A 93,308-nucleotide genomic window follows, 5' to 3' on the forward strand; every position below is an offset into this window, starting at 1 on the left:
TTGTCATCGAGAAGTTCCGCGGGGACGAAACCCACGTGCCTGCTGTTCAACCAAGCCCACAGCCAGGACGGATCCAGCAAACCCAGCGCCCCGGTGACCCCGGACACCCCGTCGTTGGCAAACAGAATATTCGTGCTGTCGAAAGCAATCGGCACCAATTGCAGCGGTCTCGGATCCAAGTCGGGGATCCGAGATTCCACCTGCCGAAATTCGTCGACGACGTCAACGAACCCCAACGCTTCCACCGCGGCCCGGTGCGGATCGAACGCCCGCCGAGCGTGATCGATCAGCGATTGCAGACGATCCTGGACAGTCTGGGTGTCGCGGGAAACCAAGTTGCCCAGCGCGTCCTGCTGCACCTCGGCCAACTGCCGCAGCAACACCTTGCCGGTGTGCACGATCTCATCGGCCATGGCGTCCAGGTCACGGCCGGACCGGCGAGCGCCGAGCAGCTTGCGCATGACAAGCACCAGATGCGGGACGTTGTCGCCCTGCCACACTTCCGCTCCCGCGAAGGCAGCGAGAACTTGCGGCAACAACTCGCCTACCGCCGGCGCGGTAACAATCGCCTGTCGGTGCTCCTGGCCGGCAAACAGCCGCAGGCCGAGGGGGTCCGCGCCGAACAAGTTGTCCGAGGGGATGTCCCACCCGAGCCAGTAGCCGTCGCCGACCGCCTTACCCGCCCAGTGTGTTCCCCTGACGAAAGACACGCTCGGCTCCGCGGCCATCCGCACCAAATTCAGCGCGTCGTACCTGCGCAACCCGGGACGATCGACAGTCGAGCCCAAATGCCGGTACCGCACGGCGGGTTCGGACACCGTCCGATAGAGCGAAGCGGGTGGATTCACCTTCGTCTTGTCCCCACCGATTTTCCCGAAGTACCGGGTCGACAACTCGAATCCCGCGGCACTCGTCGGCCAACCGCTCGGGTCCACTACAAACCGGGCGGTGACTTCGCCGAGCCAGTCCACCACATCGTCGGGAATATTGTCGACGGGAAACAGCTCGGGAGAATCACTCGACACGGTGATACGCACGCTCCGGTTCCATTCCGGCATGGCGGCGGTCTCACCCGTCAACACGATCCGGCCCGGAGCCGTTTCCCAGGCATGCGAGACCATCCTGCGCACCACGTCGCTGATGGCTCTGCGTTTATGATCGGGCCAATTGACGACGAAATCGTCGACGAATTGCACGGCACCCTGCATCAGAAACTCTGTCTCGTCGCCGTCGTGCACACTGCCTTCGGACCGGACTTCCAGCTCCGTGATGTTCGGGTCCGCCGCGATCTTGACCCGCGTGTCGGATCCTGCCACCCGCGCCACCAACTCCGCGGCGCCGCGTGGGTTGTGGCCGGTGAACATCCGCATTATGGCGTAACTGCACAGATAGTTGGCGTCCCGGGTACCGGGAACCTGGCGCGCGGCATCGTGCACACTGCGCTGCAAGTGGGATAGCAACAGCCAGAACCACATGTTCGCGCCACCGAGCGAACTCGGGACGAAACCGGGGAAATCGAGCATGTGCAGCCGAGCCCACTGGAAGGACTGCGGAGTCAACAACGCCAGTTCCCAATCCAACAAGAGGAACGGATCGAGGAGGATATTGTCCCGAATAGGGTCACTCTGCCCGAGATACAGCTCTTCGGGCACCAACAGCGGGATCAGCTGTTCGAGTAGGTCGAACATCTGCTCGGAAATTCCGAGTTGGCGGTATTTATCGCCATGTTGTTCCGCCAGCGAACGGAATACCCCGCGCTGCTCGTCGATGACGTAGCGGGCGAACTCCCAGACATTAGTGGGTGTGTCGGCGGGGAGGTACTGCCGCAGCGGTTCCAAGTCGACGTTGCGCAACTGCTCGAACATCCGCTTCAGCTTCGAGAGCAACTCATCCCGGCGTTGGTAGAACTCCGCTTGGGTCCCCTTGTGTCCCGTCCCCCGACGCATAATGAGCGCGGGCGCCGACTCCGTGGTGACCGTGCCGTCGGGCAACCGGAAGTCGGTCAATACCGCGAACAGGTCCGGCCTGTCGTCCACTTCGGCCGCGGTTATCGCCTGCAACACGGCATGTTGCGGGAACTGTCTCGGGTCCACCCCCGCCACCTGTTTCGGCAGCAGCACAACGTATTCGCCGATGAAGTAGATGCGGCTGCTGAAACCTGCCGCGGTCTCGCCACGTTCGAGCGCGGCGTAGGCGATCGCCTCGGCGTGCTCCTGGGGGATGGTCACCCCGGAGTCCCCACCGAGCGGACAATATTTGCTCGCCCACAACACACCGGGCGGGTTGTCCGACCGCCACCCATGCGGATCCTCGTCCGCGATTTCGGAAGATGTGTTGTGCCCGGAATCGGGTTCGTTCGGCTCCGGCTCGATGAGATCCGAGTCGATCAGGTTCAACGCCGCGGACAACTCCGGGCCAGGGCGGCCGTGCTCGTCGAACAGCGCACGCGGATCGACGTACCGGAACTCCGACAGATCCCCCCAAGAATCGTCGAACGTGGCATCCTCTGCCGATTCCACCTCTGGGACAACACCATCCGGGATCCGTCTGGCTTCGGCCGCCATACGGCCACACAACTGCTCGTAGAGATAGCGCTCACCGTCGGTGATTTCCGCATAATCTCGCTCTGTCGGTCCGAAAACGATTTCGGAAGCACCCACCGTGAACGATTCCGCGATCGCCGCCGCGAGGTCGAAATACCCGCCGCGGAAACAATATCCGGAGAACTGCGTCCGCAACCAAGAATAGAAACCCACTTCCCCGGACACCTCGGAGGCTTCGAAAATTTCTCGAATTCCCGCGAGGTCCGACTCCTCGGCCGGCAACGTCGCGTTCAGCCACGAGCCGATCGCATGCAGCAGAACCGACGGCACGTGACGGTAGCCATAGCCGCGGTGCCACCCGGATCTGATGCTGTCCATCACCTTTTGCCACATATCGTCTGGTGAACCTGCCCAGAGCAGGTTCATCGCGATTTCGCCGGCACCAGCATCGCCGGGATCGGTCGGGTCGGTGGCGAGCGCGACCTCGTTGTACTCCGCCACTACCTCCGACCGGGCCGTAACACCATCGCCACCCCCCTGGAGCACCCCGATCCGCAGTCGCGGCAGCCCGCCCCTTCGGGACGTTATCGTCTTGAGCGCCGGGTCACCCTCGCGCAGCGCCGCGAAGGTCTCGACGATCTCGCGCGCGACCTTGGCGGGCACCGTCGGGTCGCCGAATCCGACGACCCGGAAACCCTGCATGGTCAGCTGTTGCTCCAGCAGGGATTTGGTCTTCTGCTCCTCCGCGGACACCGGTCGATGTTTCTCGAGAGCGTCCGTGGCCCGACGATCCAGACGTGTTGCGTCCGCCGCGGTCTCGCGTAGCGCGCTGTGCAGAGCCACTCGCCCCGCCCCGGCGGCAGCGCCCTGGCTTTCCACCATCGCGAACGATTCGATCAACAGCGCGCGTTCATCGAGCGTCCCATCAACACGCCGCGGGAGAACGCCGAACTGCTCGCGCAACCAGTCATCCCGCGACATCGACTGCTCGCCCGCCTCGAACAACCCGGTCAATGTCCCCGACACCATATTCACCGCACGCCCCCGACCGGCGAGAATCAACCCGGTCCCCACCACCTGGTCGAGCAGTGCGCGCATCGGGTCCTCGACCTGACCGTGCTGCTGAGTCCAATCACGCGCCAGCGCTTCGGTGTCGCTCAGATAGAGCTCGTTGAACGTGATCCGGCGCGCGAACGACCACGGCTCCGTGAGAGCTGGTTCCGCGCCGCCCGTCTCCTCCGAAAGCCGCCAGAACACGCCCGGCTCCATCGGCTCGACATCCACCTCACGCACATCGAACCCGGCATGATCGACTACAGCACCCCCCAGTCCCCGGGCAATCGTCGCCAACACCGCACGATCCACACCCGCCGCAGCCATGCCGCCGCCGGACCGAATGCCATACCTCCGCAAGATTGCCGGGGCATCCGCACCAGCCTCGGCCCGCGCCATGACACCGGATTCGGCGTTCTCAAACGCCACGCCGCGCAGATCATCCCGCAGCTCGTCCAACCAAGCCGCCGCCTCGGCATCACCCGCCTCCCGCAATCGATCGTGCCGCGCGATCGACTGTCCAAGGGCCCGCTGTGCCCGTTCCGACGACCACTCGGTGGCATCGAACGCCGAGGCCGGAACACCGGACCCGGGGCGCCCGACGCCAGCGGATGGGGTGTCCGTCGGTGCATCCTCATCCGGCACCGTCCGGCCCACACCCGAGGGACCGTCCAGGATCGGTCCATCCTGCCGTGGTGCGACACCGCCGCCGTTCTCGTCATTGTCGTCCCCCCTGTCGGGATCGTCGGAGGGGGTGCCGATTTGCGGATCCGACGTCGCTTCGTCGCGTTCCCCGGAGCCGGGAATGTTCGGTCGACCGGCGCCGTCCGCGCTCCCCGAGGACCCACCCCAGTCCTCGCCGAGAAGGTCACGAGCCAGCTTCCCCAGCCGCCGGGCCACTACATTGCGCCGGTCGAACTCAGTCGCGTGCCGAACCAGGTCATCAAGCTCCAGCCACGAAACGAGGCGATCGGCATCCGAAGCGGGGATCGACGCGACCATCATCGTCGCCGCTTCGGCGTCGATATCCGCCGGAATCCCGAATTCCGCGCGCAGTTCATCGCGTCGGCGCGTCAACAACTCCAGGGGAGAATCCGGCTTCAACTCCGCGAGGATCTCCCGCAACTCCTCGGTGATGTCGTCACGCGACTCCCGCGCCAGCTCACGCCAGCGGTACGCGCGGACGGCGTCCACCAGCGGCCGTGCGTGCCCATCCCACCTTTCGAACTGCTCAGCCTGCTCGACCACCAGGTTCAGGCGCGGGTACCGCTCCTCGGCAAGCAGGAGCAGCCGCACATCGGCCGGTGACCGGTCCTGCACCGGCAAGCTGCCCCGCTCAGCGATCACCGTCGCCAACCGTTCGGCCACTTCCACTGGGCTCGCATCCGCCGCGATCCCCAGTTCCACCCGTAGCTCGTCACGTTCGCTCGTCAATTGCTCGAGCTGGGACACGTCCACACCGCACAACTCGGCCGCGGCATCACGCCGCGCCCGCGCCGCCGCACGCAAGGCCTCGACATCCGCCAGCTTGCGCCGCAACTCTTCCAGCGATGGCGCATCGCCCGCGGCCGCAGACAGGTCCGATTCCGGTCGGTCCACGGACTCGGCATCGCCGGAATCGTGTTGGCCGGGAGATTGGAACGCCTCCGCGTCCCCCCCGGCGCCGTGAGCCGTCACCCGTCCCGGATCGTACCGAGCGGAGTGGTTCTCGATCGTGAAGTTCGTCGGCTCGACATTAGGCAGGTCCAGTCCGAGATCGAACGGATCGGACGGCGGCGCGTCCTTGCGCTCGGTCGGCCTGACCGAGCCCGTACGCCGACCCACCACACCGGGTGCCCGATAGCCAGTGATCGTCGTGTAGGCGACCAGTCCCGGATCCCACCTATCACGGGGATTCCTCCCGAGCGACGAATCCCCCGAATCCCCCTTCAGCCTCGGAGCATCCACTGCCTCCGCCATCTCGGCCGGCCCCATCGGCATGAAACCCTTCGCCGGGCGGAGGACCCGAACTGACGCGGAATCACCCTCAGCATCGCCGCCCCGATCCACGGACTCCGCCGAGGACGGGCCGCCAGCGGGTTCGGGCCGGTCGGTCCGCGCGGGTACATCGGAAGGCTCGACCTCGTCCTGGGTCTGCGGCTGAGTCCGTGGACGGTAGTCGGCACTCGGTCCGAACGCGGACTCCGAGTGCACAGAGCGGGAGAATTGGTACTCGGCGGTGCCGTCCCCTGCGGGGCCGGGCGGAACGATCAGTGAGCGCCCGCCCTGGCCGCTGTCGACCTCCACGAGATCCGTAGCGGCGGTGCGGCAAGCCGCACAACTGTCCAGATGGTCCTTGACCTCCGCCTTGACCATTCGACCCAGACCTTTGAGTCCCCACACGCCCAGGTGCTCCACGGTGGAGCGGCACGGCCTCGGCAGGTAGTGGGTTAGATCATGGAGCAATACCCGACCGGCTACCACCGCCGTACGGCGAAGGTACGGACCGACGACCAGATCCAAATACTGCTGTTCCCACCGCTTGCTGGCGATCTTGGTGAAGATGATGTAACTCAGGTAGCGGTGGCGCAGGAACATGCGGCTCTGCGACGGGAAGGCTCGAGAGGCGGGATAGTGCACGGTCCACAGCGCGTCCTGGCCGTACACCCCATCCCGGCCGTTCCCATCGTGGCCGTTCAGCATCAACCACAATGCGTACTCTTCCGGAGTGCAGACGGGATCGTGCTCCACCCCCATCAGGTTGTAGCCCGCGGCATAACGCCCAGCCACCAAGAGGTTGTGACCTTCTGCGCGTAGCAGTCGTCCCCCGACGGAGGACATCCTGTTTGCACGTATGTCGTCGGTCTGAGGCAGCTCATCCCCGGACGTCGCCGACCAGAACTGCGCGAAGGCCGTTTTCACGTCCGCATTGGCGGCAGACGACTCGTGTACCGGCATGTGAACCGGCATGGTCCGGTACTTCCAGATATCGATCTCTCCACGGCCCGGAATGACCCGTCGTTGCTTCAGCCGCATCGGTCCGGGCGCTGCGTTGGGCGCCTTCAGCCATCTCTCGGCAGCGAGTGTCGACTGAATAACTAGGCCGAGCGACTTATAGAGCGGGGTACGTAGCGTCGCCCGCCGCCGCATCCAGGCTTTGCGCTCGTCGCTTTCTAGCCACGCCAGCCCGGATAGCTCCCCGTCCCGTGCCGTCTCGAGGTCCCACAGGTACCAGAAGTCTTTTCGGTACGGAAGCAGCTCTTCCCTGAGTTCTTCGAGAGTCGGATCGGCGGGCACTATATGCGCAGCGGGCACAATCAGACTACTGGTCGGGTCTTCGGGCACGATCAGGTCGGTGGACGCTGTCCGAATGCTGTTGTCGCGGCTGGTTTCGCGCAGGACCTCGTCCGACGACGCTTGTTCGACATACCGCGAATGCGGCTCAGGCCCGGAAGCAGTTGCGTCCTGCTGTGGTGCCGGGCCGCCGTTCTTGCCGTTTGGTGCGGAATACGAACAACCTCCGTCGCCGCGCGGGTCGTGATGGAAGGCCAATGCTTGGCTGGGTATGCCTCTGGGCGGTGGAGATGCCCATCCGCGGAACTCGTCACTCCCTCGGGCCGGTTGATCGAGTTCGGCTCGGAATACGTCTGGGTGGTGACCGCCGGGATGCAGTTTCCCGGTCGATCGTGTGGTCGGGACGGTCGCACTGTTGGACCCCGGTGTCTGATTCTCCTCTGGTGCGAGTGACGCGGCGGGCGTCGGATTTGTCACGCCGTCGCCGGAGCCAGGAGTGATCGGTCTTGGCCCGGATCCCGGTGCGCCGGTGATTTCGCGGGGACCCGACGCCACCGCGTTCACCAGGTCGCGGATGCGGTCGCTGACCGGCGCCAGCACGTCCCCATGCCAGAAATCGCGGCGCTGGCGGAACCAGTCCGGTAGCGGCAGCGGGACGTCGGCGGCCCGGATCTGCTGGATTCTTTCCTTGTCGCCGATCCGACGCCAGTACTCGTCGCGCTGCGCCGCGAACTGATGGACTATGACCGGCAACGAATACATGCCCAACATGTGGGTAACGCCGGGATAGAGTTTCAGCGTTGCCGTGCGAATCTTCCCCGCGTTGATTCGGCTCTGCTCCACCGGCACGAACTGATCGGGAATACCGTGCACCAGGGTGGTTTTTGCCCTGATCTTGTCGAAATCGATTCCCCAGTCCGTCTTCCGCTGTTTGACACAGTCCCCCCACGCGCCCCGATTGATCCGGCAAGCACGTTGGTAGCCGCGGGCCAGCAGCTTCCAGTGCGCGCCCACCCACCAGTGATCCAATATTTGGAAATCAACGTCGATAGACCGAAGTAAGTTTCTTCCGTCTTGCGCGACAAGATCGGCCTTCGCGGCCATATCAGTGGCCAATTTCGCCAGTTCCGTGGTGTAAACGGATCGGTTGAATGTGCCCATTCCGCCGATCCACTGGGCCTCGTCATCGATAGGCGGAGCACCGCCCACGAGCGAGACGACGTGCTCGACATGCCCAGGGTCCAACGCTGCGACCCCAATAGCCGGCGGACCACCACCGGAACGACCGATCACCGAGTAGCGCTCGAAAGCGAACAACTCCGTCGCGATGAAAATGATGTCGCGAGCACAATCGGCAACCACCCGATCCGGCAACCGAGTCGACGCACCGTAACCAGGACGCTCCACCACAATCAGAGCGAATCCGCGCTCCGCCAACACCTTCGGATCCGGCAATGGACCATCCACACCCAGCGGCGTGCCAGGAGACATCATGATCGGATAACCACGCGGATCGCCCACCAGACGGAAATGAACCGCCCGGTACCCTTCGGGCATCCGCGCATCCGGTATCCGCGCACGGAACAACGTCGAAATCTCACCGAGATCAGCCGTTTCCTCCGGCTCGGGAACCTTCAGAACCCGGTCATCACTTGCCAACGCAGCCGGATAACCGTCGCGACGCCCCACCGCACGCCGCAACAGCAGCGCATCATCTTCGGGCTCGGTCGGTTGTGTGGCCGGCACCTCAGCGGCGGGCCCCTCCTCGACCTCGGGGATCTGGCTGTTCCACTGCAGGACCGTCAGAAGAGCCTCGAGTTCGACCGCTTCTCGAGTGTCGACGGCAAGATCGAACAGAGTCGCTATCTGTTGCCTGACCGCCGTGATCAAATCCCGAGCGCGATCCACGGTGAAAGCCGGATCGTAACGATATTGGGCGAAGTCGTGCACAGCATTCGCGGCCTGATCCGCCGCCCACCGAACAGCAGCGATCTCGGTGTCCTCCGGCTGCCTCGGATCTCCAGGCGTCAGCGGCGAAGGCACATGGGGGACTACTCCTGGTGCGGTGTTCGCTCCGAGTGTGGCGTTGCCCTGGGAGTCGGAATCGCGAGAACCGTGTGATCGGAACGCGTCCGCGCCACCCCCGGCGCTGTGCGCGGTCACCTGTCCCGGATCGTACCGAGCAGAGTGGTTCTCGATCGTGAAACTCGTCGGCTCGGCACGAGGCAGGTCCAGTCCGAGATCGAACGGGTCGGACGACGACTTCGCGCCCCTGCGATCCGTCGGACTGACCGAGCCGGTGCCCCGACCCGCCACACCGGGTGCCCGATAACCAGTGATCGTAGTGAAGGCGACCACTCCCGGATCCTGCTTATCGCGCAGATGCGTCGCGAGCGACGGATCGACATACTTCCCTGCCTGCTCCGGAGCGATCCCCAACACGTCCGCGATCTCGTACCGCCCCATAAACATCGGACCTCGGGCAGCGCGCGCGTCCGGCCCGCCGCCGTCACCGTCATCTGGTGCGTGCTCTTCGAGCTGCGACAGGTCACGCATCACGTCGGCAAACCAGTTTTCCCGACCGAGCCGCTGGAATTCCGGCTCCAAGAGCTGGACTCGCTCCTGGATGGCGCGGATCACCGCGAGCGGGACGTCGTGGTCGAACCATTCCTCGGTCCCATCGACCTGGCGACGTACGAAGCGTGACGCCAGGTGCACCGTGCCGGCCTCGGGTGGGTAGATCGACTGCCTGCTCAGGTGGAAGGCGTCCCGGAAGTCGCGGCCGAGCACGCGCCACTCGTCCACCCGCGCCCACCACGACGATGTAGTCGGTGGTTGGCGGGTCACTGCTTCGAGCATGCCGCGCCGCAGGGCAGCCATGGAATTGGACAACGCCACCTGCACCGGACGATCCCGCAGGCTGCCGCGATCGACGTCTGTCGGGGGCCGGAAGAAGAAGCTGGTCTCGAAGGCACCGTGGGTCTCGGGCGGTTCGACGCCGAAGGCCACTCCCAACGCAGTCCCCAATTCGGCCGCGTCCACATACCTACGTTCGCGATACCAGGCTTGTTCGACCCCGGTCACGGTCTCATCGTTGAATCGGAGCCGCGTCCACTGGAATTCGTCGGAGTCGTGCAGCCAGTCGCCGGACCGCACACCGGACTCGATCCCGTCACGGACCTGCTGTTCGAAGCTGCGGTCGTCGAGCGGGCCGAGCATGGCGTCGACCAGCTGCGGCCGTCGACCCCATTCCGGCATGGAATTCGCTGTGGTGACAACCATTTCCAGGTCGAAGGTCCGCTCGGTGACCTGCACGCGCGGACCGTTCTCGTCGCTGGAGGTATCGACATCGACTACCTGCACGTGCAGATACTCGATGTCGATACCACCAGCGGCGAGCTCGGCAGGTGATTGGCCGACCAACTCCTGCACCAGCATCGGCAGGTCTTCCACTGGTGAGGCGACCACCAACCGCGGCTGTCGTCCTACGACGAAGCCGATGCCCTCCGCGATCGGAATGGCGTTGCGGGCGGCCAAAACGTCACGCGCGGCCATTACACCTGCGGCCGTGCGCACTTCGTCCCGGCGACGGTGCACGTCGTCCCAGGCCTGCCACACCGAATCTTCCCGCAGCACTTCGGCAGTGACGAAAGTCCAAGACGGGCCATCCGGATTGTCGTCGGCCACGGGGTCGGGGCGCTGCGGCAACTGTGCCACCATAGCCCGGATCTCGGCTGGTTCGAGATCGGTCACGTCCAGGCCCAGATCGGCACACCAGCGCACCATGTCGGCGCGCAGGTCGCGCACCGCCGCCGCGGTCGAGATGATCCGGGCCCGCACCGCGGCGGAGACCTCCCCCGCTGGCGTCGCCGAGTCCGGCTGCCAAGTCTGCCAGGCAGGCAGGTCGGCGATCTGCCGGTCGAACCGCTGCTGCCAGTCGGCATCGCCCACGGGCACGACATCTGCGGTGACGGGGACCTGCGGATTCCGCAACGCCTTCGTCACCTGCGCAGCCAGCGCGGCTGGGCGGTCAGCCCGCAGATCAGCGAACCGCACTGACAACACGTATCCCGGCGGTCCTTCACTTGATGCCATGCGACCGCCTAGCCGCCACTGACCCTGTTCGTCCGTGACCATCGGCAGTATCACGTGCTCACGCAGGCCCTCGAGGGTGATCGGGTAATACTCCTGGTGTCGCGCGCGGGGATAATCCGGATAGTCGAGATCTTCGTGGGTGATCTCCCGAGTGTGCAGCTTGCGTGCGATCTCCAGGGGGCCGAACGGATCGACTTTTTCCCCGGAATCGGCCACCTCTTTCCCGATACGCAGCACAGGAGAGGTTTTCTCGTCCAGGCCATCATGATCCGGAACATCTTTACCGTCTTTGACCGGGAGCATCGACGAAACCGTTACCAGCCAGCCGCTAGTTCGATCGAGCAGCGGTCTCAGCCACTCGGACCAGCTCACGTTCACCCGATGCTCGGCGCGTCCCGTCAGATACGCGGTCATCAACGCAGCGACGACATCTCGCTGATCCACGGGCCGCAGACTTGGGTGCGTTTGGTTGATGGGGCGCAGTATCAGCGCACCGTCGAGATCCAACTCCAATTCCGCCGTCACGTGATGAATTCGGTATCCGTGTCCCGGGGACAGAACATCTTTGAATTCCGGCCGACGGGCCAGATCACTCAGCGCCGCGTCCAGGCGATCCATCGACATCACGACCAACCGGCCCGGGCCCGTGTCCGGATCCGGAATGTGGATCACGTGAGTGCTGACCCGGATGCCGCCCGGATGCTTTGCCAACTCCGCGTCGATGAGGCGGTTGGTGACTTCGTCGTCGATCGCGGCGATTGTCGGGTAGTACTCGGCGAGCAGCTCGCAGAGCCGAGCGATGTCGTCGTCGCGCTCGAGCAGTTCGGCGCGCTGTCGCGCGGTGCGGCGCAGGAGAGCGAAAAGACCGGACGGGTCCGACGTGCTCGGTGGCCCGGAAACATCCAACGCGACATCGACGAAATCCGCGGGGTGCACCCGCAGCCGTTCGGCCAACCCGGTCCACCGCACCATGACCGTCCGATGGAGGTCCGCGATCTGCGCCTGTGTCTGGCTCGCCTCCTTGTTGTTCCAGCCCGAAAAGAAGATACCCAGCTTGTCTGCCAAAGCGCGGCATTGCTTTCGCACATCTCTGAGGCGCTTGCGGGCAGCATCGAGGTCCTCGCTAGGGTCGTATCTGACCGCCGTACGCGCGGCGCGCGATACCTCGATCCGCTCGTCGGGTACGGGAACCGTCACATACTCGACGTGGTACCCGTCCTCGATCCGGACCGGCTTCACACCCAGGGCGAGTTCCAATTCCCGCCACTGCGACCGCAGCCGATCCACTGCCCGCTGATGCCCGCCGTCCATCGCGACCACGACCAACGTTCCGTCCTCGAACCGGACGATGTCGTGCCCCTCGAGCTGCTCACCGCCCGGTCGCCGCAACACCTCCTCGACGCCCTGGGCACAGAGCAGTGCGACCAGGTCGCGATGCCGCCGCAGCACCCCGGGCAACTCGGCCAAAGCCGCGTCACGAAGCAGGATGTCGTTGCGGCGAGCGTCCAGCATGCGACCGTATCCCAGCCGGATCGGTAGGCTGACCTGCTCCAACTGGCCCGGCTCGACGCCGAGTTCGGTAGCCAACCCGGCCCGGTCGGCGGTCAGCGCCACCGTCTCCGCTGCGAGGGCATCGCGCCACTGTTCCTCGGTCCAGTCGCGATACACACGGGAGGGCAGGCCCAGACGGCCGACCAATTCCTCGGCCCGCGCCCCGATCCACCGAAGCTGCTCACCAACCGTATCCGCCTGGTCGCTGTCATCCCCCGGTGTGGTATTTGCGCCGGGTGCGGCGTTGTCCTGTGTGTCGGGAACCGTTGGCTCGCCCGGGCGTTGCCCGGCCGCATCCGGGTTGGCGGCGAACTCGAACCCTGGGCGCGGTCCTCCCGCCGGTCGTGCGATCGGACCGACCGGCGGAACGTACTTGCCGCCGCCCGTGATGTCCAAGACATGGGCGATATCGGCCGGGTCTTGCGGCATTGCTTCGCGACCCCGGGCGAAAGCCCATGTGCCCTCGTGGGGCTTCTCGGCTGGCGGCGCCGGCACGGCCGTCGGGTCCTGATTGGATGTCGCCTGCTGGAGGCCGAACATAACCACCAGGTCTGCCGCAGAGGCGCCCTGCCTGATCCGCGCCAGCCGCTTCCCGTACCGCCCGCTGCCTTCGCGGACGAACCGCACCCAATCCCGCGGCCGGGTGAACAGGTCGCGTTCGTAATCGTCGATCACAGCGGGCGACAACCCGGAACTCTCGAGAGACCAATTCATCAGCAGTCTCGATGTTCTGCCGCTGTAGTCGTACTGCCAGGGATGAATGGACACGAACCGGTGTTGCAGCATCGCCGCGACTTCGTATGGATCGTGCTCCGGGTCACGGATAGCAGCGTTGTACCAGTCGCAGAGTTCCTGCAGCTTCCTGCCGACCGCATCCTGCGTATCGAAACTCGGATACTTGATATAGCCGTATTCCCCCGGCCCCGCAGGCGGCGGGAAATACGTCAACTCCGGATTTTCTTCGATGACAGCTAGTTCCGCTTCGGTCAACGGATAATCCAGGACGCCCATTCTCTTCGCGGTCGGGTAGGTGAAAACACCGCCCAATTCTGGCGCTATCTCGGCCGTCAGCAGCTTGTGCAGATCGACCATGAAATCCACGGTCAACTCCGGCTTGCCATCCGCCTCTGCGATGTGGGCATCTCGATGTGCTCTCGAAAACACGCGGGCAGCAAGATAATTGGCGAACTCTTGAGAATTGAACAATACGTCCAGCCGCGACCGGTCCGCGTCCGTGGGAATATTCAGGTATCGCGCCTCGAACAGCAGACTTGCCTCCATGAGCCGCATGGCGGCAGTGCCGACGCCGGCGTCGAGCACCGCCAGCGACTCCAGCACCCGCGCTTCGATATCGCGATACGGACCGTCGGCGTCCGGTTCATCCTGCCTGCCCGGATTCGGCCGCGCGCCGATATTGGCGTCTTCGAGATCGACAACGGGCGGTTCGGCCTCCCCCACATTTCCTGCCGGACCTCGCCGCGCCTGCACCGCGGCATCGAGTTCATGTTCTTCCACCATCGCCGCGCCGTCGACGCGCAGTCCCGCTACGTAAACTTTCGCGGACCCGACCCACCCGGACGCCACCCAGTTGTCGACTGCCTTGCCGCGCAGCAGGCCGCCGCCGGCGTTGTCGTAGACGACCACCTCGTCCGGCTCGAAGGTGTCGCCGCGCACGGAGTCAGGCAGAGCGTTCATCTTCCTGGCGAAAGCGTCGTCCACCCTCGTCACAGCGAAGACGTGAGCGAGGCCTTCGCCGTCCGAGTCGATACCGCCGACCAAAATACCGCCAAATTTGCCCACGTGGGTGACCATGTCGGCCAGGCCTTTACGGCCGATGCCGATGTGTTGCTCGGCCCAACCGATCTTCATGCCCGAGACGAACTCGACCTTGTCCATGCCGGACATCGCGATGACTTGGTCGTCCCAATCGGCCAGGGTGGTCATCGCCTCGCCCGCGTTGCCGGGGGCGGCGTCGCGAACGAACCACTGCACCAACGGGCCGCTATTGAAAGGGCCGACCTCGGTGGCATTCCGCGAATGGCCGTCGACACGATTCCACGGCGCGAGCCCGTCGCCACCCTGCGGCAGCGGAGAGTCGGAGGTCGGGCTTCCAGCCCCGATCAGCCGCTGGAAGGTCTCTGTACCGGCGGAGTCCTTCGAACCGGTAGTCCGATCCGCACCGGCTCGGCCGGAAGGTGACAGTTCCTCCCGCTCGAGCGGGAGGAAAGCCTCCGCTGGTGTCAGTTTCCCGACCGCCTTGCGTGCTGTCCTGCCGCGCCCGGGTAGCCGGTGCGCGTGCTCGGCGGGGTCACCTTTGCCGAAGTCGTCCAGGACCATATGCGGTGTCGGGTTGAAACGCCTGCCCTTCGGGCCCGGTCGGATGCCGTCGTCGAAGAACTCGCCCGCCGCCGGCGGCACGGCAGTGGCCGCACCAGTGGCACCGCCGGGTGGCCTCGGTGGCGGCGCGGGTAGCTCTTCTCGGCCCTTGACACCGATGTCCGCCGGCGGGCGGTACCGCACAGCGCCATCCGCCGACACCGCGACTTCGCTGCCAGACGAGTTCGCGACGGCCGCGACCGCTTCAGGTGAGGACAGGTCACCGGCAGGGTCCGCGCCTGCGCGGACGAGATCATCCACGCCGAGCTCCGGCGCTCCCTGCCCCGCCGAACCATCACCGGTTGACGCTCGGTCGTCGATCGAGCCCAGCTGCTCACCCTCGTGTCCTACGAGATGTGCGGGTCCCTCCGGCTTGCGGAACCGCACATCGACCTTGGTGAATTCGCCGTAGGAGCGCGGACCCGCTATTTCACGCTCACCATCGTGGCCTTCGAGTGTGATGGAACCGACTCGCGTATAACCGTATTCGGCCGCGACCGCGAAGGTCTTCTGTGCCGCATCCTCGGGGGACAGAAACAGGTCCTGCATGAGGGCATTGAAGGTTTCGAGGTCGTCGCCCAGCCAGTAGCGCTCGTCCCCCGCGGTCACTTCATGCGGGCGAACCAACTTTTTCCCAGGAATATAGAAATCCCAGTGCACATGGATCTCATGCACCGCACAGGGAGCGGAATTCATGAGCTCGCGGAACATGGCAGGCCCCGAGGGTGTTCCGGGGCCAACCTTCATACGGAACCCGAGGACACCCTTTTCGATCTCCGCGGTGACTCCGTAATGGTCTGTCCCATAACGGTTCGTATAGTAGGCGGATTGCTGGCCAGGATAATCCACCCACACGCCATGCTGGCCGAAACCACGTTGCGATGCTTCTGCTCCGGACCGCGCAGCACTCAACGACCGGAGCGATGCTGGATCGGTGACCACAAGGTCGGCGTACACCGGATAGTGGTCGGTGGCGGTGATTTCGAGACCGCTATCCACCGTCTGGAATTGCGCGGAGGCCAGCACCTGGTCCGGAGCGCCGTCCCAACCGGGCACGGTCGCGGTCGCCGGATCGAGCGCGACGCCCAGACCCAATTCCTCGATGAACTCCCGGTACACCGAGTGCACATCATCGGTGTTGAAGTCCGCGGCGAACACCACCGGACCATCCGCGACAGAACGCAACACCTGCGCGATCTGCTGGGCAAGCGCCGCGCCTTCGGCATCTTCGTCCGATTCGTAACTGCGGCCGAAGAAACCCAGCGGCGTCGGATGCAAGTTCACGAACGAGATACCGGCGATCTCGACGACCTGAGCGCACCGCTCGTAGTGCTCGTCCGGCTCCAGCACTCGGCCCCAAAGTTTCAGCTCGAGCCGCGTCGTAGGGGGCAGCGGTATGTCGTGGGCTTCCTCGATCGGCAGCCTGCTGAGCACCGCGATACTCAGCTCCTTCTCCGAGTCCATGTGCGACGGACACATCACGGTCTCGTGTACGTACCGGTAGCCGGCCATGGCGGCCAGTTTTCGCGCGGTCGACCCATCCGAGCCGACCTCCGACTCCTGCAGGCAGACGACATCGGCATTCATCCGCCGCAACTGCTCGGCGAAGTACGGCAGATCGACCTTTTCTTGGTAGTCGAACGTGTCGAACGACTGCGAACGATGAGCGCCCGCCATATTCCAAGTGACCACGCGCAACGGCCGACGCGGATCGGCCACAACATCACCACGCTGCTGGAGAAAATGGATCTTTCCCGACGGAAGTCCGTCTTCCCTAACGGAATTCGAGACATCACCGATTTCCGTCGGCTCAGTCGACGCAGCCCCGGATGGATCTGCGGGTGAGTTCTCCGGACCGTGCGGCGCACGAGCGGGGGCATCGCGTGATGATCCCGGCTCCGATGACTCTGCCGGAGGCTTGTCGCCGTCGGTGCCTGGAGATCGGACTTGGTTGTCACCTTCCGATGACAGCGCTGTTCCTGGTGTCTGCACCACAAGTGCGGAGCGGTTCACGACTACCCAGTAGTCGGCGTGATGCTCCGGCAGACCGCCGTTGGCCTGGTAGGCGTCGTATCCCCGGATGGCAGCGAACCGACCCAAGTCCGAGAGCACCTGGATACGCGCCCGCACCGACGCTAGTTCGTCCGCGACACGGGAATCCTGTTGTAGCGCTTTCAGTCGCGACAACTCGTCGTTGAGTTCACCGAGGACCGCCGCGTGCTCCAGTTGCAGGTCCTGCGCGTGGATTGCCCGAGCACCCGGTCGCAACGCCATCCGGATAACACATTCCGGCCTGTTCTGCGCAAAGTCGAGTGCGGCGGCTTCCCGATTCGTCACGTAGATTCCGCTGCCGGATTCATCCAAACCATTCGCCCGTCCGGCGAAATAGTCACCAAAGGCGAACTCCTCGACCTGGGACGGATCGGCGACGCCACGGAAGAATTCCCGACCACCCGAGGCCACCACCGCGTCGATCCCGGCCGGATCGACCGGTGTCGGCAGCTCGTCGAAACGCTGCAACCTGGCGATCTCCGCCAACCCGGGGTCGGACGGGAGCTCATTGCGCAATATCCCGGCAACCGCGACAGCGTCCAGGACGGCCGTTAGATCGCGGCCTCGCGCCACGTGCTCAGGCATCGGCGCAGTTCCGAGCGGACGGAAGATATGCAGTTTCAGGCTGAAATTCTGCCCCAGCAGGACATCTTCGTACCCACTCAAATACGCCCGTCGACCTGGTTGCACTCGCACAGGTGGGATAGCGGTGCCCGGCGTATCGAGTATTGTGCCGCCCGGTGTCCCCTGGTCTTCGATCCAGACGCGCCCATCCGGCTCCACTCCGAAAGCGATGTGCTCGGGTGCCACATCCTGGTATCGGGTCGACCACTCGTTTTCCGGATCAATGTCGCCGCGACCGAACAACACCGGCTCACCGGGCGTCAACTCGATCCTGCGATAGGTGCCCAACCACAGCACTACCGGCTCGAGATCCTCGGCGGCGATGCCGTCGACCACCCCTTGGGCACCGCGTGATGATCCCGGCTCCGATGACTCTGCCGGAGGCTTGTCGCCGTTGGTGCCGGGCGTGGGGTGGGGCGCGGCGGGCGTGCCGATGCGGAGGTGCATCAGGTCAGGTGATGTCGGGCGGACGATGGCAGGTTCGAAGGCGACCGGCTGGTGTTCGGCGTCCCAAACCACGGCCAGCACCCGCTCTACCCGTCGCGAATCCTGCGGGAGCTCACCGTGGTTCAGCGCAACCAGATGCCCTTCCCTACGCGGCATCGTCCTGCCCGGCAGCGGCGTCCCGTCCGACCCCAGCACGGGCACCTGCTCCACGTAGACGGTCAACACCGCCGCATGCCCGCCAGCCTCCAACGCCGTCGTCACCGCGGCATACGGATCCGCACCCACCTGCAACTCGGTGAACGGAACCCCCACACACTCTTCGGTTTCGGGGTATGCGAGCTTCCGGTCATGCGGTATCGCTGCCACCGGGACACCGGCGTCCGCGAGTTTCCGCAGCGCCGCCGGCACGCAATGCTCCGGCTCCACGCCGGTATCCGGTGTCGAATACGCCGCCAAGTCGTCGCCCGGTCCGAATTCCACCAGCGGCGGCTCGGGGTTGCCGTCCGAATCGCGGGTCTGCGAGACGCGCAGTTCAGACCTGCGGCGGGTGTACGGTGCGGTCACATTCCCGGACGGGCCGTAGCCATTTCCGGACAACGTGCCGAAGCGGCGCTGATAGTCGAAGAAGATGTAGGCCGCCAACTTGCCCTCGTGTGCGGTGCCACACGCCGTCATCACCAGGTCATCGGTGAACGCTCCGAGCTCGGGTAGATACCGGTTGCCCACAACCGCCCTGGAAAAGGTACGGGGGCCGACATAGATTTTCCGAATATCCTCGTTTTCCGGGGTACCGACATCAATTGACAGCCCCATGCTTTCGCCGCCAAAGGATTGCACCCGCAGGATCCGCGGTCTGCCTTTGTCGCGCCACGCCACGTCATGCGCCAGAGGTAGGGGGTCCTGCCCCTGTGACTGATATACCTCCCGGTCGAAGCTGAAATCCCGAGCGCGTGCCCATCCCGTGGCTTCGGCCGCGTAGTCGGCGCCAAAATCGAACACCAGAGCGCCCGGCGTGCCATCGGGGCGCCGCGCCATCGTGGTCTGGACATCCTCGGGTGCGAAATAGTGCGTTGTGCCGTCCAATTCCCGCCCGAACAGCCGCTGGTCCTGATGCGCGGCAGTCGGAATTCCGGGCCGCTCGATCCCGGCAATACCGTCGAGGGGAGCCTCTTCCGGCGTCTGCAAGTCCGGCCCGACAGTCTTGCGCTGCACCATGTCCAGGATTCGCCCGACCACGGCTTCTACCGAGACTCCCAGCCCAGCCACCACTGCCTCGGCGATAGCCCCCAGCCACTCCCCGACATCCTCGGTCGGCTCCAGCGTGCCTGCGGCGATCCGCTCGAGGACCTCCTCGACCGCGACCCGCGCCGCATCCTCATCGGCGAGTCGCACGAGCATCCAGTCCATCAGTGGTGCCCAGAATCGGCTACGCAGCGCCGCACCGTTCCCGGCCTGCGCATCCCGCACTATCTTCGCGACGTACCCCCCGGTGCGCGGGGCAGCTTCCCGCGGCGGGCGCGGCCCGGCGTCCGGTGGGCGGACCGACCAGGATACGCCGTCGTCGTCGAACTCGCCCGGGAAGAACCGTTCGCGGTGGCCGATCCTGGGCAGGTCGCGTAGGGATTCGGCCTCCGCCGAGAAGACAGGGGGAACCGGGGGCGGGGCGTCCGGTGAGTGCTGTGGCGGATTCGCGCGTCCACCGATCTCCCGGCCTTCCCGGCCGGTGATGTGCGTGACGGCACCGTCCTTCACGACCTGCGGCATCGACCGACCGAACCCACGGAACGGGTCCGCTTCCGGCAGCCCCATCGCGTCCAGGCCACGCACCGGGACACCGAATGTCGCGGCCAGATCTGGTCCGTAGGCCTTCGCTCCCGCGAAGCGGGCAGCGCCGGGACGCTGTATGGGCGCATCGGCCTGAGGCCGTTCACGTTCCTGGCCCTGTCCCTCGGCTTCGTCGTTATCCGTGGGGTCTTCGTTGCGCGACTCGACCAGTCCGCCGTCACTGATGGCGGCCGCCACGCGCAGATCCTGCTCGACCTGCCACGCCGGGTCGGCGGCTGGCATCGGCGCGGACGGCGCGGCCTGTTGGCGCAGTACCGCCAGCTCGAGCCACAATTCCGCCTCGCGGTCGAGGAGTTTGTTGTGCAGATGGATTCTTCGGAGGACCGGCTGCGCTCGAACAGCGAGTTCGGGATTGTCGCGGTGGTCGCCGTAAATCACCCACGCGGCCTGTCTCAGTTCTTCCGCGCCATCCTCCGGGTCGATGTCGGCGCCCAACCCGCGCAGCGACTGCCGGGCCGCTTCGAGAATGCGTGCCCGCTCGTTCGCCATGAACAGGACTCGCGCCCGCAGTTCCCGCTGCCGCTGCGCGACGGGCCGAATCGCCGCCTCGGCGAGCTGGACAACGCCGGCGGGCAGCCCCTTGGATTCGGCCCAGGCGAAACCCGATTCGGCCAGCCAGGCGGTCAATTTCTGGTCGAGTGCGCGCAGCGCCGGGGCGATCCGCGCCGGATTCGGCCCCACATCGACCTTCAGGTATTCCGCGGTCGTCGCCTCGTCCTGCTGCCGCATCGTCCACTCGACGTCAACGGACTCGCCGAGCACCATGTTGATCCGACACGTCACCGCCATCCCGCCGTCGACCTGCGTCGCGTCGACGACATCCACCCAGAAACCGTCGCCATACCCGGCGAACATCCGGTACGGATCGACGGCGCCGGAGATCACCTGATCCACGCCCCACTCCGCTTCACCGGCGCGCCACAGCGGGCCTTGGTGCTCCTCGGGCATGTCGACCAGCCCGAGGTCCACCCCGCTGCGCGACAGCTCGAAGCGGGTCTGCGCGGCGGCCTTCGCGCAGTTCTCTCTCGATCCAAAACCCGCGCTGTGCAGTGGGAACGACACCAGCCAGCCGTCGATGATCCCCCCGTATCCGAAGCCAGCGGGTCCGGGCTCCGACGGACCGTAGGAGAGGTTGAGATAGGGATGGGTGGTGTTCGAATGCAAGCGGAAATGGATGCGGCCATCCTTGGGTGCCGCATCCATCAGGATGTAATCCCCCAAAGTCGCAGTGCTGTACCGCGTACCTTCGAGGTCGCGGAACAACCCTTGCCGATCCGGGTAAGCAAAGGAAAATTCGACGTTGCGGGCACGCTCCGGGTCGACGGTCTCGTAACCGTTCGGCCGCAGTACTTCGTACTGGGTCTTGGTCGGCGCCAACGGATCAGGACGCCCGCGACGCGGCGCGAATGCATGCACCCCGTCATCGCCACCCGCGACGGCGGGCAGGTGGGCGCCGTCCCCCCAGGGCCCCGCGCCCAACCGTCGCGCCCCCGGACCGCGGTGCTTCTGCACATCGGCGTCGAACCGGACCTCGGGTTGCCGGTTGCGGTTGATGGCCGCGATCCACACGTCCCCGGCGGCCGCGCCCGTCCGCTCCGCCCACTGGTCCATCTTCGCGTGACGCAGCAGCCCGTGGATCGGGTCGAAAAGCACCACCTCGCCGAGCCCGATGTGCTCGTGCTCATCCCATTCCGGGTGCTGGTTGTTAAGTTCCGCGGCGAATTCCTCGGTGTCCACCTCCGCGAACACGGCCAGGTGCCCGAAGTCGCTTCGACCGACCCAGTCGATGCCCACCACGGTCGCTCCGCCGCGGAACCGGGCGCGGGTCAGCGTCGACCGCAGCGCCGCCGCCCCGGTGCCCACTTTTTTCTCGCGCCAACCGGCATCGATGCCTTTCAGGGCATCGTTGTTGTCCATGCCCTTGGTGGTGATGATCCGGGCGATATTCGGATCGTTCTCGTCGGCCGGATGGATCTTCGCGCCTGCTTCCGGGCCCGCCCATGCCTTGACGAACTTCTGGACGGCCAGCCCACAGAGCTTTTCCCCGCCGCCCTGTCGGTGCGCCTCCAGATTCGGTCGCGAAATGGCGCCATCGACCGACCGCCCGGATTCGACCGGGGGCATCAACGTCACCTTGCCGTCTTTCAGCGCCTTGGTGACGATCCGCACCAGCGCCTTCTTCTTACGCGCGCGCTTGTCGCCGAACCAGTCCCACACCACATGGCCGGTGGTGCTGCCCGACTGTGGGGGCTGCGCGATCCGGTAGCCGCCCTCGTCATCGGTGGCCATCCAGATATCCACCGGGAAAGCCCATTGCTTGCCGAACAGGATGGTTACCTTCTCGGTGCCCACCGGCTGATCCGGATCGAGTTCGTGCCAAGTGTCCGCGCCGGTGATCTCGCGGGATTCCAGTGCGCGAAGGATCCCGTGGACGCTGAACGGCGCGACATCTTCCTCGCGCTCGGCCAGCCAGATCGCTCGTCGGTGAGCGAAGCCGGGATCATAAATGTACCCCTGTGCCTGATGGCGCTCCATGAAAGCAGAGTCCGAATCGAACCAATCCGCTAACCCGTTCGCCCCCTTCGACTTCCGCTCGGGGTCTTTGTCCAGGCGTCCCCAGCTGCGCGCGCGGAGGTACCCGGTCAGCAACACTGCCCCGATCGCAACTCGATCCGGGCGACCGAAACCGTTCCAAAGGCGCGCGTCCTCGGACCGTGGAATCGGCTTCGCCCACACCGTACCGTCCGGCCCGATGACGGCCTCGTAGAAGCCGACCCCGTACCGTTCTCGCTGCCGGATCGTCGGTTTCCGCAGCTCCGCGAACCCCGGCTGCCGGTAGCACAGGTCATCCACGGCGGCACGGTGCCTGCCCGGCAGCGCGACGACAGACAGCGTCCCGGCGTTGTACGACTGCGGGGTATAGGTGACGTGTGCGGTCACCTGGGTAGTGGCCTCCTTTCCGATCCAGAACCGCGCACTGAGATCTGCGACGGCCAGGTTGGACACGTCCTCGTCGAGTTCCGCGACAGCCCGATCGTGTTCGGCGACTAGTTCGACCAGTCGGGCGATATCGACGTCACCGCCCGGGTCAGCGGAGGTCAGAGCCGCCGGGTCCGCGATGCCCAACAGGTTCGCGAGATCATCACGCTCACGGGCCAGGGTATCTATCCGCTGCATGGCGGCAAGGACTTCCGCCGGCTTCAGGTGCCGACGGCTGAATGATTCGAAGTCGGGCCTGGCCGGTAGCGCCGGTACGGACTGCTTCAGGGCCAGTCGGGTATCGGCGGTCGCGTCGGTGGCGGTCCGCGCGATCTCGAGTATCCGCGTCGAGGCTGTGATCAAGAGGGACTCCTGACCGAGCCCGCGCAACGCGGGCGCCACCGCGAGCATACGCTGCCGGACGGCATCGACATCCGCGAGCGGAACACGGTGGCGGTGGAACCTGACTTCCGTGACGTCCTTATCGAACGTCAGGAAATGTTCAGCAGGAAATAGCATTCCGGGTGCACGCGAGGCCGAAGTCGCCGCACGCTCCATACCCATGTCGGAGTCGGCGCTGAGCACCCGCCAGTTGCCATCGGTATACCACGAGAAGAGCCGGTCCGGCTGCTGCCCGGACAGCGCGTCGTACATGCTCAGCAGGCGGCCGCTGGTGGAATCCAGCAAAGCGTTCCGCACGATATCGGACACCTCGAAATCCGACTCGCCCCGGTTCGGTCGGCAGTAGCTGTTCGGCGAGTTTCGATAGAACTCCACCGGCCGGTCCTGAACCGCACCAGCGAGTATCGACTGTGCCTCGGCGAAATCGACCACTTCCTGGTCGGCGAACCAATACTCGGTATAGCCGGTTCCGTCCTGACAGGTCACCACCGTTCGCCGGTACATGCTGGTATCCACACGATTGGCGCGCTGGGCCCCGGATTCGAGTCCGTCGCGAACTCGCTGCGCGAATGTCCGGTTGTCGACGATCCGGTTCACCAGACCGGCCCATTCCGAGCCGAGGTAGTAGTCCCACCCGGAATCGGCTCGGGTGTCGGGATCGTCGGGGTTGCCAGTCAGCTCCTCGATCTGCGGTGCGCCGTCACGGTCGACCCAAGCGTGCTTATAGCGAATCGCGATGCCCTGTGCGGCCAGTTCCTCGGGGCTCACACCGAACTGCCGACCCATCAGCAGTGCCAAGTCCGCAGGCTTCCCGGCGACGATCAGCTGCCCACGCAGCGCGTCGAACCCGACGCATTCGTTGAGCGGGATCGCCCGCTCGGCGGCCAGCTCATTGCGGGAAACGACGAGTCCGGCCGCGTCGAGCAGCGCGGTCAGCTCCTTCTCGGCCGCCGCACCGATTCGCCACACCTCAGCCGAACCAATCCGGTTCGCCAAGGTGTTGACACGTTTTTTCTCCTCCCAGTCATCGTGATTCGCAATGTCGCTGAAGACTTCGTGAGCCCTTTGTTGCACGACATTCCGAAGGTGCTCCGGGTCCATCCCGGTCGCGTCGACATCGATTTCCGCGCACCACCGCGCGATGTCGGCATGGAATTCCTGGACCGCGCGCACGGCGGCATCGATCCGCGTGCGCGCCCCGGCCGGAAGCTCACCCGGCGGCGTCGTGGGATCCAGTCGCCAGGTCTGCCAGCCGGGCAGCTCCGCGACCACCTGGTCGAACTTCTTTTGCAGCCCCCGGTCGAGGTCGACAGGCTCCAGTTCCCATGCGGACGTTCCTGTTTCGATTCCTAGATTCGCGGTGCCGTCGCTCAGCAGTGCCTTGATGTCGTCGACGAGTTTGCGGGGGCTGTCGGCTTCTCGGCCGCCGAACCGGCCCGACACGACACCGCCCGGATCACGGGCGATGCCATCCACTTTCGCGATCGCGTAACGAGATGGCTCGAGCTTCACTATCCGGAGTCGGAACGTGAATTCACCGAGTTCGACCACCCGAGGAAGCACCGCGACGGGTGTGATCGTCGCCGCGTCTGCGTCTGCGTCTTCGGCGGAGTCGGCGTCATAGCGGAGGTCCGCGAGGGTGAATTCCTTGTCGACTATTTTGCGCGCGGCCTCCTTCGCACCGAAGACGTCCAGCACGTCGTCCGGGTGGGCGTCGGCAACGCCCCGCACCAGGTCATCGAAGGTGGGATTGAGACCGAATCCGCCGCGCGCCAGCCACTCTGGGAAGCCGACTGGCTCCGACAGCAGCCCGGGAAGGCGCGCCTGGAGATACAGCTCCAGGAAGGCCGCTTTGATCTCGGTCCGACTCAGCTGGTAGTGGCCACCGACCGGGGAGACCGGGTTCAAGGTGGCCTCGGCCACCGCACCGTCCGGACCCAGCTCCACCTCGATCCGGAGAATCTGGTACCGCCGCGGCCGCTGCGGGGTCGGTGGCAGATGCACGTCGGCGAATTCCGCCGAATCCTTGTGCGCCAAGTCGATCATGGCGCGCTCGTGCCTGCCCGCCAACGCCACCACATACAGCACGGGAAGCTCGACGCCCGGCGTTTCGACCACAACGGCATGTGCGCTGACCTGCGTGCCACCAGCGAATCGCTCCGCGATGAAGCGGTTTGCCACCCTGTCGTCGAGTGCCGCGACGGCGCGGTGCAGTTCGTCGACCCGCGTGACCAGTTCGCCGATCGCGTGGTCGTGCCGGACGATCTCCGCGCGCCGGGCATGCATCGCCGAGAAGTGTTGCGCCCATCGGTGTAACGGGTCGTCCTCAGCCATCTCGTCCGGGTCGCCGAACACATCCAGCATGGCATTCGCGACATCAGCCGCATCGACACGCAGTTCGTCGGCCAGTTCCAGCCAGTCACGCCGCACCTCGCGGAAAAGCTGGTCGAAGACGGGCGCACCGGGCGCCAGACCGGCAGGGTCCGCGAGGTCCAGTTGCGCGGCCAGATCATCTCGCCGCTGTTCCAGATCGCGGATACCGGCGACGGCGGCAACGATTTCCGACTGGTCGACCAGTTGCGTCTCGGCCGGCGCCGCGGGCTGCGCGAGGACGGGCTGTTCCTCCGGGCGCGGCACGGTGTGGCGCTCGATTCGGTATTCCCGCCCATCGTGTCTGGGGGTGGCATCCCGGACACCCGCGAATCCTTCGTGCTCCACCGCCAATCGCAGCAACGCGCGTTCATGACCGCCGTCGAAGGCGACCACGATCAGACGCCGCTGCACCGGGAACCAGACGATCTGGTCGCCGCGCGGCTCACCGTCCGGACTGCCGGTCAGTGCCGCGTCCCGAATGATCCGCTCGACCACCGGGCCGCAGGCCCGTGCCTCCGCGTCATCCACCGCCCGCACCAGCGCCGCGGTGTCGGCATCGATCAACTCGGCGGTCAACTCGCGATGACGTTCCACCACAGCCACCAACCGCGGCAGGCGTTCTTCCCGGTTGAGGACATCCGTGCGGCGGTCCTCCAGCGCCCAGAACGCGGCCAACTCGCGGGGCAGGGTGAGTCGCTTCAGGTCGATCTGCTCGGGTTGGACACCCAACTCGGTCGCGAGGTCTTCGAGCAGCCGCTGTCGATCGTCGACCACCCCCTGCTGGAGACTGCCGAGTGCACCGTCGACCGTCCACGCCTGCTGGTCCGCGTCCAACCGGCTCGGATCAGGCACCCGCAACTCGTGCGCCAACTCGTCGCGCCGCTGCTCCAGGTCGCGGACTTCCTGCAATACCGCGATCTGAGTGGCACCGGCGACCACATCCGCGGGTACCTCCACGATTTCACCCTGGAGGGGAACCCCGTGCGCCGCGCTGCCGACGCTCCCACCCTCGCTGACCGCAGCCGCCACGCCCAGATCCTGCTCGACCTGCCACGCCGGGTCGGCGGCCGGCGTCGGCGCGGGCAACGGATCAGCGGGACGCCCGCGACGCGGCTCGACCGCATGCGCCCCGTCCTCCGGTGACGTCCCAGGGGTAACCGCGAACAACACTTCCGGTCCATACCGCCGAGTCGCCCGGCTACCACGCGGCGAAAGTCCCAATGCCACACGTTCATCCACCGGCTGCCAGAACGCGTCGGGATCATGTCCAGGACGACCGGTCGATGTTCCTCCCGCGCCGCGATCACCCGACGAGTCCTTGGGAGACTGCCGCAGCCGGCGCAGGAACTTCCGCCCGACGCGCTTCAGATCTCCAGTGGAGCTGCGCAACTCCTCGACAGTCGCGGGCAACTCGCCCCGGTCACTCGATCCAGCCAGCGCACTGTCACCGCCCGTGGGCTTGTCGGCTGTCGACGGGAAGAAGCGTGACTGCCATGGTGCCCGGTGCGGCCCCGGCCCGGGGACCGGCCCGGTGCCGTTGCGGATGTCGATCGCCCAATCCGCCAACTCCTGATAGGAGATTCCCCACCGCACCGCGTCGATAACGAACGCTGGATGAGTCGGATCGTCCAAGTGCTCGTACTCGATCTGGACCGGGGCCTCCGACTTGGCTTCGTCCTCGTTGACCAGAAGGTGCGTATTCTCCGCCCCCTTGTCGCGGCTATAGAGGCTGAGCTGGTCCACCCAGTCCGTTATGGAGCCGGACACCAGACCGCGGTCGACGAAATGCTCGTACGCCTCCGGCAGCCATAGGTTGGTGTTGACGTAGGCGCTTTCGGAATCGGTGGAGTAGGTGAAGGCGTGATTGATTTCATGTTTGGCCAGGGCCTCGAGCCGGTTGTCGAGGCCTCCCGCACGGAATGCCCTGCCTTGCGCTTGTTTCCGACGGCGTCGCTCCAGTCCTCGACGAGTGAAGTCCCAGCTATTGACAATGATCGCCGGGCCCGTAGTTTCGGCAATCGACCCCTCTGCGCCCAGGTACTGAACATTGACACTCCGCAATATGACGTCGAGCGACGGCCGGAATCGCCTGACGATCGCGAGCTCCTCATCGATCTTGCCGATGAATCGCAGTACTGCCCGGAACGAGATCGACTCGTCGTCGCACCCAACGACCTCGATACCGGTCCGCGCGGTGAAATCCGCGAGATAGGCAGCCTTCGGCGCTTGCTCGCGCGCCGCCGCGGCTCGCTCGGTCCGCAGCATCCTGGCGGTACGGCCCGCTGTGGCAGGCAGGGCTACTCCGACGGCGTCAGCGTCAGCGTCAGCGTCGCCCCGCACCGACTCCGGGACGATCGTTCGCACCGCGATCGACGTCCCCGTGTCGGGGTCGAGCACCTCCATCCGCAGCGTCGGCACGCGCCCTGTCCCGTGCGACCAGGAAGCGGTCAACACCACCCGTCCGGATGGCATGCCGTCGAACGCCTCCGTGAGCACCGTCGACAGTGCTGGTTCCCACCCCGGAGCAACTGCCATGACGGCATACCCGTTGTCGCTGTTGCGGCCGACGTAGCGCGTAACACCCTCGACCACGGCCCGTGCGATCGGCTGGACTGTCCCTCGCTGAGCATCCGTGCGAACGGGAAATTCCACCCGCAGCATCCCTCGCGGATTGCCGAAGGAATGCGCGTCCACGACGAGCTCCGGATTCTCGCCATCGCTCAGCACCGCCCGGAAATCATCGCGGGATTCGTCGCTGGTGGACACCGTCAATCGCGCCGGCGCTGTGGACTGCGCATGACGCAGGTACGCGGCCAACACGCCGTCTGCTATCCCCTGCGGCGTATCGTCGAATGGCCGACGGCCGATGGTGAAATCGTTGACTGGTGTCCCGATATCCCTTCGGTCGACGGCCACCACCACCGTGGTGGTATCGGGGCTGAACGAGAAGGAGCCCGGACCTCGGGTACCGCCCGACACCTGGCCTCGGCAGTTCCCGTCGGCTGGGTGAAGCGTTATTTCCACCGGTCGGCCCGCGCCCAGGTACCCGATCATGTTGCTCGCAAGCAGACCCATCCAGTCGCCGGCGAAGCGCTTCTTCCAGTTGTCCTTCCACTTGTCGTCCGCCCAGACCGCGACGACGGATCCGAATGCCTCTCGGAGGCGGTTTTCGACCTCCCGGGAATCCTCGCCCGCATCGAAACGTTCCACCACTGCCGGTGACCCGTCCTGTACAGACCTCGCAGAACGAACGTCCTCGACCGGTGACTGCTCCGTGACGGCGAACGTGCGCTCGTGGATCGGTACGCCGCTGTCGTCGACCGCGGTCGACCGGAATGCGGCCTGCGCACTGTCGTATACGAAAAACACAGTGCCGGTCCGGATCGCACGTGGACCACCATCGACAGCGAATACGTCATCCAGGAAGTCGCGGGCCTCGACCGTGAGAGCACCTGCTCTGAATCCCGGGTCATTCTGCCGGAATCCTCGCTCCAGGCCTACACGAGCCCGCCATCCGGCCTCCACCGCCGTCTGAACGACACTCAAATCCACACCCTGCTCGACCGGCACCGCCACCTGCCACATCGACCTTCCGGCCACAGCAGAACCGTCCGGCAGTTGCGCCGACACCTCGACCGTGACCGCCGTTCCCGGGCGAGGACCTGCCATCGCGGCCCGGAATCCGGTCACCCCTGGGCCCCGCCGATGCGACTCCATCACCAATCGCGCCGGCGACGTGGACAATTCGTCGCGGACACCGACCGTCGACGCCGTCTCGAAAGCCGTCGCCAGCACGTGCGCCGCCGCCTCGCCCTCGCGCTGATGGCCGGTCAACTCCCGCACCAACCATTGCAGCACCGCGGACCGGGACTCCGGCATCGCGCCCGTCGCGGACAGCACGACAGCCGCATCGAGATCGGCGCCCTCGGGATCAGCGCCGTCCGGCACCCGAAATTCGACGGCAGCCACGTCGTTCGCATGACCACACAGCTCGATCCGGATGCCCCCGGTCGACAGTGGCAGGGCGCGGATCGCCCCGACCGGATCACCAACCATCTCGCCGTGCACGAAGCGGGCCAGCGATGCGGTGATCTCACGTGCCGCGGCACGCCGATCCGCTGACCAGTCCGACATCGCTTCGTCGACCGTCTCGTCCGCGTACACCATCGTGCCCACCGGCTCCGCGACAGCGGATGTCGGCCGCTGGCCGGTCTCAGGAGTTCGCTCGAAGGCCCTGTCCAGCGGCAACTTCGGCGTGCGGATATCAGCAGCCGGCCGGCCAGCGCCCATGTTCTTCTCGGGGCCTCGGTCGGCCACTTCCTCGACCTGCTCGACCCGCCACGCCGGGTCGGCGGCAGCACCGACCGGCCGATGGCCCGGGTCGACGGAGCCCAGCAGCGAGCCATCGCCGTTGCCGCCACCCGCGACTGGCATCGGCGCAGGCGGTACCGCCTGTGCGGCGGCTTCCACCTGTCGCCGCAGCTCCGCTAGCTCGAGCCATAATTCGGCCTCGCGGTCGAGGAGTTTGTTGTGCAAATGGATTCTTCGGAGGATCGGCTGCGCTCGAGCGGCGAGTTCGGGATTGTCGCGGTGGTCGCCGAAAATCACCCACGCGGCCTGTCTCAGCTCGTCCGCGCCATCCTCCGGGTCGATATCGGCGCCCAGCTCGTGGAGCGACTCGCGGGCCGCTTCGAGAATGCGTGCCCGCTCGTTCGCCATGAACAGGACTCGCGCCCGCAGTTCCCGCTGTCGCTGTTCGGCGGGGCGAATCGCCGCCTCGGCGAGCTGGACAACGCTGGCGGGCAACCCCTTGGATTCGCCCCAGGAAAAACCCGACTCGGCCAGCCAAGCGGTCAGTTTCCGGTCGAGTGCGCGCAATGCCGGGGCAATCCGCGCCGGATTCGACCCCACATCGAGCCGCAGGTACTCCGCCGTCTTCGCCTCGTCTCGCTGCCACATCCGCCACTCGAGGTCAACGGACTCGCCGAGCACCATGTTGATCCGACAGGTCACCGCCATCCCGCCGTCGACCTGCGTCGCGTCGACGACATCCACCCAGAAATCGTCGCCATACCCGGCGAACATCCGCTTCGGATCGACGGTGCCGGAGAGCACCTGATCCACCCCGTACTCCGATCCACCGGCGCGCCACAGCGGGCCTTGGTGCTCCTCGGGCATGTCGACCAGCCCGAGGTCCACCCCGCTGCGCGACAGCTCGTAACGGCTCTGCGCGGCGGCCTTCGCGCAATTCTCTGTTGCGCCGAAACCCGCGCTGTGCAGTGGGAACGACACCAGCCAGCCGTCGATGATCCCCCCGTATCCGAATCCGGCGGGCCCCGGCTCCGACGGACCGTAGGAGAGGTTGAGATAGATATGGGTGGTGTCCGCATGCAAGCGGAAGTGGATGCGGCCGTCCCTGGGCGCCGCATCCATCAGGATGTAATCCCCCAAACTCGCAGTGCTGTACCGCGTTCCCTCCAGGTCGCGGAACAACCCCTGCCGATCCGGGTAAGCAAAGGTGAATTCGACGTTGTCGGCACGTTCCGGATCGACGGTCTCGCGACCGTTCGGCCGCAGCACTTCGTACTGGGTCTTGGTCGGCGCCAACGAATCAGGACGCCCGCGAGGCGGCGCGAACGCATGCACCCCATCATCGCCACCTGCGGCGGCGGGCACCTGGGCGCCGTCGGCCGGGTCTTGCGGGCGCAGCGGGCCTGCGATGGGCTTAGCCCGGGGCGGGGCATCCGACGGCACGGCCAGGTCGAAGTCCGGCCCCATCTCGTCTTCGTCGTTCATGCCGAACAGCACGGCACGCACCGGCGCGGTCCGGTGCGCATCGTTCTCGAGCTCGAGCGCTTCCCAGGCATACAGCTCGTGCGCCCCATGTAGTCGACCGTCGAACACGATGATCTCGGGGCCCTCGGGGAGGTCGATCCGGACCAGCACGATCGCATGGTGGTAGTCCGCACCTTCCACCATGACCAGCGCGGTGTCGGCGGAGTCGGCGGAGTCGGCCACGAGCAGATCCTCGACCACCTGCGTCCACACGGTCATCGGCTGTCTCGCGAGGGCATCCGCCAGCACCGTCCATCGAGGATCCTCCGGCGCAGGAACGCCGCCGCGGAACATGTCCAGCTGCCCCAAGGCAAAACCCGCCCGCGTCAGACAATCCCGCGCTTGCTCACGCAGGTCGCCGATCTCGTTCGCACGGGCATCACCCACCGCCGCGACGACGCCGGCCGACGGACCTTCGATGGGTTCGACGACGGCTGCCGACGACGGGTCCGGCTCGACAGTGGTCGCTTCCCGGTACGCGAATAGCTGCGCGTCGGCATCGTGCGCCCAAGTGCGGTCCTTTCCGAACGCGCTGAGTATCTCCACCCACAGACGCGCCTGGTCCTGCCATATCAGCGCCGCTTCGACAGGGTCCGTCTGGGCCAGAACCTCGGCCACCGGCTGCGCAATCCGGTTGAGATCCCTCGGGAGAATCTGCCGCTCGCGTTCCGGCCAATCCGGTAAGTCCGCTCCAGGCGCCTGTTCCGACAGCGCCCCGAGAAGCTCGAGGATGACGTTCGCAGCCGCGGGCAGTTCCAGTGCGAGTTCCAGCAGCCGCCGGTTGTTCACCTTCCCCAAGTCCAGGCCGACGGTGTCCTGGCACAGGGCATGGGTCAGCCGCCACACGATGGCGTTCAATTCCCGTCCGGTACGGATCATCTCCTCGATCGGGAACGTCACGCCGACACGATGCGCGTCCAACTCGACGGCGGCTCGCTGGAGCAGTCTGCGCAGTTGTGCGATGCCACGCTCGAGGACGAGGCATTCGCTCCGCGCCCACTCCGTCAGATCGTCGTAGCCTTGGTCGACAACGTCCTGTCGCACCAGAACTTGGCCGAGGTCGACCGGAACGCCGACCAGCCGCGCGACCGCCTCCGCGGCACCGATGTCACCGAATCCGCCGTGGGCCAGATCCTTTCGCGGCTTCTGCAGCGACTTGCCGATCTTGCGTGTCAGGCGCTTCGGGCTCGAGTCGTTGCGGCCCGAGAACCACTGCGCCAGCACGTTGGACACCGCTGCGCGGCGCGGCCATCCTGCCCGAGCGCGCGGAACCCACCACCGCTTGTTGTCGGTGTCCAACGCCAGCGGGACCTCACCCAGGCCGGATACCGCGACCGGGTACTGCTTGTCACCGGCAACCTCCCACCCGTCCGGCACGGTCGAGCAGTCCGCCCAGGACGGCAGCGGCCGTTCGCGGATCGCCATGCTGTAGAGCAGGCCCGCGGGATGATCCGGTCGCTGGAACTCGGGATTGTCGCGGGCCATCCGGTAGCCGAAGTCGAGGATGTCGCCGCGCAACCGGCCCTCGACGACCTCGTCCCAATACGGCAAGTCGGATTCGTACGCGTTGTTCGCGTGGTTCAGCGTCCACGGATTGCGGCGGACCGCCTCGTACTTTTCCTTCGTCTTGTCGAACTCCGCCTCGCTGTGTTTCCTCCGCTGCGCCTCGTCCGCTTTGGTGTAGAACGCGTCCTCGCCGAGCAGACCCAGCCATGCCCGCCATGAGGGTGCTTTCTTACCGTCCTGCTGTAGTGACCAGCACAGCGTCAGATACTGCGACAGCAACCCGGCGACAGCCTCATCCCAGGTTGGACGACGGTACGCTCCCTCCGCCTCGTCCCGAGTGATCGGTCGCTCATACGTCCGACCATCCGGGTGTGCGGTCACTTCCCGGTACTGGATGTGTAATCCGGACCGGTACAGCGCATCGAGGTAGTAGTCGCTGGTGATGGCCAACTCGGCCAGCGCCTCCAGATGCTTGCCCTTCTCCGCGGCGACGACCAGCAGATACCCGATGCCGGTATACCACGCAACGTGATGACTGAGCTTCCTGGGCCCGTGCCATCCGTCACGTTTGTATTTCTCCGCAACCTCGTCCAGGACCCGACTGCACGCATTCTTTGCATAGGAGTCGGTCGGGGCGAGCAGATTTTCCTGGATGCCAGACCGAGCGGGCATGGTTCGTGGCGCCGTCGCAACTGCTCGACGGTGCGCGGGCAGGTCGTCGGTACCACCCCGCAGCGCCGCGAGAATCCTGTCGGACACCTCAAAGGAGTTGCTGGCCTCGAAAGTCATTTCCCGAGCGAGGAACGCGGACAATGCATTCCCCCGACGGGATATACGCATCCCATACCCAGTGGAACCGCGACCGACCGAGAGTTTGGGATCCCCGAGGGCACGCAGGTCGAGTAACCGCTCGTCATCCTGCCGGAACTGTGGCGGCGTCACTTCGGGCATCGGAATCTGACGCAGGTAGAGGCGCTGCATCACCTCCGCAGGATGGCCCGGCACCACCATCGGGTCCGCCTCCGCCATCCGGTAGCCGATCCCCATGATGTTGCTACGGAGCCGACCGACGCGAATGTCGCCTCGATCCGGAAGATCGGACATCGACTCGTCGTTGACATGGTTGATCGCGGTCGGATCCTGCCGAAGCGCATCGTATTCCGCTTTCCGTACATCGTAGGCGCCCTTGCGGAACCGGGTCGGCAAATCCTTCGTCTGGTAGAAGGCGTCGTCGCCGAGCAGCAGCAGCCAGTCCTCGAAGGGGGCATCGGTGGTGCCTTCCTTGCGTGCCTGCACATACCCCTCGACCAACGCCCCGCAGGCTTCCTCCCACGTTGCGCGGCGGCACGATCCCTCCGCCTGATCGCGGGTGATGGGCACCATCTCCACTCCCGTACGCAATGGCGATGGCCGCACATACTGGATCGCCAATCCGCGCCGCCACAGCGCATCGGCGAACTCCTCATGGGCGGTGATCAATTCATCGATCGCTGCCAGATGCTTGCCGTACGATGCCACCACGAACAGCCGGTTCGTCGCCGGCAGCCAGGCGACCCGCCCGGTGAGCTGCTCGCCACCCGGGTCGCGCGCAAGCTCCTGGTCCAGCGCACGCTGGGTGGCCGCGGCGACCGGGTCCGCGATCACGTGACCAGCGGTGCCGCCTCCCTCCGGGGCTTGCTCGCCCTCCAGATCTTCCGTGGGGTTGCGCGACTCCTGGACAGTGCCGGGCAACTCGCTCCGGTCACTCGTTCCAGCCAGCGCAGGTCGGTCACCGTTTGTAGGTTTATCGGCTGTCGACCGGACAACGGCGGCTCCGTTGGCGTCATCACCTAGGGCGGTCATCAGTTCCGCCACCTGGTCCGGCTCGGGCGGCTGGACGATCTCGCCGCCCTCCACGGCGACAGAAGCGGTGACCTCGGGTGCTTCGTGTTCGATCTCGATTTCCACCGGGATGGCGAATGCCACTGTGGTACCGCGGTTCGGCTCGGCTACCAACCATCCGTCTGCGGACAGAGCCGCGTAGACACGGGTAATGGTCGTCGGCGAGCGGACATCAAGGTATTCGGCCAGGGTCGGGGCTCCCGGCAGTTCCTGCCCCGGCAACAGCCTGCCCTCCCGAATCGCCTGCTTCAATGCCGCCTTCAGAGCTGGTCCCACCGGCTCCCCGGCCGGGAATGCGTCGGCACCAAGCGCGAAAAACAGTGCCACAACCTGGTTTCGCGCGACGTCCCTGGACGTGCCTGCGGTCAAGGTCTCCGGCAGTTCCGGCCGCGGCGCGGCGCCGTCACCGGCGGGGCCAGGCGGGGCGGTGCGGAGCGTCGGGTCGAACGCCTCGGGCTGCGGCGGGCGCACACTGAGAGGGACACGGACGAACTGGGCCTGGTCGAGGCTGCTGCCGTCATCGAGTGGCAGAGCGGGGCGCGGCTGGGTGGAGCGGACGAAGCCGCGGTTGCGCAGGAACTCTTCGGCACCAGTGCCCGCAACCACATCCACGAGCACCCGCGTCTGTTCCAGGTCGGTCAACACCCCGTCGAGCAGCAGTGAACCGATGCCCTGCCGCCGACCCATCTGATCGACAACCAGATGCTCGAGGATCGCCTGGTCCGTACCATCACGCCGGACGTAGGCGACGCCGATGATCTGATCGTATGTGTCCCGGGCCACCAGTAATCCGGACGGCTCGAGTTCGAGAATCTCCGTCCAGTCCGCGCGGGCCGCTTCCGGGTCGCTGTGCACGGTCCGGCGCGCCACCTCGAGATCGACTCCAGCCCGCACGAAGCGGGCAACCGTGGCTTGTTGACACAGCTGCACGATGTCGTCTAGATCCGGCACCTGTGGACGGTCGATGCGAATACCCGCCACCCCGACCGGATCGCCACCGTCGGCGATGGCACGTTCCAGCGCCGCCGGATTCGGCACTCGACGCTGCGGTTCCACGACTTCCTGTTGCGCTCTCAGCCACGTGGTCACCGGTTCGGCCAGCACGATGTCGAGACCCTGATCGTGGCCGAGCACCATGATCGGCATCCGTTCCAGCCGGTAGAACCCGGCGTAATGCTCCGGCCCGGTCTGCCAGTCGTCGAGGTCCCTGACCAGCAGTTGTGCGGTTGTCGCTGTCCCGAGATCGCCCGCCCGCCAGAACACCCGCGTCCTGTCGTCCATATGTCGGTGCACCGGCGGCTCGTCCGCACGACCAAAGACATGCACCTGCGCCCGATCAGCGAGGTCGATGTCGCCGACCGCCACCGCGCACCGGCCGCCCCACTTGTCGTGCAGATCCAACGCCAGAATGTGCACCGGCGGATTCCCGCGTCGTGTCCGCGCGAACGCTTCGACCTCGTAAACAAAACGGAGTTGCTCGATTAGCTTCTCGTCCAGCTCACCGGGTCCGGCCAGCTGGATAGCCAGCTCATTGCGGTGGAACTGGTCGATGTCGCGGGCCAGGAAATTCGAGAACCGCTCGATCTCGACCGGGACACCCATCTTGCCGATTTCCCGACGCACCGCGGCAGTCAGCCGGTTCCACCGCACCGGAACCATCGGACCGGGGCCTTTGACCGCCGCATCGGCGGCGTCGGTCGCCAGCACCAGATCCTCGAAGTACCGGCGGGCCCGTTCCTGTTCCGGACCGCTCGGGGCCTGCGGACGCGCCACCGGAGTGGCACCAGCGACCACGTCCCTGGGTACCGCCACGATTTCGCCACCGGGCAGGATGGTGGACGCGTCGTTGACACGCTCCGGTCCATCGGTGAAGGCGACGGTCCAGATGTCGCGCAAGTTCTGCGGCGCCTCGACGCCCTTCGGCGCGCCGACCCGACCGTTGCCCACGTCCTGTTCCAGGATCGCACCGTTGCGGCCCTCGCTGTCACCAATGAATTTCCACAACCGGACGTGGGCGTTGATACCGTCGCGGGCCTGGTGCAGGCCGTCGATGACCAGCAGCGCCGCGCCATTGCGCGCGGTCGGATCCAGGCCGTTCACCCAGGCCAGGAAGGCCGCTTCGACATGCTGGTGCGACTGCTCCGGGTCGACCTCGAACCGCTGTGTCGTCCACCCCTTCTCCTGCACGGCCTGCCACACGGGGGTGCCGCCGAGACCGTTGTTGCGGACCGGGAAACCGAGCATGCCCATGGCAATCGCCCAGCACTGGTCCTGCGGGTCGCCCACTTCCGCGAGCACATCAGCCTGGTCGATGGGCCGGCGGTAGGCGCTGTCGCCGTCGGTTGGGGAGATCTCGCGCCTGTCGCTGACGAACCGGGTGTCGTCGAGGGCGATGGTGACGACCGGTCTGCCGGCGTGTTCGCCGTGCTCCACGATCGCACCGGTCGCTTCGGGCTCGGCTGGTGGCGCGGGTGTATTCGCGGCTGCCCCGGCCTGATCCGGAATTCCCGCCGCCCGCTCCCGCAAGACCAGCTCATTCGCGAAGAGTTCATCGTGCCGGTCGAGGCAAGTGCGGATGTCGTGGCGCACCGAGTCGTCGGAGACCTGCTCGCCGTACGCGCGCAACGCCTTCAGCGGTGTTGCCACGTCGACATCGCCCCGTTGCTCGCGCAGTAGCTCGACAACCTTGTCGCGCAGCCTGATTCGCTCCGCGATCAGCGCCGCGATCTCGGCGCGCGGTTGCACCGGCTGCGCTTGTTCCCGGGCCGGAGCCGCGGCATCGCCGAGATCGGCCACGTGATCCGGACCCGGCTTCGGAGCACTGCCGCGTTCGCCGCTGCCCGGCTCATGGCCCGGTAGGGCATTCGCCCACACCGCACCGTCGACGCGGACGCGGCGATCGAACCCACCGAACGGGCTGGCGACAGCCAGATCCTGCGCTCGTGCCGGGTAGTCCAGTGCCGCAGCCAGGTCTGTCGGCATGGCCGGCACACCCGCGGTCAGCCACGGCGGCCGCCGTTCACCGCTGCCATCGCCGGGAACCGGATCCACCGCCGGACCTGCCTCGGCGATTTCGGCGATGACGTACCAGATCACTTTGCCTTCGGGCACGTGGTACCAACCCCAGCGCCCGTTGGTGTATCCGTCGGTGACCCGCCTGCCGCGCCTGCCGATAGCCCATTGCAGCTCCCACTCCACCGGGTCGACGCCGGGTGGGCATGCCGGTCGTGGCTGCAAGGGGACTTTGCTGCTGGTGTCCTTGACCCTGACCATCACCCAGCGTGAGCCCTGGGCGTCGCCGTGCAGGTCCACCGTGGCGGTCACCGGGCCCTCGGTGTACTTGAGCCCATTCCCGATGATCTCGGAGCCCACGACTACCGTTTCGTTGATCATCTGGGCCGGCAACCCCATCGCGGCCAGACGCGCGTTCAACCAGCTGGTTCCGACCTGGTTATCGGCCCTACGCTGGTCGGGATCGGCAGTCTCGATCAGGCCAAGGGTCAGCTCCGGCCGTCGAGCGCCACCGCGCTGGAAGAATTCCAGCCGGACCGTCTTGCCATCGATCAAGGGTTCGACGCCCCAGTTGCCAGTCAGCACATCCAGCTGCGGAATTCCCTTGTCGAGGTTGCGCCGCAGCTCGTATGCCACCACAGGTTCCGGGCTGGTGACGACCACGTCGACATGCAGGCGTTGCGTGTCGATATCGCCGTCCACCTGGGCGGTCAACCGCACCCGCACATCGCCGAGTCGGAATGCCTTGTTGACCAGAGCTTTGATCAGTCGCTCCGCATACCGCTGCTGACGCGGATCGCGCCAACCGTGCCAGCGCATCAGATCGCCGATCTCCTGGCGCAGCCCACCCTTGCGTCGTCCCCAGTCCGCGCGGGTCATCGCGGTCGGGTCGACGTCGTGATTCACTTCGGGCGCACCGGCATCGGCCTGAGCGCGTTCCTGGGCTCGGATATGGGAGTACACGGCCGCGATGGCGGGACGAGCCCAGATCTTGTTCTTTTCCTGATTGAGCTTGTCGAGACCGTCGCCGAGTGGATCGTCATAGCTGCCGCGCTGTTCCGGCAGCACCCGTCCGCCCCGTACGGGCAGCAGCCAGGCCTCGTGCACCATGGCGGCGACGTAGTCGACCGCCAGGAAGTTGCCCAGGCCGACCCCGTGATCGTGGGCGTGCGCGGCGGCCTGCAACGCGGTTCTGGCGCTGGCACGGACCTGCGCCTTCCAGTACGGCGGCAGGTCCCAGAAGGTCCTACGACTGTTGATATCGAAGCGCTTGTGCGCGGGAGTCTCGTCGGTCACCGGCAGACCGTCGATATGCTTTTCCAGCGGCGCGTACGTGCCGTCGGGCCTGCGATACAGCTCGCGATACCGGGCATAACCTTCGGCGGCGACCGGGTCGATATCCGTCCGGAGGACGGTTTCCAGCGCCGTGCGGCCCAGCATCCCCCTGACTTCATCGCGGAGTTGCTCGCCCGCCGGTTCGATACCCCCGCGGCCGACGGGTCTTTCGGTGAACACCATCGGTTCGACGAAGGTCGAATCCAGCGGACCGCGGTGGTAGACCGGATCGGGTCCGGTGGCCAAGTCGACGATCAGGCGCCGGGTCCCGATCACACCACTCGCCTGCGCACGGAGTACGCCATTGCCGTTGGTCAGCCGATCGGAAATCTTCTGGAACAACTCCGAGAGCACCCGGTCGTGCTCTTCGGCGGGCCAATCACCCATCATTTCCGACAGCGCCCGCATCGCCAAGCCGACGCGCCACGGATCGTCTTGCCGCAGTGGCGCTTCCATTCGCACCCGGGGGATCAGCTCGTCGTCGATGGTCACCGACAACAGATCGATCTCAGAAACGTGCGCCACCCGCAGCGTTTGCACCGGGAAATCCTGGTCATCGATGAATTCCGTTTCCAGGTTGGCATCCTCGGCACCGTCCAGCACGACCCCGACCGTCGCGGCGACCAATTTCGCGGTGGCTTCGTCGATATGCGGGAACAGTTTCAGGACCTCGCGCACCGCGACGACCTCATGCACCGGTTCGTTGTTCTCGTCGTCGCGTTTCGTACCGACCCGCACCCACATCACAAAGCGGCTGCCGTTCGGTTCCCAGCCTTCCCAGGCAGGGGTCGCCTCCGGCACGCTCCGCACCATCGGCCGAGCCACCACAGGCGGCTTATCGACCTCGGCTTGCAGGACAAACATCGCACTGTCCGGCGGCCCATCGGTCGTCGCCAGCAATGTCAGCGGACCCTTGGTCAGCCGCAATACTCTGGTCACGAACGGAATACAGGTCGCGATCGCATAGTCGATCTGACTCATCGACCAACCGTCGCGGGCCAACTTGTCGGCCACCAAGACGCTCACTTGATCGAGGTCGCCCCGACGGCGCAGGAAAGGCAACACCCCGCCGTACCACGGGCGATCGATCGGCAACAACTCTGTCCGCCGAGTCGGCGACGGCACACCGGACGGCGGCGGCAGCTGCTCTTGGTGGATCGGCTCCTCGTCGTACGGCGTCGGGTCCAGCAGTTCGGCGACTTCGTCGCGGAGTTCCTCGCCCGCCGGGTCGACGCGCCTGCGGCGGACCAGCTTTTCGGTGAACACCATCGGCTCGACGACAGTCCGACGCAGCGGACCACGATCGTCGGCCGCAGCGCCCTCGGCCGCCAACTCGACGATCAGCCGCCGGGCCCCCACCACACCACGCAGTTGCGCTCGGAGCACGCCATTGCCGTCGGCCAGCAGATCAGAAATACGCTGGGACACCATCCCGAGCGCCCGGTCGCGTTCGTCGGTGGGCCAATCGCCCATCAGCTCCGACAGCACCTGCGAAATCACGCCGACTCGCTCCGAATTATCTTGCCGGAGTGGTGCTTCCATCGAAACTCGAGGAATCAGATCATCGCCGATGGTCACCGACAACAGCTCGACGCCCGAAGCGTGCGCCACCCGCAGAGTTTGCACCGGGAAGCTCTGGTCATCGGCGAATTCCGGCTCCAGCAACGCATCGTCGACACCGTTCAGCACGATCCCGACCATCGCGGCGACCAACTCCGCGGTGGCTTCGTCGATATCCGGGAACAGCGCTTCGACGCCGCCGCGGCCGACCAGCCTTTCGGTGAACACCATCGGTTCGGCGACAGTCTCATCCTGCGAATCGCGGTCGTCGACCGGCTCGGCATCGGAGTCCAACTCGACGATCAGCCGGCGGGTCGGCAGCACACCACTCACCTGCGCATGCAGCGCGCCATTGCCGTTGGCCAGCCGATCGGAGATCTTCTGGAACAGCGCGCCCAGCACTCGGTCCCGCTCTTGGGCGGGCCAATCACCGATCAGCTCCGACAGCGCCCGGACAGCCAAGCCGACTCGCCACGAATTGCCTTGCCGGAGTGGCACAGTCATGTAAACCCGCGAAGTCGGATCGTCGAAGATCGTCACCGACAACAGGTCGAGGCCAGAAACGTGCTGCACCCGCAGCGTGTGCATCGGGAAATCCGGATCATCGCTGAATTCCGTTTTCAGCCCGGCATCGTCGGCGCCGTCCAGCACGATCCCGACCGTCGCGGCGACCACGTTCGCGGCGGATTCGTCGATGTGCTGGAACAAATCCAGGACCTCGCGCACCGCGACGGCCTCGTGCACCAGTTCGTAGTTCTCGTCACGTTCCGAACCGACCCGCACCCATACCACGAAGCCATTGCCGCGCGGGTACCAACCTTCCCAGGCAGGGGTCTGTTCCGGCGCGAACTGCACCGACGGTCGAGCCACCTCAGGCAGCTCATCCACCATGGCTTCCAGCACGAACGTCGGATGCTCCGACGACTCGCCAGTTGTCGCCCGCAACTGCAACGGACCACGGGTCCACCGGAATGCCCTGGCCGCGAACGCGGCACAAATGATCACCGCATCATCGATCCAGCGCTTCTGCCAATCCTGGCTGTGCAGCATCGCGGTTATCGGCGCGCTCGCCGGGTCCGCGGCGCCCGGGTGGATCAAGGAGGACACCCGCAGCCACTTCAGCCAGGCTCGCCGCTCGATCGTCCACGACACCGTCGGCCTGGTCGGCAACGGTTCACTGCCGATCTGCACACCGTCCAGCGGCTTGGTGACACCGGGTTCGCCACTGCCGGGCACATACTCGCCCACTGGAATGCGCCGCCGATCGGCGAAGATCGCGTGCTCGGCGACGACACCAGGTTGCTGTTGTCCCCAGATATATTCGCGCGTAATCGCCTCTACCCGTGGGCGTTCCAGTGCGCCGGCGTTCGCCGTCGACAGTTCCCAGTTGCGCATGGTGAACAACGGCAGGCCGAGGGAGTTCACGCCGCCCTCGTAGACCAGTTCGCTGACATGCGCGGTCCGGTCGTCGTAGACCCGGACCAGCGCAGCCCGGGCGCCGCGGCCCCTCTTCATCACGTCCAAGGCGATACGGTCGGCGCCCGTCCGCGGTACCACCGGGTCGTCTTCCACGGCCGGCCTGGTGAGTCCGAAATCCGTCGGCTGCCAGTTGCCGCGCAGCCCAGCGCTGAGTTCATCGGCATTGCGAGTGACACCCGCCAGGCTGCGCGGGTCCGCACCAGTCCAGTCGGCGATGATATAGGCGGTGCAGTCCTTGGACTCGGCCCCTTCCAGATCCTCTCGATGCCATGGCGGCGACAGCCGGGAGACATCCGGCGAGCGCCACGGGGCAAGGGACTCCGGCGGCACCGATTCAAAGACCGAATGCAGGCGGTGGACGACACCGGTCGGCCCGAATTCGTGGTCGAAGTCGCCCATCACCGCCGCCACGACGGCCGCGCCCTCGGCGTGCTCGACCAAGGCGACCTCTGGTCGGGGCCCGGCGTGTGGCAGATGGGCGCGCGTCGACAGCCAGCCGTTGATGTGCTCGATCACTCGCGTCGCGGCCCGTCGCGTATTTCCCTCGAGGTTCGCCACCACGATCTGGGCCGTGGCCTCGATGCGCCGGCCGGTGCCGTCCGGACGGCCGAGCAGACCCGCGGTCTGGTGGTTCGCGGCCCGCGCCAATCCCGCTGCCGCTGTCAGGCCGGTGTGCACCTCCCATCGGCGGGTGGTGTCGAGATCGTCCAATGCGAACGCCGGCTCGTCCAGCGCCAACAGATGTACCGGCGTCGGCTCCGCACCCGGAATCCGCGCCGCCTGACGCTCGGCCTGCGCCAACAGCGTCACCAGCTGACCCAGCTCGTCGGACTGCCGCTGCTGCTCGGCGGTGTATCGGTTCGCCGGCACCTCGGTCAAAGCGGAGATCCGATGCACGATCTCGTACCGGTGGATCCGGTTGAGCCACCGCGCCGGTATGCCGGTCAGATCTACCGGCTGCTGCGGGTGGCCACCTTCGGCCAATGTCCACCGATCATCGGAGATCAGTGACGCGAAAAACTCTGCGGTGCTGTCGAACTTGTGCCGACGCGCCCAGACCTTCGCCGCACGTCCCTTCGCCCCGAATGCGGGCGGGAACGGCAGGGTGTCACCCACCGGCGCCACGTCACCGGCGATCCGATCCCAGCGCTGGTCGATCTTCTCGGCCTGCTCCCGCAGTTCGATGAACTCCTCGGCGACCGTGATCATGTCGAGGAGCTGCTGCTGGCCCGCCAGAGCGGACTGCCGCTGCCGTCTGAACCATATGCCGCGCAGCGCGTCCGGCGCCTGGTAGCCCAGCGTCACTACGCTCTCGGACACCCCACACAGGCCCGCCATCCGGATGAGGTCCCGCTCGAGCTCCTGAATCCGGTGGATGACCTGGATATCGTCGGACACCGTGGCCTCGAGCCGGTCCGAGACTGCGTTCAGACGCTCGCATTCCGCATCGAGCCGCTGGAAATCCTGTGCGGCCTCCACCAAACGATCCAGCGAGTCGCGCCGCTGGCTGGGTACGGCTGTCGCGAGGCGATAGGCCCGGTCACGCAAGACTCGCGCCTGGAACAACCCCGTCGGGTCAGCGGTCAGGTGCGCGGCGTCCGCACCGAAGTTCTGCACATGCTCGCCATACCGATCGGTATAGCGCTGACTGGCGGAAAGCCGGTTGGTCACCGCGTCGCGTGTGGCGCGGTCCAGCGCCACAAGCCCGTCCAGCTGTGCCCGTTTGCGGCTGAATGCCTGCTCCGCCGCCAGCAGACGGTCGAGGCGCACCACACTGCCGACACCACTATCGGCACCACGGTTCACGTGCCGCATCGCGACCCAGTCCGGGGTCAGCGCGGCGCTGGGCAGGGGCGGGTCCAATTCCGCACCGGCCCGCTTCGCTTCCTCGGCGCGATGGCGGCGCAGATTCGCCAACCCGCGTGGGGTCAATACCCCGGTCCGGGCGGGGTATTGCCGCGATTCGGCCACCTGATTCGCCACAACATCGCGAATTCCGGCCAGGTTCGGTGCTGCCGAACCCGCACTACCGGAACCACTATCCGGCGCGGAATCCGACACCAGCCGCAGGTGTCGCCGCGCCGCAGGTCCGTCCTGTGGCGATACGCCGAGGATCGCGCCGTCCAGGACCGCACCGACGGTCCGCGGGCGGCCCTCGACATCGCGGATACCGGCGAGCGCCTCCGCACGGTCTTCGACACGCTCCCGCAACGTCCGCCCCTGAGCATCGCGGCCAGCGGCGATCACCTCTACCGCACCGGCATCCAGCCCCGCCACACCCGCGGCCAGATCCGCGCCCGCGAACTCCCGCCACACCCCGCTCTCGTCGACATGTCGCAGCACGACCACGAACCGGCCATCGGCATCCCGGAGGAATTCACCGTCCGCACCGCGGGCGCACTCCAACCCGACCGCGTGCCCACCTGCGCCTACGCCGCGACCCACCACCAGCATCCGGGACCCGCCACGCCGCTCCAGATCCACGACCGCCTCGGCCACCGATCCGAACCACAGCGCCCAATCCCCCACCCGCGCGGCCTCGACCAGCGCCAGCTCATCCACTTCCCCCCGCAGCGCACGGTGATTCACCTCCAGCCAGGCCGCGTCATCCAGCGACCCCGTCGCGGCATCGGGTGCCAGCATCATCCACGCCACCGGCGGGGCACAGAATCCGACGCCCACTGGATCATTCGGCCGGACATAGCGCACATAGGTGGCCAAGCCTTCGGCAGCGGCGCGCTGGTCCTCGCTGTTGTGGAGGCGGTCGAGCTCGGCGGCAATCTCGCGGTCGAAGCGACCCAGCAATCTCTGGTAGGAGCGTTCGATCGGATCGGGTTCGATGTCAGCGGGCGGCACGGGCGCACTCTGATTCGTCAGCGGCCGTTCCGAATCCGGCAGGCTATGTCCGAGGTCACCTTCACCGACCGGGTCGAGGGCTTTGCGACGCCGCCAGATCCGACGCAGGAACCTGCCGGCCGGTCCCGCGCTCGACTCGCCTCGGATTCCGGGTCCGGCCGGTCCCGCGCTCGGCTCGCCTTGGCTCTTGGGTTGGGTGTATGCGCGGGCGTGGCCTCCTCGACCGCGCGGGATGAGTTGGCCCTGCTCCCTGATGGTGAAGTAGGCGACCCACGCCGCGACGACGCCCTGGTCGTCTTCGCCGTATTCATCGCCGTCGATGGTGCGTACGCGGGGGTTGTCGGGGTTGTCGATGATCAGGCCGAATTCGTCGCCGCCCTTCTGGACGACCAGGAGGATGAGGTCGATGCTGTTTTCTGGGTCGCCGACGGTTTCGACGGCAACGGCGATAGGGCCCGTCCCGTCGGCTGAGATGGGTCGCAGGTGCGCGCGGAGAAGGGTTTCGATGTAGTCGGCTTCGCGTGAGTTGTCATCGCCGCGTGCTCGTATGCGGGCGAGTTCGATGGCGCCGCCTCTGACGACGGCCGGGTCGGGGATGCCGGCATCGGGGTGCCTGGTCGATGCACCGGCTACCTGCGGCTGTCCCATTTCCAGCTTACGGATGGAAATCCCGAGCGCAGCCGCCCCGGCGGTCAGCAAACCGAACATTCCGGCGGTTGCCATCCCGATCCCATAAGTACCCAGCACCGGCAGCACAGCGAAGGCGGCCACGCCGGCGGATATTCTGCCGGCAGATTGGAATATGGTGAGCGACGATTGCGCACCACCGAGGGCATTTTCCGGAATTACGCGGCTCAGATGCCCCTGGTAGGCGATGTTGTTGACATAGTTGGACGAACCGACGGCAGCCATGGATCCCAAAAGGACATATTCGTTCGTTGTGTTCGCATACGCGAGCAGAAGGCCCGCCGACGTTGCTACCGAGGCCGGGAATGTCCATGACAGTTTGGCGCTTTCAACCCACTTCCTCGGCACCAGGAACTTTGTCGCCAGCATCCCGGTGGCGATCCCTGATGCGAGAAGTCCCGCGGTAGCTTTCGAATAATCCCCGTTGCCGACTATGTCGGCCAGAAGCAAGAGCCCTACCGCTGATCCAGCGTTCGTCAAGGGGCTCAGCAACAGGTAATACTTCATGAACCGGTCATTGAACATATAGCGGGGCCCATCGAGCAGGGCTGGCTGGCCCGCCTTGTCCGGCGGCATCGAGGGAAGCCCGCGTAGCACCGCTAGATTCACCAGGTGGGAGGTACCGCTCACGGCGAGCGAGAACGGCCCGAGAGCGGGGCCCGCCGATTTGCCGACTGCGCTGGCGAGGGCGCCCTGCAGCACCGTGTATCGGTTGGCGGCTTTGATGTCTTCCGCTATTCCAGCCGCCAATTTCTTACTGTAGGCGGGACCGGTGTTATCGATAATGGCTTTGGTCATCTCAGCGACGACAGTCGCGCTGATGAGGACCATTGTGGCTCCGGGCAGCTCGAACAGGAAAAAGGCGCCTGCGGTGTACATAGCCGCGGCCTGGGCTCCCGACGCCAGTTTCAGCGTCGTAAGGTTATTGCCCCTGTCTGTAATCGGTCCGGCCGCCAATCCGGCTACCAGCGCGCCCACCTGAGCTACAGATGTCGCCAGGGCGATTTCTTCCAACGGAACACCCATTTGGACCAACATCAGCGGCGCGAAGGACGCCACGGAGCCGTCAGCGACAGCGGCCACGATACTGGCTTTGCCCCTCCGGTCGATATCCCGGTTCGTGGGCTTTTTGCGCCTTGGGCGCAACCATTTCCAGAAGGATTTCGAGGGTTCATCGGGTTGCGCGGGCCCGTCCGTGCCGCGCAGCGTGCCTTGCAGCGCCTTGGAGTCGCGGATCTCCCTCGCCCGGTCGTCCTCGAGCACCGGCGCCAACTTGTTCCCATTGCCGTCGACACCCGCGGCGATCACCTCGGTCGCGTCCCGGCCCAGGCGCGCGACCTCCTCGTCCAGGGCAACGCCCTCGAACTCCCGCCACCAGCCGTCTTCGTCGACATGCCGCAGAACCACCGCGTATCGACCATCGCGAACCACACGTTCCAGCCCGACGACATGCCCACCCTTGGCGCCGAAACCGACAACCAGCGCCCGCACACCGCCGTTGTGCAGCACCTCCTCGACCGCCTCGGCAAGCGGCCCACCCGCCTGCGCCGAGTCCGCGCCTCGCTTCGTGAACCTCAGCGCCCAATCCCCCACCATCGCCGCGGAGAGGAACACATCCTCGGTCACATTTTCCGCGGCGGCGGCATCCTCGAGCACCACCTGCGGCAACACCGACAGCAACGACCCGGTATCCGCCCCGACATAACGCCGAGTCATCGCGGCCACCGGCGGAGCACATTTTCCGACCCCGACATAGATATCCGGTGCGATCACGGCATCGTCGTTCGCCGGCGCCTGCTCGGTGGTATCGGGTTCGGTGGCCATTCCGGCGAATAGGTCGGGCAGCGCTGCCAACCGCTCGTCCAGGTCATCGGCGAGCCGATCGACCTCCTCGCGCAGCATGACCCGGGTCCGCGCCACCGTGGTCATGGCGCCGAGCTCGAGCGCCCGCTGCATCGACAGTGTTTCCTCAGCGGTGCTCCGCTCCAGTTCATCGACCAACGTCTGGCCGTCACCGAGCCCGTCCAGCGGCATCCCGACCACGTCGGCGAGCTCCGCCAGCTGGGTCCCGGTCGCATCGAGACGCGCCACAGTGGCGTGCAATTCCTCGAGCACCGCGGCAATTTCGCCGCGCTGGACATCCAGCAGTCCCATGCGCGCGGCCCATCGGCCCACCTCGCGCGAGTCGGCGGGCGCGGTCCGGATCTGCGAATAAGTCTCGCGCAGCCCATTTTCCAGCATGTCGACGGCGACAATGTGTGCGTTGGCGCGGATCAGCGGGATCAGTTCGGCATGAGCGATATCGAGGTCACGCAGCAGCGATGCGGTCTCCAGGAGTTGCTGGTTCGGTGCGTGCTCCTGCTCCAGCCGCTCGACCCAGAGCGTCACCTGCTCCGACGACAGCGGTTGCTCCGGCATCGAGATCGACCGGTGTCGGTGCAACAGGTCGGAGAAGTCCGTGGCCAGCCGGACGCGTCGGACCACCAGTTCTTGGATGGTGGCGTCGGTCACCGCTTCCGCGGCGACACCGACCCGCGCCATGACATCGCGACGGATTTCGCGCCGCCGCAACGCGTCGTTGCGCAGCCGAATCAGCCACTCGCCCAGCACGATATCAGCGCCGGTCGGGTAATCCTCCGGCAGTGTCGCGGTCGCGGCCCGCACCGCGGCGGCGAACGCCTTTCGGCGCGCGGCGAGGGTGGTCTCGCGGGCATAGATCCGGTCGATCGCGACTCTGAGTTGCCGGGTCTCCTCGAAGGCCACTCCCAGCGTGGCCAGGGTCAGCTCCACCCCACTGGCGCGTTCCGGCCGTACCTCGACGGACCCAGTCCGCCGGGCAAGTTCCATCGGGTCGAGAGCTGCCGGATCGGTGCCGAGCGCCGCGGTGAGTTTCTCATGGGCTTCGGCGAATACCTCCCGGATATGGGCTTCGACATCCGGTTCGGGCAGCTCGTCATCGGGATGCCAACCGTAGGCGCTCATGACGCTCTCGATGCTCATACCGCGCACCTGGGCGGGCAGTTCGCTCTCGTGCTCGACATCGAGAACCGCGGCGGCCATGCGGTTCAGCCGCGCCACCTCGGCGAGCACCTGGTCCAGTTCCGCCTGGTTCGCGAGACCGTGCCGCACCCGCGCCCGGGTGTAGTGCGCCAGCGCGTCGACCCGATCCACCAAGGCCGTGGCATCGGCATGGGCGTCGTACGCGGCGAATCGCTGGGCGCGATCATGCGATTCCTCGAACGTATCGGCCGCGTCGGCTATCTCGTCGGACAGGTTCACCCGGCGGCGCAGTCGCGCCAATACCAGCCGGGCCCGCAGGTCACTGGCGAGTTCGGCCGCGGTCGCATCGGTGAGGAAGCTCGCCAACGTCGCCCGCGCCGCGCCCAGCTCGCGGGTAATGGTGCGCCGAGTGGCCGACCCCCGACGCACCGACACTTCATGGTGGTGCTCGGCAACCAGCTTGTCATGCAACCGCTCCCACGCCAGGTGGGCGTAGCGGCGCATGTCCACCAGCGCCGTGACGGACGGTCGGGGACCGGGAACCAGCGCGGCTTCCGGCGAACGGCCGATAGCGAAGTCGTCCTTCGGATCCCAGGCCGGGTCGAGGCCGTCCGGACCGGCCAGCCACACCGGTTTACCGTGCCGGTCCAGCACGATCACCGCCGCCCGACTCAGGCGGTCCTGCGGGCTCGGAACGAAATTCGGGTTCAGGATGTTGCCTGCCGGGTCCCGGAGCTCGGCGCTGACCCTGCCGTTCTCGACCCGACGCACCAGCCAGCGGCCGTGGCCCATATCGCCGTCGCCACGACGACCTATCACCGTCGGGTCGAACACCAGGATGCCGATCCCGGTGCCGTTGCGCGGGTTTCGTCGGTCGCGATCCTTGCCGACCGCCATCAGCAGGTCGTAGGCGCCGCCGATCCCGGCCACCCACCGCGGCTCGACCGGCAGCTCGCCCGGGACATCCAGATGAGCCACGATCGCACTGACCATGGTGCCCTCATCCGGATTGGCCGGCGCCAAGCCGAGGCCCTCGCGGCCGGTGACCGCAACGACATCATCGACCAGGTCCACCCCGCACTGATTGCGCAGTGCGATACCCGGCCGCTGATGGCCGGTGACCGCGTCACCGCCGGCCGGAGTCCCGCCGAGCAGCCCACGGACCTTGGCCAACGCCCGCTTGACCACACCGACCGGCTGCTCGACGACGGGCGGCGGGTGCAGTGGGCGGGGCGGCAGCGTCGCGGGCGCCCGCTCGGCCAACAGAGCGTCGATCCGGCCTTCGACACCGGCGAGCAGCACATCGCATTCGTTGAACTCGACGGCCGCCGCATAGGCCGCGTCGATCCGGTACAGCGCCTCGACCGCCGCGCGGGCCTCGGTGTTCGCCACCTGCGAGTACCGCTGGAACTCCATGACCAGCTGCTGCACCGCTTCGGGAGCCAGCTCCTGCGGCGCCTGTCCGCCGAACCGCTCGGCCAGCCAATCCGGATCGAGCGCGGCGAGCAGCTGGTCGTGACGCTGTGCGCGCAGGTACCGGAGCACGCCGGGGCGCTGGGTCGGGCTACCCCATTCCCGCCACGGCAGTTCCTCGTGGCGAGCCACCGCGCGGATCCGCTCCCGCGCCTCGGCCCGACGGTTGCGCAGCATGCGCTGTTCGTCCAACAGCGTGTCGAGTCGACTGGCCAACTGCCCCAGCCGATCCTGCGGCTTCGGCGCCATCGCCTGCTGCCATCGGTAACCGGCGGCCTCCAGGTCACGCAGTCCGGTGAGCCGGTCGAGTAGCACACCGGCCCGTTCCGCCCCCTGGCCCGCGCCCAGCGCCGCGACGCGACGACGCAATACCTTGTTCGTCCACTTCATCTCCGCCAAGCCGAGCAGCCGCGCCAGCTGGTTACCGACCTCGCCTGCCCGGTCGCGGACGGGGGTCGTCTCCCGCGGCGCGGCGGCCAGCACATCGGCGTCCTCGCCGAACACCGCCAGGTGAGCCTCGCGCAGCTGGTTGAACCCTGCCTCTGCCGCAGCCTGTTCCCGCTCCAGTTCCGCCAGATCCTCGAGCAGCGACCGGACGTCGCTGGCCCGGGCCCGCGCCCGCACGAGATCATGCGCCAGCCGAAGAATCTGGTGGCAGCGCAGCAGTCTGCCGTCTGTCGCGGTCTGTGGGTCGCCCGCCAGTAACTCCAGTTCCCGCATCGCCGCCGGGTCACCGGCCAGCACGGCTTCCGGCGCGACTCCGAGTTCCACACAGTCGGCGGCCAGTGATTCGATCGCGTCTCGGGCATTGGCGCGGCGGGCGTCGGCATCTGCCCACCGCGCGCGCAGTTCGGTGGTGCGCGTCGTCAACGGCACCCGCACGCTACGTTCGGTCTCGGCGGAACGGACGTCCGACTCATAGGTCGGCCGGAACGCGACGATCTGGTTGCGCAGGTTCACCGTCGGCGGTCGGGTGTCGAGATCGCGTTGCGCGACCGCCGTGATCTCGGCGGCATCCAGATGCGTCCGGATATGGAACGTGCTGTCCGCCGTGTACGGACCCCGATCCCGGTAGTAATCCCAGGATTCCACGACCCCGTCGAGGTCGCGGACGAGCTGGTGACCCGCCGCCGTCGGCGTGGTCTCGGGCGCCAGCCACACCAGCGCGCCGCGAGTGTCATCCCGGTCCTTCAGCAGCCTTCGCGCGTACCGCAGCGCCCACGACGATTCGGACTCGGATCCCATGACGGTGGCGGTGATCTCGTTCACATTCGGCCTGCCGAGGAACAACATCAGCGCACCATCTGGATCGCTGGGCCCCGCGGTGGCCAGCACATACACCCGGCGCGCGGTCTTCGCCGCCCACACGTCCAGGTCGTGCAGGTCGAGATCCCGGGTTTTCAGGGTCCGCAGCCGTTCCCGTTCGTCGACGCGCAGCTGCCCTCGTTCCTGGGCTGCCAGCAGATCAGCCAGCTCCGCCGCGAACAGTTCCCGGTTCGCCCGGTCGCGCGCATCCCAGGACACGCCCGGTGTCGTGGCCACCCATCCCGGGAGTTCGGCGATCAGCAGGTTCTTTGCCTGCGTGGTCAGCAGCCGCCACCGTCGGTCGACCACCGCGGCGGACCGGCCCGGCTCGATACCGGCGAACAGACCCGCCCAGATCAAGATTGCCTGTTGCCGCGCACTGCGAACCGTCTGCGCCAGCATGGCGTGCCGAGTGTGGTCGAGCACGACCAGCTCCCAGGCGAGCCTGTCGACCGTCTCGACAACGGTCTGGAGGTTGAACAGGCGTGCCAACCGCGCGGCCTCAGTCGCGCAATGCGGCAGTTCCTGATCGCCTCTCAGCGCATCCTCGATCTCTTTGAGCTGGGCATGATTCCAGATCCCGGTAGGTACATGGTTGTCGAAGATCACGGCCAACAGCTCGGAACCGATTTCGTCGGTCAGCCACTTCTGACGGCCACGACGGATTTCGAGGAGGACCGGCGCGCGGTCCCCTAGCAATGCCGACTCGCCCAGATCGATCTCTAGCTTCGCAGCCATCGAGAGGATCTGCGGGTCCCATATCGCGATCTGCTTGCGGATCTCCTCCTGCTCCAGCGCATTGGCCTCCAGCCGCTGGGCGGTGCGGTGCAGCTCCCCGAACCTGAACGAGTCCGTGTGCCGCAGCGCACTTTCCAGGGACTCGAGGGCCTCGACCCAGGCCCGGGCAGCGACGGAGGCGCCCGCGTGGTCGATGGTGTCGTCGAGCTTCCGCAGCCGCGCACCCATCGGATCACCCGCCGCCGAGGTCAGATCCCGGACCCGCGCCGGGGTCAGCAACGCCGGATTCATCTGGTGCGACTCAGCGAATTCCGCACCAAGGCGGCCACGCAGACCGTGCAACCGGGCCAGATCCTCGGGCGCCACGGTCGCCGAGCCGAGTCCGAACTGCGCGCCCTGCGCGATGATCGCTTCATCGACGACATTCCGCTCCATCGCCGCGATGTCGCGGGCGAAGGCCACCGCCGGTCCCAGTTCACCGCGCGGGATGTCGGGCAGCTCCGCGTCCCGCTTGCCGGCTGGGGTGATCCCGCTCGGATCGGCCGGGGTCGTACCGACCCAGAATTTCTCGCTCAGGGTGAGCTTTTCCGAGCCGGGCAGTCGGAACGACCTGCCCTCCCGGTCGGCGGCCATCACCCAGACACCCGTGAGGTCGATGCGATGTGTCCGGCGAGCCCGGTACTGCGCCCATGGTGTTTCGACACCATGCTCCTGGACGGTGACCGCTCCGTCGTTGTACTCGAGCCGCAGGGTGTGGCCGCCGACCCCGTACTTGTCGGTCACCGCATAACCGATGACCACCAAAACCGAGGCGCCATTGCGTTTGTCGGCGTCCAGTGTGCCGACCTGGCGGCGGAAGGCGTTCACCACCGGCTGCAGCGGGTGCAGCGCCCCGACCGGGAACTGTTGCACGTCCGCCCAGGTCATATCGGCGGCGGCGATATAGGTGTCGAGCCATACCCCTTGTGGGCCAAGGTATTCCGGCACAACGATATCGGGGTTGCCGGTCCGCTCCCGGTGCACCGTCAGGGTCAGCTGCACACAATCGTTGCGGCCCTCGCCCGAGTCCGGGAGGTGGTGCGCACGGTCGCCGTCCTGGAGTTGCTCCGGGGCGGGTGCGGTCAGTGCCTGCGCCAAGGCGGCGTCGATCCGCTCGTCCAGGTCGCGAATCGAGTGACGCAGCACATCGCAGGTGTTGTCCACCGCGATCATCGCGTCCAGCAGCCGAAGCCGGGCGACCGCCGCACGCAGTGTGTCGGCCGCCGGCGTCTGCTGGGCCTGCGCCGCCAGCTGCGGCAGTTGCGCGGGTCCCACGTTGTCGACCCCGATCAGCCACGCGAACTTGCCGACCAGTCGCAACTGCCGATCCCACTGGTGCGCCAACGCGGCTCCGGTGGCCCCGACCCCGCTGTCGCGCAGCGTCTCGTTCGCCGCGTCCAACTCCTGATGCAGGGCGTGGCGACGGCGAGCCAGCTGTTCGATATCCCGGACCTGCGCCACCAACTCCGGTGCGGGATCCGCATCGCGCAGATGCGCCTGGCGCAGATCATCGGCCAGCATGCCGATCTGCTCGGCGCGCGCATCGGCGGCGTCGAACTGCACCCACAGTCCGATCACCGCGTCCAGTTCACGCAGCGACTGCACCACCCCGACGACCGCCGAATCAATCCGCTGCGCCTGCAGTTTCGCAATCAGCCCGGTCAGTCGCGCCGGCTCCAGATCCGCCGGCCCGGCGCCGAGTTCGGCGCCGAGCACCGCGACGAAGTTCGCCGCGATCCGAGCGCGATCGCGGCGCAACTCCCGCAACCGCCCCGGTCCAACCGTCGGGTCGACCCGGAACGGCACTCCGGCTCCTTCCCCGACGCCGCCAGTGGTGGCGGGGAGTTTCGCGTCGTTCAGTGCGGCGCGCAGGTATTCGCGTTCCAGTTCCGCTTCGTCGCGGATCCGGAGCAATTCCGTGTCCAGTGTCGGTGCGGTCGCCTCGGCCAGGGCAACGTCCAGTTCGGCTTCCAGTCGAGGCAGGATGACGTCCCGGGCGTGAATCTTGTCGTAGAACCGGTCCAGCTCACGCAGCTCCAGGTATTCGGTGAGCGCCGTGGCCCGGTCGATGGTCGACTGCTGCCCGCCTACCTCCACCTGCTCGCGCCAGTCCTGCCAGGACAGCCGGTCCTGCGCGCGCTGCTCTTCGGTGCGGCCCGCGGCGCGATCCGCGGCGGTGAGCGGCTTGGCGAGTTCACCCTCGAGCCAATCCAGTTCCTTCAGCTCACCGTCCACTCGCAACCGATGCATGACCCGCGCCGGCGCGGTCTCTTCCAACCGCTCGTCGGTGATCAGATCCGGATCCGCCCGCAGCCCCAGCAGTTCGGTCACCCGGGCCTTGGCGCGCCGGAACCCGGCCCGGATCTGCGCCTCATCGAACTGCGCGCCCAACAGCACATCGCTGAAGTGGTCTTGCATCGTGGCCTCGGCGTACAAGACACTGTCCGGCGGCAACGGCGCCGCGTCCCGGCGGTACTTCGCCACGTCGACGGCCTTGCCGCGAACCCGCCCCAAGGCCAGGTCCTGCAGCTCGATGTCGTGGATGCGCTGAGCCAGTTCCGTCAGGCGCTGCACCGCGCGACGCAGCTCGGTGGTGTCCTGGCCAGTCGAATTCGCCTGGTACAGCAACGTTTCCAGCTGCGTGATCCGGTCCGCCCGGCGGCGCAGCCAGTCGGCGCGCTGCACTCGGGACACCAACTCGTACGGGAAGTCCTGGCCGTCACTGTCGCGTTCCGCGGCGAACAGCTGTGCTCGCTCGACGGAATTGGCGGGCACCAGCGGTCCTAGCACCCGGTCCTTCTTCAGCGCGTCCCACAGCCGCCGGTCCCCTTCGCGCATGCTCAGCAGCGCGGAACCGATATCCGTCGAATCCGACGGCGGCGCGGTAGGCGGCACGGTCGCGGGTATTGCAGGCGCCGAGACCGCCTCCGCGCCGGTCAGCGAGACCGGGTAGTCCGCGCCGACAACACCGTCCGAACGCTGTCCCGCGACGAGCGGGCGGGCCGCCCGACCCGGGTCCCCGTTCTGCTTGCCCCACAGCAGCACGATCGCGTAGCTCTTCTCGATCAGCGGGCGCACGCGGGCCAGCCACTCGTCGAAGAGCTCCAGCTTGCCGCGGTTGAGCACCTTTACGTGACCGTCGAGTTTCTTGACAGACACCGAATGCGATCCGGTCTGGTTCGGCCGATCCCGGCCGAGCCAGGTGACGGTCAGCACTACCGAGGCGACCTCGTTGTCATCATCGTCGACCAGGTCGCGGGCCTGTTCTGGAGTGAGACTGTTCTTATGCCAGTCGGCGCGACCCGATTCCGCGCCTGCCGCGCCTGCCACCCCGCCCGCGCCTTCGACCAGATCGTCCAGCGCGCCCTCGGGTTTGCCGCCCGCGGTGGCCCAGCCGTCTTCCATCGACTCCCGGAAGCAGGTCGGCGGGGCGGTCGCCGGGATGGTCACCGCTGGGCAGATACCCTCCCCGGCGGGCGCCACGCGCGCGTTGGCCGCCTTGGGGTACGAGGCGGCGGCCAATATCGCGTCTCGCACGGCCGAGTCCCGGCGATCGAGCGCATCGAATTCGGCGACCGCATCGATCAGGTCGTCGTACCGCATCAACTGTGCGGCCGCCTTCAACTGCCCGAGCTGGTTTTTGGTGTCGAACCCGATCAGACGGAGGCGCTGGTCCTGCTCATCGAGCAGTGCCTGCCGAACCTGTTGCGCCTGAGCGGGATTCAGCGCGTCAGGTGGGTTGCCGTCGAAACATTCGACCAGCCACTGCTGCCCGAGCCGATCCATCAGCAGCCGCTGCGTGATTTCGCGCCCATGCCGCAAATCGGCGAGCCGCTTCGGACCATTCTCCTGCGTGATCGAGCGCAGTCCGCTCTCCTCGCGCAGCCGGTCTATCCGGTCGCTCAGCTCGGCCTTCTTGGCGCGGACCCGGCGCAGCTCGACCGCCAGAATATCGTGGTTGCGAGCGCGAGCCGCCAGCTCGGCATCGGCATCGGACTCGGTGGGCACACCTCGCACACCCATCTTCGCCAATGCGCCGCGGGCGGCGATCAGGACAGCGAGACCGTTACCGTAGCCGACAAGTTCGGTGACCGGCCGGACTCCGGGCCGGACCCGCCTGCGCAGCTCATGCAACGACGTGACCACCTGAGTCACCATGTCGGCGTCGGCCTGCACGGTCTGCGGCGGCTCGCCGTCGACCTCGTTGTGCCGGAGCATGACGAACATCGCCTCGGTCGGGCCCAACTGCCGCTTGACAGAGGTCCAGACCGCCAGCTTTATAGCGCCGTGCCGATCGACCTCGGTCTCGGTTGCCGCCGTCACCACCCCGAGTACCCGGGTAGCGCTCGCGACATCACCCACCACCAGCCCGACTCGGCCATTCGGGAAGGTCACCAACCGCACCGGCCGGTGGATGCTCCACTCCCGGAGTGCGCCCTCGGCGTCGCGCAACGCGCCGCCCATCGACTCCAACTTCGCAAGCCGCCGGGCTCCGACGGTATCGAGAGTCCCATCTTTGGCACGGTCGCTCAATTCCGCATGCCGTTCCCGCCAGACCTCCTCCCGCCACAATGCCGACGAGAGGTCCTCCGGCACCTCCGAGACATCCAGCACCGCGGCCATATCGGCCAATGCGGCGTTCAACTCGGCGGTGACAACGGGGTAGAGCGCGTCGAATGTGGCCAATTCCTGCGCGATCGGCATCATTTCGTCGAGCCGCACCAGATGAATGGCCACCTCGCGACGCAGGGTGGCGTCCGGTGTGGTGTCCTCGACGAGCAGCAGTTCGATCTGTCGGGCCTGCCACGAGGTCAACTCGGTCGGCAGGTCGCCACCGATGTGCGTCTCCCACCACCGCTGTCCGAGCAGCCGCAACAGCCACTGCGCTTGCTGTAGCCGCCTGCGGCGCACAATTCCCGGTCGCCACGACGGCGAGCCCAACTCGTCCGGCCGCAGGTGGCTGCGCGCGATCAACCCGGTCAGCTGCTTCTCGGCCTCGACACGCCTGGTCCGAAGATCCTGCCGCTGCAGGGCCGGAAGCGCTACCCGGTCCGCCAAGTCGTTGAGCACCACCGGCGTATCACCACGCCCGACCAACCGGAACTGCGGCACCCGGAGACCGCTGCGCCGGAAGAGGACGGCCAGCCCGAAAATCTCCTCAGCGAGTTGTGTTCCGGTGCCCTGCACGACCAGAACCGGTGTGACCTGTCCCGGCGACGCCGACTCATGTCGGCCCAGTGCCTGCTGCCGCTTCTGGTGCTCGAAACCTCGGAATATCCCGGCGCGCAGGGTCGCGGCATTCGGTTCCCTGTCCAGCACCAGCACATCCACCTCGGTGGGGGCGGAGTCAGCGGAGACCGGGTCGAGCAGTCCGAGCGCGATACAGGTCGGTCGCGCCCGGTCGCCCTCGAAGTTCAGCGCGAACGGCTGCACCGGCAGTCGATCACCCCAGTGCAGCGCGAGACCGAGCACATCCGCGAACGTCTCCAGCCGTGCCAGCCGCCGCTCCCGCACAGCGGTCAGCGGCTTATTGGTGTTGCGCAGTCGATCGATTTCCCGACGCAACCATTCCCGGTTCGCCAATTGCCGGATGTGCGGCGGGACACCTGCCAGCTGGGCGACCTCCCTCGGCTTCAACCACACCAGCGCGCGACCCAGGCCGTCATGCGCATCCCACCATTGCGCGACCTCGGGTGCGGTGCTGCCGGTCAACCGCCGCCACTCCGCCAGGGCAGTCCGGGCTTCCACGTCATTGGGTAGCTGGAGCCACAGATCCACGGCGTTCGGCAGCGGATCGGCAGGCGTGACGGCCACAACATGTGCCTGCACCTGGTACCCCAGCCGCGCGCCCACAGCCGCCTGCAGCTCGAGCCGCTCATCGGTGTACGGGGTCCGGTCGGAGTAGTAGTAGATCTCGGTGACCGGTTCATCGTCGAACGGCGTCGAGAGCCGATCCGCATTCCAGATCTGGACGGTGTCCACCAGCTCGTCGGCGTCCGCCCGCACGGCCGCGTCGTACGTTTCCGCCCTGGCCTGTCCGCTCTCGATGTCGTCGATCCGGAACATCGCGAACATCGCACCGCGAGTGCCCGACCGCCATTGTTCGGCAAAGGTTTTGACAACCTTGTCCACCGTCTTGCCCAGTTCGTCGATGGTCATCACGATGACCGGCACATAGCCGGTCAGCACGGCTTCGTCTTCCGGCACACCGGCCACCATCGTGATCCGACCGCGCGCACCCTTGTCGCCCTGGTGGAAGGACATCAGCCCCGCCACCTGGTCGATGCCGTGCTCGGCGAGGGCAGCGTGGAACCGGTCGTTCACCAACTGGACGATGTCGAGTTCTCGTCGACGCTCCATATCGGCGTCCGAGACAGCGCCGTCCACATCGCGCAGCTCGTCCCGCTCGGCCTTCAGCACCGCGGCGTTCTCGCGGCACTGTCGCACTGTCGGTGGCGCACGTTCCGGCGGCAGCGCGCCGATGAAGTCCGGCGGGGCCTGGCCTGCCGCGACCTGCACCGACCAGACCGCGTCCGGGTCGAACCGGACATTCGGCACCGCTTTGTCACGTTCGATCCTGAAGCCGATTCCCCAAACGTTGTCGACCAGCATGCCGACCCGGGATTCCAGCCATGCCGCCACTTGTTCCGATCCGTGCCAGTACCGCAACTTCCCGTATTCGCGCTCCCACGCCACCACTTCGCCGTTCTCGTTACGGAGTCCGGCGGCATGATGCCCACGACGCCCCTCGAAGCCCATCGCCAATTCGAACGCCCCACCGGCTTCCGCCTGTGCCACCGCCTTTTTCAGCGCTGCCCGGCCGCGACCCAGGTACTCCCAGCCTGCCTGCAATGCACGCGACCGCTCCCAGCCCCAAACGCCCCGCATGTCGATGCGGACGCTGTCCTCCAGCGGTGTCGTGGACAGCTCGAACCCACGCTCGGCCAGCCACGGCCGCAATTCCTGGTCGACTACCACCGCGCAGTTCAGCGGGCCGTGGGCCAACAGATCCGGCAACGGCCCTATGGGGCGCCGGTATTCGATTACAGATTCGACGCCGTCGGCCGGGGGCAGCGCCGCCAGCAGCCGGTTCACTTCCGACTCCAGGAAACGCAGCTTCACAGTGTGGCTGCGGTCGGTACCCGCCTCGCCGAACAAATGCGCGCTATCGGCGTGGCGGACACTCGGATCCACCCCGAGGCTGCGGAGCAGCGCGGTGACGGCATCTTCCCCGGTCGACGGGGCCTGCGCCGCCGCGGCGACCATCGGTGCGGGCGCGCCTCGCAGCCGCTGCCGGGGCATCGGGCCGGTGGGGATCTCACCCTCGCCGAGCGGAAGACGTCGATGGCCGTTTTGGGATTCGATACCGAAGAACGCTTCTGCGTCGGCCAGCTGCCGCTGCGCCCACGCCCGGACCTCCGCCATGCCCGAGTAGAAGTTTTCCGCACCGTCGTCTCCCCGCTCCAACACCATGATCGTGTCGAAGTCCCGGTCCCAGGTGAGGGTGGCGGTGTGCGCTCCCCGGTTGCGGGTGTAGTCGACACCGACCGTCACGGTCAGCTGAATATCCTGCTGGCCGAGCTCCTCGACCTCGGTGATCACTCTCAGGATGTCGTTGCCATAGTGGATCCAGTGGCCGCGCCGGGCGATGGCGACATCGACCGGATCATCGCCGTCGAGCGAGAACTCCCGCGGCTCGGTGGACGGCTGCGCCGGCGCCTCGTTCCGGGCGCGGCGGTCCGCGGCCTCGGAGGTCTGCACCGCGTACGACGAGCAGGCGCCCGTCAGCCGGATCGATGCCGCGGTGGTCGGCCGCTGCGGTGTCGTCACCGCCGCGTCGTCGACCAGCCCGAGCACCTGGGCCGGTGACTGGGCCAAGCCGTCGTCCAACACCCGGTCCATCGAGCGGACCTCGATGGCGCTGGTGTAGAACGTCTGCTCGGCCGCCAGCATCCGGTGCGCCCACGCGATCGTCGCGAGGTTCGCGCGTTCATCGTCCGTTAGATCCGAACGCAGCAACAACTCCCGCACCCGGTCGGCGGTCAGCTCGGATCTGTCGGCTATCTCCCACTCCGCCAGACGATCCGACCCGACCAGGATCTCCAGCATGTGCTGCTGATCGTTCAGCTCGTTCTGAAGGCCCATGCGCACGGGATGGTCGCGGCGACCCGGCTGAAGTTCGTTCGCGTCGGGAAGGTTCCCCAACGGATACTTGTCATTTCGACTCGGCGGCGGCTGGTCGGCGAGCTCCTTCAGCGCTTTCTTGGCATCGTCGCGCAGCTTCTCGACCCGAGCCCGCTCACGCAGCAGGTAGTCGAAGCGGCGCACCCGCTCGTCGAGGCAATTGGTCTGCGCGGCCCAAAGCTGGTACTCCTCACCGAGTTTCCACAGTATAGCCAGGTCGGCAATCCGACCGATGAAGTCCGGCCCGTCCGAGTCGTCCGAGTCGGCCGCAGCGAATACCGCCTGGTCGAACAGTTCCCGCAGCCCATCGAGTTCGAGCGGGTCGAACGGCGCAACCAACACCGTCGGCTCGTCCTCTGGGAACCGCTCACGATGCTTCGTCACATACGCCGCACAGGCCTTTTCGAACTGCTCACGTGCCACCGCACGACGCGCATGCCAACGGCGCAGGTTCGTTTGCTGCGCCTCGATCGCGCGAACACGCCGCCGCAGTGCGAGCAGCTCGGTGACAGCCATCTCCATGGCGTGCCTGCGCAGCCACTGATCGGCGAGATCATGCTGGGTGTTCGCCTTACGCCCTTGGCCGAGACTGTCACGCCACTGTTGCACCCGTTCCGGAGTCAGCTCGACGTGCTTCCAGAACTTTCTGTCCGTCGTCTCGATCTCTTCGCCGAGCGTCGCGCGATGGCGGGACAACGTTCGCTCGGTCTTGGCGCCGACCTTCGCCGGGTCGACACCGAACTTGCGCAGCGTTTCGAGCAGTGCCACCTGCTCACGCTCGGCCTGCGCACTGTATCCCGGCAACTGCCCACCTAGGGTGTATCGGGAACCCGCGACCGACGCGTCGACGCCGCGGAACAGTTCGTCGAGTTCCGCCTCCCAGTTACGCAGCTTCTGGTCACGTCGCTCGACCCGGGCGTTCCAGCCCAACAGTGCCCGGCTCTGCGCGGCCTTCGCCGCCAGCTCGCGTTTCGCCGCCCTGCCCACACCGATCGCCGGCGCCGCGGCCTGGTCGGCGTCGGCGCGCAGCCGCGCCACCATCCGCTGCCCGAACCGCGGCTGGAAACCGCCGGTCAGATCGCAACCATAGTTCTTGGCCACGTCGTCGAGCCCCTGGCCCGGGAGTACCGGTTCGGCGCGAAGTTCGCGGATGTTCAGCGACAGCGTCGCGATTCGAGCAGCCTGCTCGGCCAACCGACGGTAACCGCCGATGGACCCAGCAGACTGCTCGAACAGCGCGTACGCGTCGAACAGCCGGTCTTCCAACGCATCGACCCGAGCGCACCACTCGATCAGACGACGCAGTTCGCGCACCTTCCGCACCGACCGGCGCTTTCCGTGGAACCGCGCTTCCGCCTCGACGATGACGTCCCGCAACTCGTCGGAGAGCGATTCCTCGGCGAGCCGGACCCGCAGATCCGCCCGCTCCTGCTCGACCCGGATGTCGTCGTCCAAGTCCTCCGTCGACACACCGATCAGCTCCGCCAGCTCTGCTCGGCGGTTGGCAAGATCCCACTCCAAGGCCCGGAAAGCCGGTCCCCCGGCCACCAGCTCGTCGACGTTCCGCCCCAACTGCTTACGCGACTGCCGAATTTCAGCAAACACAGTGCGGCGCAGGGTAACCAGCGTCTCCGGCAGCGAGCCCGCCTGCACCTGCTCAGGCGCGGGCGTGCCGGCCAGCTTCCGCAGGAATTTCCCGACTCCGCCTGGTCGGCCATGCGCGTGCGCGGCGAAACTCTCCGGTCCATCGCCGCCGAAGGCATCGAACACCCCCTGCCCCACGTCGAAACGAGCACCCTTGGGCAGCCGTTCGGGGACGAACGGCAGCGCACCTGTCGCATCAGGTGGTTCAGGCGGCGGGGGCGCGAGGTCCACCGCTTCCTTGTCGAAGTGCTGGATGAGATCGCCGCTGGTCGCTGTGGTGACGGTCAGGTGGTCGCCGACCAACTCCATGGTCACGGTGCCGTCGGCGTCGACACGCAGCCCGCTGGTGCGGTGCGACACCTCGGCCAGAACCTCGGTGGCCTGCCTACCCCAGTCGGGCAGGAACTCCGGGATCAACCGCATCGCCAGCGGCGGCCGAGTCAGCCGCTCCCGCACCAGATGCGTGCGCACCGTGACCACCACACCGTCCGGGCCGTGGATCACATCGACATCCACCAGTGGACTGCCATCGCTGTCCCGCACTCGGACACCACGGCCGTTGTCCAGGTCGACCACCGGCGCCAGCTCAGCTCCGTCGCGGCTCAGAGCCGCCCGCAGCACGGCGAGCACCCGAGCCTGGGTGTTGGCGTCCGGCCGCAGCGCCGCGTCCAAGGTGTCCTGGATCCAGGCGAGCTTCCTGGCCTGCGTCTCGACCACCAAGGCGGTCGAGGCCTGGGCGGGCGCACTGTGCTCTGCAGAGCCGTCCAGGGGATCGAAAATTAGCGCATCGACGAGATCGCCTCGTAGCCACGCCAGCCACCCCGCGCTGGCGGACGGCGAGGGCGGCGGTCCACCCGATGGCGGCGGAGGTGGAGTAGCAGGAGCTGCTGCCGGCTGTTTCGGCGGATCGTTGACGGAATCCCATGCCGTGCCGTAGAAGGTCTTCCACTCCGCCGCCAGTTCCGCGAGTGCCGCACTACCGACACGCTCCTCCGGTAGTTCCGGGATCGCCACCCCAGCATCTCGAAGATGCTGCGCGACAATGAGTTTCCGCGTGAGAGCCTCGGCCTTCTCCGCCGACATCATCTGGATGTAGGCCTCGCGCGGCTGCTGCAACATGGCTCGAATGGTGCCGTTGACACCACGCCGGTAATGGTCTTCGACGTGGACCGAACCCTCCACCAAAGCCAACATCACCTCGCCGTCCGACGCCCCGGAGTCGACGACCAACGTGTTGTCATCCGGGTGGTAGCGAGTCACCGCGTGCGACTCGAACACGATGCGCACCTGGTGGTCCAACAAGACCTGGTTGGCGTCTCGCCCGATCTCGCTGCTGCGGCGCAACACATTCCGAACCTCGGGCAGTGACGCGTCGATCCTCGCGCGTACCCCCTCGGCAGCAGCAGAGATTTGCGATGGCCGAACCTTCGGATCGTAGTCCGGACGTTCGATGCCGGTGACCCGCACATTCCCGTGCGAGTCGACCGCGAGCAGCAAATACTCGGTGTCGATGTCCGAATCGGGGGCCAGCTCCGGTATTCCCGGCTCGGCTGCCGCGACCTCCGCCAGGATTTGCACATGATCCTTCAAGGTGGAGGCAACGATTCGCCGGTCTCCCGGAACGAGCAGAACATGATTGCCATATATCTGCCCGCCTTGACGGCTCCGCCGCGCCAGTACGTCACTCGACGCCAGCTCATCGAGTTCCCGCAACGTGTTCGTCCGCCGCGAGTCCACCTGTCTCGCACGCGCCATGACATCGGCGCTGACAACCTGAGCATGGTCGGCGCGTTTCCTTTCGGCGAGTCCCGCATGCCCTCGCTTCATGGATTCCGGCGCGCTCATCGCGCCCAGTAGCAGTCTCGGGGTGAGTTCAGCCATCACCGTCTTGAACTCGCGTCTCGCGATCACCTCATCTCGCGCCAATAGCCGAAGTCGCGCCACGACCGCAGTTTCAGTGGGTTGATGCACGTTGTCACCGATTAGGTACTGCTTCTGGTACCGATCCGTGTAGAAGCTGGGCCGGCCCGCCGTTGGCGCAGCCAGGAGCTTTTCCAGCTCTTGGATCCCGGCCTCGTGTCCGCTCTCCACCACCTGATCCCGAGGGGTACCGGCCGTCGCTTGCCATTCCTTCGCCGATCTCGCCATGGCATACACCACAGCCATATCGGTATGAAGCTTGAAGAAGTCGACCTGATAGCCGAGGTCCTCCAGCTCCTGCAGGAAACGGTATTCCGCGGCGAATGCCTCGGCTTCCTCGCGGATACCCGCGGCAATGAACTCGGCCTCCGTCTGTGTCGCGGCGTTCGAGCTCCGACGCTCCGCAAAGGCCTTGGCATGAACGATCTCATGAATCAGCGTCAACACCTGGATAATCAGGCCACTCTGCAAGGTAGAGACTTCGATAGAAAAGTCCCGTGCCAGAAAGCTGCCCACGCCGTCGGGGTCCGATATCTCGGTCTTGTAGGACACCGCCACCGGACTGTTGTCGAGGAACTCCGCGAATGTGCGGCCGAACGCGGTCTGCCGCAACAGTGATCGCGCAAGCCGGTCATGGTTATCCAGCGCGTAGCCGACCTGCAGCGGCCGGTCCGCGATCCGCGGTTGCTGGCCCGGCTCCAAGCGCTCCGCCGGGCCGCCGACGAGTACCGGCGTGCCATCCGGGCGTCGCGCGTTGCCCGCGGCCGGGCCGCGGAACACGATCGCCTCGATCCGCACCGCATTCTGCGGCTGCTCCCACTCCGCCCACTGTTTCAGCACACCGACCCAGCCGTCGTGCTCGAACACCCACACCCGGCCGTCCGCGCCCTTGAACACCTCGATCTGGTGCCCACCCTGGTTCCCGGGACGCTCGAATCCCACGATCACCAGGCCACCGTGGTCCGCCACATGCTTGCGGACCTTCTCGAACGACTCGAACTTGCGTTCCCGGGTGTTCGCCTCCACCCCGACCGCGATCCGACCGAAATCGACACCCCGCGCCGCGATATCCACGTCATCCAGCGGCAGCGGCGCAACCACCTGCACCCCGAGCTGCTCGGCGAACCACATCCCGATCGGACCACAGTTCCGGATCGCCGGACCGGCCTCGCGCGCCGCCACCGCCGCCGGATCCGAGCCATCACCCACCAACGGAACCGGCGCCCCGGAAATCTTCCGCCCCACCGCTTGAACAACGACACCCATATCCGACACCGCATCGGCGTTGCGACCAGCATCCGGCCGCGTCGACGGCGGCGAGTCGAGCTGAATCTCCGCTTTCTTGTCGAAGTACAGCCCCAGATTGCGGCGGACGCCCTCGTGGGTACCGTGGACGACGACGTCCAGGTGACCGTCGACCAGTTCCATGGTCACCGTGCCATCCGTACCGACCAGCAGGCCCTGGGTGCGGCGTAGCACCGTGCCGAATACCCGAGTCGCTTGCCGCTTCTCCCAATCCGGCAGGAACACCGGCACCAGCCGCTGCGCGAACGCGGCCCGGTCCGGGCGATCCCGCTCCAGGTGCGTGCGCACCGCCACCACATGGTCCGGCCCGCTGGACACATCAACATCCAGCAGCGAACTGCCATCGCCGTCGAGCACCCGGATGTGGTGGCCGTCGTGCTGAACATCCACCGGCGCGAGCGCCGCACCGTCGCGGCGCAACGCTTCCGACAACACTGCGGCGATGCGATCCCAGTTGTCGGGGTCCAGGTTCAGGGCCGCGCCGAGCGTATTCCGCAGCCAGTCGAGCGGATGGGCCTGCACCGACGCGGCCGGCCGCACCGACGGCTTCGCCGTGATTCCATAGTCCCCAGCCACCGCAGCGCGAGATCCGGAGCCTTCCCCGTCCACCTCGACAGAGGAAGTTCCAGCCACTTCACGCTCAGGCCGCTGGACGGTGATCGAGCCGTCCTTACCGATGTCCACCAGCAGAAGTGGGTTGTCGTATCCATCGACGACCTGAAGGCGGTGAACGGGTTCGGCAGTTGTCCCCAACCTCCTCGGCTGTCCGAGGTAGGCGCCGGCGCCCAGCGTGTCGCCGATCATCTCGATCAGGTCAGCCCGGTCGGCGTCGTCGAGATTCGGTACCCAGGCGACCATCTCCTGCAGGCGCGCCAGTTCGGCGGCCGAGGACTCCGTCAGACCATGGGGCGGCTGATCCAGTCGCCGGCTTACATCTTCCTGGTCGTGGAACGCTCGGATCGCGAAGTCGGCCTCCACACACTGTGTGCTCAGTTGGCGCAGCCGCAACGCATCTGCCGGCGACAGCGGACTATCCAACAGTCGTTGTGCGTGCCCCAGCAAGGCGGCGACCTGGCTCGGGGTGATCCGATCCGTCGTCGTGCCGAGGAACTCCGCCAATGCGCCATATGCCTTGTCACGCTGGTCATAGGCACCAATCACCCCGAGCAACAGGTTGACTCGGGCGTGCCACCGGTTGTAGGTGTCGATCCGCTCGACCACCATCGCCGATTGCGGGTCGACCGCGCGGCGCAGCAGTTCCAACGCCGGCGAGGTCGGTTCATGCTCGAGCAAGGCAGCATCCGACATGCCGGAGAGAGCGGCCCGCGCCTGAGCCAGCTGGGCCTGCGCCTGGGCGAGCTCCGCGACCAGCACGTCCGCCTTGACAGGTTCAAACGGCAGTCCGATGGGCACGCCGCCATGTGCCTTGTTCCAGAACCCGCGGTAGAACTCGGTGACGGTTTCCCCGGAGCCGCGCGATCCAACGGTCTCGATAAGTGGCCGCACCGCCGCACGTCCAGCCAGGAAGGCCGCGAGGTTGCCACCCGATGCCACCATGTCCTGCCACGGCATCCGATGCGTGCCGTCCGGCAGGGTCCCCGAGAGCAGCACATCGTTGCCGCCGCGTGCGGTCGCCTCTTCGAACGCCATCCGGTAGGAGTGCTCTAGTGGGCTCTCTTCGAAGTTGTGTCCCGCCGCTCGCAGCTGCCGGACCGCCTCGGCCGCCAACGCCCGAACATCCCACTCCCGCTGGAACATCGTTGCGATGAACTCCGGCCGAGTCGAGTGCATCAGCTCCTGGACAGCCTCCACTCTGGTGCGTTCGAGTTCCAGCTGAACCTGCCCCGCGCTACGCACGATTGCCACCAGCAACTCGATGTCGGACTTTCCGACATCAAGTACCACTAGCCCCTCGGTCGGGTAGTACCGATCGTCCGCGACATCGAGGCGGATGCGGATTCCGTTGTCGATCAAGAATTGATCGACCTTCTGGCCCATCTTGGTCGCTCGCAGCAGTCGCAGCACCCCTCGCACTCGCCGTTCGGAGGCGTGTCCGGCCAGATCCAGTACTTCGATCTCGGCCGGCGGGGTCAAGAGAGTCGGTTCAGGCAACTCGCGTGGGGCGACCCACATCCGCCCGCGGACATCGACATGTACATGCAGGCATTCGACGGTGATCCCCGCTGCCTGGTGATCACGGATCAGAGTGTGCAATGCCTGGAAATCGTCACCCTCACCCCACACGACAACCAGTCGATTGCCGCCGATCAGCGCGGCCTGATCACCTGAACGCTGCCCGGGCTCCCGCTGGAGCAGACCGTCCACCACGTCACGGGTGACTCGAGCGGTGAGCGCCCGCTCGGCGGCGCGCACCCGCGCTTCGGCTCGACTAGACCATGCGGTCAGGTCCCGAATAATCAATGCACTGTGCGCGCGGCGACGTTCGTCCCACTTCGACCCCGGGGCAGTCGGCCCCGCAACCAATCGTTCGATCTCCCGGCGGGCCGTTCGCTGCAGATTGCGCAGGTCCCGGTCTGCGGCGTTCATTTCCAACGCCTTCAGCCGGATTTCGGTAGCCGCTTCGCTCGAGGTCGCCCGCCGGATGTTCTCGATGGGATGGTTGTTTACCCAGGTCCAGTGCTCCAGGTACTGCGCAGTCAAGTAGCCGGACGCCTCGAGCTCTCTCTGCAGCGCACGGACACCCTCCTCGTGACCTATGGCCACCAGTTCTTTGTTGGTGCTTTCCGGATTTTCATTCCGTGCTTCCTCGATGGCCTGGTTGCGGGCGTCCGCGTAGATCGGCACATACCACTCGACCGGAACGTCGTAACCACGCGCCGCCATCCGCACATCGAAAATCGCATTCTCGGCGAATGCCTCGGCTTCCTCACGGAGAATTTCGTAGAGGAATGCGGTTTGTGTCAGCGCAGCGGCATCCGGAGTCTCGCCGGCGAGGTACTTCGCTCTGTGTTTCCTGTTCTCGTGACGCTGCGTACTCGCCTGAGCCAGAAGACTGAGTCCACCCGTGGCGATAGTGGTCGTCGCTTCGCTCGCCTCGAACAGGCCGCGGTCACCCTGCTCCCTGCCGAGAACATAGCGGGTCTCGATCAGGCCGTCACCCGGCAATACCACGGGTCTCTTACCGTTATCGGCCTCGTCGTGCAAAGCCTGGATCAGATCGCCCGGTGCATCCGCCACCAGCGCACCCAGCATCGCCGAGCCGGCGTTCACCGGCTCGGCGCCTTCGGCGAGGGCCAACGGCGCAATGCCGTCGCGACCGATGACAATCCTTCCCACCACACCGGCGCGGGCGCCGACCTTGTGTTTCCAGACGGCGATCTCCGCGCCGCGAATCAACCGCCCTTCGGCGCCGCCGATGAGGATCGGAACCCCGAGTTCGTCCTCGGAAGGGTCGAAGACCGCATCCTCACCGAGCCGCAGATCCGCTATGTCCCGATGTGCGGCGCTGAAGCGTTCATCGACCTTGAAATACAGCGCCGCGTGTCCGAGCCCCTTCCAGTGGTTGATCGCCAGCGCGGCTATCCCGCCGTGCTCGCGCACCTGCCTGATCGCCTGCTCGATGCCATCGACCCCGGTACTGCGCGGACCCTCGTCGAAGTCCGCGACAAAGCCCTTGGCGAACTGTTTCTCGGAAATCCCTTCGCGCTCAACCTTTTTGGTGTGCCGGGTCGCCTTCATCCGCGGGTCGGCCTTCGACCCCAGCAGCCAGATACCGGCCTTCTGAACCTGGATACCGCAAATCTTCGGAGCGTCGACCCGACGATGCTTCAGCGCACCGACATCCGATTCCGATACGCCGTCCGTGACCACTGTCCCGGACCGACCGGCGATCGCGTCCCTCGGCTCCGGCCCCGGCTTCCCGACGTAACCGGTTTCGGCGATGATCGCCCGCACGCGCTGTGCGGTGTCATCGCCCACCATTGTGCTGGTGGCGCCGCGCAGCACCCGGTAGACGGTCTCGGGACTGCAGCCGGCCCGCCGAGCGATTTCCTCGACCGTCATCGGGCGCAGCAGATCCCTGCCCGCGTAATCGTCCCGGAGCTCCGGTGGGAGTTTGTCGATCAATGCCTTGGCGACCCGGTTCAGGATCTTGTTGACCGTGGCGCGGTGCTTCGATTTCCGCTCACCGATCTGCGGGGGCGTGTGACCCGCCACATACAAGTCGAAGCATTCGATCTCGAAGGGATCGATCCCGCCCAGATGCGGCTCGACCATGGCTCGGTCGTTCTTCCACACCGCGGCCACCAGCTCCAGTGCGTCGCGGTTCGCACCGCGACGCGGGGCCGCGAGCGGAGCCGCCGCGATACGCACCGTCGGAATCGGCGACCACCGCGGCGCGGTGCCTGCGCCCGGGACAGCGACCACCCCTGGCCGGCGGCGCAGCAGCCCGATCCGTTCGGCGGCTGCCATCACCATGGCCGCGATCTTCGGATCACCGGTGTGGCTGCGATCGAGCACCCGACGAACCGTCTCTACCGACACGCCCACCTCGGACGCCACATCCAGTACCGCAGCACGACGCAGCTTCCCCGCACTCAGGTACCGCTCCCGAATTCCCGCCGGAATCCGCGGAGCGATCCGACGCGCGATGTCATGGAGCACGCGATTCACGGTTGGTTCGCTGAGCCGCATCTCGGTGGCGACCTCGAGCTGTGTTCGCTGTTCCGGACTGAAATACAGGTCGAAGCAGGTCCGTTCCCGATCCGAGAGCAGGGGAAGTTTCCGTACCACGATGTGCGGCAGATGCTCGTGCACCGCCTCCACCAAGAGCAGCTCTTCGACGCTTGTCAGTGCTGGTGTGTCGGTGCCGCGCTCTGCATCGCTCACGCTGACGTCGGCGAGCATGAACTCGATCGTCTCGATGACCCGAGTCACGGGGGCCTCGTTCTCGAGTTTCTCATTCAGAAGCCACAACTCGGCCAACGGATCCGTCGGATCCATCGGACGCCACAGTGCGCTCAGCCGCGGAACCGCCAACAGCCGAGCCAACTCTCGATCCGATTCGGCAGCCGCCTCGCGCCGCGCCGCCACGAAAGCCTGCAGCATCCGCTCACGCTGTGTCGAGTGGTCGACGCTGGTAGCCGATACCGTCGCATTCGCGGTGGCCCACTCCAGCTCGATCCGCTGCCCGAGCCACCGCGGGAAGTTCGCCAGTTCCCCCGCCCGTACCGCTCGCGCCCAGTCGGTGGCGGTCATACCCCGCAAATGGTCCTGCAACACCTGCACCGCGGTGCGCAGCCGAGCCCGGTTGATTCCCGCCGGGTCGATACCGAGGTGTTCTGCCAACTCGCCGACCAATTCCACGTCATTCCACAAGCTGAGCGCGGTGAGCCGCCCGCTTTCGGTGTCGCCGGGTGCGGCGCCGACGCGTTCCGGGATTTCGTCGGCGGGGACCATACGGTCCTTGCCGGGCAGGAACGGGACTTCGGCGTTTCCGTCGGCGTACGCGCCATAGCCGAAGATGCCGCGCAGGCCGCGGCGGCTGTGGCGCATCATCCATTCCTGGGCCGCTGCCCATCCGATGATGGGTGGCAGTTCCTCCCCGTTTTCGTCGACATCCCAGATGACCGGTCGGTCCTGTTCGTCGACCTCGGCGTAGAACACGTGACCGATGCCTTGGACGCCGCGGTAGAGCAGCAGGCCCATCATCGCGCCGCGGGTGGCCTCCTCTTGCGCGGCGGGCACGTCCTCGATGCCCTCGCGTACCTCGGGCGAACTCGTCGAAGGACGGCCTCCCCTTGGTCGGAGCGGGGGCGCGAGATGTTCGAGCAGATCACGCAGGGATCGGAACCGCTGTCGGTCCGCGTCGCCGGCCCGGGCGACCCGAACCTCGGGGACCCCGGATGCTTTGACTGCCTTGGTGTCAGCCAACGCGGTGTTGGGTGGCGGCTCCTGTCCCCGGTCCGCGCGGTAGGTCCGGAACCGTTTCGTCGCGTGCACGGCACAGTTCAACGGACCGGCATGCGGCGGCGACAAGGGGACCTTCGCCGTGTCGCCGTTGCGCGGAGTTTCGAGGCCGTCGGCGAGTTCGGCTGTGATCAGCGCGAGCTGCTCGTCGAGCCGTTCCTGCTGCTCCGATGCCGCCGCCGCGCGGACGTCGATCAGCTCTATCAGCCGCTCACCGCGGCTCAGCAACCAGTGCAGACGCTTGTCCGAGCGGTCACGAGCATCTACGGCATGGGTCAGCTCGCGCACTGCGAGATACTGCTTGGCACGCTGGACGCGCGGGTCGGTCCACGTCAATTGTGCAATCTGCTTCCGCAGGAACCGCGGGCTCAACTCGGAGGGGAGCACGCCGAAGTCTTCGGCCAGTTGGCGGTGCAGCGTGGTGCGCTGCACCGCCAACGGCCGCAGCGCCGGGTTGAGGCCGCGTGCCTCGCGCGGGAGCTGGTGGAGCTGGTTGTCATGGGTGCGCCGCACCTCGATTACCTGCCGCCGTTGCTGCACCTGCCTGGCGTGGACGTCGCGCAGCTCGGTGAGCAGCGCATCCTGTACTCGCCACGCGTCGGGCACGGCGATCTCCCGGTCGTCGACCATGCGGCGGAAGAAGCGGGTTTCGGCGTCTGCGATCTCGAAGTTCGGGACCAGAAAGTGCAGCCGAAGGATCTTTTCCCGCACCTGCTCACCGCGCTCCGCACGGCGCAGCAGCAGCTCGTTCAACTTCTCGATCAGCGGCCGATTCACCCCGTCGATATCGACCACCGTGTCCACCATGTCCAACTCCCCGGCAAGCTCCGCGATCCGGGCCGCCAGCAGCTCGCGGCGCAGGACAGCGACACGCAGTTCCCGCAGGACGTCCAGGTTCGCCCAATGGTCCGGGCCGCGGGTGATCAGGGACTTCAGGTACCTGTCGAACCTCTCGACCCGGGCATCGTCGAGGGTCCGTGTCTGGCGTGGCTGCCGAGTGCTGGCCGCGGCGGTGCGCCGCCGCTGGATCTCCCTGGCGTGGTTGGGGAACCAGAAGTAGTCGTCATTGTCGGCGGCCGAATCGATCTCGGCGGCCACTTCGCCTGCCGCAATGAGATGGTGCAGCGCCGCCGCGCCGGCGCCCATGCCGACCAGGTTGTTTTCCAGGCGTTGCGTATCCGGATGCAGTGTTCGCTCACCGGCGACGGCCGCCGCGATCTCGCGGGCCAAGGCGTTGCCGTCGGCCTCGGCCGTATCGACTTCGATGCCCGCGGGACCCAGTCGGACGACAGCGAACACCGTCGTTTCGCGGTTCCGCTCTTCCACATACTCCGTGACGATCTTCGTCGTGAGCGCGCCCAGAAGGGCCTCTTTGCGCACGGTCTGCGTTTCCAGCAGCTTCCGCTTCTTCGCAGTGGCCGTGCCTTTGATCGCGAACCGGATCTCCACTCGATCATCCGACAGCTTCTGAACACCCAATAGGAGCGCTGAAGTCCCGGGCGCGGTGGACTGCAGCGCGGTGTCCAGGATGCGAATTTGACGTTCGGCCAGGAGGAATTCGGTGTTCGGCCGGTCCAGTGCGGCGCGTCCCGCCCCGTCGCGCGCCCACTCCGGCCAGCCGACGAAATGCAGCATCTCCCGCGGGCAGTGCCGCCGGAACGCCGGACACACATAGCCCGGCAGTCGACGCCAGATCGCGGCGTTGCGCGCCCCCAACTGCCGTGCCTGTTCGACCGTCATGTCGTCGTGCAGGACCAGGTCCCGGACGCTCGACAAGCCCTCCCAGCGCAATGCGGTCTGCACGATCGTCGCATCGTCACCGGCCTGCGCGGGCGCCCGCTCGTCGACCTCTTCGGTGGCCGCAAGTTCCAGTGTGTGCGGCGGCAACTGCTCCAGCAGAGGGCGCGCGTCCTGCACCATCTGCGCGCCACCCTCGTGCACGACCAGGACGAGATCCAGTTCCGCCGCATCGAGTTCCGCGATCAACCGCTCGATATCCCAGCGGAGGGTGGCGCTGTCCGCCCCGGACCACCACGCCGAGACAATCGGCTGATCGGGTGTGGCCTGCGTCAGATCGGTCAGCACCGTGTCGACGGAATGCGCGGTACTGCGGTCGAAGACCACGTCGAACCGACGGTTCTCGTCCACATGCACGATCAGCTTCGCCCGCTGCTGCTTGACCCGACGCCTATCGCCCGCGATGAACATGGTGCGGTCTTCGTGGCCGAACAGCCGGTGTCCCCGCAATGTCAGCGTCGGATTACCCAGGTGTGTAGCCCAGCGCTCGGCCATCTGCAGCCGATGCTCCCAATCGGCAATTTCCCGGAACTGCCACCGGTCCTCGCCGGTGAACGCACCCTCACCGCGCCGCAGGGTCTTCGCGATCTGCGTCCGAGTCAGCGCGTCCGCCATCGAATCCGACAGATCCGCCGCGACGGCCACCGTCTCGTACCCGGTGTGGCCGGACAGGTAATCCAGCAGCAACAGCTGGTCCTGGCTGGTCAGGCCGTGCCATTCCCGGTCGAGCAGCGCGGGGCGCTGCCGCTGGGCCTCGGCCGGTTCCAGCCCGACAACCGCGGCATCCACCCGCTGTCGCAACTCCAGCCACAGCTGCTGCGCCTGGTCGTGCCGCTGCTGACCGTCTTCCTCGGACAGCAACTCGGGCAGCGCCGGTCGAGGTTCGACGTACTCCGGCTGCGCGACAACCCGACCCGCGATGGCGACATTGTCGTAGTCCAACCCCGCGACCGCCTGGGACTTCCCGTCGACCAGCGCTCGCCGCGGCGTGCCGCCCTTCATGATCTCGAACCCGGCGACGGTGCGGATACCGCGCTGCTTGGCAGCCCATTGCAGGAACGAGGTCCATTCACCGTCGTCGAAGACCCGCACCTCGCCATTCGCCGAATCCGGGACCAGCGTGCCGTCTTCGGATTCGATCCAGGCTCCCTCCCACACCAAGCCCACCGCATGCTGGCCCGGCTCGGCGGCCTCGACGAGACCGCGCTGCGCCAGCAGCAGCACGACACCGTCACCGGTGTTCACGACATGCTCGGCGGCCTGATAGATGTCCCGATATCCGAATCTGCGGTAGTCCGCGCGCAGCACCAGCGGAGCCCCGGGGGCGAGCACCCCTTGTGTCCCCACCCGGGCGCGGCGCAGTTCTTCCGGTACCGCCTCGGTGCCGCCTTGCTTCGTGTACACCTGCTTACCTGATTCGATCAGGCAGTCGGCAGCACCGTTGCTCAAATGCCGCAAGGCTTTCGCGGGCGGCTTCTCGTATTCGACCAGATCTTGGAGAGAGTCCTTTTCGATCAGCTGATCGACATACTCGCCCAGCCCCCGGGTCAACGACAGATCGATGCGGGCAAGTTCAGCGGTGAGCCGGTCGAATTCACGCACGTCGTCGATCAGCCGCTCCAAATCACGGAACCGGTTGATCCGTCCGGTGAGCCCGTCGTCGAATCGCCGCTGCTTGCCCAGCCGCGTCAACTGTTCGCCAGTCAGTTCCGTCGCCACGAGACCGGCTCGAACCAGCTCCTCGCGGCCGATGTCGTGCGCTAGGTCGCGCCGCTCGTTGCGCAGGAATCGGCGCAGCTGCCCGGCTCGCTCGGAATCCGGTCCCAGCCAGCCGAACTCGAATCCGCCGCGGTCGACTATCTGCTGGTTCAGCACATCGCGTTCGCGCCGCAACCTGAAGAACTCGCCCGCGATCGTGGTGAACCGGAAGGCGAGTTCCTCCAGCCACTGGATCCGCCGCTCCCACAGCTTCCGCTGGTCGGCCAGCTCGAGCAGGTCGGAAAGGATGTCCTCGACGATCGCCAGTTCCGCCGCTTCGGCGTCCTGGTTCCGCCGTTGCTGCGCGGCGCTCAGAAGAGCTGCCAGTTGCTTGGAGTCCGGTAGGCCGCGCGGCAACCCGAATCCGAATTTGTCGAGCAGTCCCCGTTGATCATTGTCGAGATCGGGGTCAGCGAGGGACCGCGTCGCCACCAGCGAATGCGCGTGCGCACGCGACAGTTCCGCCCGCAATCGCTCGATGCCCGCGATCCGCTCGTTCGCGGTGACATAGGCGGCCGCGTCCGGGAGCACCTGATCCAGCTCGAGGACTTTCGTCGCGGCCGCGCGGTGGGCCGGGTCGTAGCGGCGTTCGGTCAACATCGCGTGCAACCGCACCACTCGGTGCGGGGTCAGCTGGTCGGCATGCCCACCCACCAGCGACGCCAATGCCTCAGCGGCCGTTCGCCGTCGGACTCGGAGCACCGACAGCCGTCCTGCGTCCAACCCGACCGGCTGGACCTCCACCCCGTCCTGCGCTACCAATTCCTGACGCAAGAATGCGCGCCGGGCCGCATCCGCGTCCGCGAGCGCGAGCAGATCGTCGCCGACGACGACCGGAGCGCTGTCTCGCTCGTGTTCCCGAAGCATCCGAACCTGGTCGAGTACCTGCGCCAATTGCGCGTCGAAGTTCTCGTTGTTTCGATGCTGTATGTCCGCGGCCGACTGGGTACCCGGGTCGCCCAGCTCCTCCTGGGCGCGGACGACCCGAGCCAGTTTGCCCAGTTCGACGACTTGCTGGATGAGTTCCTCGAATTCCCCATCCTCGACCACACCCTGTTCGTTCTGCGCTTGCGCGAAATGCAACAGGATTTCCAGCTCATCGATCTTCCCCGGCCGCGTGGCACACCGCTCGACGTCTTCGAGCATCGTCATCGCGTCGCTCAGATCGACGCAATCCTTGGCGAGACTACGCAGTTCCGCGGTGGCCGCAGGGTGCTCGCTCACACGTCGAGCGAAGTGCGGGAGCGTTTCGTCCTCGCTCTGCGTCGCACCGATGACATCGCCGGCCAGCTCGATCAGATGGTGTCCGAGCCCATCCAACACGCCGACCAAATGCTCGCGCAACAGGCCGGGCTGCTGCAACGCTTCGGCGGTCACACCGCGGTTGGCCAAACGGTCGTTCAGCGCCGTGATCAGTTCCGGACGCCGTGCCCGAGCCAGATGCCGCATGGTGTTCAGCTCACCCAAATCGACCACGGCGGCGGGCCGAGCGACCGGCGCATTGCTGGACTGCTTGCGCTTGCCCCGCAACACCCGCGGGGCATGCTGAGCAACCCAGGTCATGCCGCGTTGCAACTTTTCGTCCGGCATCGTCTGCTGCCGCGGCAGACCCCGGAACGCGGTCCGATGCGGATCCAGCCGTTCGTCATCCGCGGCGAGATGCAGGATCAATCTGCGTTCCGGCTTCGGCATGATCAGCTGGATCTTCCGCTCCGGATCAGTACTGTCCGGACGCTCTTGCGCGAGTTCGACCAGGAAGCCCGCCAACTCGCGCGAGTTGTCGCCCTGCCACACCACCACCGCGACCGACCGATCGCGGCGGTGCCTGGCCGCGAACTCGTCCACGGCCCTGCGCAAGCCGCTGCGCTGCGTCTCGGGCTTGACACCACGGTAGATCAACACCACGACCTTGTCGGCGGTGCGCGGGTCACCGATCCGGAAATGCGTGGTGGGCGCCAGCGACCGAGTCTCCAGCTTCGGCGCGCCGGGCAGATCCGCGACCCAGTCCTTGCCCCGCAAGAGGACTTCCGTCGGGGTCAGTCGCTGCGACCCGGTGCCCGGGATGAAATGCACCGTGTCGACGCCATGACCGGCCAACCGAGTGGCCGCGGCCTGCCATGCCTGAATGCCGGGAGCGTCGCCACGGCACACGAGTTCGATGCTCGGCGGCTCGTCATCCTGTCGCGCCCGCGAATCCCTGGCCCCACGGAACGCCGAAATCCCGTGCACCAGAGCGGCGCTTGCCGCCATCTCCCGATCGAGCACGGTCGAGACGGCACCGTGCCGGTGCCACACCCTGGTGGGCGCCACCCGGCTGGAGCGGTTCTCGGCGGCGGCGAAGTCCGCACCGACGTGCACAGCGGCGGTCAGCTCGGCCCAGGTAGTGGTGGGTTCCGGCACCAACGTGATCGCATCCTGCGCGAACAGTGCCTGGTCGCTGTATTCGACCGCGGTGCAACCCGGGCTGCCGAGCCCGGACTTGCGAGGGAACGACAGCAGATGGAACGGAACACCCATCTTCGCGGCGCGTTTCTTGCCGATCTCGTTGATCCTGTCGACGGCCTCGAGTTCGGCCAACCGCGCCTGGTCGTCCTCATCGAGTGGGCCCGCCGCCAAGAGTTCGCGGTGTTCCCGGTGTAAGGCGTACTCGTTCAGCTTGTTCCGGATCGAACCCGGAATACCCTCGGCCTCACCGAGAATCTCCGATAGTTCGGCGTCGGCCAGCAACGCGGCACGCTGGGCGTCAGTGGAGAAGTCCCACAGCCGGGCGTTGGCCCGTCCCTGCGCATGCGCCGCATCGATATCGGGCGCCACATCCGCCTGATGCACCATTCGGGTGAGGTGTTCGGGGTCGATACCCGCTTTTCGCAATGCCTTCTGCACCAGCGCGGCATTTCCGGCGGGCTCGGCCGCGCCATCACCCGCGGGTACGGCGCCGACGAAAATCGGCCGTTCCCGCGGCGGCCGGGCTGCCACGCCCACCGGGTCGGCGACCGCGTAGCCGTCGACGCCGACGAACACCGCCACCGCGATCTGGCCTTCCGGATCCCCCGCGGGTGGCCGGAAGTCCCGGATGATCTCGTTGGTCTTCGGATCCAGCTGATCGACCCGGATGTCGTCGCCGTCGACGACCGCCATCCAGAGCACCGCGTGCCCGAGACCCTCCGTCGGTGCGGTGGTGACCACCATCTGCAGGCCGTTGCCGCTGCCCTCGTGGGCGGCCACCCACGTCTTGAACCGCTCGAATCCGTCCCGCAGGCCGTGCAGTTGATGCGCGAACACCGGTTCCTGCCCTGGACGGGCCAGCCAATGCTCGGCGTCCGCGAAATCCACGCCCAATCCCGGGACGGCGGCCTGGATTCCGGAGCGGTCGCGCTGCGTGCGGTAGGCGATGTCCGCCGCGATCGCGGGCCAGCACTGGTCGGCCCACAGCGGCTTCGGGTCTCGCCGTACGAAGGCGGCCGTTCCCTCCGCCTCCGGGGCCGGCGACTGCGGCCGGGCCAGCTGGTCGGGCACTACCTCGATGCCGTTGGTCCGGCCGGTCGCAGGGTCCGGTCGGGTGTCGACCGGTTCCGCGGCGGCCAGCCGGGCGGCGGCGGCCAGTCTCTCGCGGAATTGTCGTTCGAGCGCCTGGAATGCACTGGACAGCTCGTGGGATCGGGCGATGTCTTGCAGGAAATCGATCTTGCCACGCAGTTCGGTCGCCACCTCCTCGAGCTCGGTGGCGTGTGTGTTCAGAGAGTCGAACTGCTGCTGCCACTGATCATGGCGTTGTGCGATGGCGATCAACTCGGCCAGCCCGGCGGCCCGGTCAGGGTCGCTGCCCACCGCCGCGATGTGCTCGCTCTGCAGCTGCGCGAGCGCGTCCACACCCGGCGCGACAATGCCGAGCCCCCTGCGGGTGTCGGTGAACTGTTTCCGCGCGTTCAACCGGTTTACGTGCGCTGCCTTCAGTGCGTCCGCGAACACGTCCAGCTCGGCGAGTACGACGCCATCGGGGAAGAAGTCGCCGGGCGCCATCTGCAGAGCAATGGCATCGATCCGAAGCTCGGACAGGTTGTGGCCCAGTTCGACTTGCGGCGCGGGCGGCTTCTCGTTGGCGGCCCGGGCGGCCCGCGCCAATGCGTTGTCCAGCCGCTTGCGCCGCTTCAGCAGCATGTCGGTGACCGCGGCGACCCGGTCCAGCTCGGCGCGCAGCGCCCGGATCTCCAGCACCGCCCGGGCCACCGATTCGGTGAGCGGATCCCGCTCCAGCTCGCCCCACTGGTCGTCGGTCAGATCGGACGGGTCGACATCGTCGTACAAGGCCGCCAGCAGAGCCCGCGCCTCGTCCTCGTCGGCGCGCAGTTGCCGCACCACCGCACGCGGCTGGAACCACTCGCCTGGCGTGAGACCGCGCAGGTTCTCCACAATCCGCCCGCGCACCCACGGTGGCCGGAAACCCGCCTCGCGTTCGATCTCGGTCACCATGCGAGCCACCTCGTCGAGATCGTGCGCGCGCTGCGCGAACCCCTCGAACATTTCGCCGGTGTCCAGCATTCGTTCTCGCCGGGACACGGTGTCGCGCAGCGCATCATGCAGTGCGATGATTTGTTCGATCTGCCGCTGGGCCCGTCGGACATCCTCGATCCGGTTCAGCAAATCGTGCGCTTCGACGAAATCCCGCTCCGCCTCGGTGAGTTCTTCGCGCCCCCGCAGATCCGCCAACTTCTGCCCGATGAGCAGCACATTGGGTACCACCATGTCCGGCAGTACCTCGTCACACGCCGTCTGGTAACGCTGGTTCCAGCTATCCCACTCCGGGGAAGTCCGTGTGATCAGCCGATCGACCGTCTCCGGCGACAGCGCAAATGCGGCTGCCAGGGTGGCTTTTTCGAATGCGCGCCGCACGACGGCGTTGCCGAACAACGTCACCAGCCAGCTGCCCAGTTGATCGCCATCGCTGGCGCGATCACCGTGCGCCTTGATCTGGACCGTGGGCAACGTCCAGTTGTTCTGTTCACCGGCGAGCAGGCGCAGTTCCAGAACTGCGGTCAGTTCCTCGACCATCCGGTGCAGATCCGCACCTCGGTACATCAGCGAGGCCACCGCCAGGCCCGGGTTGGTACCCGTGATGTCCTGATACCGGTCGACGGTGCGCTGCAGCCCCTCGTCCAGCGTCACCGGACTCGCCTCGCCGACAACCAGATTCACATCGATCAGGGCAGCATTGACGCTGATGCCGATCGCGACGAACGGATCCTTCAGCGACAGCACCGCCGAAGCCGGTGATTTGAGCAGATAGTCGACGGCCGGTGGTTTGGGCAGAAAGGCGACCGAACGGCGGAACCGCTTCAACGCCTGCGCAGTCCGCAGCAGCTGCGTCAGCTGCTGACTTTCCTCTGGTGGCGCGACGTCGTGGTAACCCTGTTCTACCTGGCGGGCGCGTTCCTCGGCAGTGCGAAGTTCTGCGGCGAACAGCATGATGGTAGCGATGTGCCGGGAATGGTCGTCGGCTCCGAGCAAGCCGGCGATCGCGGCTGGCTCGACCACAGCCAGATCGGTGACCTCGTCGCCATACTCGGCAAGCACCGCGGCGACCTGCCGGACCGAGGGGAACCGGCCGAGCTCCGTCAACGCCTGCTTCAGTCGCTCCGCGGCTGCCGCGTCCTCCTCGGTGGCACCCACCGCGAGGTCGCCGAATCCGAGTTCCGCGACCACGTCCCAGGGAGACGCCTTGTCGAACTCGAAATCGACCTCTTCGGTCATCTCGGGTAGCGCATGGACCGCGCCAACAACGTCGATCCAATCGCCGTCGGCATCCAGCATCACCTTCGGTGTGGCGCCCGAGCGGAATCGGTAGGCCGCCTTCAGCGCCATGACCTGTTCGGCGAGCATCGAGACGTCGGTGCCGTTCCGGTCGTCGAGAATGTCGGCCCAACTGACCGTGGGACTACGCAGATCGAAGGTGACGATCACGATCATCGATACCGCACCCTGCGCAGCCAGTTGATGACCCTTATGCACCTGCGCGATGTGGCGGAAAAGCTCAGGCACATCGTCCAGGCTCGACACGGTCTCCGCCGCATGCATAATCAGGGCGTCCGCGAGTGTGCCGCGCTGCCGCAGGCGGCCGTCCACGGCTTGCGGTCCGATCCGGAACTGCGCCTGGACCCGCCCGCCCTTGTCCGCCGGTCGGCCGTGCGGACCGATGTCGGGCAGGTGCGCCACTGACAACCGTCGCACCGGCACACCGTTCATCGCGGTTTCGAGCATGCCGTGCAACTCTTCCGCGATTTGCACCGTGGACAGTCGCTGGCGCTCACCGTCGTCGGAGAACTCGACCCGGGCGAGCGCTGCCCTCTCCTTGTCCAGCGCGGCCTGGGTCTCCCGGTGCAGCTCCTCGTCGGGCACCGCGCCGATCACCCCGGCCAACTCCGGATGCCGGGCCACCAGCGCCTGCCACATCCCCGGCTGCCGCGCCGCTTCGTCGAACAGCTGGGCCACCACCCGCCCACGCTGCCGCGCCACTCCCAGAACTCCGCGCCCGCGCAGCGGCTGCAGCAGCGACTCCAGACTGTGCAAGCCATTGCGCTGCAACACATCCGTGAGCAGCGGCATAGGGTCTGGTTCGGCCAGCTCGAACCAGACAGCCTTGCGCCGGTGACCGTTCACTCTCTGCACGCCGGAACTGCGCCAAGCCGCACGATCGGCGGCGCCGGGCATCGGTATCGATACCAGCTCGCGGTCGGTGTCGGACATCGTCACCTTTAGCCGCCCGTCACCGAGAGACAGCTGCCCATAGATGACCTCGTTATTGCCGGGCCGCTGCACCATCGCGTCCAACTCCGCGATGACATCCTCCAGCTGCCACACGAACCAGCCGGTCATCCGCGACGACAGCCATTCGCGCACCGTCGCAAGGGTTTCTTCGATGCCGATCGCATTGGCAGGAAACACCATCATCGTTTCCTGCGTGACCGCCCACTCGGCCGGAACAGGCTGCGGCCCGGCGTCGTCCGACTCGCCGATCACCACCCCCGACCGAGCCAGCCACTCGGCGGTCCGCTCGGCCAAGTCCAGGTAAACCGGTCCGGTCCGCTCCGGTTCCGGCCCCGGATCGAACTCGCGCCAATATGCCGTGGTTTCACCATCGACGGTGCGCAGTTCCAGGACCGCCCGGCCGGGCTGGCCACGAACGGGTTCGATCCGCAGCGTAATGAGCATGCCGTGCGGCGTCGACTCCACCTGCTCGATATCCACCGTGAAGTCGTCGGCATCCGCGAAGTAGTCGTCGCCGCCCACATCACCGAACCCGGTGAATATCTTGTCCAAGCCGCGGCCGTGCCACTCCAGCAACGCCGGAACCTGCCATCCCAGGGCGTCGGCATCGAACAGCGCCCCTTGGTATTCCACGTTGACGAACAACCCGGGTTCGGGTTCGATGCCATTGCGCCGCAGCTCGGCACGGAGGTTGGCGATATTCTTCGGATCTGATCGATCCCACCGGAACGCCCCACCGTACGGTGAGATCTCGACCAACCGCCCCGCCTCGATCTTCCAGAGACCGAAGGCCGCCGGTCCCCACTCCTCATCGTCGTAGGTCATGCACAGATCGGTGTGTGTCCCCTGCCCGTCGGTGCGGAACCCCTTACCAGGTATCGCGTCCATCGTGAAGCAGTCACCGCTCGCGCGTGTCGTGCTGTACGGCTTGCCATCCGGTCCGACGAACAATGGCCTGCCGCCGACCTGGATGATCCGCACCCGCCGCGTCGTGTCCCGATCCGCCGCAGCCTCCGGGGTGGTGACCGGAATCTCGTCATAGGTCGGCTTGCTCGGCTCGACCAGGCCGAGGCGGATGTTCGTCTCGCGGGACGGGCGTCGGACGTGCCCTTCGGGGTCCGCGACCGCGAAACCGTATCGGGTGAACAGCCCGAGCACTGGTTTCTCCGGCTGGGGGTCGCCGTTCTCGTCGACAACCGGCGCGGGCGGCACGAAGCCGCGGATGACCGTACCGCGACCTTCATCGATCCGGTCGACTCGGGGAACACCGTCCTCGACAACCAACACCAGCTCGACCAGATGCGCCATCTGGTTCTCCAGGTCCTCGACGAGGAACACCGCCAGGCCGTTGCCTGCGTTCTCGTCCTCCGGGTTCCGGCGTTGAAGTTCCTCGCGCCAGGCCAACAGCCCGTTGAATGCCTCACTGATGCCGGTCAGCTGCTGGAACAGCACGGGATCCTGGTCGGGACCGGCCGCCCACTCCTCGACGGTGCTGAGGTACGTGCCGACATTCGGGTCGGCGGCTTCGATCCCCGCCTGGTCGCGACGGTTGCGGATCGCATTGCCCAACATGGCTGCGGGCGCGCACTGATTCGCCGACGGCCGCTCGGAATCCGGCAGATCGTGCCGGACATCGCTTTCACCCTGAGTCGGTGCGACGCCTGTGGCCCGCTGCGACATCTCGCGCAGGAATCCGCCGACCGATTCTGCCGTCGGATTCGCCAGGACCCGTGTCGGCCGCGGCAATTCCTCGGTGCGTGGCGGGCCGTCGGTCACCTCAAGTAGGGCGGCATCGACCCTGCCGTCGACGCCGGCCAGCCGCACCGTGATGTGCCGGATCTGGCGAATGGCCCCGCGCATTTCGTCGATCGCGGCGATCCGGTCGGCTGCCTCACCTTCCGGAAGCCCCTGCGACAGCCGCGACTCCCAACCCAGCGCAGCCGTCTTCTGCGCCCAGGTACCCCGCAGGGCCAGGTCGGCGAATTCATCTCGGGCGGCGACCGAGTCGAAAAGCGCCTCCAACCGGGTCCGTTCCGCTTCCAGATTCCGCCGTTGCTCGACCAAGGCGGTGAGCCGATCGGCCAGCCTCCGCAGCCGGGTGGCGTCAACGACGGCCGCGTGGTGCCTGCCCGCGATGGCGTTCAGCTCGTGCAGTCGGCGAAGTCGCTGATTCGCCTCGTCGGCGTGCGCCCCAGCGGCCCCTGGTCTGTGTGGATCGAGGGTCGGGTCGAGTGCATCGACCGCGTTCCGCGCCTGTGCCAGCCGACTGGCCACATTCGCCATCGTCACCGCGTCGGTAGGAAGGTGCGCCCGATGCGCTTGGAACTCGTGCCATGTTTCCGTGGCAAGGGTTTCGGCTTCGGCGAGAGCGTATTCCAGCGCGGTGATACCGTCGCGGCGCGCATCTGCGCGGGCGACATCGAATGCCCGCACCCGCTCCTCGGCATCAGCACCCAGATCCGCCAGCCCCGCCGTGACGGGCCGCTGATACTCCGCCGTCGGCGACGCATCCCCACCCGTCACGCGGATGTTGAGCGTCCCCAGGGACCTGACCTCCGGCCGACTCGAGTCGGCTAGAACGCGTTCCGCGGTCGCGATGATCGCCGAAGCGCTGCCATGCGTGACGAATTCGATGGAGGGAGCAATGTCCCAGCGGCCCGGGGCGTTCCAGCGATCCCAGGCGCCGACCAGGCCGTGGACGATATCGGCGGCGAGTAGCAGTCCCGCAGCCTCGAGCGGTCCCTCCGGCGCGAACCACACCACTACCGCATGACCCGGATCCTGCAGGTCCAGCCAGTCCATGGCGGCGCCGAGCACAGTCGACACGGATGCCTCGACCCCGCGCCCAACGGTCTCCACTCGGACGGTGTGCGCATCAGGCGCACCGACGATGGCCATCACCCGGCCATCCGGACCACGCGGCACATCGGTCAGCACCGCCAGCGGCCTGCCGTCCGCCGCGGCCCGCCTTCGCAGCCTCACCAACTCCCAGGTGCGGTCCGGCACGAGCACAGGCCAGCGTGGGTCGGTGTCACTGCCGCCCTGGCCTGCCAACCGGGTGCGTTCGGCATCGACCGTCCGGGCATCGGCCCGGCTCCGATCCGACCACGCGATGCCGGGAGTCGCCGCCACCCAACCAGGCAACTGCTCGATCAGTAGCGCCTGCTGGATCGGCGACAGCAACCGCCACTGGTGATCGACCTGACTGCCTCGGATGTCGGGCAGGTTTCCGCCGAACACCTCAGCCCAGGTCAGGAGCGCGGCGTCGCGCGGTTCGGCAATCGCCGCCAGCAACGCGAGGATGCCGTCCTCAGCAGCGTCGATCCTCCGCCCCCCGGCGGCTTCCCGCTCACGTGCCGCGAAGATGATCGAGCTGAGCAGGACGGCCTGGAGGTGCAGCCGGTCGTAACGTTCCCGCCATTGCTCCCAGTCCGGATCCGCCGGGTTGTACCCGCGCGCGAACGCCTCCGCACGATCGAGCTCCAGCGTGCCGATGGCCCGGGTGAGCGCATCGACACGGAGGAACGTCCACGCATGCCCGAGCACATCGTCGAGCTCATTCAGGAACTGCTCGGCCGAACGGCCGTGTTCTCCACCGGCCACCAGGTTCCGCACTCGCCGCCAGGCGAGCCAGATCGGCGGTTCGGTATTCCCGGCAGCGATATGGTCGGCCACTTGGCGGCGCAAAATAGTCAGCTGCGCGATCTCTTCCGGACCGATATTCGCCGGGTCTCGCAGGAACTGCAGGCCCGCCGTGGTGAGGACGGTGAGCAACTCCGTCCGCTGCAGCAGCGTATCGCGGTACAGCCCGCTGATTTCCGGCCCGAGTCCCTCGCCGGGGGCGGCGCCGACGTAGATCTCCCCCTGCGGGATGGTCGCCGGGTCGATCGGGTTCGGGTTGTCGTACCGGACCGGGACACCGCGCCGGTCCATATGCAGCACCATCACCGGCGGGCCGCCCACCGGCGGCTTCCAGTCCCGGATGAAGCGGCCCGTGATCGGGTCGCGGTATTCGATGCGCTCGACGCCCTGGACCATATGCCGGATCAGCCAGACCGCATGATAGCCAGGCGATTGCGACTCGTTTGTCACTGCCTGCGTGGGGAAGGCCACCAGCATCTTGATCCCGTTGCCGCCCGCGTTCCAGGAATTCGGGTCCGCCCGATCCAGGGACTCGCCGCGGACCCGGAGACCTGCGTCCGCGGCGGCGAAATTCGCCCACCACTGGCCTTGGACGGGGTTGCCACGCTGTTCGGGTGTGAGCAGCCCCGCCGCACCCTCGTTGAAGGCGATGCCGCGCACCGGATGGGCGGGCTCGATCCGCATATCTGTCCGGCCGCCGACCGCCGCGATATCGGCCTGCACAAATGTCATGCACTGGTTGGGTTCGTCCGACCACATCTCACGCGGCCGCGTCCACAGCATCGCGGCGTCGGTGGTGCCCACATTCAGCTTGGCATCAATTTTGTCGAGCTGATCGTGATGCTCGTGGTACTTGTCCACGACATCGGCCATCGCCCTCAGATGACGTGCCGCATCGGGTTCCGCGTCGCGCGCCCAGGCCCGGAAATCCGCCGCCCATCCTCGAATCGGCCCCAGGTCGTGCACATTGATGCCGCCATAGCGGGCCATGACCTTGAGCTGCCTGCGGGCGTCTCGAACTCGCGCCTCCAGCCGGTTGCGTTCCCGGAGCCGCTCATATGTCTCCGGCCCCAGCCGAGGATCGATCGGCGGCCCTACCGGTGGGTGCACCGGCGCGGTGACCGCGTTGGCCTGCACCGGCAGCAGTACACTCTCGTCCGCGGTAGCGAAGCGCGGCGGATGCACCAAAGCCGCGACCGAGAGGTTGTCGCCGCCGTCCTTCGCCCGCGCCAGCCCGGCCAACCTGATGACGATCCGCTCCGGCTGTTCCGGATTCTGCTCGTAGATCTCCTCGACCTCGTCGGGGTCTCGGCTGTCGGTGAAGCCGTCGGTGCCGATCGACACGATGACCTTGCGGTTCGGGTCCAGCTCGACTTCCGTGCTGTAGACCGCCTTCCCCTGCGGCCCCAGACCTTTACCGATGACGTGCGCGGGCTGGAGTGCGTTCGCGCCGAAGCCCTCCAGCGCCTCGGCCGCCGACATTCCCTTGGTGTCGATATACCTGTTGAGGTTCGAATGATCCTTGGTCACCCGCTTCGTCCCGACGAAGCCACGACTGTCCCCGGCCCAAGCGAAACTGGCCTTGCCGCGTTGCACAATGGCGACCACTATCGTGGTGGCAGGCGGATTGCCGCTCGCCGGCGTCGCATCCGCATCGGCCTGCACCGCGTCGACCGCGCCCTCGGCGACCTGCAGTGCGTTCAGCCGCTGCCCTTGAGCGGCGCGGATACCGGCTTTCACCTGGGCCAGTGCCTTTTTCGCCGACTGCTTGGCAATCTTGTGACCCTGCTCCGAGGTGGACACCCCGTCGCAGACAATCGCGATCTCGATCGGTTCGCCGTTGTGCTCGACGACGGCGATCTCGGCCCAGTCCTGATTGCCGTGCCCATGTAACCCGGGATCACCGATATGGGTGACGGCGGCGACCGACCCCAGGTTCAGCAGCTTGTGCGGCGCGTTGCCCGGCAACGCCTTCCCGAACAGCGCCTGCGACACATAGCCTTGTTCCCCCGGTCCCGGCGAGAATCGTTGCCGATCGGGGGATTCCAGCGGCAGCGGATGCTTCGACAGCACCCATTCGCCGGGTCGCGCCACCGGTAGCGGAAATGCCGCGACCCCGCCGGTGGCGTTGTCGCGCCCACCGTTCGCCAGAGCTTGGTCGGCCATCGTGAGCGCGACCGCCTCAAGATCATTCGGGTGAGCAGCAACCGCATCAGCGAACGCATACAACGGCATACCGTCGGTCAACACCCCGATGACCCGGTTGCCCTCGATGGGGAACGTCTTGATGTAGCGCGTCACATCCGCGGGAAGTTCTTTCTCCGCGGCGAAATAGTGCAGCCCGGTATCGGAGGGATCCCACGGATCCAGCACCTTGGCGCCTGCCATCGGATCATCCGGATTCACCGAAAGCACTTCGGGGTCACCGAATTTCCCGACAATGACCAGCCCCGGCAGCATGATCGCCGCCGCCACGGAAACCCCCGGTGCACGCTCTCTGCGCGGCATGTTCAGGTACATGTCGCGGATCAGGTGCCTGATCTCGGCCATGCTCTCGCGAGCACGCTCACCCGGCGGCAGGTTCAAGTACGTGTCGAGGGTCGGGCGCAGGTGCGACGGCAGGTTCAAGTACTCGTCGAAGGTCAGACGCGTCACCTCGACCAAGCCCTGCTCGAACGCCAGCCGCATCGCCTCCTGGGGCGCGACTCCCGCCCGCAACAGGTCCGCCAGAGTGTCGCGAATCGTCTGCACGACGAGCTGAGATCCCTTGGCGCCATCCTTCCGCGCGGTGACCCCATCGCCGGTCACCAACACGGTCGCCGGTTGGTTCCCGGCGATTGTGCCGACCGCGAACGCCATCGCGTCCTCATTGCCGTGGCCGTGCGCAGCGGGATTGCCGTTATTGGTAATCAGGACAGCCGCATCCGGCCCCCACCGCGATCTCGATTCCCATCGCGAGGGCACCTCGATGACATGCCGTTCCTCCCACGGCGCGCCGAACAGCAGGGTGCCCTCGGCCGGCATGTGCACGCCGTGCAGCGCGCTGGGTTCCTCGCCCGGCGCGAGAGGATGCTCGAGGACACCGTTCTGGGATTTGATAAAGGTGACCTGGTGTGCTTCCCCCGCGAAAAGCCGGAGGAATAGATCGACCGCGTCCGTGCCCTTGTGGGTGTACTCGCCGTCACCGTTGTAGCACCGCCGCAGCAGGTATGCGTCGAACGGGCTCATGCCCTCGTGGGGGTATCCGCCGCCGCTGTAGCTGTGCTGGATCACGACCTCGTGTATCGGGTCGTGGCTGATGTAAGCGGTGTGTCCGAAACCGTCGCGGTATTCGATGACGAACGCCGCTCGCATTCCGGGAGTGTTGCGCACCTGCTCGATCAGCTGCGCCGCCGTCAGCTGACCGTGATGGCGGCGGTTGAAGTTACCGCCCACCTTCTTCGCGAGATTTACCGCGGTATCGCCGGCCAGCGGGTTGCCGCGCGGCGGTTTCACCGGTTCCGGACCGACCCGGCCGGTGGCATCCCAGTTCGCCCGTGCGAACACCCACTCGGCGTAGGTCGCGCACCGTCCGACCAACAGCGGCTCGACCGCATCGCCGTCGGCGGCGCCTCCCTTCGAGACCGCGCCATCCTGCGCTTCCCGCTCGGCGAGGAACTCGACGGTCTCGGCCAGCTCGGCGGCAAAGTTCTCGATTATCCGGATCTCGGCCTGCAGAGCCGCGATGACCGCGGGATCGCCGCCGGGCTCATCCGACTGCTTCTCCCGGTCTTTCTCCCGCTCATCGCCGAGTTCGACCCGCCTGTGGTCCAACGCGGTATGGCACGCGAGCGTACGAACGACCGCGGGCAAGCCCGCCGCCGCCAGCACCGTGTCCGGATAGGCCGTGATAAACGCGGCCCGCTCGTCCTCGGTCAACTGCGGCCACAGCACCCCGAGCTCCCGAGCCCGGGCCCGCCGGTCCGCCTCGACATCCCGTACCCGGCCCGCACCCGGCACCAGGTCCGCGAGTCGCAACCCTTCGCGCTCCAACGCCTTCGCCACCACCGTGCGCGAACGCCGCACCGCACGCGCACGCTCGGCCCGCATCCGGGTCCGGCGAGCCGCTCGACCGGGCAACGCACCACCGGGCGCACCGACCGGCGCGGGCCGATCGGCGCCAGTCGCATCGGGTTCGGCCGCACCGGTCTCGGCCGGCGGCTGCGACAGGCTGGCCAACGCCGCCGGATCCGGTGTCGACAGCGCCGTCGACTCACGACCCGGAATCGCCACCGGCGCGACCGCGGGCGCCGTCGGACGCTGCGAACCCGCATCGGCGGCGGGGGATTTGCCCGACAGCGGATCTTTGACCGTCTCGGCCTTCTCAGCGGTCGAAGTGTCATCGCCCACCGCGCGGTCCGACCGCGGGCCAGCCCCACCGTCCCACGCGGCTACCGCATTCTGCAGGATCTCGATCTCGGCCTGCAGGGTCACGGCCAGCGCGCCATCCGGGTCCGTCTCCCGCACGTCACCGAGTTCGATCCGCTTCGGATCCAGTGCCGCATGAGCCGCGCGCAACCGAATATCGCCGGGCATATCGACCGCGCCCAGCAGCGTCTCCGGGTACGCCGTGGTGAAGGCCGCCCGCTCCCGCGGGGTGAAGCCCTGGTCCCACACCTCCATGAGCAAGCGAGTCCGTGCCCGGAAGTCCGACCACACATCACGCACTCGCCCCGCACCCGGCACCAGGTCCGCGAGACGCACCTCTTCGCGCGCCAACGCCGCCGCCACAGTCGCGCGAGCATCCTGCACCGCCTGTGCGCGTTCGGCCCGCAGCCGAGCCCGCCGAGCCGCACGACCGGGCAGCGCGGCACTTGGCGCACCAACCGCCGCAGGCCGATCAGCATCAGTCACATCGGATTCCGCGGCACCGGGCGCGTCAACCGCTGCAAGCCGATCAGCATCAGCCACATCGGGTTCCGCGGCACCGGGCCGCGTCGGAGTCTGGTGCTGCACACATGCCAACGCCACTGGATCAGGCGTGGTCAGCGCCGTCGACTCACGCCCTGGAAGCAGAACCGGCACAACGGGATTCGCGGCAGCAGCCTGTCGCGACCCCGGTGTGTCGACCCGAGCCGGCGCGGAATCCACCGGCTCGGCGGCCGCGGCATCGTCGACCGGTGTGCTGTCCGATTGCGGTTCGTCCGCCTCGGCGAGGGCGGCGGCCAACTTTTCCACCCGCTCGATGTTCGTCTGCAGACCTGTGACCAGCGTGGTGTCCGGGTTGTCTTTCGCTTGTTCGACGCCGAGCTCGATCCGGATCAGGTCCAGCACCGTGTGGGCTGCGCGGAGCCGAGCCTCATTCGGCAGACCCGCGGTCCCCAACACCGTTTCCGGATACGCCGTAATGAATGCCGCCTGCTCCCGCTCGGTCAAACGCGGCCACAGTGCGACAAGTTGCCGGGCCCTGGCCCAGGTGTCGGCCCGCACATTACGCACCCGACCCGCACCGGGCACCAGGTCCGCAAGCCGTTCCCCTTCGCGCGCCAACGCCGCCGCGACCACTTCACGCGCCTGCTGTACCGCTCGCTCACGTTCGGCACGCAGCCGAGCCCGACGAGCGGCACGACCGGGCACAGCAGCTGCCGCCGGTTGTCCGGTGGCGCCGTCGACCGCCGTCGAATTCCCGTCCGCAGCGGGCTGATCGGCGAGCGCCGCTCTGAGGTCGATGATCTCGACACCGTGTCCGAGGCTGTCTCGGGGCGCATCGGGAACTGTCCCGGGTTGATCCGGCAGCTGTTCGAACGCGACGGCCAGCATCGCAGGGTCCGGCGTGGTCAGGGCAGTGGTCTCCCGACCCGGGATCGCCACCGGCACAACGGCATGTGCCGTCGGGCGCGTGCTGCGCACGGCCCACCCCCACGAACCAGTCGGGCCGGTAGTGGAATCCGCCTCGGTGTCGGTGTCGGTGTCGGCTGTTGCCGTCGACACCTCGGACTCTGGCTCCGATATCGGATGTGGCCGCGGTTTTCGGTCGGGATCGAACCCCGGATTCGCGACGAACACCTGAACAGCCGGCATGTCCGCGATGGCAGGCGCAGCCAGATCATTCTGGAACCGTCCCAAGAAGAACTGTGGAGCGATCCCACCCAGGAAGACGTGCGCATTCCCCCACACGAACCTGCCTCGCGGTCCGTCCACCACATACATCCGAGCCGTCGCACCCGCGGGCCCCAACGCCGCCCGCGCCGCCTCCGGTGAAGGGTAGGCCAGCACGACGTCGTCGATACCCAACAGATTCGGCATCGCATCCGGATGCGCACCATCCACGAATGGCGCCATCGGATTCGCCTCCGGCACCGCTATATACGCCACTCCCTCGGCCACATATCGCACAGGTGTCGACGAATCCCCGAAACGCGCCAACAGACCTGCGATATCCACCGCCTTCTTGACCACCGACCCAGCCAACGGATCCTGATCAACCGTCAGGCCCGTCACCTCCATCCCGCGCTGCACTTCTTTCGCGGTCGGCGCCGGCGGCGCTTGCGGCGCGGCCGCGCGGCGCAAGGCCGTCGCGCGGGCAGCCTCCACCTGCTGCTTGTTCCGCTCCTGGCGGAACTCCCGCATATCCGTCACCAATGCCGCGACCCGCTCGGACAGTGACGGTTCCGGCTCCGCGAGTTCCCGCGGCTTCCGCTTCGGATCGAAAGCGGAATTTTCCACGTATATCGACATGTCCCCGGAAATTTCATGCCACCCCAGCACGAAATTCTCCGCGAAACCACCCATGAGCAATGCCATCGTCGGGTTCCCCGCGGAGCCCGCTCGAATGAAGGCTGGCGCCTTCACCACGACCACGCAATCCGCGCCGAACGCCTTCGCCTGCTCCAGTGAGGTGAACCCGGATACATAGCCTTGATCGCCCGGTGTGATCCCCTCCGCCAACACCTTCGCCACATCCGACACCGGGAAAAACGCCTCGACCCCGTCTTGCACCCACGTCACCGGCGACTGCTCCCGGCCCCACGTGGCGAACACCCGGTCCACCGCTACCGTCGCCCCCTCCGGCGTCGCCGCGGGCCTCGGATTCACCCCTTCCGGCAACCCGGAAATCGCCCTCCCCAACGCCACCTGCGCTTTCAACTGCGCCAGCGCCGCTGTCCGCGACTCCGCCAGAACCTGATCCGCGGTCAGACCCGAGCCCGCCTCCCCGGTCCCCGACTGTGCCCGTTTCGCCAGGCGCGTGACCGCCGCCCGCCGCTGCCGCTCGGCATCTCCGGTAGGCGCCGCACGCCGCACCTCCTGCGCCGGTGCCGGCCCGGCGTGCTTCGGTCGCACCGGCCGAGTTTTGGGGTCGGGGTCGAAGCCCGGGTTCGGTACGAACACTCGAGGGGCTGGCATGTTGTGGAAGTCGGGGACATCCAGGTCCACGTCGTTGTCGAACCGACCCATGAAGAACTGCGGAAGGATCCCACCCACATACAGCAGTGCGTTGCCTCGCCGGAACCTTCCGCGTTGTCCCTGCACCAGATACACCACCGCGGACGCGCCCGCGTCCCCTAACGCCGCGCGGGCCGCTGCCGGTGAGTCGTAGGCCACCACCACACCCCCGACACCCAACACGTCCGGGTGCGCACCATCCACCAGCGGCGCTACCGGATTCCCCTCGGCGACCGCGATATAGCCAGCCCCTTCCCTCTCATAACGCACCGGCGTCGACGACTCCCCCAAACGCGCCAACAACCCCGCCATATCCACCCCGTCTTGCACCACCGCCCCAGCCAACGGATCCTGATCAACCGTCAGGCCCGTCACCTTCATCCCCCGCCGCACTTCTCGGGCGGTCGGCGCCATCAGCGGCTCCGCTTGGCCCGTTTTCCGCGTGGCAGCCGCCCGCTCACGCTGCGCCTGCTTGAACTCCCGCATCTGCCCCGCGAAATCCGCGACCCGCTCCGACAACCCCGACCGCGCCGGCGTCGGTTCTGGTTGTTTGCGTGGTGTCCGTCCGGCGACGAAGCCTGGGTTGTGCACAAAAATCGACATGGCGTCGGGTCCCTGCCCCGACAC

Annotated in this window: 1 protein-coding gene (running past one end of the window); it reads right to left on the reverse strand. The window is 66.7% G+C overall.

Features of this window, described 5'->3' with window-relative positions:
- Positions 1–93,284, reverse strand: partial view of an alpha/beta fold hydrolase gene (locus AB0C34_RS18780; protein WP_357074110.1) — the 5' portion only. 16,606 nt of this gene lie to the left of the window's left edge; the window shows 93,284 of its 109,890 coding nt (coding positions 1–93,284); the start codon lies at positions 93,282–93,284; its stop codon lies beyond the left edge, outside the window.
- Positions 93,285–93,308: the final 24 nt, after the last annotated feature.

It is taken from the genome of Nocardia sp. NPDC049220 (assembly GCF_040647855.1).
Lineage (GTDB): Bacteria > Actinomycetota > Actinomycetes > Mycobacteriales > Mycobacteriaceae > Nocardia.